A 115,343-nucleotide genomic window follows, 5' to 3' on the forward strand; every position below is an offset into this window, starting at 1 on the left:
TTAATTCGGCCTGAGTTTATAGCCTCGCAAAAAGCGAATTTCATTTTAGTCTCTTTGCTTGAAACTCTTGTAGCAAGAAACTTTTAAAGGTTTTTTGTCTATAAAAAATCAATATTAAGTATCTTTATGCCCTTTCTGATGGATTTGACGTTTTAATTGGCTTATTCTTTTAAATACGGTGGGGTAATCAGAAGACTCTTTAACTTTTTGATAAAATTAAAAATGATAAAGCGAAAGTTAAGCAGCAACGAAAAGTTTCTAATTAGTTTTATTATTGTTTTGATTGTTGCCATTGCTTTTAATTGGGAAGAGTTTTCGAAACAGATAAAAGAGGTTTTCGATCAGTCGACACCAACAGAGCAAACTGTTGAATAAGAAAACCGTTGAAAGTCGATTTGACGTTGATGGATAAAATGAAGCTTAAATGATCTCACACTGTTGAGGTACTATATAAAATAAGTATGAAGAAAATAGCAATTCAAGGTATTGCTGGTTCATTTCACGAAGATGCAGCGCGGAATTATTTTGGGGAGGAAGAGATTGAAGTTCATGAGTGCAGATCGTTTCAGAGTGTGTGTGAACTGATTGATACCGACCAGGTTGATATTGCCGTTATGGCTATTGAAAACTCTATTGCAGGAAGCATTATTCAAAATTACTCATTGATTCGCGACTATCATTTGCGAATTATCGGTGAAATATATCTGCATATCCAAATGAACCTGATGATGTTGCCGGGTGCAAAACCGGAAGACATTAAAACAATTTATTCCCACCCAATTGCAATCAGACAATGTGCCGAATACATTGAAAAATATTATCCAAATGCGAAGATTCGTGAGAATCAGGATACGGCTGCCTCAGGAAAGCTGCTGGTTGAAGAAAATTTGACTGATGCAGCTGCAATTGGCAATTTGCGCACCGCGGAACTCTATGGGTTAAATGTTGTCGATCGAGGTATTGAGTCAAATAAAAAGAATTACACCCGATTTTGGATTTTGTCGAAACGTGCTAATCATACCGTCGAAAACAATAAAGCTTCTATTTGCTTTGAGGTTGGACATTATTATGGTGCATTGGCTTCGGTGCTTAATATATTTGCAGAAAACAAAATCAATCTAAATAAAATTCAATCGATTCCTATCGTGGGTAAGCCCAACGAATATACCATTCACGTAGATGTTGAGTGGAGCACTGTTGAGAATTATGAACATGCTATTCATTTAATCTTGAAAAATGTCTCCAGTTTATCTATTTTAGGGGAGTATGTTCGGGGCGAACTTGAAATACAAAATCAGTAAAAAATAAGAGATATGAGTAAAATAGGATTGTTCTTTGGACCAGAAAAAGGATCAGTACATCGCGTTGCAGAGAAACTTGCAGCAGCAATTGGCGAGGATAAAGTTGAAATGGTTTCTGTAAATAACGCATCGTACAGTGATATTGACAAATTCGATAAAATTATCTTTGGTATTTCTACCGTTGGTAAAGAAACCTGGGATTCGGAGTATTCAAATACCGATTGGAGTAAGTTTTTCCCGGAAGTAAGCAAAGCCGATTACGACGGAAAAGTAGTTGCACTTTTTGGATTGGGCGACCATGTCACTTATCCGGATCATTTTGTAAATGCCATGGGGCGTTTAGCGAAAGAGCTTGCGAAAAAGGATGCCAAAATTGTCGGTTCTGTTGATCCTGATGACTATGAATTTGAAGAGTCGGAAGCTTTAATTGATGGTAAATTTGTTGGCCTGCCACTTGATGAGGATTTTGATCCGGAACTTACAGACGAACGAATTTCTAATTGGTTAAAATCAATTCAAGCTGAATTTGGTTTTTAACAGAGAAACATGATATAATTCAGGCCATCTAAAAGGCCTGAATTTCTTTTGATTTGAATTGTTTATCTTCGAAATTATTTCGATTTCATTCTTTAATTCAGCAAGTTCTGTCGATTTGTAAAACCTGTTGAGAAATACAATTTTCACGTTTGGCAAATCAGAGATTCTTTGCTTCTTTTATTTATTATTTCTGGCTATTTAGTTGAAATTCACCAGTTGAAATTTCTTTTTTAAAGCTATTTATTAGCAAGAAAGTCAAATAACTAAGGCCGGGATGGAGAACTTAAATCATGAAAAAGACACCCATTGATCAACATCTCGTAGACCAAAATATTGCTAAACTAAGAATTGACAATGTTGGTCAGGCTTCCATTAGAGAGGTTGTAGCGCTCGTTAATTTAATAGAAGAAGCTGGTAGCGAGCGTTTTATTCGGATGGAGATGGGGGTTCCGGGTTTACCTCCTGCCGAGGTGGGGACTCAGGCTGAAATTGAAGCACTTAAAAATGGAGTAGCTTCTAAATATCCGATGATGGATGGGATAAAGCCACTCAAGCAGGAAGCCTCTCGTTTCATTAAATCATTTATGAATGTTGATGTTAGCCTGGCCGGTTGCATTCCCACAGTTGGATCCATGCAGGGAACCTACTCCGCACTTCTTGTGGCCGGCAATGTAGATCCCATAAAAGATACGGCACTTTTTATTGACCCGGGATTTCCCGTTCAAAAGCAGCAAATGCTGGTTATGGGTCACAAATACGAAACCTTTGATGTTTTTAATTATCGCGGCGAAAAGCTTCGTGGAAAACTGGAAGAGTTCTTATCCAAAGGAAATATAAATTCCATTATTTATTCAAACCCCAACAATCCCAGCTGGATTTGTTTTACGGAGGAAGAACTGCAAATTATTGGCGAGTTATCTCAGAAATATGATGTCATCATCATGGAAGATCTGGCCTATTTTGCCATGGATTTCCGCAAAGATTTATTTACGCCCGGGAAACCACCCTATCAACCAACGGTTGCCCGATACACCGACAATTATATTCTGTTTGTTTCAAGCTCAAAAATTTTCTCTTATGCCGGACAACGTTGCGGTGTAATGATCATTTCGGATGCGCTGTTTAACCGTGATTACGATAATTTGAAAGTTCGCTTTCAAAGCAACACATTCGGGAATACCATTACCCTTAGAGTGCTTTATGCGATGTCGTCAGGCACGGCACACTCGGCACAATATGCATTGGCAGCTATGTTTAAAGCTGCTTCTGATGGGCAGTTTAATTTCGTGGACGAGGTTTCAGAGTACGGAGCGAAAGCCAAAATAATGAAACAGTTGTTTTTAAAACACGGCTTTTATATTGTTTACGAGAAAGATGGTGATGAATTGGTTGGAGACGGCTTTTACTTTACCATTGGGTATCCTGATATGACAGGAGAAGAGCTATTGGCCAAACTTTTATATTATGGTGTTAGTGCCATTACCCTGAAAAATACCGGTAGCGAAAAGGAAGGACTTCGAGCCTGTGTGTCTCATGTGCATCGTGATCAATTTGAGGATTTGGACAAACGATTGGAACGATTTGCTAAAGATTTTCCTGTTAATTAACTGATAGAAATTGTGACATGAGTGCCTATTCAATAACATCGCCTGGTAATATGACCTTAACTCAGTTGAAGTCATATTTTTCTGACGAGGTGCCGGTTTTATTGAAAAAGGGAGAAACCTTTCTGGCCTACGATGAGCCCAACCAAAAGCTTGGCCTATTACTTAATGGCCTCATGTATGCAACTTATGTGGCCGAGAATGGGCAGGAATGGATTAGTCGTTTCTTCTACGCGCCTGACAATGCTATTGTCAGTAGCCACGATTCTTTTTTGTCGGGCGAGAAGTCCAGCGAAGCGATCTGTGCATACGAAGATTCAGAGATCATCTATATAACTAAGAACGAATTTGATAAGATGCTTGAAAGTAATAATGATTTGCAAGCATTGGTTTTAAGAATGGCTGAAGAAAGTTATATTAACGCCTTAAAGCGGGTGCACATGCTGCAATCGCTTACAGCATCGCAGCGAGTAAAAAGATTTGTGAAGGAACATGGCGATTTGGTGTCGCGGGTGCAGCGTCAACATATTGCATCTTATCTCGGAATTCATCGAAATATATTTACCCGAATATTGAACAAGATTTGAACGATATTGCGGCTACCTGAAAAACATATAATAATCTCTGAATATGCAACTTTTGTTGCGGATTGAAATGTGCTGATGTTTTAGATTTGTACGTCCGGCTGTAGTTTGCGTATGCCTTAAAGCTGGATCGTTTTATACGAAGAAATTATATTTAAAAGAATAGAACCATGGCAAAAGTAGTGGGTGCAGTTGTTGTTGATACGGAAGAATGCAAAGGATGTGGCCTTTGTGTTGTTGCTTGTCCTCAGCAGGTTTTAGGTCAAAATAAGCAAGTAAATAGCCGGGGCTACCATTTTTCCTTTATGGAAAATCCCGAAGCATGCATCGGATGTTCGAATTGTGCAATAGTTTGCCCGGATACCTGTATTACCGTTTACCGGGTTAGAGTTTAATTTCAGTAAATACCAAAAAAGATTCAATAGATGGGAGAATTAAGATTAATGAAAGGGAACGAAGTAATCGCCGAAGCTGCCATTCGCTGTGGTTGCGATGGTTATTTTGGATACCCGATCACCCCACAATCTGAGGTGATGGAAACTTTAATGGCTCGCGAGCCTTGGGACGAAACCGGCATGGTTGTTCTGCAGGCTGAAAGTGAAGTTGCTTCAATAAATATGGTCTATGGCGCTGCAGGTACCGGTAAAAAGGTGATGACTTCTTCTTCGAGCCCGGGGATAAGCTTGATGGCCGAAGGTATATCATATATTGCGGGCGCTGAACTTCCTTGTTTGATTGTCAATGTGCAGCGTGGAGGACCAGGCTTGGGAACAATACAACCATCGCAGGCTGATTATTTTCAATCAACAAAAGGTGGAGGCCATGGAGACTATAAACTTATCGTTTTGGCTCCTGCTTCGGTACAGGAAATGAATGATTTTGTTGACCTGGGATTTGAGTTAGCTTTTAAGTATCGCAACCCGGCAATGATTTTGACTGATGGTGCCATTGGTCAAATGATGGAGAAGGTGGAGCTTGGGGATTATAAACCACGGATGACTGCTGGCGAAGTGGAATCTAAAACAGGAAGTTGGGCAACTACCGGAAAAACGTCAGATCGGGATTACAATGTAATTACTTCCTTGTATTTGGAATCCTCTAAAATGGAAGAAAGTAATAGGCGCCTTCAGGAAAAATATATTCAGATGGAGGCCGAGGAAGTTCGATACGAGACTTTCCAATGCGAGGATGCTGACTATGTCCTTGTTGCTTTTGGATCTTCTGCCCGGATCTGTCAGAAATCAGTTGAGCTGGCCAGAGCAAAAGGGTTAAAAGTTGGCTTGCTTCGACCGATTACGCTTTTCCCGTTCCCTAAAAAGCCGATTGCCGAGCTAGCTAAGAAAGTTAAAGGCTTTATGGCTGTTGAAATGAATGCCGGGCAAATGGTTGAAGATGTTCAACTTGCTGTTGGTTGTGCGAAAAGCCTGGCAACTGTGACCTATTTTGGACGGATGGGAGGAATTATTCCAACTCCGGGTGAAGTAGTGGAAGCTATCGAACAAAAACTAATAGAAGCATAACGATGGAAGTAAAAGATATTATCAAGCCGGAAAACCTGGTTTACGAAAAGCCAAAGTTGCTGACCGAGAATACCATGCATTATTGTCCGGGCTGTACGCACGGAGTCGTTCATCGGATAGTGGCTGAAGTCATCGAAGATCTAAATATTCAGGAAAGAACAATTGGTGTTTCACCCGTTGGTTGTTCCGTTTTTGCCTATAATTATATCGATATCGATTGGCAGGAAGCTGCGCATGGTCGTGCACCTGCAGTGGCCACTGGAATTTCGCGCGTGAACCCCGATAAAGTTGTTTTTACTTATCAAGGAGATGGCGATTTAGCTTCAATAGGGGCAGCTGAAATTATGCATGCCTGCAATCGAGGAGAAGATATTGTTGTTATTTTTATTAATAACGCCATTTATGGAATGACGGGAGGGCAAATGGCTCCGACAACTTTGCTGGGGCAGGTGACGGCGACTACTCCATGTGGGCGAGATGCCGAGCGTAATGGTTATCCATTGAAAATTACAGAGCTAATTGCGCAATTACCCGGAACTTCTTACGTCACTCGCCAGTCGGCTCATACGCCTGCTTCGGTTCGCAAGTGCAAAAAGGCAATTAAAAAGGCTTTCCAAAATGCGCTGGATAAGAAAGGTACTTCGTTTGTCGAAGTGGTTTCAACTTGTAATTCCGGTTGGCGCATAAATCCGGTAGATGCAAATGTTTGGATGGAAGAAAATATGTTTCCATACTATCCGGTAGGTGACATGAAAGATGCTGAACGGGATTCGAAGGAAGCTCATCTGAAAAAGAATTAAAAAAAACTGAAATCATGACTGAAGAAATTATAATTGCAGGTTTTGGTGGACAAGGAGTCTTGTCAATGGGAAAAATTCTCGCCTATTCAGGAGTAATGCAAGATCAGGAAGTAACTTGGTTTCCGTCATACGGACCGGAGATGCGCGGCGGAACAGCTAATGTGACTGTTATAATGAGCGACAACAGGATCAGTTCTCCTATTCTGCATGAGTTTGATACAGCCATTATCCTAAATCAACAATCCATGGATAAATTTGAAAAAACAGTAAAAGCCGGTGGCGTGTTGCTTTACGATCCGAATGGTATTGTTCATCCTCCAACACGCACAGATATTAATGTGTATAAGATTGAAGGTACGAAGATCGCTGCTGATCTGGGAAATGTTAAAACATTCAATATGGTCGTTCTGGGCGCTTATCTAAAAGCGAAGCCAGTTGTAAAAATGGAAAGCATCAAAAAAGGATTGGAAAAGTCGTTACCTGAACGTCATCATAAATTGATTCCTCTAAATCTTCAAGCGATTGATGCCGGACAGGAGAAGCTGGAAACTGTCAATCTAGTCAGTTAGATTGTGGCGAAATTGTCAATAAAAAAGCCGTTGTTGAATAATTTCAACAACGGCTTTTTTATGTGGTATCTTTTAATTGATCGTATTATTTATATGCGTTTTTTATGTCCATTAACCAAGCTGTAGACTGGCTTTTCTTTAGCTGGAAATAAATTGATGATCTTGATTTGGTTGGAGTTTATTTCTCCTTTTTCAAATGCGTGTATTTTTTTCATCTTCAAGTGCATTAATCCAACTGTACCATAGCTGGCAATAATTACCAGAATAAAACTGACTGTTATATTAAAATATAAGCTTAATGTTGATGCAAGCATGATAAAAAATACTGTATACGCAACAAGAAAACTACTTGCTTGTATATGAGTCAATCTTGATTTTATTAACAAGTGATGGAGGTGGTTCATGTCAGGCGAAAAGGGTGACTTTTTATTGTAAATCCTAATTGTGAAAACCCTCAGTGTGTCAGTGATTGGAATAATAAGTAATGATAATGCTAGTAGCGGGGCTTGCTCAATACGAAATTCAGAGGTTGATATCGAATTTAGATGAATAAATTTAATAATCATAGCCGATACGACAACTCCCAGAATGAGTGATCCGGTATCACCCATGAAAATTTTGTTTTTGCCACCCCAAAGATTAAATCTAAGAAAGGCTAAAAGGCTTCCTGCAAGTGCCGTGCATATTACTCCATATGCAATATTCCCAGTCATGTAAAACCAGGCTCCCAGGCAAGAGCTAACCAGTAGTGTTATTCCCGATGCTAAACCGTCAATTCCATCAATAAGGTTAATGGCATTGATTAGAAATAAGAAAATAAGGATTGAAAGAGGAATGCTTATCGCAGGAATAAGATGGTGAATGCCAAATAATCCATAGAGTTCTGTAATTTGATATTTACCCAGTACAACTAAAATGCCTGCTGCGATAATTTGAACAGCAAATTTTTTCTTAGCCGAAATAATTAAAATATCATCTTTCAACCCAATAAAAAACATCAATATAATTGCTGCGAATAAGAAACGTAGCTCAACCGCAGTTTCGGTAGGCATAAACAGCAGGGAGCTGAGGTTCAGACCTATGAAAATTGCAATTCCGCCTAATGTTGGAACAACTGCCTTGTTCAACTTTCGGTGGTCGGGTACATCCGTTAAGTTTTTTACGTTTGAAACCTTGACAATTGGAGGAATCACGACATAGGTTAATATAAAACTCGTAATAATATTTAAAAAAAGAGATATGGTCACGCTGTCTTGTTTTATAGTTCGGTGTAAAAATAGGTATTCCTATTTACTTTAATTTTAACTGAATGTTTTATTTCATGAATGGTGCATTTTGCTGTGTGAAACACCCTTTTTTTCGCACGAACGGCACATTTTGCTATTAACGAGGTGTTTTTGTGTCTTTGATTAAATATCCGACTGTTGATTAATTTCAATCTCATTTACAGTAAAATGATTAAAGAACAAACAGATTAGTGTCTAATTGTTGTTTAGAAGATTGAGAATAGTACAAAAAAATAGAAAGCTGAATAGATATGCCGGATTTGCCTAAGGAGTGGTTTTGTTTAAAATAATATTTCTAGCTATTTTTTAGCTGCTGTCAGTTGGTTTGTTATTTTATAATGAAATTTATTTGAGTATAGGATGTCATTAGTCATCGAGTTATAAATTATGCTTATTTATTTTTTATAACTAGATGGTGGGTTGGGATTGACGAGAGAAATTGCTACAAATATCGAGCTGTATTTTCTTTATAGGACGTGTAATCTTTTGGGAACGAATTTGCGAGGTATTTTTCTTCATTTAAAATAATGAAATGATGGGTAAGTAGATTGAGCGCAATCAAAAAAGCAATTAACAGACTTGGCATAATTAGAAAACAAGCGGCGTAATAAAAGAAAAAACTGGTATACATGGGATTGCGGCTTATTTTGTATACTCCTTTTGTTTGCAGAGCGTGTTCCTTTGTTGGTAGCCCCATTCGGGTAAAAATACTGAGTGAATAGTAGGCCGGAATCAACAATAAGTTTCCGGCGAAAACAAATACCAAGCCAAGTAGTCTCTGAACTTCGGGAATTTCATTTTGAATAAGCCATGGAAAGTAATGGAAAAAATTCTCTTTTAAACTAGCCAGGAATAAACTAAGTAACAGGAATGCGATCGTAAATTTCGTAAAGTAAAAAAGCCAGGCTGTAATAGACGGTTTCCCGATTGCTCCTTGTCCATTTCGCAACAGTTGGTAAGCCAGCAGAGCTGTTGCTACCATCGGGAGTGCGCTAAAAACAATTAGTCCTGTCTGTAAGAGTGACATATTTACACTTCACCTTTAAATTGATAGCCAATCTCATTAATCGTCTTCTCAATTTCTTTGAGATCAATATTGTTGCCTTTTACCTTTACTGTCGACGTGTTTTTATCGGCAAATACTTCGTCTATGCCGCTTAGTTTCGATAAGTTTTTAGTGACGCTGGCCTCACAATGAGAGCAGGTCATTCCTTCAACTTTCATAGTTTTTAAATTCATTTTGTCTGTTGTTTTCGATTTTTCAAAGCGTTCGTAAAAGTAACCAAATATGAGTGAGCTTATTAGCAATATCGATGAGGAAATTTGAAGCCATTTGGGTAGCATTTCATGCTCTCCATCGCCATGAATGTGTACAATCTGATTCATGAAAAGATCAGTTGGCAGTAACCAATTCGTTAGCTGCCCAAACAAAATTGCTCCGCCAATGATTGTTCCCAGATATATGATTAGAGATTTCCTTCCCATGGTATTTCCGATCACAGTCATTGTGGCCACGTTGGTTGCCGGACCCGCCATCAGGAAAACTAAAGCTGCTCCCGGCGAAACGCCTTTCATTAGAAGAACCGCAGCAATGGGGATTGAACCGGTTGCACAAATGTATATTGGAACCGATGCAGCCAGAATAATCAGTATTTCCAAAATTCCCCATCCTTGAAATGAGCTGAAGAAATCATCAGGCAAAATCACTGAAATTAACGCTGCTGCCAAAAATCCAATGATTAACCATTTGGCAATGTCTTGTAATAATTCAATAAAAGCGTAATGGCTTGCACGAATCACTGCATTGCCTTTGGGTTTTGGTTTGTCGTCGCATCCGCAAGAATCATCATCGCATGTTTTGGCGGATTCACTTTTCGAATTCGTTGAAGATAGAATACTTGCTTTCGGTTGACTTGTGGATGATGTGTCCATTGTGAACCCTCCGGCAAATGCAGCTTTCGGGGTCTCTTTGGGTGTTGGTTTTTCTTTAACCAACCAATTCGTTAAAATTCCTCCAACTATTCCGGTTACAAAAGCAACAATAGGTCGGAGAATGGCAAACGGCCAGCCGAGCATGGAGTAGGTGGCAAAGATTGAATCGACCCCTGTTTGCGGTGTTGATATTAAAAAGGAGTTAGTGGCTCCTTTTGATGCTCCATTTCTGAAAAATGAAATACCTGTTGGAATGACTCCGCATGAGCATAATGGCATTGGAATGCCTATCAACGAAGCATTTAATGCTGATTTAGTTGTTGGCTTCCCCATGTATTTTTGTACTTTCTCGTCAGGAAAAAAGACCTTTAACAATCCGGCAAAAACCAACCCCAGGATCAACCAAGGAGCCATTTCATTCAACAAATAAATTAATTCGGCAAAATAATTAACTAAAAATTCTTTCATCATTTTCCTTCCTCTTTCGAAAAACAAAATTAGAACTCTTTCAGCATTAAATGAAATAACAGTATAAAAAATTTAAATATCTACATATTTGTTAATCTATACTGTTGACACTGGGGTTTGTTTGCACGCTTACCTCGAGCGGATAATTTGTAAATCGAATTGATAAGCAGTTGCTAGTTGTCCTCAGTTTTTTCAACATATAACTGGGCCGCTTCGTCCCGTATAACTACGATTTTCTCTTCGCGGTCAATCACCCCCTGAATAGAAACAGCATCATAAATTTTATTGTCAATTTTCACTTTTCCTGAAGGGCGAAGTACGGTAAAAGCCACACCCTCTTTGCCTGTGAGTGTTTTCTGATTGTCCACACCCACATACCCTTCATTCTTATCCTGAATGGTATTTAGAGAAAGGTTTTTGAAAGCACCAGAGTTGGCAGTGAAAATCTTTTTGCTGATAACGAGACTGAGTAGAAATCCTCCGAAAAGTGCAACAATGACGGTTGTTAAAGCGGTTAGTATTTTATCAGGTTGTACGGCTTCAAAGTCGAAATTAATATTGTCGACCAAGCTTAAAACTAGTCCGGTAAAGCTGAGTGTGATGCCAAGCAGTCCGGCCACTCCAAAGCCGGGAATCACAAAAATCTCCAGAGCGATTAAAATGAGTCCGACGACAAAAATCAATATTTCCCAGTTGGCTGCAAGCCCTTCAAGATATAGTGGAGCAAAGTAGGCAAAAGCGGCTGCTACAGCAATTATTAGCGGAAATCCGATACCCGGAGTTTGCATTTCAAAATATATGCCGCCTAAAATAATCATAATGAGTAAACCCGAAACCATTGGGTTAACCAGAATACCGATGAATTTTTCCAATGCACTTGGTTTGTATTCAATTAGTTCGTATTCTGTTATTCCTATTTGTTCCAACACTTCGGGGACGTTCTCGGCAATGCCTTCACAAAAACCATGTTCCATTGCTTCGGAAGGTGTGAAGGTGAGCACTTTACCCGTGTCGATAATTCCGGAAATGTACACCCGTTCGTCAACCATGGCTTCGGCAATTTTAGGATCGCGAAACCAACGGAAGGTGGTGTCTTGCCCACTGATGATGGTATCTCCGCCATGTGATTCGGCTGTTGCGCGCATGGTGGAGCGCATGTAAGATTGATATTTGTCGGGCATTTGCTCCCCGGTTTGGTTCACCACCGTTGCAGCACCAATCGATCCGCCGGGGCGCATGTAAATGCTATCACAGGCAATTGAAATTAAAGCGCCGGCGCTCGCTGCATTGTTGTCGATAAATATATAAACCGGAAGTCTGCTATTCAAAATTTTTGTCCGAATCGAGTCAGCGTCCAGTACCGTTCCACCATAGGTATTCATATGAATCAGAATTAAATCGGCTTTCAAACTATCTGCTTCTTGAAAAGCTTGTTTGGTTTGACGCCAAATGGCGGGAGCTATATTTTCTTTGATGTTGAACTTGTAAACAAGTTGTTTGGGGCTGCCTGGTTCTGATTTTTGGGCAAAAGTTGTAAAAATGACGGCGAATAATAGGATGGCAGCCAGTTTAAATCCTGATTTCATTTTAATGGTTTTTGTGTTGTACTTTCCAAAGTTAAGCTTTTACTGGTTACTTCACTATCTAAATTTATAGTGCCTTATTCTTTTTTCTGCTTAACCTTGATTAACTCTGACGTGTCATATCCTCGGGCTTGTGCTTGTTGAACAAGCATGTCATATGTTTTTTCTTCTAGTTGAGGAGTTCTACTTAATATCCATAAATACTTGGGCGTTGAACTTCCCACCAGTGCGTATTGGTAGTCGTCATCTAATTCCAAAATATTGTATTCAGAATAGAAGAAGAGAAAGAAACTAACCTTTAGCTTCCCGGGCTCTTCCGGATTCGGAATTTTAGCTTTTCCTGTTGCTTCTTTAAACTTGCCGTCAAACGTGTTTTTATATCCAGCATTAATGACTTCTAATTTGCCATCATCCCGGAGTTTATAGGTTGCTGTTACGCCGATTAAATCTTTTTCAAATCGATTGGGCAGACGTGCTATTTCATACCAGGTGCCCATGTAACGTTCAATGTCGAGATGCTGCACGGTTGTTTTATCGATCATACTTTTAGGGGATTGACAATTTATAAATAGAAAAGCGAGAGCCGCAATGAATGGGAAGATTCGTACTGTCATAATTAATTTAAAGAATGTTTTAACGACTGATTTAAAAGTAATCAATTTTGAATCATTCTTAAAATGTTACGAAACTAAATCCATCGGTTTCCGGATAATTGTCAGTAAAAATATTTGCTACCTTTGTGGCTCGAAAAATTAAAATCATGGAACTGAATTTATTGACTGCTATTACGCCCATTGATGGTCGCTATCGATCAAAAGTTGAAAATCTGCAAAATTATTTTTCAGAATACGCCCTGATCAAATACCGGGTTCAGGTGGAGGTTGAATATTTTATTGCCTTGTGTGAGTTGCCATTGCCTCAGTTGACTGAATTTGATAACAGCTTATTTGAAAAGCTTCGTCAAGTGGTGGCTGACTTTTCAGTGGAAGATGCACAACGGGTGAAGGATATTGAAAAGGTGACCAACCATGATGTAAAGGCAGTTGAATATTTCTTAAAAGAAGAATTTGATAAGTTGGGAATTCAAGCGTACAAAGAATTTATTCATTTTGGACTGACCTCTCAAGACATTAATAATACAGCGGTTCCAAAATCGATCCAAGATGCATTGGATCAGGAATACTATCCGAGTATCAATGATTTGGTAACAACATTGGATGAACTGGCGACGGAATGGAAAGATGTTTCCATGCTGGCAAAAACGCATGGTCAACCTGCTTCTCCTACAAACCTGGGGAAAGAAATTCGTGTTTTTTCTGAGCGCTTAAAGGTTCAGTTGGAGCAGTTGAAATCGATTAGCTGCGATGCCAAATTTGGTGGTGCTACCGGAAACTTCAATGCGCATCATATTGCATATCCAGAAATCAGCTGGAAAGCTTTTGGAAACCACTTCCTGAAAAATTACCTGGGATTGGAACGTGCGCAATACACCACGCAAATAGCAAATTACGATAATCATGCTGCTATTTTTGATGCGTTGAAACGGATCAATACTATAATTCTGGATTTGGATCGTGATATGTGGACCTACATTTCGATGGATTATTTCAAGCAAAAAATTAAGAAAGGTGAAGTTGGTTCATCGGCAATGCCGCATAAAGTTAATCCGATTGATTTTGAAAACTCGGAAGGTAATCTGGGAATTGCCAACGCACTGCTCGAGCATTTGTCGGTTAAATTACCGGTTTCGCGTTTGCAGCGCGACTTAACAGATTCAACGGTTTTAAGGACAATTGGAATGCCTTTGGGGCACTCGTTAATTTCAATCAGTTCAACCATGAAAGGCTTGGGTAAATTGTTGCTGAATAAAGATGCGATTGATGCTGATTTGGAGAAAAACTGGGCCGTGGTTGCCGAGGCCATTCAAACCATTTTACGCCGTGAAGCTTATCCAAATCCATACGAAGCATTGAGAAATTTGACCCGTACCAACAAAAAAATGAGTCAGGAAGTAATACATGAGTTCATCGACACGTTGGAGATTAGTGATGAGTTAAAGACTCAATTAAAGACAATTACGCCACATAGTTACACCGGTATTTTTTAGGATAACCGGCAACCAAAAATAGTCATCAAAGTATGAAAGACCTTTACGGGTTACTCAAACGGTTTACTCCACCTTACAAAGGGAAGGTGATTCTGAATATTCTTTTTAATTTTCTTGGCGCCTTGTTCGGGGCTTTTTCCTTTGCACTGCTTATTCCTGCGCTCGGAATTCTGTTTAATACTCAGGAATTGGTAACTCAAAGGCCTGTTGTTGAGTCATTCAGTATCGAAAAGATGACCGAGTTGTTTAGTTACTTCATCAGCCAGGTTGTTATCTCATCAGGTAGCGAACGTGCATTAATTTATATCGGGCTGTTTATTGTTTTAATGGTTTTTCTGAAAGTAGGATTTACTTATGCTGCCAGCTTCGTTATGGTTTATCTGCGTAACGGAGTGGTGCGCGATATTCGGGCACAGATGTATCAGAAAATCCTGGAGTTGCCATTGGGCTTCTTCTCTGACGAGCGCAAGGGAGATATCATTGCACGAATGACGGGTGATGTGCAGGAAGTTGAGAATTCGGTGATGAATTCTCTGGAAATGCTTTTCAAAAACCCGTTTATCATTCTTATTTCTCTTTTGGCGATGATCTACATGAGTTGGTCGCTCACGCTTTTTGTATTTGTGCTGCTGCCGATTGCCGGTTTTGTTATTGGTCGCGTTGGTAAAAGCCTGAAGAAGAGAAGTATGAGGGGGCAAGATAAAATGGGTGATATTTTGTCGATCACAGAAGAAGACATCTCCGGCTTACGTGTGATTAAAGCTTTCAATGCCGAGAAGAAAGCTTACGATCGATTCAGCCGGGAGAATGAATCCTATTTGCAGATCATGAACAAGTTGATGTGGCGTAGGTTTCTGGCTCATCCAATGAGCGAGCTGCTCGGAACAACTGTTATTATTATTGTTCTGTGGTATGGAGGAGCTTTGGTGTTGAAAAATGAAAGTTCCTTGTCGGCAGAAGCGTTTATTGGCTACCTTGTTTTCTTCTATAATATAATTAATCCTGCAAAGGCATTCTCTACAGCGCTTTATAGTGTCGAAAAAGGCTTGGCATCGATGAATCGGATTGATCGGATTTTAGGTCAGGAGAATACCATCAAGGATAAGCCTGATTCTGTTGAAAAAAAGGACTTTAAAGATAAGATTGAGTTTCGCGAAGTGAGCTTCAAATACGTCAACGAGAAGGTGCTGAAACGGGTCACTCTCGGCGTGAATAAAGGCCAGACTATTGCGTTGGTTGGTCAGTCCGGATCCGGAAAAACGACATTGGTTGATTTGTTGCCTCGTTTTTGGGATGTTTCCGAAGGAGGGATTTTTATTGACGGAACTGATATTCGCGATATCAAATTACACGATTTGCGTAACTTGATGGGGAATGTCAATCAAGAGCCCATTTTGTTTAATGACTCGTTTTATAATAATATTGCCTTTGGAGTTGATCACGTCACCGACGCGGATGTTGTTAATGCTGCGAAAATCGCAAATGCACACGAGTTTATTTCGGCTACCGAAAATGGCTACCATACCAATATTGGTGATCGGGGTGATAAGTTGTCAGGAGGCCAGAAACAACGGATTTCTATCGCACGGGCCATTCTTAAAAATCCACCAATCTTAATACTCGACGAAGCAACTTCTGCCTTAGATACAGAGTCGGAAAAACTGGTACAGGAAGCTTTGGAGAACCTGATGAAAAACAGAACTTCGCTGGTAATTGCCCATCGCCTGTCAACCATTAAAAACGCCGATGTTATTTGCGTGCTTCATAAAGGACAGATCGTTGAAAAGGGAACTCATCAGGAGTTGATTGAGTTAAAAGGCCGATATCACAAACTACACCAAATGCAAGTGTTCTAATCCGAACAGATTTCAAATTCAGCTTAAAGTTGTATCTTCAAATTCGTAAATCACTAAATCTATTTTTTATGAATTTGAAGTTTAGTTTTCTAGTCATTAGTTTCTTTTTTGTCGCTTCGTTCTACACCGCGAGCGGACAAGAAAAAGTGTCCTATAAACTGATAGAGTCTATTCAGTACAGGGAGGATACTGTGCTTTCTGATTATATGAAAGAGCGTTGCCGCTTGGATTTATACTACCCGGAAGGCAAAACTGATTTTACAACGATCGTTTGGTTTCATGGTGGAGGAATAACCGGAGGTGAAAAGTTTATTCCCGAAGAATGGAAGAATAAGGGGTTAGCTGTTGTAGCCGTCAATTACCGTTTAAGTCCAAAAGTTAAGTGTCCGGCCTATATTGAAGATGCAGCTGCCGCAGTTGCCTGGGTGTTTAATCATATTGAAGAGTACGGTGGCGCTGTTGATGAAATTGTGGTCTCCGGTCATTCCGCCGGCGGATATTTGACAAGCATGGTGGGTTTGGATAAACGGTATTTGGATAGGTTTGAAATTGATGCAGATCAGATCGCAGCATTAGTTCCCTTTAGTGGACATACAATTACCCATTTTACAATTCGTTCAGAACGAGGTATTCCCGGAACGCGTCCTATTGTCGATGAGTATGCACCTTTATTTCATGTTCGAAATGATGCTCCGCCGCTTTTTTTAATTACCGGTGGCCGTGAGCTGGAAATGTTAGGTCGTTATGAAGAAAACGCTTACATGTATCGGATGATGAAGGTTGTTGGTCATCCGGAGACTTATTTGTACGAACTTGATGGTTTTAATCATGGAGGCATGGCAAAGCCAGCGTTTGAGCTGACCTTGAGTGTTTTAAATGAATTGAATTTGAACTGATATTTCCTTGTTGAAGGATAGATGAAGCTGACATTTTTATAGATGTCAGCTTTTTTGCTTTAGGATCTTTTAATAAAGGTCATGCAATCAAGATAAATTCAGGGTTTGGGAGTTTAGATTCATTACGAAGTAAAAAGGAGTTGTTCTTTTATATCGGATGCGGCATTCAAGTTTTTCAATTTGATGCAAGGGTGCTGTAGTGGTTTGGAAGGTGTGAAGGAAATGTGACTGTGTGGCGTCCCAAAATAATTTGCGCCTCTATTATAGGAGGCCCATTTGTTGCGCATTTTGAAGACACGAAAAGTCTGTAAATTGAAAAGGAGGGTGTCCAAAATTGGTACATCCTCTTTTTTTCTTTGCCCCAAAATTTAATATCAGTATTTTTGATTTTGCTCCAAAAAAACCAGATTTAGGTCGTTATTCCCGCAAACAAGGTTAAAATGGATTTTAAAATGCCTTATTGCAGCTAAAATTATTGTTTGGATGGCATTTTGAGCCTCTTTCCTTGCCCATTTATTTATATTCATTGCTATGGCTAACAAGCCAAATTCAAGGCTTACACCCTGCATGCCCCTTAATTTAAATCGATTGAAGCCTTTGTTATACTTAGCCTGGCCAAATACAGCTTCAGGTTCTATTGGCCGCTTGCTTCTGTGCTCAAGCCCCTTTTCACTTTTTAATTTGTCCCTGGCTATTTTTTTTAGTTCTCTTAGTCGGTGGTTTATCTCTATCGACCTGTTGCCTTTTCCTTTAAAACATTTGCTGCGCATTTGGCAGCCCTTGCAGCTTTTTGCCCTGTACTTTCGGACCGTACTGGTAAAACCATGTTTGTTGGTTTTTTGATATTCTGCAATAAAGCACATATGTTGCCCCATTGGACAAACAAAATAATCTTCTTCTTCATTGTGGTACAGGTTTTCTACTTTCGATGGATCTTTCTTGAACTTCTTCTTTTGCCCGGCATGGAACATATTGAACTTCACATAATGATCAATTTCATTTTTCTCAAGGTATTCATAGTTTTCTTCACTCCCATAACCTGCGTCTGCTACAATTTCGATTGACTGTTTGCCGTATTGGTCTTTGAACTTTTCAAGATAATCAATTAAGGTGCGTGTATCGGTTGGGTTTTGATAAATACCATAATATGTAATGAATTGGTTTTCTGTGCTTATTTGCACATTGTAAGCCGGTTTTAACTGACCGTTTCTCATGTGGTCATCTTTCATTCGCATGAAAGTTGCATCCTTATCGGTCTTTGACATGGAGTTCCTGTTTTTACCGATATCATCCAGCTTTTGTTCATATTCTTCCAGCTTAGTGATGTACTCTTTTTCAAGCTTGGTCAGAAGTTTTTTTTTATCCTTTTTCTTACAGGTATTGGATTGGTTTATTGCCCTGACTTTTTCTTTCAGTTTTTCTGCATTTAATTCCACAGGGGCCTCTTCTGTATTACGGGTATCATTTTGTATCCCTTCCTCAATTTGTCCCAGGATATCCCGGATTTTTACTTCAAGGTTTGATTTGTAACGTTCAATAGACTTCCTCCAAACAAACGAATATCGGTTTGAAGCGCTTTCAATTTTTGTCCCATCGATGTATTGTACATCCAAACTTACATATCCCAATTCAACCAACATGGTTACAACTTGAACAAACAACTGATTAATATGCCCCTTTAAGCGTTTGCCCCGAAAGTCGTTGATGCAACTATGTTTTGGGAATTGCTTGCCTGAAAGCCACATAAAATGAATGTTTTCGTTTAAGGCTGATTCCATTTTCCTGCAAGAAAAAATATTACTCAGATAACTAAAGAAAATGACCTTCAATAACATTCGGGGATGATATCCATTGCAACCTCCACTTTTATAGCTCTTCAGGATTGGGGTAATATCCAAATCATCAACTATATTGTTAACCAACCGAACCGGTGCAGATTCAGGGATAAATTCATCCAGACGGCTTGGAAATAAATCGACTTGATTTTGATTATAAGGTTTGAATCTCACTGTTTTCATACCTTTAAGATACTAAATATCAGCAAGTTGTCAAAACAACTACAGTGGCTAAACCCCTGTTGTTCAGCATATTGAATCATTAAAAAAAGGGCATCCGTTTTTGGACACCCTCTTGAGAAAGCTACAGACTTAAAGGCTGAAGAAATTATTAATTGTAGGCACTTTCTCCATGTTCATATACGTCAAGTCCTTCTTCTTCGATGCGTTTTGAAACGCGAAGTATGTTGGCCTTTTTCAAGATTGTGAACAAGATAAATCCACATCCTGCAGACCAAACAAAGAAGGCTAATACTCCTATTGCTTGAATACCTAATAAGCTAGCACCGTTTCCGTAGAACAATCCTTCTGAAGTAGAGAATAAACCTACTGCTAATGTACCTAATGCTCCACTCACTCCGTGAACAGAGATGGCACCAACAGGGTCGTCAATTTTCAATACTTGGTCGAAGAATTCAACAGCAAATGGTAATACAAATCCTGCCATAATTCCAATCAATACTGCACCCATTGGGTCAACAGCATCACAACCGGCTGTAATGGCAACTAAACCAGCCAAAGCACCGTTCAGTGAGATTGATAGGGCAGGACGCTTATAACGAGCCCATGCTACTAGCATTGCAGTAACTGCACCTGCAGCTGCCGCTAAGTTTGTGGTCACAGCAATATGACCGATCGCTACAGCATTTTCTGTTCCGGCAGCAGCTAATTGAGATCCAGGGTTAAATCCGAACCAACCGAACCAAAGGATAAATACACCAAGTGCACCTAAAGCCAGGTTGTGTCCCGGAATCGCTTTCGCTTTTCCGTCTTTTCCATATTTACCAATACGTGGTCCAATGATTGCAGCACCCGCTAAACCTACCCATGCACCAACTGAGTGTACAATAGATGATCCGGCAAAGTCATGGAAACCCATTTCGCTTAACCATCCACCACCCCAGGTCCAGTGACCAGAAATTGGGTATATTAATACTGTAATTACAATACTAAAGATGAGGTATGATTTGAATTCCGTACGTTCAGCCATCGCTCCTGATACAATTGTAGCAGCAGTTGCGGCAAAAACAGTTTGGAAGAATAAGTCAGCATAATCTGAATAATTATCACCAAAACCTTCGCTCATGAAGAATAGGTCGGGAGTTCCAATGAATCCGCCTATTGAGTCTCCATACATTAAGGTAAATCCGATAATCCAGTATAATAAAGAACCGATTGAAAAGTCCATCAAGTTTTTCATCAGGATGTTTGCCGTGTTTTTAGAGCGGGTAAAACCGGCCTCTACCATTGCAAATCCTGGCTGCATAAACATCACCATAAAAGCGGCGATCAATAACCACATGTTATCTATGCCTATCTGTAGGCCTTGTAAAGTTTCGTCCATGATATATCTAATTTTTTATGGTTATTATTCTTCTTTTCCTTTGATGAACAATGACTCATCGCCAAACTCTCCTGTGCGTATGCGGTAAGACTCTTCGATGTTTGAAATGAATATCTTTCCGTCCCCGATTTCACCTGATCTACCGGCTTTCATAATTGCCAATACCGTCTTTTCCACATTTTTATCCCGTACAATAATTGAGAGGATTGTTCTTTCAATCGTACCAGTGTCGTAAATCACACCACGATAAGCGCGCTCTTGTCTTGTCTGCCCAACTCCCCGAACGTCCCAAAAGGAGAAGAATTCGATACCAGCTTCATGAAGTGCGTCAGTTACTTCATCAAACTTGGTTTTTCTAATAATTGCTTCAATCTTTTTCATCTCGTTAGAAAATTTTAAATTATAATGAAAGGCCTACTGTAATGAAGAATCCTCCAGTTGAAGGGTTAAGAATTACTGATCCTGAAACCGGAAGAGAGAAACTCTCTGTCAATTTTACTTCTTTTGAAGTGCCAACACCAACATTGCATACTGTGAAGTCTCCATCTGCTGTGTACTGGCCATCTCCAGCTCCTAAGAATACGTCAAACGAAGAAAACGCATAAGCAGCTTCCAAATAGGTGTCATCAATTCCATCACCAGTCATGTAAGCGGCAGTAAATCCAAAATCTCCTAAAGCTAATCCAAGACTAGGTTCGAAAAAGTGCATGTCACCATCTGTCCAGTCACCACCGAAATAGTAGTCAGTTACAGTAATAGAAACCGGACCGAAATCATATCCCACATACAAGTCCATTTCATAACCTTCTGCCGATGGTATGTCAACGTAACCATTACCATCAGCATCGATCATTACAGCTGCGGAACCTGAAGCACCACCGGTAGAAACCGATCCCCATGCGCCTAAAGCAAAACCACCAGTGCTGAATTCCACCCAAGGTTGAAATGCTGGTCCGCTACCGAACTTTGCACCACGCCAAATGTAACTTGAGTAGATGTCTACTCCTGTGTCGAAAGATGAAGATGCTTCATCTTGTGCTTGTACGTTAAAAGCAAATGTACTCGCCAATACAAAAACTAAAAGTGTAAGTGTCTTTTTCATGATTCTAAAAATTAAAGGGTTTTAACTAAACTTTTTTAATAATCTTTTTTTCTTGTGTCTTGCTTTAACGTGTGATCTTTTAAAAATGCTCTTTTTTTAAATGGGCCCCCATTATTTTCTTATCTCCGGTTCAAAAGTAGAGATATTTTCGATCGAGGGGTGAAAAAAGCGGGGGTTCAAAATCAAATTAATAGTTAATTAACATTGAAACCCCTGTTTTACAAGGGGGTTTGCTATAAGGAAATGGAGTTTTTGTGGAAATATGTCAGAAATAGGAGGGGTGTTACATCAAAAAGTTCGTTTTTGAGTAAAAAGCAAGCTGTAAAACAAGAAAAATGTCAAAAAGAGATAAAATAGTTTTAAAGAAAACTAAAAAGATATATTTCGCACGTAAAAGTAGAATATAGTCAAGTTATATTAGACAAGTGTGCTATTTTGTTTTGACCAAGTATGTTGTTCCAAGAGAACGTTCCCTGCTTGAAGGTAAAATGAATTGGATACCCGTTCGGTAAACCCCCCGATGCTTAAATTGATAGATTGTATCAATCGTTGTATTCAGTTTTTTGATGTCGTTTAAACCTTCTCCGTAGCAAAATATCCAGGCGTCAGGTTTTGTAACTGCAATTTTGAGTTCTATAGTATCTTCTATAAGCTCTGCTCCATCTCTTCCGTAAAAGAATAATTCGAATTGTTCGTAATCGTAATTGAATAGCTGCGCTTGTTGAGGTGCCTCTTCGTTAAACTTACGGGTTGCAACAATCGATGATTGGTACTGAAAGATATAGGGGAGGATGTGGGTATTAATGAAGAAGCTAAGTAAGGTGATGATCAGCATTGATGGGGCAAATAATCGAATAAAGCCATCTTTTTTTGTGCTGTATATATAATACGTCATTGCAAGAGCAGGAATAACAATTAGCCAGTAGCCGACTTTTGCTAATGGAAAGAGGTAAGTGATAAACAACAATAAGCAAATCCACAGCACGACAACTACTGATGCCTGCAAACGAAAGACAATTTTATAGATCAAGGTATTCTGATCAGATAAAAGTCGGTTGAGCCACTTTGCGAGCAATACGGTTAATAGTGGCATGACAATTAAAATATAATTGGGCGACTTGCCTTTGGCTATCGATAGAATGATAAAAAAGAACCAGATACCTCCGTGTAAAAAATAGTCAGCAGGAAGTGCCTGTTTTTTCAGGAGGCTTTTCATTTCTAAAAAAACAGCAATAAATAATACAAAGCCCCAGGGCGCAAACAGGTATAAAAGTGTATGCAGGTAGAAAAAATAATCGGTGTTTGCTCTGGCGACGTAAGTTCCGGCAATTCGTCCAAAGTTATTTGTCCAGAAAAAGAATTCCAGACCTTCCAATCCTAGCTGGTTGTATAGCCCGTAAAAGGCGGGAATGGCAGTCGTGAAAGTAATAGCCAGACCCAGGAACCATTTGGGATGAATCAGTTGTTTGTATTTACGATTAAAAACCAGGTAGAATATTACCGCTGTAGCCGGAACAAAAACACCAATCGGTCCTTTCGTCATCATAGATAGTCCCACTCCTGCAAATCCGAGTATGAAATTGAGTGTCTTCTTATTTTTCAAATATTCATAGAGATGCCAGAGAGCAAAAGCCATGTTTGATAGCAAAACAATATCGGTGTGCACATCAACACTGTAGAGGTAATATATTTCGGAAAAAGCTAGTAGAAGAGCCGCTATTTGTCCGGTTCGTTTATCGTACATGCTGGTTCCAAGCTTGTAAACACAAAAAATACCGAAGAACCCATATAAAACCGGGAAAAATTTAAAGCTGAAGTTGCTGACTCCAAATAGGTAATACCCTAAGGTTGACAACCAAAACAAAAATGGAGGTTTTTCTTTATACGGATCATCATGGATTGAGAGATTGAAGTAATCGCCTGAATGGAAGATATTTTTAGCAATTGCTCCATATTTAGCGGCGTCGCCCGCAATGTCTACAAATAATCCTACAAAATAAACAACTGCAGCAAAAACTGCCAGAAGAAGATAAATTTGTCGATTTTTTGTATTTGTAAACATGGAGTACGTTTTGTCGGTTTATTGAATCTGAATTGGGAGAACTTGTCCGCGGTTGCGTTCAATCGTTTGTGTAAATATTGAAAAGTTTTGTTCTGTTTCCAGCGTTTCTTTTGCAATTTTATATTCCATGTTCATTTCTTCACCAGGCTGTAGTTCTGCTTTTTCGGTAAAGTTATATAATGGAATACGGTCAATCTCTTTTCCGTTTTGTGAGTATCCAATCGATGGTTCAGAAGGGTGGTTGAGAAAAATCGTTTTGTCTGAGTGGTTTTTAAGATTCAGTGACGCAATAAACAAGGTTGGCGTTTCTTTGATTTTATCAAGCCTTAATTCTAACTTTTTGATCGATTGAAAATCAGGACTAATTGCCGTGGTAACTTTTTTCCCATTTGGTAATTCAACGAGGTGGTCATTCAACATGCGGTCAGGGATAACAACAAATAGCGTATCGCCTTCGCCGTAGGCTTCATCATTCCATAAATCAAATTGAGAATAACGATAACCCGGTGTTGCTAATAGAATTGCTTTTTCTCCGGTGTAAAACTGATACATTCCCGGTGATGCCCAATTGCTGAAGAACGCAACTTTGTAGCCATTGGCCATTTCCTGTATTTTTTCTGATGTTGCTTCCCGGTTATAAAAGGCTAGTTTTAGCATTCCCACATTGGGAATAAAATTAGCTGCCAGGTAAAACCGGAATAGGAAAAAAACAACAACAATGGGGAGAGCCAGCCGCTTGAACCACATTTTCGTTTTTGGATGGTTTACAATGATCGGATAAGCAGCCAACATTAGTAAGGGAGTGATGGCACTTGTCCAATGTGCTTCAATTCGGTTGTAAAAACTTAACAACAACAGCACGCTGTAAAATCCGATAATGGTAAAAATAATTGCCCTTCGGAAAAAATTGCCATTTAGTTTAAACTTCCGGAGACTGTAAAAAATAATTACACCGGTTAATGGCCCTGCAACTAACAGTTGGTTGATGATGTTGTCGCCAAAATATTTTAATTGCACCGGCTTTGATCGGTCGGATAAATGGTATTTAAAGGTTGGGAAATGATTGTCAATTTGCCAGATAATATGGGGAAGTAGCAGCAGTGTCGCTCCAACAAGAGTTCCCCAAAAGTATTTACTCTTCAGTAGTTTTAGGTTCGATAAAACTACTAAGCCTAAAACCAGAAAGGCATGATATTTACTGTAAATCATGGCGGCTGCTAAAAGCGCGAGCAGTGTTGAGTGCTTCCAGGATGGTTCTTCTAAAAAACGCCTGTAGGTGAGAAAGAATAAGAGTGTAAAACAAACCAGTGGGGCATCGGGTAATGCCAGAAAACCGGCAATATGTGTATGGAATAGGGGAAACGACAGCATGAAGATGCTCAGAAAGACCAAGTCTTTTTTTTCGTTCAGCTCATTCATGATTAATGCAGCTGTAAACGTTGTTAGCAGAACGGAAAACAGTCGTGCTCCAAGCTCATTGTGAAAAAGCGAGTCGCCCAGAAAAATTAAAAAGGCTGACATCGGTGGATGATCAAAAAAGCCCCAGTCCAAATGTTGGGAATACAGCCAATAATACGACTCATCGGCATGCATCTCAGTAAAAAATGACTGGATGAGGTTGATTGCCAGCCAGCCAGCCAATAATAGGTAATGTTTTTTCTCCAGGTTGTTTAGTAATTTCATGCCTGCTTATTTCAGTTTGACCAGGTAGAGCGGTTTTAACACTTTTTCGCGCTTACTGGGTAGTATGAATTTTCCTCCTTCGTGAAGGTAAAGGTGCTTAAACTCCATTATAGTATCAACTTGGGCATCGAGCCTATTTAAATCGTTTATGCCCGCTTTGTCGGTAAAAATCCAGGCGTTTTTTTCGCGGGCTATTGGTTTTAGCTGTTCGTAGCTCTTTATTTGTTTGGCTTCGGGGTCGCTATAGAAAAACAGTTCGTATTGCCCATAGTGGTAGTTGTATAAATTTTCTCCTTCATTTGCGTGCTCATTGTAGTAACGGGCTGCTTTCGGAGGAGCCTGGTGTTTAAACATAAAAGGGAATGCGGATGCATTCAGGTATAACATTAAAGCGGAAACTGCGATAATTGAAGGTAATAACAAGCGTGCAGCTTTATCTTTTATTTTTTGGTAAACGAAAAGGGTTAGTGTTAAAAATGAAAGCCAAAGGATCCAGAAGACTGGGTTTCGGGAAGGGAAAAAGTAAATCGTCAATCCCAAAATTATTGTCCACAACAATCCGGTTACAATATTCTGAATAATGAAAAACCGCCTGAATAATTTTTCTTTACTAACGAGGGCCTCATTGATCCATTTTGCTGTTAAAACTGCTATTAGCGGAAATAGAATAAACATGTAATTTGGAAGTTTACTGCGTGACGCGGAAATAATCAGGAAGAAAATCCAAATTCCAGCTGTGGTGTAATACTCGTGAGCTTTAAATTTATTTCTGAATAACTGCTGAAATTCGAGAAAAGCCGCAGTAAAAAACAACAGGGACCAGGGCAAAAACAGATAGGCCAGGTTGTGAATGTAAAAAAGATAGTCGGTATTGTTGGCGCTAACATATTCGCCGGTCATTCGTCCGACGTTATTTCCCCAGAAGAAAAATTCAATGCCTCCCCAGCCAAATTGGTTGTACAAACCAACAAGAGCCGGACTTGCGACAATCAATGCAACGAGAATTCCCAGATACCAGCGGTAATCTAATAAGGATTTGAAGTTTCGACTGAGCAAAAGATGACCGCCAACGGCAAATCCGGGGATCGCCATTCCAATCGGACCTTTAGACAGCATCGCCAATCCAATTCCCACAAATCCCCAGAAACAATTGATTGTTCTTTTCGATTTAATAAATTCATAAAGCTGCCAAAGCGCAAAAGCTACAAAAGCTTGCAATGGCGTGTCTGTATGGATGTCCATACTGTAGAGACTGTAAATTACCGAGAAAAATAGCAGGCAGGCTGCAATGATGCCTGTGTTTTTGTTGTATAAGCTTCGGCCCAGTTTGTAGGTCGAGAAGATGCCAAAGAGTATCAGCAGGAAAACCGGAAGCTTAAACCAGAAGTTGGAAATCCCGCCAATGTGAAATCCCAGAGCTCCAAGCCAGAAAAGCATTGGTGGTTTTTGATCGTACGGATCTCCATGAACGGTCAGGTTGATGTAGTTGCCATGTTGAACAATTTCTTTGGCAACGGTGGCATATTTCCCGGCATCTCGGGTGAAATCAATAAAAAAGCCAAAAAAATAACTGACCAAAGCGGTCAGTGTCATCAATATGAAAATGCGTCTAAGTAGTTTGTTATCAAGCATAATGCCTTTGTTGTTTCTTTAATCAGGAGCTTTAATAATTGAAATGTAAAGTTGGCATTTTTTTTATTATAAGTAAAGGATTTCTTTTCGAAGGATGGTGTAAAACTATAATGTTTCCAAAATCAGTATATTTGGGCAAAATTTTAGTCGAAACGAGAATTTATTCTACCTCAAATGCGGTAGTTCAACGATAAAAGATATTTAAAATGAAACTTTGGGACAAGGGCGTATCTGTAAACAAATTGATTGAAGAATTTACCGTTGGTCAGGATCGGGAACTGGATCTTTATTTGGCTAAGTTCGATATTTTGGGGTCGATGGCACATACCACCATGCTTCAAAAAATTGGATTGCTGGAGAAAGACGAGCTTAATAAGCTGTTGGTCGAGATGAAAAACATATACAACTTGGTTGAATCCGGCAATTTTACAATTGAAGATGGTATAGAGGATGTGCATTCGCAAGTGGAGTCTATGCTCACGGAGAAGTTGGGAGACGTTGGTAAAAAAATTCACAGCGGGCGCTCTCGCAACGACCAGGTTTTGCTGGATTTGAAGTTGTTTGCCCGGGAAGAAATTCGCCGGTTGGTTGAAGCCGGAAATGAATTGTTTGCGACACTCATGACGCAGGCCGAAAAAAATAAAGAACAACTTATGCCCGGGTATACGCATTTACAAGTTGCCATGCCGTCGTCGTTTGGCCTGTGGTTTAGTGCATATGCCGAAAGCTTGGTCGATGATTTTACACTTTTGCAGGCTGCATTCAAAATTACCAATCAAAACCCTTTGGGTTCTGCTGCCGGCTACGGTTCTTCTTTTCCGTTGGATAGGCAGATGACAACTGATTTGTTGGGATTTGATACAATGAACTACAATGTCGTTTATGCGCAGATGGGACGAGGGAAAATGGAAAAAACAGTCGCTTTTGCAATTTCGTCGATTGCTGCTACCTTGTCCAAACTCGCTTTTGATGTGTGTTTGTTTATGAGCCAGAATTTTGGTTTTGTTACTCTTCCTGATGAGTTGACAACCGGCTCGAGCATTATGCCGCATAAAAAGAATCCAGATGTATTTGAGTTGATTCGTTCGCATTGTAATAAGTTGCAAGCGCTCCCAAATCAAATCACCTTGATGGTAAATAATCTGCCAAGTGGTTATTTCCGCGATTTGCAAATCGTGAAAGAGGTTTTTCTTCCGGCTTTCGAAGAGATGATGAGTTGTATTAAGATTGCCAATTTTGCATTGGGCGAAATGACAATCAAGGAAAATATATTGAATGACGAGAAGTATCGGTACGTGTTTAGCGTTGAGGATGTTAACCGTTTAGTGCAAGCGGGTGTTCCATTTCGGGATGCTTATGTGAAAGTTGGGAAGCAAATTCAGAAAAATGAATATCAACCTAGTAAGGAAGTTAATCACACCCATGCCGGAAGTGTCGGAAATTTGTGCTTGGATGAAATTCAATTAAAAATGGATCAAGTGATTCATTCATTTCAGTTTGAAAAAATGAATTCTGCTATTGAAAGACTGTTAAAATAGTATGCGACTGTTAATTAAACGTTATTTCTAAAAAGAGGACAGGTAGGGGTGAGTTTTGTCATGTTTTTGTCAAGTGTGGTGAGTTCCACTCATTTACGAAAAGCAAACCAGAAAGTAAAGGTTTTTTAACATGTTGTCGAGCATGCAATGTGGCTCGAAAAATTGGATGTTATTACATTTATCCTTATTTTCGCTTTCACTTCATAAGTATTTTGTGGGTTTTGCTTAATAATTTAAAGTAGTTCGAAATTACTTCAGACTACTAATGTTGTGTCTTGTTGCGAAGTCGGGAAGACAGTGGGTGATAAAAAATTAAAAATGAATAAATGATGCAGTTAGGATTTCCAAAAGAAAAGGGCTTATACCGCTCTGAATTTGAACACGGGAGCTGCGGCATTGGATTTGTAGCCAATTTGAAAGGCCGAAAAAAGCACAGTGTAATCTCTGATGCTTTATCCATGCTTGCAAGGATGGAACATAGAGGGGGAACCGGGTTTGATATAAAAAGTGGTGACGGAGCTGGAACGTTGATCCAGATTCCTCATGAACTATTTATGGAAGAATGTCCTAAAGATGGTATTAAACTACCTACTTTTGGCAAATATGGCGTGGCCATGATTTTCTTCCCTAAAGAAGACCGAAAACGATCTGAATGTAAAGATATAATCTCTCGTAACCTTCATAAATTTGGTTTGCCATATTTGGGTTACCGTAAGGTTCCGGTTGATAACGCTGATCTTGGAGTTGATTCGAAAGCAACCGAACCCAATATTCAGCAACTGTTTATTGGAAAACCTGAGGACATGTCGGGCGAAGAATTCGACCGTAAATTATTTGTCTTCAGGAAATATACTGAGCGATTGTCGCGAGAGTCAGTTGCGGGACTGGGACACGACGGGATGAATATCATCTCTTGCTCGTATAAAACAATTATCTATAAAGGACAATTAACTACCGAGCAGGTTTCGTTGTATTTTAAAGATTTAACCAATCCGTTGGCAGTAAGTGCTATTGCATTGGTTCACTCACGTTTTTCTACCAATACTTTTCCTTCCTGGAAATTAGCTCAACCGTTCCGCTACATCGCGCACAATGGTGAGATTAATACGAACAAAGGGAATGTGAACTGGATGCGTGCCCGTGAAGCGCTGCTGGAATGTACTGCATTTACACGCGAAGAATTGGAAATGATTTTCCCAATTTGTGATTTGCAGGCATCGGATAGTGCCAACCTTGATATGGCTATTGAAATGTTGGTGCTGAGTGGAAGATCTCTTCCTCATGTATTGATGATGTTAATTCCTGAGGCATGGCAAAACGATCCGCATATGGATCCTAAAAAGAAAGAATTTTACGAATATTATTCGGCCATGATGGAGCCCTGGGATGGACCGGCTTCGGTTTGTTTTACTGATGGGGTATTAGTTGGAGCTACACTCGACCGTAATGGATTGCGTCCATCTCGTTACTGTGTAACAGATGATGATACGCTGATCATGGCATCAGAAACTGGTGTAATTGACGTTGATCATTCAAAGGTTAAATCTCGTGGCCGTTTGCAGCCGGGAAAAATGTTTGTTGCTGATTTGGAGCAAGGCCGCATCGTGTCTGATGAAGAAGTTAAAGCTGAAATTATCAGTAGCAAACCTTATGGCGATTGGTTGAAGGAAAACATGACTTACATTGATGATCTTCCATCGATTCCTGATTTGGAATTGAAAGATCCTGATGAGAAAACTGTTTTCAAAAGACAAAAAGCCTATGGTTTTACTCACGAAGACATTGAAGTGATTTTGAAGCCGATGGCGGCAACCGGAAAAGAAGCGATGGGATCAATGGGAGCTGATAATCCATTAGCCGTTTTGTCTGATCGTCCGATGCATCTGTTCAACTACTTCAAACAATTATTTGCACAGGTAACTAATCCACCAATTGATCCAATTCGTGAGCGAATTGTAATGGATTTGAGAAGCTACGTTGGTGGGTTTAAAAATATATTGACAGAGTCTCCGGAACACTGTCGCAGGATTGCGATTCATCAGCCGGTATTGACTAACGAACAACTGGTTAAGCTTACCTATGTTGATCATACGCATTTCCAAACCAAAAAAATTAGTACTGTTTTCCATGCTGATGGAAAGCCGGGAACCTTGGAACGGAAGTTAGAGCGTTTGTGTGGCTATGTGGAGGATGCGATTGATGAAGGATATTCAATTATTTTGTTGACTGACTTCTCGATAAGTACCGATCATGCGCCAATTCCCTCAATTTTGGCAGCCTCGGCAGTTCATCATCACTTAATCCGCACCGGAAAACGTGGTAAGGCTGATATCATCATGGAAACTGGCGATGTAAAGGAAGTACATGACTTTGCAGTGCTGTTGGGCTATGGCGTTTCTGCCGTTAACCCTTACATGGCAATTGATTCCATTAAGCAAATGGTGAAAGATGGTGTTCTTGGTGATATTGAACAGGCGAAAGCCATCAGCAACTATGTAAAAGCAATTGGTGGTGGCTTGTTGAAAATTTTCTCAAAAATGGGAATTTCAACATTGGCATCGTACCAAGGAGCTCAGATTTTTGAAATCCTGGGTATCAATTCCGAAGTGGTCGATAAGTATTTCACAGGTACCGTTAGCCGTATTCAAGGATTGAGCTTGGATGACATCGCTAAGGAAGCCATGATGCGTCATCGAAAAGGGTTCCCTACCCGTGAGGGAGGAGCGAAAGTTTTGGAGCCCGGAGGTGAGTACCACTGGAGAGTCGATGGTGAGCGTCACTTGTTGAGTCCAAAAGCAATTCAACTGTTGCAAGAGGCTACTCGTAAAAATGATTTCGAGAAATATAAAAAATATTGTCAGCTTGTTGATGACCAAACAAAAGCTGCGTTTACCCTGCGTGGGTTGATGGAATTTAACAGCGACCGTGAACCGATTTCGATTGATGAGGTTGAACCGGCTAAAAATATTTTGAAACGTTTTGCCACCGGGGCAATGTCTTTCGGTTCTATTTCGTGGGAAGCACATACAACACTGGCAATCGCAATGAACCGAATCGGTTCTAAATCGAACTCGGGCGAGGGTGGCGAAGACCCAATTCGTTACACGAAACTTCCAAACGGCGATGATATGTGTTCTGCTACGAAGCAGGTTGCATCAGGTCGTTTTGGAGTGAACAGCTACTACTTGAGTACGGCTAAAGAAATCCAGATTAAAATGGCTCAGGGAGCTAAGCCAGGTGAAGGTGGTCATTTGCCAGGACATAAAGTAAATGGATGGATTGGGCGCGTAAGAAACTCGACTCCTGGAGTCGGATTAATTTCTCCTCCACCACATCACGATATCTACTCAATTGAAGATTTAGCACAGTTAATCTATGACTTAAAAAACAGTAATAGAGATGCACGTGTCAACGTGAAGTTGGTTTCTGAAACAGGAGTTGGAACAGTTGCTGCCGGGGTTTGTAAAGCCAAAGCTGATGCGGTATTGATCTCTGGATATGACGGAGGTACTGGTGCATCTCCATTAAGCTCTATTAAACATGCCGGATTACCATGGGAGCTTGGTTTGTCGGAAACACACCAAACGCTGGTTCGCAACCGCTTACGTAACCGTATCGTCGTTCAATCTGACGGACAGATGAAAACATCTCGAGATTTGGCTATAGCGACATTACTGGGAGCTGAAGAGTGGGGTGTTGCAACTGCAGCGCTTGTTGTTGAAGGATGTATCATGATGCGTAAGTGTCATAGCAATACCTGTCCGGTTGGCGTTGCAACACAAAACGAAGCTTTACGTAAGAAATTTACTGGAAATCCTGATCACGTAGTAAACTACTTCGAATTTTTGGTTAATGGTCTCCGTGAGATTATGGCTGAGTTAGGATTCAGGTCAATTGAGGAAATGGTTGGACAGTCTCAGGTATTGAAATTCAAAGATGATATTGATCACTGGAAATACAAGGGATTAGATTTAAGTCCGATTTTATATAAAGAGACATTTGGCGAAGAACAAGGTCTATTCTGCAGCAAAGAACAAAACCATTTGATGGATGAAATCCTTGACTGGAAATTTGTTGAAAAAGCTCAGGAATCCATCAAGAATGGCAAAAAGGTTAAAGCTGAGTTCCCGGTAATCAATACCGATAGGAGTGTGGGAACAGTACTTTCACATGAAGTAACCAAAGTTTATAAAGGTGAAGGATTACCGGATGGGACAATTCACTACAAAATGAACGGTTCAGCCGGACAGTCATTCGGTGCTTTTGTTTGCAAGGGTATTGAATTAGAAGTTGAAGGTGATGCCAATGACTATTTTGGAAAAGGACTTTCCGGTGGTCATTTGACTATTTATCCGGCAAAAGGGGTGCAGTTTATCCCTGAACAAAACATCATCGTCGGTAATGTGTGTTTCTATGGAGCCACCGGAGGTAAAGCCTATATTCGTGGAGTTGCTGGAGAGCGTTTCTGCGTGCGTAACTCAGGAGCCGAGGTTGTAGTTGAAGGAATTGGAGATCATGGTTGTGAATACATGACTGGAGGTAAAACTGTTGTTCTTGGAAAAACAGGACGGAACTTCGGAGCTGGTATGTCAGGAGGTATTGCTTATGTATTAGATGCTGACGGCACTTTCCCTGAGTTGTGTAACATGGAAATGATTGAACTTAATCGGGTGGAAGATGAGAACGAACAACAAGAACTGAAAGAGATGATCGAAAAGCATCTTGAGAAAACAGGTTCTTCTGTTGCCGAATTTATTCTTTCCGACTGGAAGTATTCTGTTTCGAAGTTTGTAAAAGTTATTCCAACTGACTACAAACGGATGCTCACCTACATCGATAAAGCGCGTAGTTTAGGTAAGTATGAAAAAGAATCTGATATAATTGATGCAGCATTTGATATGCATATTGCTGACATGTAATGATGATTATAAAGAGATAACATGGGAAAGCTAACAGGATTTTTAGAATATAGAAGAGTTGCTAATCCAACTCGACCAATTGACGAACGTTTAAAGGATTGGAATGAGGTTTATGTGCTTCGCGATAAAGATACTTGCGAAACACAGGGAGCTCGTTGTATGGATTGCGGTGTGCCATTTTGCCATCGTGGCGAGATGTTGCACAATGGAGCTTCGGGGTGTCCGGTTTATAACCTGATACCTGAGTGGAATGACTTAATTTATAAAGGTCGTTGGAAAGAGGCTTTGGATCGACTTCACCATACCAATAACTTCCCGGAGTTTACAGGACGAGTTTGTCCTGCGCCGTGCGAAGCAGGATGTGTGCTGGGAATTAATGAACCTGCTGTAACGATCCACGACAACGAACGAACCATTATCGACAATGGTTTTGAAAATGGCTGGGTAGTTCCGGAACCTCCTGAAACAAGAACCGGGAAAAAAGTTGCTGTTGTTGGATCAGGCCCCGCCGGATTGGCTGCTGCAGCTCAGTTGAATAAAGCAGGACATACGGTAACTGTATTTGAACGTGACGATCGAATTGGTGGTTTGCTGATGTACGGTATTCCGAATATGAAGCTGGACAAGAAAGAAGTTGTTCAACGTCGGGTAGATGTACTTGCAGCGGAAGGCATCATCTTTAAAACGAATGTTGAAATCGGTAAAGACGTCAGCTCTAAAAAGCTGATGAAAGATTTTGATGCTGTTGTATTGGCTTGCGGTGCTACTAAGCCAAGAGATCTTCCGGTGGAAGGTCGTAAATTGGATGGCGTTCATTTTGCGATGGAATTTTTGTCAAAAAACACAAAGAGTCTGCTTGACTCAGAGTTGGCGGACGGAGAGTACATTTCGGCAGAAGGTAAAAACGTTATCGTAATTGGTGGAGGTGATACCGGTACCGACTGTGTGGCCACCTCTTTGCGTCACGGATGTAAAAATGTGAAGCAGTTCGAGATTATGCCCAAACCTCCGGGCGAGCGCAATAAAGATGCTAACCCTTGGCCTGAATGGCCCGGTTCGCTGAAGATTGACTATGGACAGCATGAAGCCATCTATAAGCAGGGAGAAGATCCTCGTGAATATTCGGTGATGACCAAGAAATTTGAAGGCGAAAATGGTAAGCTAACCGCAATTCATACTGTGCAGATCGAGTGGGCTGTAAACGACGAGGGTGGCCGATACCCAAAAGAAATACCCGGAACAGAACGTAGACTGGAAGCTGACTTAGTGTTGCTTGCAATGGGGTTCTTGGGACCTGAAGATAAAATTGCCGAAGAGCTGGAGTTAGAGCGTGATTTTCGTTCAAACTACAAAGCGGATTATGGCAAATTTGCTACCAGTATCAAGAAAGTTTTTGCTGCAGGAGATTCACGTCGCGGACAATCGCTGGTTGTTTGGGCCATTAACGAAGGACGTGCTGCGGCACGCGAAGTTGACCTGTTCTTGATGGGAGACACTGTGCTTCCGTAAGCGGACAAAAGACGTAATTATTATAATCTTCTATTTACAAGCGAGGCTCTGTGAATCACAGAGCCTCGCTTCTTTCTTTCGAAATAACCGTAAAATCAAGCTTTTTTTCCTTAGTTTCCACAGTTGCCCATTTCCTTTAGCAAGGCTTCTGCAAATTTTTGTCTATCCGAAGCCGAATCGTATTTCTTTTCCATCTCTAGAGAAAGCTCAGCCGCTTTTTCCGCCAATTTGCTGCTTTCTTCCATAAGGGAAGCATCTCCAGCCATTACTTTTTGCATTAATTCTTGCGCTTCGCATTGAAGCTCTGCGACTTTCTTGGCATCGCTTTCAATTGAATTGCCACAGCTTGCAAATAAGAATGCAGCCAGTGCAATGGTTCCGATAATTCTGATTGTTTTTTTCATTTTTTGAATTTAAAATTTGGTTCTAATTCAATGGTTTTGGAGGCTATTACCTGTGCTTTTCGAATTATTGATTTCCTTTGCGATAACCATAATTATTGGTACTCGGTCTCCAGTTTTGGTCGGAGGCATTTCCCATCAGAAAGCTTAAAAAATTTGTGGCCAATATATGCACCCATAGACGCATTTATTTTAGTAATCTTAAACTCGGCATCTATCACAACTTTCTTGTCTGTATTTATGTTAATATCGTCAGGATTGGAGGTGATACGGGTTTCTCCACTATTGTTATAAATGGTTATATGGTCAATGTTGCCCGCAAAAAATCTTTTTAATCCGCGTTTAATAAATTGATGAAACAGCCTATCAGACAAGTCTCTATTGAAATTAGCCCAAATACTATCAACTTCAAAATGAAGATTCTGATAATCACCTTCCTCTAAATAGATTTTATTTACTGCAACATTCACATCCATATCTTCGTTGCTTTTTGTCACATCGGGCAATTCAGAGTAACAAGCGTAAAATAAAACGGTATCAGGCATAGCCTCAATTTCAATAGTTGTTTTTGTATTAATTACTTCTCCATTAGAGAATTTGGGCAATGGTGGCGAAGTTATTTCCATTTTTATATTAGCAATAGCGACTACTTCTTCATCTTCCTGTGCTTGGGCAAAGTTGACGACTCCTGTTGTGAATTGGGGAACCCCATAAATGTTGAAATTTGTTTCATCTGCATGTATATCACTAAATCCAAAAGTTTTACCATCCTCAAATACAGGAGTGATTGCAATCGTATCTTTAATCGCAGAGGTGATATCTTCGCTGGGTTTCTCGGTTTTCTCTTCTGTGTTCTCCGGGCTTTTATCTTTTGTGCAAGCAGGAAAGAGAAAACTAAAGTAACAACTTACAATTATCAAAAGTGCTAGATTTACTATTTTCATTTCAAATTGGTTTGATTTATTCTCGTTCATAATCCCAATGTCCACCGTTTACGTAACCGTCACATTCATCTACCAGAAAGTAAAAGTCTGTTTTCATAGACATTTCCTTTGTATCCAGCGCAATTTCTTTGATCCATTCAAAAACCGTTTCTCCCTTAAGGGTGTTTTTGTATAAATGGTCGTCGTTTTTTAATTTGTAATAAATTGTGTCGTTGTTATGGTTCAATTGAAGATATATAAAGACATCGGCTATGTCCATACATTTTTGATCGTAATAGGTTTTTTGCTGGCGCCAAAAGCTGTCTACCTGTACCCTTGCTGGTGACGATGTTGAATCAGTATAAAGCTCTAATTCAATAATTTCGCTTTGTGGCTTGTCGTCTACAATCAATTTGCCGAAATTAACTCCTTCGTTTGCAGAAAATAGAGCTCTTGCCCATCCTATTACTATCCAGTGATTTTTATATTCTTCATTAAAAGTCGTTTTCATATCATAATGAACTTCTAAAGTGCCTTTGGCATTTGACCGATATTCCGAAACAAAATGACCGTCCAATGTCGTGAAGTTAAAACCCTCGGGCGGGAGCACAAAAAAGCGGTTTGGATTATCCTCGCAATATTCCTGTCCCGATATTACTTCAGTTGTTTCGCACCAACCAAAAGAAAACCAATCAGTCCTTCGTGCAATATCCCCTGTTACACTAAGCTTGTCTAAATTTTTCTCTTTATTCTCTGAAGACAAATTAATTAAATCGCATGCACCTAATAAAAAACTCAACCCTGACAATATAAATACTAATCTATTATGAATTAAGTATTTCAATAGCATCTTCATAACGTCTTATTTTTTTGTTTATTTTAAAAATGAATCATAATCTCTACAAACTACCAATTCTATACGACAACGCTATAATTCAACAAAATACCTTATCTCACAGAAAATTATTTCAGGTTTATTTAAAACTCAAGCGATACTTTCTTCACCAAAGTTTCGAAAGCTGAAATGACAATGAAATCCACATCTTCAATTCCAGTTGTATAGTAAGATGTAAGAACTCCTTTACCATTATGGTCATCTCGGATAATTATGTTTTCATCCTTATCGTAGAGAAACATTGTTCCACAAACGCTGCAATTGGGCCACCATTCAATCAAAATCTTTTTAGGTGAACTACGTTTTGAGATATCAATAACTACTCTTCCATATCCAATATACAACTGTCCGGGACCATCGGAATTTGTAAGACCATCTTCATAAGCATCAGAAAAATAGTATTCTAGATTCTCAAGACCACAACTTTCACATTCCTTTTGTATCATCTCAGAAAATGTAACAGAAATATCATTATCCACGATATAGGCCTTGTTACTCTCAATATCGTTAAGAGGAATATCTTTGAATACATTGTCAATCACCTTTGAAGTATCTACTTCATCGTCTTTTTTATCACAGCTAACAACTAACGCAAGAAGAAAACCGCACAGCAACATTGACTTCACCGTAATTTTCATAACTAATTTCTTTTTAGGATTTTAAGTTTTAAAAGGAGAATCGTTTTTCGATTTAACCTATTCCACCCGAATATCTGATTCATGGAAATATCCGGTTTTGTTACCGAGTAATTGTGCCTGATACCACTCGCCAGCCTGATTTAGAATGGTAAGGGAAGTGCTGCCTGGGATTTGCCCCACTACTTTTGATTTGCTGTTTGGTTCGGCATAGGCAGTCACCCGTTTGCTTCTTGAGCCTTTGGTTGTAAGTTTCTTAGCCAGTACGGTTTCTCCACCTTCTTTGTATTCAAATGGTTCGATAACAATGTCCAGATGAGCAAGAGCTTCCATGAGTTGGCTTCCACTTTCAGCTCGCTTATACGCTTCGTAGTAACCATCGTTTTTGTCATTTAACTGATGAGCAACACTGAAGCACTCGTAGGCATGTTCAAAATCGCCGACAACCTCATATAGCACGCCAAGATTATAGGCAACCTTTGGGTTATAATTGTCCTCATCGTATATTGCTTTGTACAATTTATAAGCTGATGTAATTTCACCACGCTCAACGTAGTTGTTTGCATCTTTAGCGCGGTCGCGGTATTCTTTTACTTTAATTGTCTCCATTTGATAGTCAACCTCAACGAAATGGGGGCAGAAATAATTAACCAGTACACGGGCTAGGTCTTTGCATGCATCGCCGGCAATAGCTGCAGGAGACTGCAGGCTGCTGTATACCGGATAGGCGCTGTTTGTCTTGGCTTCGTCGACCCGAGTCGCTTGTTCACTAATGGTTCCAAGTATTTCTCCCGATTTTACAGAAAGAATTTTCATCCGCGCCTCGCAAGTAACTGTTCTCTTTGATTTGTATTCATTCGAAACAAGACTCGATTTTTCATGTGTGTCATTTGATGAATAAGATATGCTACCCGTAATAATAGCATCAATGCCTAGAACTTTACCGATGGCAACAGCCTGATCATCACGAACGATACCACTGTTTTGAAGGTCTTGTTCTGCAATTACCTGATTCAGTTTGTTTCGCTCAACTAGTTGGAAAATGTTAGTCCGGAATCCTTTTACAAATACACGTGAAACATCATCAGCGCCGCTACTCTCTCTGAAGAGGTCGGTCATCATGTAGTCGGCTAATTTTGTCCCTAAATCGGCTCCCGACTCTTTGGCAAACTCGCTGCTCAGGTTGCTGAAGTTGAGAACTGCAATTTTATCTACATCGGTTAGTATGACCTCAGGAGCATTAATGACATAGGCTTTAAACTTGGTGGCAAAAGGGTTAAATGTCTGTCCCTGTACACTTGAAATCAGTAATCCGGTAAATGCAATAAGTAGAATTTTTCTCATAATAATACTGGTTTTTGAATTGAACTTGAAGTGTAATTTGTCGAAAGCTGGTTAATTTTTTGTGAACTATAGATTGATATTTGTTTAAGATATTTATACTGATAATCCTCCTATATCTGTTGATATAAGTTATTAATATCTTAATAGTCCTGCTGAAGTATTTCTATATGATAGCAAATTAACAGATATTTACATATTTTTAAAATACTGACTGGTCAGTATTTTTAGTTAAAAAAGTATTAATATGAAATTAGCTCGAACAATGTTTGGGAGTGGTGATAAGCTGTTGGTTTTACTTCATGGAAACTCACTTAGTCAAGATATCTTCTCTTTTTTAGTAAAGTGTATAGAGCCTGAATTTAAAGTAGTATTATTTGACCTGCCGGGGCATGGAGACTCGCCAAAACCTGACAATTACAATATTCAGTCATTTAGTCGGATTTTAGCTGAGAATATCAATCAAATCGGTGAAAGAAAGTATATTATTGCTCATTCCCTCAGCGGGCATTTAATAATACAAGCACTAGATCAGCTCCCCGACGTTGAAGGAGTCGTTTGTATTGGAACTCCACCTCTAGGTGCCATTGAAGACAGCTTGATGGCTTTTCCCGATCTGGGAAAATACATGTATAAAGAGACATGGACACCGGAGGAACTTGATTTGATTGTCAGTTCATTGTCAATTGAAAATGCGCCGCTAGTTCGTCGAATGCTTTCCCGAACTGACCCCCTCTTTCGACGATCACTGGAATCCGCTGGTTTTTTAGTTGGGTTTGAAAGCGAATTAAAATCATTGAATCAAACTACGATACCTGTAACTTTACTTTTTTCAGAGGACGACCCCTACCTGAATCCTTCTTATTATCGGCATCTTCCCGAGAAGTTAACAAATCCTTTGGTGAATCTGCATTTTTTAAATTGGGGAGGCCATGCTCCATTTATTAAGGAGCCGGAACAGTTTTGGAAGTTACTTCTGGAAAATTGCAGATAACTAAATACTACCATTAAAAATTTCTGAAAGCAATAATTTGATATCCTTTCCCGAATTTTTCTGAATGATATTTTGTCGGTGTGTATTTACCGTAAACACACTAATGTGTAGATATTCACTAATGCGTTTGGTTGTGTAGCCCCTGGCAATGAGCTCTAGGATTTGAAATTCCCTGCGAGTTAGGTTATTCCAACTCTTTTCGCGTAATTGGCTCAGTGGTGTTTTATTGTTAAGTATTTTGTTCCCAAGATAACAGAAGTCTGCGCTTCTATTGTATTTAAGTCCAAGTTCGGTAACATCAGTACAGATGCTAAATGTTCTTTCAACTTTTGTTGAGAACTCAAGGATTGTACTTAGCCGAAGAATGTGTCGAAACTCATTGTTCAAATTTTTAATTCTGAAAAGGATAGTAAACTGGGTTTCAAAAGGATGTTTGAAACTTGATAAGTTTGCAGTGTTCAGGTTTTCTTTTGAAAACTCGAAGATCAATTTTCTGTCAATATCGTGTAGCTTTTCGTAGTACAGATCTAATGTAAATTTTTTGTTTTCATATCCAAGTACGTTTTTTACTCCACAAACATTCACTAATTGACCGATTCTTAAATCGTGGATATAACTATATTGAAGTGGCATCAATGGATAATTCAAGATATCCTGTCTGTTTTTATAGCTTGATTTTGACAGTTCATTTTTTAGCTTTTCAAAGTACTCTTTTTCTGCCTGATCCATAACCGTTGTTTGTTGTATTGGGGGGTGATAAAATAGTTTTCAGTATCCTTATATTGTAAAAATAAACTATTTTTCTTTTTTTTTAAAGAGAAGGGAGCTAATTTGAAGTATTTATAATGATTCTAATTATGAGTTGTTTATAGCGGATTTTGAAAAAAAGAAATAGCATAGAATGACGGTCGTGTTTTATATGTGAACATGATATTAATAAGTGATCGTAAAGTGGCTAATTGAGCTGTAATGTTGCCCGAATTTCAATTGAAGAAATAACTTTGCGATCAGAGAATGAGAAATATCTTATCCATAATGTTTGTTTTTCTGTTGCAGCTTGCCGGCTATATAAATGCCTTTTCGCAAGAAGAACGAAACTTCTATTTATGGAATACCACCGGCGTTCAGGTGGGCTTGAATGACTCTTATGATTTAGAAGTAAAGACTAAAACTCACTATCGGCTGAATGGCCATTTTCGGGAAATGACTTATATGGACTTTGCTGTTTCGAGAGATTTGACTGATTGGTTTAGTTTAGGGTTGGCTTTCCGTGCTGCACAGAATCGTAAGCCCTCGATGGATATCATGGAGTATCGGCCACAGTTAGTACCCAAGCTCAAATTCAATCTCAAAAAACTCATCGTAAGTAGTACAAATCGACTTGAATATCGAATGTTTAGTCAAGGTGATAATTACTTGAGACATTATCACAACATATTCATTAATTTCCCCTCCCTGACTTCATGGTTGGATCCTTATCTTGGTGAAGAGCTATTTACGAAACTTAACTCAGGAAGTCTTCACTTGATCCGATTTTACGGAGGATTACATTTGTTAAACACGAAAAGCTTTAAACTGGATGCTTATTACGTTTGGCAATCCTCAAAATCTGATGATCGCTGGAAGGAATCAGATATTCTAGGGTTGAATTTGAAATTTACGATCTGATATTTTAAAGTTGGTAAGTTAGCTTTACACCCATCCGAAAGTTAATCGGTGAGCCCGGATAGTAGTAGCGTGGGGCATTTCCGCCAAAAGAACTTGCATTGATCAAAACCATGGAGCTGTAATGTTCATTGGTGATGTTGTTAACGCCTGTAAATAATTTGAATTGAAGCTTACCAAACGATTTGAAATACTGAACATTCAAATTCAACAGACCATATTCATTCGAATAAACAGAGTTGTTGTCACGCAAAGGTATTCTGCCCACCATTTGGTAATGGAGTTGAAATTGCAATCTTCGCTTGTAATTGACATGGTACTCCAGGTTACTCTGACGCCGGGGACTTCCCGTGAGTTCATTTCCCGAAAAATCATGTTCTCCATCTACGAAATCAATAAAATAATAGGGCGTAAAGCTGCCATTAACATTGAACTTATGTTGCCAGTTCAAATTTGAGTCAGGAAGTTTGTATTCCAGGTAGTATTCCAGTCCTGGATGTGCCGTTTTTCCGGCGTTAATTCCCAGGTAGGCATCTTCGGCAACACGACGGGCAACTAATAAATTCTCCAGCATCATAAAATACGCGGAAAAGTCGTAGAACAATCCATCAAACAGGTATCCACGACTGCCAATTTCATAGTTCCAGCCCGTTTCCGGTTGAACGTCTGTATTTCGTCCACCCTCGGGAAGCAATGTTTCCTCCAGGCTGGGAGGTGAAAATCCATGGCTGATTTGCGCATAGATGTTATTCTTAGTTGTGAGTGCGTGATTGATGGACAGGCGAGGTGAAATCACTGGTTTAAACGAGTGTTCAGCCGACTGGTCTTCATCGGTCAGCATTCGATCTGTATAGTTATAGCGCGTGTGGTTGAAATTTGCTCCCAGGGAAATACGCCACTTTTCCGATGTTTTGTATTCCGCTTGACCAAATAAATTGGTGTAATTTCGTTTTTCATGATTGTCTGACAGTATTGACCCGATTGTTCCGTCATCTTCATTTTCAAAGGTTGTCCAATCGTAGTTTTCAAAGAAGTTTTCGTTGCCCATCAAAAGTTTCCAGATACCTGAAGTCGTTGTAATCTGCTTCTCAATTATGATTCGATTTCCAAAGTAACGACTATCTTCTTGTAAAAAATTGAATGGGCGGAGCTCATCAGACGATCGATTTTGCCCGAATAGTACAACAGTCGATTGCCAGTTATTTTGCCAACGCGAGAGCACGGATGTTCCAATCAGACTTTTTTGATAATCTTCATATCCGCTTACCGAAGCCCAGTTGGTTGCAGCTTGCTCGGGCGATTTCTGAAAAGTCTCAAAGTTTAACGAGCTGGGAATAAAACCTTTCAAGTCAGTCTGGTTGACAATAATATTGAGCTCATGTCGCCCGACGATGAATTGCCCCACGTAATTAAGATTGATCCGGTTAGTCTCATTATTCCGACGATATCCGGCCGAGCTCAAGCTTTCAATTGCCAGGTGGTTACTATTGTTTTTCCCATTTAAACTGAGCTTTGCGTTTGCTTGATGGGTTTGGTACGAGCTTAATCCGTAATTTACTGTCAATTGATCTTTGCCGGGATGAATGGCATCAAAGAGTAGTGTTCCTCCAAGTCCCGATCCATAAAAGCCTGACGACGGACCTTTAATGATCTCCACCTTTGATAAAACGGACTGATTCAAATCTTCAATAGTCGTTTCGCCAACGCCGTTTGTTAGCGGAATACCGGCATAATACGCCCTGATTTTGTTGGAAGCGTATGGAGTGCGACTGCCAACTCCGCGAATGGTTAAGCGGTTGGTGGTTGGCGTTGCCTGTTGCATGTAAACTCCGGGCACCTTGTTTAAAACCTCATCAATTGATTTGAAGGTGTTTTGTTCTAGCTGATCTGCAGAAATGATGGAGATAGAGGCAGGTACTTCCATTAATTTACGCTCGTAATGATAGGCATGAACAGTTACTTCGCTAATTGCAAAAACGGAGTCCTGAAGAGCCAGTTCTCCATCTGGATTTTTCGAATTTTGAGACCATAACTTATTCGTTTGGAGAAGGAATAAAACAACAGCAAGGATACTCGTCAAGCAAATTCTCATAAAAGGTTATTTTTTTAACTTTTTAGGTTTGCAAACTTGCTTTTCTTTATTGACTTTAGCATCGCATTTTTTGCAATAGTAACTTGGGTTTTCCGGTTCTTTAAAATCTTTTTTCTTGCAAGCTGATTTACTCATTACTTTTTATTCATTTGCTTTCAATTCCAAAAACAAGCTAGGATTGAAAATGTTTTTTAGCGCTGTTTTTATTTAGATTGGAAACAAATATTGAACAATCGCTAGTTTTGATAGGGTGGATAGGATTTATTTTGATAACTTGTGGCTCGAAGATCTGGTATAGTGCTTCAGTTGTAAGGGTGAGATGGAAGCCTTAAATAAAGTATAACACAAGGAACGATGAAAAAGATATTGATTCTGTTATTTGTTGGTGTAATTTTCGTGCTCGGGGGCTGTTCGAAGTATAAAGATTGTGGGGCGTGCTTTACTCCTCCGGAATCTTTTAGATTTGAGTTGGTTGATAAATATACCGGAGCAAATTTATTTACAAATGAAACGTTCAATAAGGATGAAATCGAAATACTGGATTCATCAAATAGTTCTGTGGAATTCAATTTTGTTTCAGAAAATAACATCAATATTATTGAGATCTATACGATTGGCTGGCAAACTGAAATCGTTAGCTACAGGGTAAATATATCGTCAGAAAATATATTTGATTTGTATGTTGATGCGGAAAGATTGAGCGAAGACTGCTGTTCGTTTACCCGTTTTAACGAAATTGAAATTAGCAATGCTGAATTTACCTGGAGCTCAAGAAATGATGTGTATCGAATTTTAGTTGATTAATTTCCTCGTGTTTGTTTGGTTCTACTCTGACGTTGTTTTATTTTTCAAACCGTTTTCCCCACCATGCTTTTAAACGTTCCATGATTTTTAATTCGGTAGCGTTGTTTTGAGGTTTGTACAATCGCTCGTTTTTTATCTTTTCTGGTAGAAAATCTTGTTCGGCAAAGTTGCCTTTGTAAGCATGCGAGTATTTGTAATCTTTTCCATAGCCAAGTTCTTTCATCAACTTGGTGGGCGCATTCCGGATGTGCAGTGGCACAGGCAAATTTCCGGTTCGTTTTACCAGCTCCTGGGCAGTATTAATAGCTTCGTAAGCTGAATTGCTTTTTGGGGAAGTTGCCAAATAAATCGTGCATTCCGACAGGATAATGCGTGATTCGGGATAGCCAATTTGGTGCGCAGCATCAAAAGTACTTTGTGCCAATAACAATGCATTCGGATTTGCAAGTCCAACATCTTCTGAAGCTAAAATAAGTAATCGTCGCGCAATGAATTTGACATCTTCGCCTCCCTCAATCATACGTGCCAGCCAGTACACAGCGGCATCCGGATCACTTCCGCGAATACTTTTAATAAATGCCGAAATGATATCGTAGTGCATTTCGCCATTTTTGTCGTAAGTGGCTTGGTTACTTTGCAGGCGCTCCGTGACCTTTTCGTTGGTGATCACAATTTTTGGTCCTTCTTCGGCTAAAACAACCAATTCTAGAATATTGAGCAATTTACGGGCATCGCCACCCGAAAAGCGAAGCAGCGACTCGTATTCGTCAATCACGATTTCTTGTTCCTTCAGGTCTGTGTCTTTTTTCATCGCCAGCTCAAGAATTTTCAGCAGGCCATCTTTTTCCAAATGCTTGAGCACATAAACCTGACAACGAGATAAGAGAGGTGAGATCACTTCGAACGATGGATTTTCAGTGGTCGCACCAATTAAAGTTACAATTCCCTGCTCAACAGCTCCCAGCAGCGAGTCTTGCTGCGACTTGCTAAAACGATGAATTTCATCGATAAATAAAATAGGATTGGGGTTGTTGAAAAATTGTAGCTTTCGGGCTTTTTCAATGACCTCGCGAACATCTTTTACGCCCGAATTGATGGCACTCAAGGTGTAGAATGGCCGATCCAGTGTGTTGGCAATAATTTTGGCAAGTGTTGTTTTTCCAACTCCGGGAGGACCCCATAGCAAAATGGATGAAATATTCCCCGATTCGATCATTTTCCGCAAAACAGCACCTTTCCCAACCAAGTGCTCCTGTCCGATATAATCGTCAAGAGTTTTCGGACGAAGGCGTTCTGCTAATGGAATTAAGTTTGCCATTACAGGTTCCTTTTTCTACTTTCTTTATATAGTTGGTTAAACCGAATGTAAACCGGTGCAAACGGAATCAGGATAAAAAGGGTAAACAAATGGTTTATTCTTAGTACCATCAAAGTAATTAAAGTTAAAAACATGGCAACGACCAAACCGATGATGATCGGTCGGTAGCTTTTCATCTTTTTCATCAATTCTTCATTGCTCAACTCTTGCAGTTTTTTCATATCAGTTACAGTATCTTTTTATTACGTTGTAAGCTTCCTGAATGCCAAACTCACCGGCTTTACTTAAATCCATTGCACCACCATCGACATCATCCAGGTATATTTTGGTCAGGCCTCTGTTGTAATAGGCTTCTGCAAAATCCGGTTGCAGTTCAATCGCCTTATCTAAATTGCGTATTGCTTCTTCGTACCGATCTAATTTACAAAGAATGTATGCTTTATTGTAATACGCAAATGGGAAATTTGGCCTCAAAAATACACAAACCTGATAATCATCCAGAATGCTTTCGTATTCGGTAACAAATTCAAGGCCTTTATCTTGCTCTCTATTGACATTTGACCCAACCGGAACCGTTAGATCCTCTGAAAAGTCAGGAAGAGACTCCAGCAATTCAACCATTTTTGTCCGGCAGTTTGCGCGGCTAAAGTGAGCCAGTGTATTTTTTTCATCCAGTGAAATAGCTTTGTCGAAATCTTCCATGGCTTCGTTGTATTCATTCACCATGAATTTAAATATACCGCGGCTTAGGTAGTTTTCGGGTGCTTCGTTTATTTTAATTTTTTCGTTGAAGTAGAGGATGTTATTTCTGAAATAATCAACGAATCTGGTCATCTCAATATTCGTAATGGTCAAAGTTGGTGTGTAATTATTGAAGCGATTCAATTCCTCCAAAGCCATGTTGTAATATTGCATACGCTCATAGTTGATCGAATGCTGACTGTAAGACGAAATCACAAAAAGATCCTGTAATTCAATAATAATATTCCGATTTTGAATACGTCCGTCCTCTACTTCCACATCTTCGTCGGTTGGCAGGTTTCTGGTGTCGGCCAACGAAAGCCGGAAACGACGACGATCTCGTTGCTCTTTGGTCTCTTCTTGCTTTTGTTGTGTATTTGGGCGATTGGGGGTTTGTGCCGGAGTTTTTTGCTGTGTGTTTTGTGCCTGCTGCTTATTGGTACTGCTGTTTTGTTGCTGAACCGATCCGGCTTGTTGCTGGCCAGTTTGCGTTCCTTGCTGCTGTTGCTGTGTCTGTTGTTGATTTTGAGCTAGCGCATCTTCTTCTATCATGCGTTGGCGAATATTCAGGCTGGGATCTAATTTAGCCGCTACTTCGTAGTCGTGTTCGTAGCCTGCAATCTCTAAAATTTCTTTTGCAATTCCCCTGTTGAAATAAGCATTAGGCAGAGTCGGGTTGATCTCCAGTGCCAAGTCGTAATCCATGATGGCTCCCTGATAATCCTCCAACTTTTGTTTTACAATTCCCCGGTTGTTGTAAGCATAGGCATTTTGTGGATCAAGCTTGATGGTTTGATCAAAATCGCGCAAAGCCGCTGCATAATCTTCCAACCCGAACCGTGCTAGTCCACGAAGCAGGTAGGCATTGGCATAGTGCGGTCGGATAATGATTGCCCGGTTTAAATCGCGGATACCTTCGCGAATGTCTCCTTTTAAAATATTCGCATTGCTTCGGTTTACAAATGCATTAATGAAATTTGGATTGATCTTCAATGCTTTGTCATAATCGGCAATTGCACCATCAACATCTTTTAACGAGAGCTTGGCAATTCCCCGGTTGTTATAAATGGCTTCGTTGTTTGGATCTAATTCCAACGCTTTGTCATAATCTTCCAATGCCTTGTCGTATTCCTTCAGTTCGAGGTAAGCTAAGCCCCGGTGCATAAACGCATCAGGATAATAAGGTTTAATGTCAATGGCTTTATCGTAGTCGCGAATAGCTCCACGAAAATCTTCCAGTTGATGTTTGGCAACCGCTCTGTAATAGTATGATTCCGGTAATTGAGGTTTGAATTTTATGACGATGTTGAAGTTTTCGATAGCACCAACATAATTACCAATCTGAATGCGTGTTTGTCCTACACGAATATAATGGTTGATATTTAGCTGGCCGTATGAGAAGCTGCTGACAAACAGCAAGACAAACAAAAGTGAGATGAGTCGAATAACCGATTTGCTTTTTCGCAGCCTATCCGGTTTTCCGAATCGAGTGGTTTTATTTATCAGGAATTCATCATCTGAATGATTTCTTTCAGAAATAAAAAGGTTACTAATCGCTTGTTTCATTATCATTTTAAATTATCAAAGGCGTTCGATGGAACTTGCGCATAATGATGCTCCTGTGTGTAAAAACTTTTGCGTGCTCGTTTCATGTGTCGCAATTTACGAAGAGCAAAAATAATAATATAACTCGTATGGGCTTGTTTTTCGTATTTTTAGCTAAATTTTGAATTTTTAACAAAAACCGAACCTATGGAAAAGAGATGTGACTGGTGTTTGAGTCATGATTTGTACATTGATTACCATGATAAAGAATGGGGTGTACCTTTACATGATGACCAAAAGCTATTTGAGTTTTTACTGCTGGAAGGTGTTCAGGCTGGTTTAAGTTGGTTAACCGTTTTACGCAAACGCGAAAACTACCGTTTGGCTTATGACAACTTTGATCCGGTAAAAATTGCACGCTATGATGACGTTAAAATGCAAGAGTTGCTTCAGAATGCAGGGATTATTCGCAATCGGCTGAAAGTGGCAGCAAGTGTAAATAATGCCAAGCGGTTTCTTGAAGTCCAAAAGGAATTTGGAACGTTCGACAACTACATCTGGTCGTTTGTTAATCACAAACCCATTGTCAATCATTTTGAAACCCTTGCAGAGCTTCCTGCAAAAACGGATCTTTCCGATAAAATCAGCAAAGACATGAAAAAGCGTGGTTTCAAATTTGTTGGTTCAACGATTATTTATGCCCACATGCAGGCAACAGGAATGGTTAACGACCACCTGACGAGTTGTTTTAGGCATGCTGAATTAACTGAAAAGTAGTAGCGTAGATAGCCTGGTTGCATCGATGTTCTTGAATGAAAGAGCCTGTAAAAAACAAGTTGTGTTGCCGGGTTAAATCAAACAAACATGTGAAGATTCTTGCGAGGGGCATTGTAGGCAATTTCCATTGGATACCTGCTAAAAGAGCTGACCGTCTCAAGAAAATTTGGAGACGGTCAGCTAATATTGTTATTTGTAATTCGATACTTGTATTAACAACAAGCAAGTTGTTAAAATGGTAAGTCATCTTTATCGCCTGCTTCCGGCGGAATATCATCGGGCGAAAATTCTGGGGGAACATCTTGAGAAGCTCCCGGAGTCAGCCGGTCAATGCGCCATGCATTGATATTGTGATACCATCGTCCGTTAAATTCACGCGATTCTACCGAAAACGATACGTTTACATCCTCGCCGGAATTCAGTCCTTCGAGAAGCGAAATTTTATCATTAAACAAGGTAAAGCACACTTGCTTTGGAAACTGATCATCGGTTTCCAAAACAAACTCCCGTTTTTTCCATTCTTTCCCGGCTTTGCTTACGCCGGAATTTACATCCAAAATTTGGTTTATTTTTCCTTTTACTTCTAAACTCATCACTTCAATTTTTTTTCGATTTTCAAAAATAGAGATAAAAAAAGACCCCTGAAAAGATTCTTTCAGGGGTTTTCTAAAAAGTTTTCAAGAATTGTTTATTCAACAATTTCTAAAAGTTCCACTTCGAAAATCAATGTTTCGTTTGGACCAATATCAGCACCGGCTCCACGAGGGCCATAGGCTATTTCTCCTGGAATATAAATTTTCCATTTTGATCCAACAGACATTAATTGAAGAGCTTCAGTCCATCCCGGAATAACCTGACTAACACCAAAGGTTGCAGGCTCACCGCGCTCTACTGAACTGTCAAATACAGTACCGTCCAGTAACGTTCCGGTGTAATGAACTTTTACTTTTTGATCGGCAGTCGGTTTCGGTCCGTCGCCTTCTTCGATCACTTCGTACTGAAGACCACTTTCGGTTACCTGAACGCCTTCTTTTTCTTTATTTGTAGCAAGGAACTCTTCGCCCGCTAATTTGTTTGCTTCACCTTCAGCATCCGCCAGGTTTTTGAAGTAAGCCTGGATGAATGTACGTGCATCTTCAATGGTCATTTTAGTTTCTTCACCCTTTAATTGTTGCTCAAAGGCGGTGATTAAAATATCCGTGTTGAAATCATCGGAACCTGTAGATTCCAATTGTTGCTTGTTTTGATCACCAACTAATACTCCAATGGCATAACTAGCCGAATCGGCAGCGGTTGCAAGGTCTGCATTACGAGAACCTTGTGGTTGACAAGCTGCCAATACTAAAATAGCAGCTAGTGCAAAAAGAATTGATTTAAATTTCATGTGATTTAAATTGTTTGTTTTTCGATGGCATAAGATGGAGTTGGCTTTTTTTATCGTTGCTGATAAGGTGAAATCCATGCTCATGCTCATTGCATGTTTGAATGTTTATATGAAATAATTAGACAATTTCCAGTAATTCAACTTCGAAAATAAGCGTTGAGTTTGGTCCAATAGCACCACCTGCTCCACGCTCACCGTATGCTAAATCAGAAGGTACAAACAGACGCCATTTTGATCCTGTCGTCATCATTTGAAGGGCTTCAACCCAACCTGGAATAACACCGTTTACAGGAAATGTTGCTGGTTCGCCGCGTTGTACGGAGCTGTCGAAAACAGATCCATCGATCAGCGTACCATGGTAATGGCACTTTACCTGATCGGCAGGACTTGGTTTTTCTCCATCTCCTTCTTCAAGCACAGTGTACTGCAACCCACTGGCTGTTTCTATTACACCTTCTTTTTCGCGATTCTCGGCCAAGAATTTCAATCCTTCTTCAAGGTTTTCTTTTCCCTGGCTACCTTGCTGCTTTTCCATGAACTCCTGCAAGATTTTGTTCGCCTGTTCGGGCGTTAATTTAGGCTCTTTGCCTGTGAAAATATCTTCGAGAGCCAGCATGAAGTTGCTTGGATCAATTGTTTTTACTCCTGATTGAATGAGGTTGCTGGAAACACTTAATCCCAATGCGTAACTAAATTCTTCCAACTCTCCATTAAATTTCTTTTCTGACATAAAATTCTGTTTTTTTTATAAAGGGTACGAAGATAAATGATTTTTTGCGATATCCCTGATGATCAATCGCCTTTCTCTCCGTACAGGATATGTTTCTTCCCCGGAGGCCCTGCCAGTCGCTGCATTGCGAAGCCATGTTTTTGGAGCGAACGTCTGACATCTCCTTTGGCACAGTAAGTTGTGAATATTGCACCGAGACAACAATGAGCACTTATTTTTTCAAAAATGGCATCAGTCCATAAGTCGGGTTGCTTGTTTGGAGCAAAGGCATCAAAGTAAACTAAGTCGAATGTTGGTAGGTTTGAAAAGTCGATTGTTTTTAAGTCGCCATTTATTTTTGTCAGGCTGAAGTTTTCCGCTAATTCATGTGACTTTTCCCATTCGCACTGGTGCATTTGAAGGAATATTTGTTGGATGTCAGGCAAATGATTATCAGCATAGTTTAGTTGGCTGTATTCCTCTTGGCTGAGTGGGAACTTTTCCAGCGAATAGTAGTTAATTACCTTTTTATCCCGATTGAGAAAGCTGAGTAGGGCGTTAAGTCCGGTGCCAAACCCAATTTCTAGTAGGTTTAAAGGCGATTTGGTGCAAGCTTTCAGGCCATTTTCAATAAATACATGCATGCTTTCTTGTATGGCTCCGTGTACGGAATGAAAGTGCTCATCCATTTCGGGAATATATATGGTATGCGATCCGTCGTCAGTGAGTTGGAGGGTTCGTTTCATAGGCGTGTTTCGAGTTCTGAGTTTTAAGTTCTTTTATAATTGAAACCGATTGAAATACACTAGGTTTTTATCCTTAGTGCTTTTCAATCTTGTAATTTATAGTTGGTTTACAGCACGGCGAATTTCGTAAAAATATTGTTTGCATTGCTATTTTTGTTTTACTTTTGACTGATTCAAAAAATTGTCATGCTAATAAAACTGTACGAAGAAAATCCCAACCAACGTGAAATTGAGAAAGTGTTGGAAGTACTCCGGGGCGGGGGGATCATTATTTATCCGACCGATACGGTTTATGGAATGGGTTGCGACATAACCAATGCGAAAGCGGTTGAAAAAGTTGCACAGTACAAAAATGTGAAGGTCGAAAAGTCAAACATGTCCTTTATTTGCAGTGATTTAAGTCATTTGTCTGACTATGCAAAACCAATTTCCAATTCTGTGTTTAAGCTATTGAAACGCAATTTGCCTGGGCCTTTTACCTTTATTTTGGAAGCGAATTCAAATGTTCCGAAGTACTTTAAAGGGAAGAAGAAAACGGTTGGTATTCGTGTCCCTGATAACAACATTATCCTTGAAATTGTGCGTCAACTGGGCAACCCGATCCTTTCAACTTCAGTACATGATGAGGATGAAGTGTTGGAATACACAACTGATCCGGAGCTGATTCATGAAAAGTTTGATGGATTTGCTGACTTGGTGATTGACGGTGGTTATGGAGATAATAATCCGTCAACAGTTATTGATTGTACTTCTGATATGCCTGTAGTTATTCGGCAAGGTAAAGGAATTGTTGAAGAATAGTTAGCTCGTTTCAGCTAAGCCTTTTCCGGCGATTTCTATTATTTTTTCCAGAATGCAGGAGAGAAAAGCACAAGCACGGTAAACAGTTCCAGGCGTCCCAACAACATCAAAAACGATAAAAACCATTTTCCCGCCGGATGCACATGATGGAAATTTTCAGCAGGTCCAACATTCCCGAGTCCCGGTCCTATATTTCCGAGCGATGTTGCAACTGCTCCCATGGCTGATTCCAGATCAGGTTCAATAAGAGTAAACAGAATTGTGCTGATAAAAAAGATGATGAAATAAATCATAAAAAAGGCAAGCACATTGGTGATGATTTGTTCGGAAACAGCTCTTTTGTTGAAGCGCACCGGAATTACAGCATTCGGGTGCAGAAGTCGACGAAGTTCGTAATAGCTGTTTTTCATCAACAAAACCACGCGCATAATTTTTATTCCTCCGCCAGTTGATCCGGCGCTCCCTCCGAAAAAGAAAAGTGAAAAAGTGATGATCGTCAAAAAAGGCGTCCAGCTAAGGTAGTCGGCTGTGGCATACCCGGTTGTTGTGATAATAGAAACTACCTGAAACAGCGAGTCCCGGAATGCCAGCTCAAAATCCATTTGAGTTGTAATAAGCAAACCGCTGAAAATGATGGCTGTAAAACCAACAACAAACAATAGGTAATATTTGAATTCTTCGTTTTTGAAAACTTTGTCAAACTTTCCATGAATAGCAAGGTACGAAAGCGTAAAGTTCATGCCGGCCAGGAACATGAATAGCGTGATAACATACTGAATAAACGGTGACGACCAGTAAGCAACAGAGGCTTGTTTGGTGGAATAACCTCCGGTAGCCATGGTGGTAAAAGAGTGGTTGACGGCATCAAACAAAGTCATGCCTCCAATCCAAAGTAAGATGGTTTCGGTCACCGTGAATCCAAGATAAATTATCCACAGGCTTTTCGCTGTTTGCTGGATTCGGGGACTAATTTTATCTGGTGTTGGGCCGGGAACTTCGGCGGCAAACAGCTGCATACCTCCAATTCCAAACACCGGCAGAATAGCTAACGACAGAACAATGATTCCCATACCTCCGAGCCATTGGGTCATGCTTCGCCAAAACAGAATACCATTGGGGAGTGATTCAATATCATTTAAAATAGACGAACCGGTTGTGGTGAAACCCGACATGGTTTCGAAAAAAGCATCGGTCAGCGAAGGAATGGAATGACTAATTAAATACGGAAGGCTTCCAAAAAATGAAAAAATAACCCAAACAAGACTGACAATAATAAAGCCTTCGTGTTTCCCAATTTTCTTGTCAGCTCCGTTGGTTGCTAAAAGAGTCAGCGCACCAACTCCCATGCTGATCAATGAAGAATAAAGTAAGGGTAATAGTCCTGCATCGTCATATATTGCAGAAACGCCCATCGCTATGAGCATCGAAACGCCTTCAACAACTAATAAAAAACCTAGTATTCTGAAAATTATCTTAGCGTTGAGCATACGGGCAAAGCATTATTTGAAATATTTGTCGAGCTTTTTTATTGCTGATGGAAGGGCAAACACAACGACTTTGTCATTTTCCTGAATATGCGTATCGCCTTTTGCAACAAAGCCTTTTGATCCGCGAACATAGCCTCCAATTTTAGCATCATCAGGGAAGTCCAGATCTTTTATTGGTAACTCTGTGATTTTAGATCCTTCTTTAGCGATAAACTCAAAAACTTCAGCATCAGACGCCGTCAAACATTTGGCCTGTGCCACTTCAGCTCCCAATGTATATTTGTAAATATAGCTTGCCGCAATGAGTTTTTTATTGATGATGCTACCAATATCCATGCTCTCGGCAATTCCCATGAAATCAATGTTTTCAACTTCTGCTACCGTTCTTTTGATTCCGAGCGTTTTTGCCAGATGGCAGGATAAAATATTGGTTTCAGAGTTTCCGGTTACCGCAATAAAGGCATCCATTCGTTCAATTCGTTCTTCCTTAAGTAGATCCATGTTTCGTCCATCTCCTTGAATAACCAAGACGTTTTCAAATCGGTCGGCCACTGTTTGGCTCCTGACTTTGTTGCTTTCTATGATCTTGATATTATAACTGTCGCCCAGGCGCTCTACTGTTTTTTGGGCAATTCTACTGCCTCCAAGTATCATAATATTTCGAACCGGAAAGATTTCTTTTCCGGCGAGCTCGAAAACACGGTTTTGATTTGCTCTGGTGGTTATAAAGAAAACAATGTCACCATCGTGAATCGTATTTTTTCCGTATGGAATAATGGTTTCACTATCGCGGTTAATGGCTACCGCACGAACATCAGAGTTGATGTAGGAAATTTCTTCAAGCGATTTATGCAGAATTGGTGCATTTTCCCGGATTTTGATCCCCATCAGGATCAACTTTCCCTGTGAGAATTCGATTAGCTGACGAGTTCCTACCTGTTTAACAGATGTCGCAATTTCTTTTGCTGCAAGGCTTTCCGGATAAATCAACTCATCAACTCCAAGCTTTTTGAGTTTTTCTTTATACTTTTCGGTTAAGTATTCACCTTGATTGATGCGAGCAACGGTTCGTAGAACCCCCATGTCTTTTGCCTGTACACAGGCGAAAATGTTGCGCTCTTCGTAGGGGGTTACAGCAATAAATAAGTCCGCCTTCGAAAGTCCTGTTTCTTTCAAATCACGAAATGAATTAGCGTAGCCTGTTAAGGTGAGCAGATCCACTTGACTGGAAATATGATGCAGCTTATCAGCATCTTCATCCATTAATACAATGTCGTGGTTCTCCTTGCTAAGCATCTTGGCAAGGTGAGTTCCTACTTCACCGGCACCTACAATAACAATCTTCATATTTTGTCACTCTTTTTCAGAATTCAGCCCGGTAAAGTAAAGTATAAAAACTACAATTTCCACGAATTTATGCTTGTTTTTCGTGTGCGTTACCAATAACTTAAAAGCACCGCGATTCGTAAATTGTTAAAAGTCAGCAATAAATGTTTCGGGAACTGATAAGTTATTAAAATCTAAAATCTTACCTTTCTCCAACGCCGAATCAATTGTTGTTTTAAAAGCCAGATCCGAAAAAAGGGACTGTTGATCGTTTTTTTCCGGATTCTCCAGACCTGTCTGTTGTCGGTTTACCTTACGTTTTTTGTATTGAAAGGTTTGATTAACAAACAGAACTGTCCGTTTGTCAATGATCAAATCGGGAGTCGAAAAATTCTGACAGGTATCGAGTTGAATTCTAGTTGGAGAATCCAATTGAAGTTCTCGGATAGCATGCGGAATCGATCGGTATTCTTCCTCTTCATTTTCAGCATAAATCAGGTAGTTTTTGCGGCCATTAATTAAATGCAGACACTGAGCCGAATTATAAATGATGCATTTTGTTTGATTAAACAACGCCACTTTCTGGCTGAAGGCAGCGATTTGAAAGAACAGGAAAAAGGATACTGCCACAAACAGAAATTCTTTCCGTTTAAGTTTAATGAAAAACATGCCTGCGATTAAACAGGCCAGCAAAGCGCTTAACTGCAATGCTGAAATACCAATATTTTCAATCAGTGAATTTGGAATCTGATCAATTTCCCTGAGCAGCAACAGCGTCACAAAAGTAGCTGATGACAATACCTTTGCAAGGGCTGCTGCCAGCCAGTTTACCGGTGAAGCAATGAAAAATAAGACTGTGCTGGCCAAGATGACGTAGGCTGCGGGTATCACGATAAAATTACTGAGCCAAAAGAAAAGAGGAAACTGGTGAAAATAATAAACACTTAACGCGAAGGTGCCAATTTGTGCTGCCATCGAAACACAAAAGAGTTGCCAAAACCAATTGATCACTTTGTTTTGGGGCGACCACAATAATTCTATTTTGGGGAAGAAGAAAACGATACTGGTAACGGCCGCATACGAAAGTTGAAAGCCCACCTCAAAAATTAAATTGGGGTTGATTAGTAAAAGTAAGAATGCCGAAGCAGCAATTGAATTATAGATTGATGCTGGTCGGCGAAGGCTGTTGGCGACAAGGATAAACGAGAACATGACGGTTGCTCGTTGCACCGACGGCGAAAAGCCTGTAATTAGTGCATAGCTCCACAAGAGTAGGACGATGATGATGACAAAGGTCATTCGTCCCAGCTGAATTCGTTTGAGAAAACCAAGTGCGTAGGTGAGAAATAAGTAGATCATTCCTACGTGTAAGCCGGAGACCGCCAAAACATGCATGGCCCCGGTTGAGGCAAAGTAGGAGCGGGTTTCGGGCGACAGCTCTTTTCGGTAACCCAGTGTTAATGCCGAAATGACCTGTCGTTGTTCATCGTTTATAATGTGTTTTTTGAGTTGATTGATTAATTGAAACCGAAATCTTTCAGCAGCAAATGGAATGCCGGAGGCTTTTTCGGTTATTCGTTGATAATCTTTCGTTGGCAAATAAGTGCTGTAATATACTTTTCGATTGGCCATAAATGCCTGATAGTCGAAAGCAAAAAGGTCGTTTGAGTTTTGTATGCGCTGGATTCTGGCTTGAGCAACTAACTGGTCGCCCGGCTTTAGTTGAAGAACAGACATGTCTTTTTTTAGATAGACAATTATTTTTTGCTTTTCGTAATACGATGAGTCGGCCTGGTTAATTTGAATTACACTTTGGTAGGAATTGGTCTTTTCGGTTGGATATTCCAATACCGTGGCTACAAAATGCTGTTTTTCGTTTCGGTTGGGAATTGACGGGCGACCGGCTGACAGAAAGGCCAGCAAGGCGAAGCAGCTGGCATAAAAGGCTGACAAGTAGCTGCCAAACGGGTACGTTTTGGTTTTTAATTTAGCCAAAACGAGTACCGCTAAAATGATGCAGATGATTACTAGTAAAAGCTTAGCCTGAGGAACATAAAAGCCCAGCATCAAACCAGTAATCCAAAAACTTAAAATTTTTGTAAAGGGGTTATTTCTGAAAAAGCTCACAGTCAGCTGTTTTTATACTGACTACGGGCAAATAATATGATTAGTTTAAGCGGAGCGTAATTTTTTGATGAACGCTACTGTTTGGATGATAAAACCACCCGTTTTTCTTACGAGCCTATTTTTTTGCCAGGTAAAACAATGCGGTATGAAGTCCGTACTTTTCCTTTCGAAATAGCTGTTAGTTTGCTTTTAAGCAAACGTTTTTTCAGTGGGTTGAGGTAGTCAATCAACAAAACTCCATCCAGGTGGTCGTACTCGTGTTGGATCACACGGGCTGCAAAACCTCCGTATTCTTCGATATGCTCAACCCGGTTCTCATCGAGGTACTTAATTTTAACCCGTTCCGGGCGGCTAATATCTTCGCGGATTTCCGGCAGGCTTAAACAGCCTTCGTTCATAACCCATTCGTCGCCGCTTGTTTCCAGAATTTCGGGGTTAATAAATGCTTTTTTAAACCCTTCCAGTTCGGGCTCTTCATCAGCAATATGGCTCGCATCAACAACAAATATGCGGAGTGATTTACCAACCTGAGGAGCGGCCAGCCCAACACCTTCCGAATGGTACATGGTTTCGAACATGTTTTCAACCAGTTCTTTCAGTCCTTCAAAGTCTTCACCAATTGGTTGAGCTACTTTCCGCAAAAGCGGATCTCCATATACAGTTACCGGATATATCATGATCTATATTTTTGTTGTTCCATGTACGATTGAAGAATAATTGTTGCACTTACCGCATCAATCGTTCCTTTGTTTTGTCTGTCTTTCTTTTTTAATCCCGCGTCAATCATGGTCTGAAATGCCATTTTTGATGTAAAGCGCTCATCAACCTGCTCGATGGGCATGTCGGGATAAAGCTTTTGAAACCGCTTTAAAAACGGATTGATATACAAAACGGCTTCAGAGGGCTCATTGTTCATCTGAAGTGGGTACCCGATAATGACTTTTTCGACTTGCTCTTTCTGGAAATAGTCTTTCAGGAAGTCGAAGATGTCATGGCTGCGAACCGTTGTTAACTTCGATGCAATCAGTTGCATCGGATCGGTAACAGCCAGACCAACGCGCTTTCGGCCATAATCGATTGCCAGTATTCTACCCATTTCATTTAAAATTTGTGCAAAAATAATATTATCAACCCAGAATGAAAGCTCTTATTCAAAAAAGATGGTTGTTGGGGCTGTATGTAAGATGTTGAAATTTAATTTGATGTGCTTTTGGCATGAGGTTTGCTTGTCATCAAACAACTGATTACCGGTAAATGCAGGCACCAGATGAGACATTTATAAAACATTAAAAACTGGAAGCCATGAAAACAAAAAAGATGAGACTGATTGCATTGATGATTACACTTGCGGCAGTCATGACAGGAGTTAACGCAGAGGCACAGCGTAGAGAAACAGGTTCTGATAGCAGACGAACCTACAAGCAAAGTAAGCAGTATAACGACCGCAATAGCAGGAAAAGCGACCATCGGGACTATTCGACAGCCGACCGGAGCCGGAAGCCTCGAAATGATCAGCGGGCCTATCACAAGTCCGATCGAAATAACAGGCACGATTGGGATCGAAATCGTTCACGAGACCAACGGAGTTATGCCGATCGGAACAGATATAACAATCGGGATGATCATTGGAACCGGAACAACAGAGACAGCCGAAACGATCATTGGAACCGGAACAATAAAAAGTCGTACCGCTACAGTGAAAAGTATGGCAACAAACATTACAAGTATGATCGCCGCTACGAATATCGTCACCCAAAATACGGACGGGTTTATTCTCGCTTTTGTGAGAACCCGATGAGAATCAGACATCAGCACGGCGATTATTATTTTTATGGTGGTCACTATTATCGCCATCATCATGGAGTTGGTTATGTACGGGTAGAATTCCCGACACATCTGGTGTTCGAACATTTACCATTTCATTGCGATCGGTTTTGGGTAGGAGATCATTTGTATTACCGACATGGCGATTTGGTATTTGAACCATATGGATATGGCTACCGGATTGCACCACGCATTAATCTCGGAATTCATTTCTCAGCCCATTTTTAGTCAATATTTAAATCATTAGCGTCCGGTTAAATCTGGCATTCATTAACCCCGGGATTAATCCCGGGGTTAGTCATCGCACCAAGCGTCCGAGCTTTAGCCCATAGCTTTATTTTTCCCGGATATCAGTGATTTTAAAATTAATCAGTCAATTTGGTAAGGCAGTCTCAAAAGTAAGTTTTGGGGCTGCTTTCTTTTTGTGCTAATAAATGGCGATGTTGAATTACGCTACGAGCGTTAATTAATTTTTTTTTGACGACAGCAAAAAGAAGGTGCCCGGAAACTGAGTCGACAGCGGGGAAAAAAATAATTCAGCCTGGAAACTGAGTTTCCGGCCTCAAAAAAACGTGTTCATCCCGGAAACCGGGTCGACAGGCTAACGAAAAACCGGGGAAGCCGGAAACCGGGTCGACAGCAAGAAATTAATTTCGTTTAAGCCGAAAACCGGGTCGATTGGACGAAATCAAATGCATTTGAGGCGGAAACCGGGTTGACCGGAGGACCCGGATCGCAAGCGTAATTTCCAGGTGTCGCCCGTAAGCCGGTACTGTTGGCATTGCCTGTGTCACGACTTGTTTCGGTGCAATCGGTAAGCAAGTTTACCTTCGCATGCTTTTATTTTTGTATTTTTGCCGAAACTCAAAAATACAACTCAATGGTTACAATAAAGACCACTTACCTTGGCGATTTGAGCACTGAAAATATTCATGTGCAATCGGGAGCAAAGATTATTACTGACGCACCTTGCGATAACCGCGGAAAGGGGCAGTCGTTTTCACCAACAGATTTATTGGCGACATCGCTCGGGAATTGCATCATGACGATTATGGGTATCCATGCAATGGATCATGGAATTGATATGGTGGGAACACAGCTTGAAATTACGAAGATCATGGCCAGTGATCCGCGTCGTGTAGCAGAGGTGGTTGTCGAGTTTTTCTTTCCGAAGAAGAATTATACGGACAAAGAAAAGCAGCTGATTGAAAGCGTGGCCGGTAAAAGCCCGGTTCCGTTGAGTTTGCACTCCGATTTAATACAAACAATCAAGTTTAATTGGTAACGATTTTAGATTTTTGAGGCATCAATCGGGTTGGCTTCAGGTAATTTATTAAGCTTTCATTCTCTTCCCACTAAATATGGAACCATAGTATGCATAAAGGACGCGAAATTATTCTACTCAATATATCGGGCGCTGATAAAGCCGGATTAACGGTGTCGCTAACAGAAATATTAGCGCAATACGAAGTAAATATTCTGGATATCGGGCAGGCGGTTATTCACGAACATCTCGGATTGGGTATTTTGTTTGAGTTATCAGCAAAGGCCGATTCTTCGCCAATATTGAAGGATTTGTTGTTCAAGGCGCACGAACTGGGACTGAAAGTGAAGTTTACACCCATCACCGAGGCGAGGTATGAAGAATGGGTAACTCACCAGGGGAAAGAACGTTTCATTGTAACGCTGCTGGCACGTAAATTAACTGCCTTGCAGCTGGCAAAAGTAACTTCAGCTATTTCAAAACAAGGATTAAACATTGATATTATCTCACGCCTGTCAGGGCGGATTCCGCTCAACGATGATAAGGGAAATGTTAAAAGTGTGGTTGAATTTTCGGTTCGTGGAACCCCTCACGATAAAGAATTACTAAAACGGACGTTTATCGAAATCAGCACCGAAACCGGTGTCGACATTGCTTTTCAGGTTGATAATATGTACCGGCGCAATCGTCGTTTGGTGTGTTTTGATATGGATTCCACAATTATTCAGGCTGAAGTGATTGATGAATTAGCCCGCAAGGCCGGTGTTTACGATGAGGTAAGCGCGATTACTGAAGCCGCTATGCGCGGGGAGCTCGACTTTAAAGAAAGTTTCGAGAAGCGCATTGGCTTGCTAAAAGGACTGGATGTGTCGGTCATGAGTGAGATTGCCGAGCAGCTGCCCCTCACCGAAGGGGCTGAGCGTTTGTTTCGGACACTTAAAAAGTTTGGCTATAAAACGGCGATCTTGTCGGGTGGGTTCAACTATTTTGGCAACTACCTGAAATCGAAGCTGGATGTCGATTATGTGTTTGCCAATGAACTGGAAGTGGCCGACGGCAAATTGACCGGGCGGCATGTGGGCGAAATAATGGATGGCGAGAAAAAAGCAGAAATGCTGAAATTATTGGCCTTCAAAGAAGATTTACATTTGGAGCAGGTTATTGCCGTAGGAGATGGATCGAACGATTTACCCATGATTCAATTAGCGGGCTTGGGTATCGCGTTTCATGCCAAGCCCAAAGTTCAGGAAACTGCTAAAAACGCCATTTCCGAAGTCGGTCTTGATGCGCTCCTTTATTTAATTGGTTTTCGTGATCGGGAAATATACGATTAAAGCAAAGTACAGTCGATCAGGAAAAACGTTCGCTTATTGCCTATGATTAAAATTGTTTCTTTAGAAGCATTCGTGTCCGGTTAAAATTTCGAATGATGGGCTAAATCCCGCGTCATATCTGGCATTCACTAATCCCGGGGGGACTAAACATGCTCGTTTTAACTGTATCGTTGTGCATGTTACGTACCACAATTTTCACCTTTCTGCATCGACGGGCATTTTACCGTTCCGAATGAACAATAGACACAACAATCTCCCTTATTGGGTTGTATTACCGTTTTGCAGTTTGTACACTCATAAAAAAAGCAGCACGCATTTTCGGGCATAATTTCTTCCTGCTGAAAGTGACAAACCGGACAGGTGATTACTGACTTTAATCGAATGTTTTTCATGGAGTTAAATTAAAAGAAAGAGCTGCCGGTAAATCTTTACGGCAACTCTTTTTCTTTACGATTAATGCTTGTGTCCATCGTGAGATTCTGCTTTTTCTTCAGCAGCACGATCGTATTGGCAGCAGCCGGGAAGTTCATTGTAAACTTCGTCTTTTGCTTTGTGCATCTTGGTGTCGTGCCCGGCTTTTGCAATGGCCATATGCACTTTATGTACATCGGTTTTGCTATCGTCCAGCGTTACTTCCACCATTTTGGTTTTTTTATCCCAATCGGCAGCTGATACACCATCAACCGACTTCGCTGCTTTTTCGATGCGTTTTTCGCACATACCGCAGTTACCGTACACTTTAAATTTCTCTGTTTTCTCTCCTGCAAAAACAACCGCAGTCGTCATCAGGAAAATTGTTATCAATCCAAAAAATTTTGCTTTCATAATTGTTTAATTTTTAAATGGTTACTATTTGTTTTTATCCTTGAATTATATCTATTAAAGAACACGCAATTATCATACCTTTATGTCTTAATCTGTGGTTTTATTCTGTTGTTTTATTTCAGAGTTTCCCTGTTCTCTCCACATCCCAACATCATATCTCCAAAATAGGGATTGCGGATTTCTTCAGTTTCGCTAAACCAGTAAGCCCCTTTGTCTTCGATAGCCATCGGGCAATACTGAAAGTAGGCGGTTGTGTTTGAGAGTCCGAACATTTTCAGGCTTTTGTAGAAGGATAAATTGAATTGTGCAAATTCGGTTCGTTGCTTTTCAATGTCCATTAATTTGCTGATTGTGCTCACGGTGCTCTCAAGTGTTTTCAACTGCTCCATCCAGGCCATGTGGGCATCGCCTTTGAGTAGTCCCATATCAACTTTTTTGAGGGATTTTTCGACATCCTGAGCCGCAATCATGACCTGATGTGCTTCAGATTCAACAAACGCGTTTTTCATTTTAAGGTAATTTTCATAAACATTGGTCAATTGTTCCTTAAAAGCAGGATCGGTTTTAACCGGCTCAACAGGCATGGGTTCATCAGCCGCTGTTTCTGTTTCCATGTCCATTTCGCCATGATTATGCCCTGTCGGGACAGAACCGCCTTCCGGACTCATCATACTTGGTTTGCCGGCCAGCTGCGCAGCGGCATCAATGCTAAATGTACCGTGAACAGCAATTTCCTCACCTTCCTGCAAACCATCTTCAACGATAAAGCTCTCGCCCAGGGCGGGACCTAATGTGACGTTGCGCATCATAAAATTCACTCCCTGGTCAGTGGTGTTTTTTACGTAAACGACCGAACGTTTACCGGTCCACATAACAGCGGTTTTAGGAACCACAACGGCATTCGCCTGATTGGGTAATTTTGCTTCTACCGTTCCGGATACAAACATCTCGGGTTTCAATTTTAATCCACGGTTAGTGACTTCAACCCGCGCTTTGGCAACCCGTGTTTTCGGATCGATTACGGGGTCGAGAAAGGAGATGGTTCCGGTAAACGACTCACCCGGAAGCGAGGCAATGGTAAATTCCACTTTGTCGCCTTTGTTCACCCAGGGTACATCCGATTCATACACATCAAAAAGTACCCATACCTTTGACAAGTCAGCAATTTCGTAAATGGCTTCCCCCCTGCGGATATAATCTCCGGGATTAACCATTTTTTTGGTCACGTAGCCTGAAACGTCAGCCAGTACATTAAAGGTTTCCATCGCGGCTCCCGACTGCAATATTTGTTCAATCTGTCCATTGGATAACTTCCAGTTTTTCAATTTTTCTTTGGCTGAACTAAAAAGCTGAGGTTGTGATTCCTTAATCTTTTGCGCTTCAAACAATTCTTCCTGAGCTGTTACCAAATCGGGTGAATAAACCGAGGCAATCACTTGTCCTTTTTCCACAAATTCTCCGGTAAAATTTACCTCTAACCTTTCGACCCTGCCCGGAATATGGGAAGATTGCGAATAAATCATGCGCTCATCAGATTGTACCTTGCCATTTAAGCGAACCGATTTTACCGGGTCTATGGCACCAACCGTGGCCGTGCTTACACTCGCCAGTTGCATGGCTGTTGCCGACATGCTGATTGCCGTGGGGTCAATATCACTATCTTGCTCATCTTCCAGAGGAATTAAATCCATGCCGCAAATGGGGCAATCACCCGATTCATTTTGCCTGATCTGTGGGTGCATTGAGCAGGTCCAGGTTGTTTCGCCTGCCACTTCTGTCTCATGCTGGTGTTCATCTGTCGCCTCGCTTTCTGAACCCCCGAAAATCAACCAACCCAACAAAAGTCCGACTGCCAGCGTCGAAATAATTATGATTATTATTTTTTTATCTGTTTTCATGTTCATATTTTTTTGCAGTGATGTAATTCAATTTAGCCAGGGCTACCTGAAACTGGACTTCTGCTGTAGCCTTCATTTTTTCATATTTCAGCAATTGCTGCTGCATGCGTAATACTTCCTCAAATTCCTTTCCCGAATTTCCGTAGGAAGTCAACAGTAAATTCAAGGATTGTTGTGATGTTTGAATTTGTTGTTCGTAGAGCGATAAAAGCTGCTTTTGCTGCTGAATCTGGAACCAGGCCATTTCATAGTTCGACAACAGCGAATTCTCTAGTTCACTTTTTTGAAGTACATAGCTGTCCCGCATCAATTGCGCTTCCTTCTCGGCCGCATCGTATTTTTTTCTGAATATTGGAATACTCAGCGAAACCATGGGCATAAGCACATTTTTACCATTATCGGTCAAATCCATATCTGTTCGTTCACCAACCAGTACATAATCCAAGCCAACACCTACCTTGGGAAGCCCCTGCTTTTGTGCGGCAACTTCACGGGCTTCGCTCGCCTTTATTTTCAGGTCAAGCGCATCCAACATCGGGTTGCCGGTCAGCAGGGAATCTTTTCGAAAATGATCAGGCAACGAATCGGGAGCTAAAGAATCACGGATTACCACGACTTCATTTTCATCCCTGTTCAGTAGTTTATTAAACGTGGTGCGGAGAGGCTTTTCTTTTTCCTCCAAAATACTTAAACTGGTTTTGGCATCTTCCAGCATAATATCCACCCGCAACACATCGACCATAGGGGCTGAACCGTTTTTAAATTTTGAATTGGCAATTGTTTTATACGATTGCAGGATGTCGATGTTTTCCTGTTCAATTTTCTTCCACTGGCTGAGTTCGTAAAGCGGATAATAAGCCGCTGCTACCCGGTAAAACAATTGGTTTCGTGCATCCAGAAACGATTGGTATTTGGCTTCGGCCATCAACGCAACAGCATCGCCTTGAGCTTTCAACGTTCCAAACCAAGGGAACATTTGGGTGAGCGAAAATTTTGCCCGTTGAGGTCCCACCCGGGTTTCAACCGGCGAAATGAAATAACCGAAAGAAAAAGTCGGGTCGGGCAACGTGCTTACTTGCGGCACTTTTTGAACCGCAGCTTCAAACTCTAAGTACTTGGCTTGCAAACCGGGATTATTTTCGGCAGCTGTTCTGAAATAATCATCCAGCGTTTGGGTTTGTCCGGCGGTAACGCCAAGAATCATTAATATGATGATATTGATTACGAACTTCATGATTGTATCTTTTTTAGTTGTCTCTCTTCCCTCATGCTGTACAATACCGGCACAATAAAATAGGTAACGGCGGCAAAAATCATCCCGCCAAAGGCCGGTATAGCCATGGGGATCATGATATCGGCCCCACGACCTGTTGAAGTTAATATAGGCAGCAGCGCAATAATTGTTGTAGCTGAAGTCATTGCCGCTGGTTTAATTCTTCGGTATCCTGCTTCAACCACGGCCGCCCGCACTCCTTTGAGGTTATCGGTTTTATTCCTTGCAAAACTTTGGTCGAGGTAAGTCGCCATAAGTACTCCATCGTCGGTGGCAATACCAAACAGGGCAATAAAACCCACCCAGACCGCCACACTCAGGTTCACCGTGTGCATTTGAAACAGGTCGCGCATATTGGTTCCGAACAGGGAAAAATCGACAAACCAACCCTGACCGTATAGCCATATCATCATAAACCCGCCGCTAAATGCCATGGCAATCCCCGAGAAGACCATTAGGGAGGTGGTGACTGACTTAAACTGGAAGTAAAGAATCAGGAAAACAATGACCAATACCAGCGGAACAATAATCGAGAGGCGTTTTTCGGCTCGCACCTGGTTTTCATAACTTCCGGAGAACTTGTAGCTTATTCCCGAAGGCACATCTAAATCTCCGGCATCAATCCGGGACTGAATCGCATTCTGCGCATCATTGACTACACCAACTTCTGAAAAGCCTTCTCGTTTGTCGAATAAGACGTACCCGACCAAAAAGGTCTCTTCACTTTTAATAGCCTGCGGCCCCCTTACATATTCAAAGTCAACAATCTGGGAGATTGGGATTTGTGCTCCTGTGGGGGTTGGGATTAAAATTTTCCCTAACGATTCCGGGTCATCCCGAAGTTCGCGCGGATAGCGAACCCTGACCGGAAAACGTTCGCGGCCTTCTACGGTAGAAGTGATTTTCATACCGCCAATAGCGGTTTCAATGGTTTGCTGGACATCCTCTACATTCAGGCCATAACGCGAAATCTGATCGCGGTTGATGTTGAGATGCAGGTAAGGTTTACCAACAATCCGGTCGGCAAACACCGCTTCGGCTTTTACCGAAGGGACTTCTTTCAATATCTCTTCCAGTTGCATCCCAAATGCTTCAATGGTTGGCAGGTCGGGGCCATACACCTTAATTCCCATGGGCGCGCGCATACCCGTTTGCAACATAACAAGCCTCGTTTCAATGGGCTGCAGCTTTGGCGCAGAGGTAACCCCCGGTAATTTCGCCACCTTCACAATTTCGTTCCAAATATCATCGGGCGATTGGATATGGGGGCGCCAGTTACGGAAATAATTACCCCACTCATCGGGCACTAAATCGTTGCTGGTCACTCCGCGTTTCAAGGCTTCCTCGTTGCTAAGGGTGTCTCCATTCACAAGAATGAAGCGATCCTCCTTATCAACCTTAAACCGCTTGCGGTGCCCTTTTTCGTTAAGCATGTACTCCGGGCGGTAGTTGATCACGTTTTCGTACATCGAAATAGGAGCCGGGTCAAGCGCAGATTCTACCCTGCCTAATTTTCCAACGGTAAGCTCAACTTCAGGAATGTTGGTCAACAACATATCCAGTTGGCCTAAAACCTTCCGGTTGTACTCAAAACCCGAATGGGGCATGGAGGTAGGCATCAGCAAAAAGCTACCTTCGTTAAGTGAAGGCATAAATTCTTTTCCTATTGCAGGAAAAGTATGTGTCAGACCTGACCACACTTTAGTGGTCCGGACATTCCATCCTACAGCATCAAAACCTTTGGCTACAAAGCCAAACAAAGAATTAAAACCGATAAAAGTTGTTGTTCCGAAGAGAATTAAAAAAGTAGGAATCAACAGAAAGGTAACCTTATGCTCCAGGCACCATTTCAATATTGGTTTGTAGAAATACTCCAAAACGGTGAAGAACCCTAAAATAAGTATCACAATCAAAGCGACGAAAACCACATTCATCACCAAACTTTTGGAGGGTCCCAGCGGGAGCCAGTATTTGGCCAGCAGCCAAATCACACCAATAACTACGAGGATGATTTCAGCATGCTTAAGCATCCAATAGGCGAATGATTTTGCTTTTTGTTGAACTGATTTATTGGAAGAAGTAGCACCTTTGCTTCCGTTTAGTACCTCTCCTCCAGTATTTAACCTCGATCCTCTAAGCTCTTTTAACACACCTACAAGCCCAAATGCCAGGAACATCATTCCGCCCCAGATTTGCCCGAAAAAAAGAGCAGCAATACCAATGGGAATCAATATGATATTCACCCATTTCCTGATTTTCTGATTTTTGATTTTAGCGCCAAAAAACCAGTGGGCCAGCATGGGTAAAATAAACAAGGAGACTATCAATGCGGCTATCAGTGCAAAGGTTTTGGTGAAAGCCAGCGGCCCAAAGAGTTTTCCTTCGGCAGCCTGCATCGTAAATACCGGAATGAAACTCACAATGGTGGTCGAAACTGCAGTAAGTATTGCAGAGCTTACTTCGGAAGCACCATTGTAAATGGTCGTTATCAGTTTTTGTCCGGGCGGGGCTTCATCCACATGCTTGATGATATTTTCCGAGAGAATCACCCCTAAATCGACCATTGTTCCAATCGCAATGGCAATACCGGATAAAGCGACGATGTTGGCATCGACACCAAAATAGCGCATAGCGATAAACACCATCAGTACGGAAATGGGCAACAAACTGGAGATTAAAAATGAGGCCCGGAGATTGTACACCATGACAATGACCACCAGAATCACAATCAGAATTTGAAGTGAAATGGCCTCTTCCAATGTTCCCAATGTTTCGTATATCAATCCGGAGCGATCGTAAAAAGGCACGATCGTTAATTTGCTAACCACGCCATTTTCCAATGTTTTTTGTGGCAGTCCGGGCGAAATCTCCTTGATTTTGTCTTTCACATTGTTGATAACCTGCAACGGGTTGGCACCGTAGCGGGCAACGACCACGCCACCGACCACCTCCGCGCCATCTTTGTCCAGCGCGCCACGGCGGGTGGCAGGTCCTAAACTAACCACCCCAATGTCCTGAACGCGGATCGGTACATTTTCCTGAACGGCTACCACCGCTTTTTCAATGTCCTCCACCTTTTTGATGTAGCCTAACCCACGAACCAGATACTCCGCCTGGTTGATTTCGATAGTCTTGGCGCCAACGTCCCTGTTTGATTTTTGAACCGCCTGCATCACTTTATGCAGTGGTATGTTGTAAGCTTTGAGTGCATCAGGGTTTACGTCAATTTGGTATTCTTGCACAAAACCGCCAATCGAAGCTACTTCCGAAACACCTTCGGTGGCATTCAATCCATATTTCACGTAGAAATCCTGTACCGACCGGATCTCATGCAAATCCCAGCCGCCAGTTGGATTCCCTTCCTTGTCGCGGCCCTCAATCGTATACCAATACACTTGTCCCAAGGCTGTGGCATCGGGTCCAAGTGCCGGCTGCACACCCTCCGGGAGCAAACCCGAAGGCAGCGAACTTAGTTTCTCAAGAATTCGAGAGCGCGACCAGTAAAACTCAATGTCTTCGTCAAAAATGATGAAGATGCTGGAAAATCCGAAAATCGATGAACTCCGGATGGATTTTACCCCCGGGATTCCAAGAAGATAAGTGGTTAATGGATAGGAAATTTGATCTTCAATATCCTGAGGCGAACGCCCCATCCATTCGGTGAAAACAATCTGTTGGTTTTCGCCAATGTCGGGAATGGCATCTACCGGAACCGGATCTTTTGGTAAAATACCGGTATCCCAGCCAAATGGAGAAGTTACGATTCCCCAACTCACAAAAAGGATGAGTATTAATGATGTAACGAGCTTATTTTCGAGAAAAAAACGAATTGTTTTATTCAACATGCTATTTCAGTTATGATTTTTTTGTTTATGATATACAACAAGTTAGTCACCGCAAAGTTGTTGTCTTGCGGCTCTTGGTAATCATAATAAAATCATAAAAGAAATACTTCTTTTAACGCGAGTGTTTTTTGAATGGGAAGTAAAGGAGGTGCTTCAATAAAACTAAGACTTGCAACTTCTGTTACAGGAGCATTTAATAATCCCACAGCGAGCAAATCATGCCCCAAAATATCGAGTTCGGCTAAAACCGGGATGCATGAAACAGCAGGGACTGAAAAATCCTCTTTAACCTGATAGACCTGCGTTTCGTTGCGGCAGCAGCTGTCCATGTCACAGCAGGATTTTGCTTCATTAAAAATAGCAACTGATTCGAGTGAACCTGCGCAATAATGTTTTGACACAGCCATCCCCATTGTTGAAATCAACAACAAGGCAGATAAAATGATATGGCTGATTCTTTTTAACATGACAGCAAATTAAACAAATTATTTCTAAAGGTGTTCTCTCAAAACTGATAATTTTTGTTAATTGGAAACAAACACAGACTATTTGCCCGGTACTTTTCAACTATTTTAACTGATGCAAACTATGCGATACCGGAAAATTGAAATGTTATTCGATTCTAGAAAAATGGTATCTGTTTTTCTAGAATTTCATGAATTCGTAAACCTTTAGTTTGATTCTTCTTGTCTTGAAAGAAACCATTTCTCACCAAAGTAAATAAGTAACATAGCTCCTATAGCAACAAGCACCACTGGCAAGTCGTTTTTTGCTTTCGTTAAAACAAAACCGGATAGAACAACCAGATCGAGTACAATCGCAGAAATTACGATTGCTGGTTTAAAGTCAATCTTTCCGCGTAAATTTTTTAGCAGTCCGTAGTGTATCCCAATGTCCATAACCAGGTAAAAAATTGCGCCGAGCGAAGCAATTCTGGAGAGGTCGAATAAAACAGTAAGCAGGATTGCAAGCCCGGCGATGTACACCAGCATGTGTTTTTGAATCCTGCCCGACATCCCAAGGTGGCTGTGGGGGATCAGTTTCATTTCGGTGAGCATGGCAGTCATTCGCGAAACGGCAAATATGCTTGCGATTATTCCAGAGATTGTGGCAATGATGGCCACAAAAACAGTGACCCAAACGCCATATTTCCCAAAAGCAGGACGAGCTGCTTCGGCAAGCGAATAATCCTTTGCAGAAATGATTTGCTCAATTGATAAAGACGAAGCCACCGAAATGGCTACTAAATAATAAAGCACCACACAAATAGCAATGGAAATGATAATAGCGCGGCCTACATTTTTGTGTGGTTTTTTAATCTCATCACCACTGTTGGTAATGGTTGTAAACCCTTTGTAAGCCAAAATGGTAAGTGCCAATGCACCTATAAAGCTTGTTATTGACTTGTCGGGAAGGGTTTTTGGAAGGGGGGCGCTGAAACTAAAACCAGCAGCCCACAAACCTCCGATGGCCAAAACCGCCAATCCGCCAACTTTTAAAACCGCCATCGTAAACGATGATTTTTCAATGAATTTATTGCCCGAAATATTTACCACAAATGCCAACACGATAAGGGCAACTCCAAGCACCGGCACCCAGAAGGTATTTTTTTCCACATCAAACAACTGCAACACATAGGTGCCAAATGTACGGGCAACCAAACTTTCATTGATGATCATTGAAAAAGCCATCAGCAGCGCCGCAAATGCGGTGAAGGTGGTTTTGCCATATTCCTTTTTCAGGTACATACCAATGCCGCCGGCCGAGGGAAACGCATTGGATAATTTAACGTATGAATAGGCGCTAAAAGCAGATATTATCGCGCCAATTACAAATGCGATAGGAAAAAGATTTCCGGATAATTCGGCAACCTGTCCCAACAATGCAAATATTCCGGCACCAATCATCACTCCCGTCCCCATAGAAACGGCGCCAGTTAACGAAAGACTATTTTTTTTGTAATCATTCATGATTTAGAATCTTCTGGGTAATCTGCCTCCCGCTACCAAATCGGCTAGAGTAGTTTGCCATTAATAAAACATTTTTTGAAAGCCTGTATTCAACACCGGTACTCCAACCTGTATCAAGGATGAAATAGTATCCGATTGCAGTCTGTTAACCCCATCCCTTCAGGCTATTTTCCTTTTTCTACCGGCAATCCTAAAGTTACCCAGTCGTGCATACCACCGCGGTAGTACAATATTTTATCGGGCGGGTAACCGGCCTCCAGTAAATTGCGGATGGCGGATGGCGATTGCGGGCATTGCGGCCCGTTACAAAAGAAAATGGCAGGTTCATCACGGTTCAATTCATCCATCCGATCGACCACTTCTTTGTGCGGTATGTTTTTCGCTCCGGGGATGGTCGACACTTTGTAGAAATCCGGAGTGCGGCCGTCGATAACCTGCTTCCCTTTTTCCAGCGAATCATTTAGTTCAATCTCATCTACCGTTCTAATTCCATCGGCTACTTTAATTGGCTGAATTTTGCCCCATGTGGTATCAACCTGTACCAATCCGGTTTTGTCTTTCACCGGTTGCGGCACCATTTGCGAATCGCCTTTTTTTTGATTACGTTTTTCATTAATATCCATTTTGTATTTCTTATTTTATAATAAATCTTTCTTCTGTTCTTCAAATTTCTGCTTGTCAATTTCACCGCGGGCATATCGTTCTTTTAAAATGTCCAAAGCCGTTTTACCGGTTCTTTGATTCGTTGATTGATTGTTTTGATTCAATCCTTTTACAAGCATCCAAACAACCACAACTATTATAATAAGACCGATGATCCACCACCAGCCCATTCCCATTCCCCAGCTGTGTCCTTCAAATCCGTTCATCATAAGATTCTCCTTCCTTTTTACTGGTTATTATGATTTTGCATCATTCCGCCTTGTTTGTGCATCATTCCCTCCTCATGCTGCATCATACTTTTCATTTGTTCTTTTTGGTCGCTATTCAATACAGCTTTCATTTTTCCGGCGGTTTCGTAAGCGGCCACTTTCATGCTGATTTTGGTGTCGGTACAATCCTGCATCTGTTTTTCAATCTGGTTTGCAGACGCCATATCACCCAACAGGTTTTTGAGCTTCATCTTTTTTTTGCGTAGTTCCGATTGATAGTCAATTTGTTGTTTTTTAAACTCAGCCTGCAAGTCATACAATTGTTCAACCTGGTCATCGTTTAGTGATAACTGTTGCTGCATATTGGGGAGGTGATTGACCATGATCCCGTACTTTTTCATGGGCATGTCCTGACTCATCATTTTACTGCACATGGGGCACATTCCGCTGTTCATCATGGCCTGCATCATGTCACTTTTTTGCATCATCATGCCTTGTTTTTTATTTTGACTGTTTTTCTGTCCCATCATTTGGGCGTTTGCTGTGTACCCTGCCATAAAGAATAGGGCCGTTACTATAATTATTAACTTTTTCATTTTTATTAGTTTTAAGTATTCATACAAAGTATTTGATAATTAACTTCTTAATCGTTGCGTGATTTTAAGAAGAATTTACAGTGTTTTATCCGTTGTCATACTACTTCATAATTGCGCATCATTCCCATATCCTCGTGTTCCAAGTTGTGGCAGTGATAGACATATGTTCCTTTAAAATCTTTGAACTTCATCACTATCTTAACTTTCATGCCCGGCATTAGCAAAAAGGTATCTTGCCAGCCTTCATCCATGAAACCGTCTTTTATCGTTTCCCAAACTGCGCTTTCCATTCCGGAAACATCGCGGTCGATAATTTGAAATTGCAAACCATGCAGATGAACAGGGTGAGGCATGCGCATCATATCCTGCATCATGCCCATGCCGCGGCCATCGTCGCCGTTGATAAATTCCCAAATCTCGGTAGTTCCCAGTTTTACTTTTTCCCAATCGGCCACTTCGGTCATCCCAAATGTTTCGCCATTGATGACCCACTGCATGCGCTGGTTATAAAAATAGAATTGTCTGGGCGAGTTAGAATTTACCGCTTTTACGGCGTCTGTTTTTTTTATGGGTGAAAAAGAAGCAGGCAATGTTTTGATTTCGCCCTCGTTTTTGGTGATTTTAAAACGGGCAACATTGAATGCATTGCCGTTTTGTGTGTCTTCGGATTGCATCATCCCACCCATCATTCCGCCGCCCATCCCCATGGATGTACCACTGTTAAAAGCAAGACTTTCTAATTGAATTTCGTCGGTGTTTTTCGCTTCTGAAAAGTCTTTCCAGATTTCGGCACGTTGACCAGGAGCAAGCATCAGGTAGTTTTTTTTGATTGGCTTTTCTAAAAGTCCGCCATCCGTGCCGATTACAGTCACATCGCTGCCATCGCTCCATGCTAATTTATATATTCGTGAGTTGGAACCGTTTAGCACCCGAAATCGATAGGTCGCCTTCGAAACTTCCATTATTTGTTCCGGGGAACCGTTCACGATGATTTGCTTGCCTAAAAAACCCTGCATTTGCCCCATCCGGCTATTCTGCAAATAAACCAGTTGGTTGTTGTTGTCGAACGTTCGATCCTGGATAATTAATGGGATATCATATTCACCGCTTGGCAAATCCTCATTCACACCTTCAACGATAAACATTCCTGCCAAGCCTTGATAAACCTGCGGCCCGGTAATTTTATCGGGATGAGGATGGAACCAATAGGTGCCGGGTCGATTGTTTACTTCAAATTCGTAAATGTATTGTTTGCCGTTTTCAATGGCATACATCGGATGCCCGTCCATTTCGGGCGGAATGTGCAACCCATGCCAGTGTATTACACTTTCGTGTGGAAGCTGGTTTTTAAAACGAACGCGAATTTTTTGCCCATTTCTTACCCGGACGACTGGACCGAGATATGAATCCGGCAATTTTTCGAGTGATGCATTTTCGCCTTTCAACAATTTTGACTGATAAGAATAAATATTTGTTGGGTTGCCGGGGAAAAGTTGTAATTCCGATGGAGTAGCTGTCAGTTCAAGATCAACATCAGGCTCAAAATCACTATTAACTCGATAATTTCCCGAGATTGTTTTTTGTTGACCATCAGTGGAGCAAAAGACCAACGAAGGAACTAATGTGGTCAAGGTAACTCCTTTGGCAGAATTTTTTAAAAATTGCTTTCGGTTCATTTTTTTTGTGGAAGTAACGAAAAGACCATGCCATGATACATCAATAGTTGCAAATGACTAAGTGGCTTATATTAAGAAAATTAAGCAGAGGGTGTGTCGGGTGGCTAAGTGTGGATAAATTTCCTCATTTGTTGAGGGATATTACCAACATTAAAAATAAAGTTAAGGGTACCGTTTTTGATTGAATATTCTATATTTCTGCAAGTTATCTTATGCACCCCAGAGAACCCTAATAAAAATCCCGGATAAACATCGGCTTTGGATACCTTAAAAACCATCGAATTCAACTATGCGACACATTGCAAAAAAGCTGTTGTATGTTTTGGGTCTGTTTATGATCCGGAAACTTGGACATAATAGATTAGAAACAAAAGATGATATGGAAGAAAAGCAGAACAATTCATACCAGAAAAGAATCGTGTTTCGTTCTGTTAAAACCGTTTGGTGAAATTACCAGAAGGAGAATCATAGGGAAGTAAAGATTTTTTTTTTGCTCATCTGTTATATTCGCCGTAAATTTTTACATAAATTTGTTTGATTTGATAAAAGTAAATTTGACTTTTTAAACTCAGTTGTATAACTATTAATTCAATAACGCTAACACTTATGGAAAAACTAGCTTTTCTGTTATTAATTTTCGCTTTTGCTTGCCAGCAGCCTGAAGAAAAGTTTCAGGTTCCTTACACAAAAGCTGATTTTGAAACCACTGTTGATGGTAAATCAGTCAGTTTATATACGTTGGAAAATGAGAATGGCCTGCGAGTTGACATTACGAATTATGGAGCCAAAATAGTTGCCATCCTGGTACCCGGCCGAAATGGAAAATTGGCAGATGTAAATTTAGGTTTTAAATCGATTCAGGAATATTTGGATCATCACAATGAGATTGGTGCCATTATTGGACCTTATGCCAATCGTATTGGAGATGCCAACTTCTCGATTGGAGATTCTACCTACCAGCTTCCTGCAAATGATAATGGCAACTGTTTGCACAATGGGTTAATTGGTTTTAAAAACCGGGTTTTTGATGCCGAGAAAATTGACTCAGCAGAAGGTGACGCTGTTGTAATGAGCATTGAGAGTCCGGATGGAGAATTTGGTTTCCCGGGCAATAAAGAAGTAAAAGTAACTTACACGCTAACTGCTGAAAATGAATTGAAAATTGATTACGAAGCAACTACAGACAAGGCAACTCCATTTAACCTGACAAATCATGCTTACTTCAATCTGAAAGGAGAGGGTAATGGAGATGTTTTGGGGCATGTGATGGTGATTGATGCAGATTCAACAACCGCAATTAACGAAGAATTGATTCCCACGGGAGAGATTGTTTCAATCAAGGGAACTGATCTGGATTTTACGTCTCCACATACCATCGGTGAGCGAATCAATTCAGATTACGAACCGATCCGGATCGGCAAAGGATATGACCACAATTATATTTTGAATAAGGATCAGAATGGCAATGAGTTGACATTTGCAAGTAGCGTTTACGATCCTGAGTCAGGCCGTTATATGGAAGTGCTGACCACAGAGCCAGCTATTCAATTTTATTCGGGGAACTTCCAGGATGGATCGTTGACCGGGAAATATGGTAAGCCATTTGAATTTCGTACCGGAATTTGTTTAGAAACTCAGCATTACCCTGACTCACCTAATCACCCGAACTTTCCAAGCACTATTTTGGAGCCGGGTGACACGTTGGAATCGACAACGATTTATAAGTTTTCTGTGAAAGAATAAGGACGCATTTCACAATAAATGAAAGCCGAATGACAACAGTTTTTTCGGCTTTCGTTATTTTATGAAACTGAATAGAATAATCAAAGAGAGGCAGCTGATAGCGAAGCGATGGACCACCTGTTTTCTCAAAACCAGTCTAGGTTAGTTAATAAAAAAATACTAGTTTGGCTAGTTCAAAAATCGATTTAGTTTATTGTTATGAAAAAATATCTCATTTTCCTTTTGTTTGTTGGAATTTGTCAATTCTCTCTCGCACAACAACCCTATAAATATGTCATTATTCCAACTCTGTTTCCTGATTTTACAGAAGGCTTTAATCCTTATGGGTTAAGCACATCGCTGCAAAAGGAACTAAATGCGAAGTCTATTGAAACTGTTTTCCAATCGGATGAGGTTCCTGCCAATTATTGCGACGCGGTGACCGCCGGTTTAGTGAAACTGAAAAGTACATTTCGTAATAAATTGACGGTGGAATTGAAGGACTGCCGGAATAGGGTGATCTGGTCGCAAGAAGGAACAGGGCGATCGAAAGATTTCAGAGAAGGTTATGGAGAGGCGATTGCAGATGCCTTGAAAAATTTAAATGAATTGCCGATTAATCAGAATCCAAGCGCGGCTGAAAAAGGAGTGACAACTAAACCTACCGAAAACGAAGACAATCCACTTCCTGCTATTACGGACAAGCCACAACAAAAAGCGGAAGTTGAGATTGCGGAAGTCGCAGGAGGGCAGAAGTCAATCTACAAGCCTGAAAATCTGTTTTATAACTACTCTTATTTTGTTGATTTTGTTGCAAAGGGAAATGGTAAAAAAGAACTCGTTATTGTAAATGGAGAACTGCTGGGTTATCAAAACCTGCAAGTTATCGCGACTTTAATTCCTTCGGGGCTCGATCAGGTGTTTACGGTCAATTGGATAAACACGGATGGAACAACGGTTCGGGGAGTAGCCAATCTGACTAGCGAAGAATTAAATGTATCACTGCCCAATGGAGATGAAATGGAAGTTATTCAGTTGCGAAAATATTAAAGGTGGAACACGATTTGTTAAAAGATATTGAAAAAAGGAAAGGGAGCACAAACGCAAATTTGTAGCTCCCTTTCTTTTTACTATTGCAGGTGTATTTTATTATATGACTGATATTTCCATGTCCAGATTAACCTGGCTGTTTGCTTCTACCTGAATGGAGTTGAGCAATAGACCACTAATTATACTTGTGACATTAACAGTTCCCTTGAAGGTAACTTCTCCGCTTGAGTCTTCTTCGTAGGATGCAACATGAATCTCATATTCACCTTCTTCAAGAAAAGACAATTGATAATTACCATTACCATCCACTTTTGCACTGGTTTTGGCATTTGCGAATAATACCATGCTTTCTCCTTGTCCATTTGTTTCGGTGTTCATATCGAATGTTCCTTTCTCGTAGGCATAGACAACCAATTTATCGTCGCTGGCAGAATTGTTGCTGATCGTTCCCTCGATTTCACCACAATTATCTTCTTCAACAATGCGCAGGGAATTGATCAATTCAGCAGTTGTAACAAACTTGTAGTTACTTTCTGAATCAGTGTCTTCATCGCGGACAATTGCTTTTCGCAAATCAAAGTCAATTACTAAGTTGGTCACACCATTAGCTTCAACGGCAAAAGGCTTGTTGAAGGTTACTTCGGTCGTCGAACTTGATGAAGCTTCCAATGAATGTTTACTGTTGTCGTCAGTTAAGACATAACAGCCGGGTGAGTCGCCATTTTCATCAGCTTGGTTGTCGAGAACAACGGTGACACTTGAGTAGTTCCCTGCTTCAACCATTTCACTGGCCAGCAATTTGGCATTCCCATTTTGATAGGCCGATACTTCGATTGTTTGTTTGGCAAACCCTTCAACTTTTTGGCCGTTAACATGGACTTCAGAAACCGTTACAAAGGTTCCTTGAATATTGGTATCATCAGAAGGGGCATCCGTTAATTTCACACTGAGTTCGCCCTGTTGTTTTTCAATTTCATTATCATCAGAACACTGGACCATTGCCAGTGCAAAAATTAGCATACTTAATAAAATTGAGATTTTAGATTTCATCATTTTTGAAATTTTCAACATTACATTTAAATTTTAGTTAATTACTTTCTTCTTCTCGTTTTTTCTAACAGTATCCATCCACACATGTTCAATTTTTTCATATGGACTTTACTTCGCCCGAAAATTGCAAACGAAGTGCCAAAACACTGGTGTTTTGGTTAGTTTTTTGAGTATTAGGAGCATAGGTTAATTGGAGCCTTCCCGTTATTCTCATGATGAATAAGGTTTTATCAGAATGAGACAAAAAGGTCTTAATTTGATGAGTGGGAGCGTATTTAGCAATCAACTATTTCCAACGGAATCCAGGGTTTCAGATAAAAAAAGGGAAACTAAAATAGTCTCCCTTCATCATTAATTTTGTAAGAGTTTACAATTTATTGTGCGATCCATCGCAAAATGGTGGGTTGTCCGTCTGTTTGCATCGGCACCAAAATACGGTCTGTTCTTTTTCAATCTTAACTTCTTTTGGGGTGAATTCACTTCCTTGATGTGAACCATCGCAAAATGGTTGATTGCTACTTTTGCCACAGGCACACCAGTAGTAGGTGCCGGGTTTCATCTCCATCATGATTGGACTTTTTTCTGCAATTTTTCCTTTTGCCATAATTTAAAGGTTTTTGTATTCAACTTGTCAATTCGGTTTTCAACTTTGAAAATTGAATTTCAAGTTATCATTTTTCAATACGATAGGCAACAACCTGATTGTTAAAAAATGTAGGCACTAACAATAAATTAAGGTCATTAGCAAAAAAGATATCGGCTGTGTTAATTTCCTCCTTTGTTGAATCCCACATTTTGGTCATCTGTCCGTCTTCGAGATAAAAAATACGCCCTGCCCAATTTGAGAAAACAAAGTTGTCATCATTATCCTTGTCAAGTCCATCAATCCCCTGACAATCGGCTTGAACTTCTTTTAATTCTTTTGTTTTGACGTCAGCAACATGTATTTTGTCCGATCCAATGTATAATTTCCCCATTTCGGTGTAGAGGCCATTTATTCCTTTTAAATCATCGCTTTCAAGCCAAACTGTAAACTCACCATCCGACAGTGCGTGAATTTTATTTGTTCTGCTGTCGGTAACAAAAATTGTCCCGTTACTACAGGCAGCAACATCATTCAAAAAAATTGAGCCGGGAGCCGGATAGCGGTTGATAATTTTTGCTTGGTCAATGTCAATTTCAACTAATTCATCAACGTCAGAAACGTAGAGCTTTCCATCAAAAATTGCCATCCCTTTTGGGGCACTCAGTCCGGAAACCCAATTCATGTTTTTCACTGATCCGTCGGCGTTTAGCTGCGTAATAAACCCATTTCCGTCTTTCTCCGATGGATTATCGTTGATGTTGGCTACAAAAATCACATCGTGATCGGGACTATAATAGACCGACTCGGGTGTTTTCATGGTAGGGCCTGTTCGCCAAACTTCAACCAGTTTTTGTCCGAAGCTGTGTGACGAAATAGCTAAAATAAAAATGGTGAAAAATGTTTTTGCTAGCTTCATTTCCTTTATTTTTAGGTTTTCAATATAAAATCTAAAACAACAGAATTACCAGATAGTTTGAATTTAAATTGATCATTATGAGAGCACTTCTTCTGATTACTGCACTGATTTCCGTTTTATTGATTTCTTGTGAAAAAGATACGAATGAAACCTTACTTTATGTTGGAACATACACCGACGCAGGGAGTGAGGGAATTTATTGTTATCAGTTTGATGAACGGACCGGGGACCTTAGCTTAAAATCGATTACTGAGAATAAAGAGAATCCTTCTTTTTTAGCGATAAGTCCGGATAAAAAATATTTATTTGCAGTATCGGAAGTGAAAGAGAGTCCGGGGATTGATAGTGGCTCTGTTACTTCATATCGGATTTCGGCTTCAGGAGAACTGAATAAAATAAACCAAAAGCCAACTAAAGGCTATCACCCGTGCCATGTAGCTGTGTCGCCAGACGGCCGTTTTGTGGTGGCATCAAATTATTCCAGTGGAAGTTTAAGTTTATTTGAGGTTAATGATGATGGTGGTTTAACCGATTGTTTTCAGCAGATCCAGCATACTGGTAGTGGCCCCGATTCCGCCAGGCAAAAAGCACCGCACGCTCATTCCGCTCAGTTTAGTTTTTCGGGCGAAGTGTTGGTGTCTGCAGATTTGGGAACCGATAAAGTTGAATTTTATCGGTTCAATCAGGCAGCGAATAAGTTTGAAGAAGCTGAACAAGCTTTTCTAAACATGACTCCCGGGGCCGGACCTCGGCATTTTGATTTCTCGCCCGATGGAAAGTTTATCTATGTCATGAATGAGATGCACTCCACTGTTTCTGTTTTAGAGAAAACAGGTGATACTTTCGATCTGATTCAGACTCTATCTAGTCTGCCCACGGATTTTGTCGGCTCTAACTCAGGAGCTGATATCCATGTGAGTTCCGATGGGCGATTTGTTTATAGCTCAAACCGGGGGCATAATTCAATTGCCGTGTTTGAGCGAGATGATAAGGGGAGGTTAACCTTAGTTGAAACAGAACCGGTAGTTGGAGATTGGCCTCGCAATTTTACAATTTCGCCTGACGGAAACTACCTGTTGGTGGCCAATAAAAAAAGTAATAATATTACGCTGTTTGACATTGATGCGGAATTAGGGATGTTAACTTATACCGGAAAAAGTTTAGAAGTCCCACGTCCGGTTTGTCTTGAATTTTTAGTTCGTTGAGGCTGATCGGACTTTTCTATATTTAGGACGAATAATTAATTTCAGGTATACATTAGTCATTTATTAACAAAAAAGCGTTAACTTTTTGATTCACTTTTTGTTTTGAAGTTAAATGTTAAAGCTTTCTTGTTATGATTCGTTTTCTTGTTAATTCATCATTCTTATTTGCCTTTTTTGTAATTTCATTGAGTAGTTGTTCAATGGGAAATGGTCAACATAGTGATAAACAGCGTGTAAAGGCGGCTGAAAATTATCAAAATTATTGTGCAGGTTGCCATGGTAATAATCTGGAAAAGTTTGACGAGAAAGAGTGGATGTTTGGAGATGATAATTCCAGTTTAGTGGCCAGTATAACCTACGGGCGAGACGAAATGGGAATGCCTGCTTTTGAGGCAACATTTTCTGACGAAGAAATTATTGCGCTTGCTGAGTATGTAAAAGAAGGTGTGCCGGAAGATAAGGAAACATTGAAGCCCGCTTTGTCGGCAAATGCTACGGTGCAATCAGAGGTTCAGAATTTTATTGTTGATACGGTTGTTTCGGGCTTGGGTATTCCTTGGGGACTGGAATTTTTACCCAATGGAGATCTGTTAATTGCTGAACGATCTGCAAAGTTGTATCGGTTTACCAATAATGAGTTACAGGAAATATCCGGCTTGCCTGAAATTATGGTAAAAGGACAGGGCGGTTTGCTCGATCTAGAATTACACCCTGATTATGAAAGTAATGGATGGTTGTATTTTTCCTACTCCGGATATGCTGATGACAATAAAAAGACTGGCTGCACCAATGTGATGCGAGCAAAACTAGACGGGAACCAACTGGTCGGTCAACAAGTTATATTTAATGGTTTTCCCGATACAAACAAAGGCCAGCACTGGGGGTGTAAGCTTGAGTTCGATCGGGAGGGGTATTTATTCTTTGGAGTTGGAGACCGTGGAAATCGCGACGAAAATCCTCAGAGTTTGACAAATACCTGTGGGAAAATTCACCGGGTGAATGATGATGGTTCAATTCCGGCAGACAATCCGTTTTTGGATACGCCTAATGCTGTTCCCAGCATATACTCGTATGGACATCGTAATCCGCAGGGAACTTGCATGAACCCCGAGACTGGCGAAATATGGGAAACCGAACATGGTCCGCGTGGTGGAGATGAACTAAACCTAATCAAGCCCGGGGTGAATTATGGTTGGCCGGTCATTTCATACGGAATAAATTACAATGGTACAACTTTCACCGAACTAACGGAGAAGGAGGGGATGGCTCAGCCTGTTACTTATTGGGTTCCATCGATAGCTCCATGCGGAACAACCTTTGTTAAAGGAGATCGGTATAAAAACTGGAAGAATAATATTTTAGTTGGGTCACTCCGGTTTATGTATTTAGAGCGGATTGTTTTGGAAGGCGAACAAGTGACTCATCAGGAAAAATTGTTAGAAAATATTGGTCGGGTTCGGAATGTTGAAATGAGTCCTGATGGATATATCTATGTAGCCATTGAAAATCCGGGCAAAATCCTGCGGTTGATTCCGGTAGAATAATTGTAGTCAACAAAATTTTAGGCAAAAAAAAACTCCCCGGAGATAAGGGGAGTTTTGAGCATATAAAAGAGCGACAAGTTAAAGCATTTTGTCGCTTTTATATTCAAAGTCGTATGATTCGTTGTGCTGACTAATATCCAATCCAACTTTTTCACCTTGAGGCGAAACACGTAATGGAACAATCATATCCGTAATTTTATACATTAATATAGAACCTCCAAATGTGAAAATACCTACAATTAACAAGGCTAACAAGTGATAAAGAAAAGTGGTGAATTCTCCGTAAATTAACCCAACTTCCTGGGCAAAAACGGCCGTGAGAAGCATTCCAACAATACCACCCATTCCGTGAGCCGGGAATACATCGAGGGTATCATCCAGTCTTGTTTTAGAGCGAAGTTCAATTGCGTAGTTACTAACAAGAGCAGCGACAACACCAATGAAGATACTAGAGCCGACATTTACAAAACCAGCAGCAGGGGTAATGGCAACCAGACCTACAACTAAGCCAATTGAAGCTCCCATACCAGTTGGTTTTTTACCTTTCACCATATCGTAAAACAAGTAGGCTAACATAGCAGCTGCCGAAGCAGTATTTGTATTCATTAGTGCAAGGGCTGCAGTTGAGTTGGCTCCAAGTGCAGATCCGGCATTAAAACCAAACCACCCAAACCAAAGCATACCTGCTCCCAGCAATACAAATGGAATGTTGGCCGGCCGCACTTCTTGGCCAAAGTCTTTTCGTTTTCCGAGAAACATGGCTCCTGCCAAAGCTGCAAAACCAGCAGACATGTGTACAACAGTACCTCCAGCAAAGTCAAGTACACCCCAGTTTCTCAGGAATCCGTTCGGATGCCACGTCCAGTGGGCTAATGGTGCGTAAATAAACAGCGAGAAAAGCACCATAAATAGCATGTAGGAACGAAACCGCACCCTACCCGCAAATGATCCGGTAATTAATGCCGGAGTGATAATGGCAAATTTAAGCTGAAACATCGCAAATAGCGCTAATGGGAATGTTGGCGCCAGATCTGGATCAGTGTGTCCTGTTACTCCTTTAAACATGAAGAAAGTCCAGGGATTACCAAACAAACCATATCCGTCGGGACCAATACTGTCACCAAATGCAATACTAAAACCACAAATTACCCAAATTACACTAATTACACCCATGGCAATAAAACTTTGCAACATGGTTGATAAAATGTTTTTGGAGTGAATCATTCCCCCGTAGAAGAATGCAAGACCAGGAGTCATTAATAAAACCAAAGCTGTTGCAGTAAGCATCCAGGCTGTATCTCCTGTGCTGATGTTCGGATCATTTAGTCCACCAAAACCACTTGGGAAAAATACTCCCACTACTGCTGCAACAACCAATAATAATAGAATAAAAAGCCAACTTAGATTAGCGTTCTTCATAATGTCAAATTATTTTAAGTTTACCTATAATTTCTACGTGTTGTCAATTAGAATTTCTTCAGCCGTATTAAATTGACATTAATCTGGGCGTAAAAGTAGAAAATCAAAGAATAATTCAAAAATATTTATTCAAATTGATAAAAAATGTCTCTGTGAACCTCTTCGGATTTAACATTTAGGAAATGTGTAACTGATCATTTATTTCGAATACAGCTAGTTAGGAGTGAACCGAAAATATGACTTTCGTTTGCATATTGAAAGATAAGTTTTTGTTTATTTATCTATCTGCTAAAATTTATTTAATTTTAGACGCATAAATTTAAGGCTGAAGTTAAATTATATGACACTAAGAAACAATTTGGACCAGATAGATTTACACATTCTGGACATTATTACTAAAAATGCACGTGTTCCTTTTAAGGACGTTGCTTCCGAAGTTGGCGTATCTCGAGCTGCTGTTCACCAACGCGTAAATCGGATGGTTGAGATGGACGTAATTACCGGATCAGGGTATCATATTGATCCCAAAAAGGTTGATTATAAGACATGTACTTATGTTGGCGTTTTTCTTGAAAAAGGTGGGTTTTACGAAGATGTTGCCAACCAATTAAAAGAAATTCCAGAAATTGTCGAATGTCATTACACTACAGGGCAATATGCTATTTTTGTGAAAGTGTATGCACGTGATAATGAACATTTGAAGGAAGTTTTAAGTGACAAAGTCCAACGAATTGGCGGCATTTCGAGTACCGAAACGTTCATTTCGTTGGAGGAAACCTTTAAACGTCAGGTGCCCATTCATGAATGATGAAGGCGTTGCCTGACGGCTTCGTAAATTAATAGTCCGGCGGCTACCGAAACATTAAGCGATTCAATTTTACCAAGAATAGGAATTTGAACTTGCTCATCGGCTAAGTTCAATAGTTGCATTTCAATCCCTTTTTCTTCCGAGCCCATGATGATGGCTGTGGGCCCCGAAAGGTTGGCCTGGGTATAGTTGAATGAAGATTTTTCGGTAGCTGCCGCTATTTTTAACCCTGATTCTTTCAGAAAAATAATGCTTTCCTTTAGGTTTTTAGTTCTACAGATTGGTAGCAGATGCAACGCTCCAGCCGAAGTTTTTACTGCATCGGCGTTAATCCTGGCAGCTCCTTTCTCGGGAATCACGATTGCGTCAACCCCCGCACATTCTGCCGTGCGTACGATCGCACCAAAATTTCGAACATCGGTTACCTGATCCAATACCAAAATCAATGGGTTTTTGCCAGCTTCGAATACCGATGGAAGAAAGTTTTCCAATTCATAAAAAGTAACTGGCGAAATAAAGGCCAATACTCCCTGGTGATTTTTTCGGGTAATGCGGTTGATTTTTTCCATCGGCACATACTGAAACGGAACCTGGAATTCCCTGATCTTTTCAAACAGCTCTTTAAACAATTCGCCACCCAAGCCTTTTTTGATCAGTATTTTATCAACTTCTTTTCCTGAGTCGATGGCTTCAATAACGGCACGGATGCCAAAAATAAAGTCGTCGGTATTTTTCTGCGGTTTTGCTTTATACATGTTACCAGGTTTTTTGTTCTTTCAATGTTTCGTATTCCAGTTGGTTGTTTTCCCATGCTGTCATAACTTCTTCAAGTTTGGCTTTTAGTTGATCATACTCTTCAAAGATGCTATGATCTTCCAGCGAATCAGGATTTGCCATTCTCTTGTCGTAATCTTCAATCGTATTTTCCAGGTTTGTAATTTCCTGCTCTGCTTGCGCTATTTGCTTTTCCAGCCGGCTAATGTTCTTATTTATTTCCTTGCGCTCGTTGTAGCTGAATTTGCTTTCAACCTGTTGGGGTTTTTCTTTTTTTTCAGAATTGGAATTAACTTGACTTTTGTGCTCCAATTCTTTCATCGATTCCATCTTCTTGCGACGGAGGAATTCGTAAATACCACCAAGGTGTTGTTTTACTTTTCGGTCTTTAAATTCATAAACACAATTGACCAGCCCATCCAAAAACTCACGATCGTGTGATACAACTAAAACAGTTCCTTCGTAACTAGCCAAAGCTTGTTTCAAAATCTCCTTCGAACGCATATCCAGGTGGTTGGTTGGTTCATCCATCACCAAAAAGTTCACAGGCTCCAGCATCAGCCGGATCATCGCTAGGCGTGAGCGCTCACCTCCCGACAGCACTTTTACTTTTTTCTCAACATCTTCGCCCGAGAACATAAAAGCCCCAAGAATATCCCTGATTTTAGTTCGAACATCGCCAACAGCTATTTCGTCGATTGTTTCCAATACCGACAAATTCTCATTTAATCGTTGAGCCTGATCCTGAGCAAAATAACCGATTTTCACATTATGACCGATTTTCAAGTTACCCTGGTAATCGAGTTCATTCATAATAACGCGAGCCAACGTTGTTTTTCCTTCGCCATTTTTACCTACAAAGGCAATTTTGTCACCGCGCTCAATCATTAAATGAATGTCGTCGAGAACTAATAAGTCGCCATATCTTTTTGTCAAGTGTTTGCAGTCGGCAACAATTGTTCCTGAGCGTTCCGGTGGTTGAAAACGGATGTTGAGTCGCGAGTTATCTTCCTCATCAATTTCAATTCGGTCCAGTTTTTCAAGCATTTTCGAGCGCGATTGCACCTGAACAGCCTTTGTTGCCTTATACCGAAATCGCTCAATAAATTTTTCGGTATCTTCAATTAGTTTTTGCTGGTTTTTATAAGCAGCCAATTGGGTTTCCTTGTGTTCTTGCCTAAGCTCCAGGTATTTGGTGTAGTTGGCCTTGTAATCGTATATTCTTCCCAGCGAAATCTCAATGGTTCGGTTAGTTACCGCATCCAAAAAAGCGCGGTCGTGCGAAACTAAAACAACTGCACCGGCATAGCTTTTCAGGAAATCTTCCAGCCACTGGATCGATTCAATATCCAGGTGGTTGGTCGGCTCATCGAGTAAAAAGACATCCGGTTTTTTTAGCAATATTTTTGCCAACTCAATACGCATGCGCCATCCACCACTAAATTCGCTTGTTTGCCGAGTGAAATCACTTCGTTTGAACCCAAGACCGGTTAATGTCTGTTCAATTTCGGCTTCGAAATTTGCCCCGCCAACCATATGGTGATGATCATTCAACTCAGTAACCTTGGTAATCAATCCCATGTATTCGTCCGACTCGTAATCTTTGCGAGTAGCAATTTGGTGATTAATGTGTTCAATTTCATTTTTGATTTGCAGGATCTCATCGAAAGCCTTTTTCGCTTCGTCAAAAACGGTATGTTTATTCGAAACATTCATATGCTGAGGTAAGTAGCCAACGCGAATATCTTTTGGAACAACGACTGATCCTTCAGATGGCGACTGCTGTCCGGCAATGATTTTAAGTAAGGTTGATTTTCCCGCTCCGTTTTTACCTGCCAACCCAATCCGGTCTTTAGGGGTTACCAAAAACGATATCTTCTTTAAAAGTTCAAATCCTCCAAAACTTACGACTAACTGATCAACTGAAATCATAACACATAAAAAATTGAAGTGCAAAGATAGAAGAATCCATTAGAAAATAGAGTGAAGATTAAGTTGTAAGAGTGTGGGATTAATTAATCATTTCATTTACAATTTAAGAGATTGACAGCTGCTCGTTCATCTATTTTCCTATTTTTGCACCAAAATAGAACTGTATGGGACGAAGCCGCCGAAAAAAGCCTTTTTATGAGCAAGTTACAATAACCGACATTGGTGCCGAAGGAAAAGCCATTGCACGTGTTAACGACATGGTTGTGTTTACGACACACGCTATTCCGGGAGATGTAGTGGATTTGCAGGTGACCAAAAAACGGAAAAAATACCAAGAAGCCCGTGTGGTTAAAGTACATGAAAAGTCGGCTGATCGGGTAGAAGCGTTTTGTGATTACTTTGGAGTTTGCGGCGGCTGTAAATGGCAATTTTTACCCTACGAAAAGCAATTGTATTATAAGCAACAGCAAGTTGTTGATCAGTTGAAAAGATTGGGGAAAATTGAGTTGCCTGAAGTGAGTCCAATTCTCGGCTCTGAAAAAAACACTTTTTATCGGAACAAGCTTGAATTTAGTTTTTCAAATAAACGCTGGTTGACTATTGAAGAGATTGACTCTGAAGAGGAGCCGGTAACGATGAATGCGCTGGGATTTCATATTCCACGCATGTTTGATAAGATCATCGATATAGAAAAGTGCTGGCTTCAGCCCGATCCCTCCAACCCAGTCCGTAATTTCATTCGATCGTACGCGCTTAAAAATAAGCTGGAGTTTTTTGATATTCGAAATCAGGAAGGTTTTTTACGGAACATGATTATCCGGACAGCTTCAACCGGAGAGACCATGTTGATATTGGCTTTTTACCAGGAAGATGTTGAAAAACGGGAAGGATTGCTGAATGCAATTGATGCTGAATTTCCGGAACTGACTTCACTGATGTACGTGATCAATAGCAAAGGAAACGATACGATAACCGACCAGGAGGTGATTGCTTACAAAGGACCGGATCATATCTATGAGGAAATGGAAGGATTACGGTTTAAAATTGGACCCAAAAGTTTTTACCAAACCAATTCGGCTCAAGCTTATGAGTTGTATAAAGTGGCTCGCGAATTTGCTGACTTGTCTGGCAGCGAAGTGGTTTACGATTTGTATACCGGAACCGGAACAATTGCCAATTTTGTAGCCCGAAAAGCTAAAAAGGTAGTTGGTGTTGAGTATGTCCCGGAGGCGATTGAAGATGCCAAAATCAATTCAGAAATAAATGGTATTGAAAACACGAGTTTTTTTGCCGGCGATATGAAAGATGTCTTGAACGATGAATTTATCTCAACCCACGGGACGCCGGACGTGATTATTACTGATCCCCCACGTGCTGGCATGCACGAAGATGTGGTGAAGACCATTTTGAATGTTGCTCCCGAAAAGGTGGTCTATGTTAGTTGTAATCCGGCATCGCAGGCACGCGATTTGGCGATGATGGATGAAAAGTACCGGGTAACTAAAGTTCTGGCAGTGGATATGTTTCCGCATACCCACCATGTTGAAAATGTGGTTTTGCTGGAGCGGAAATAAGCTAAACTTTTCAATTGTTCCGCTTGTTTTAAAAGTTACAAAAACAAATGTTATGCTGATAGTTATTTCGCCCGCAAAGTCGTTGGACTTTGAAACAAAGCCGGCTACTGAAAAATATTCTCAACCTTCTTTTCTAAAAGAATCGCGTCTGATTCATAAAGAGCTGAAGAAACTTTCACCCAAAGAGTTGTCTGAGTTGATGAGCATTTCGGATAAGTTGGGCGAGCTGAACTTTGAACGCAACCGGAAATGGAAGACTCCGTTTACTCCCGAAAATGCAAAGCAAGCGGTGTTGGCTTTTACCGGAGATGTCTATCAGGGGATGGATGCCGAAAGTTTTACTGACAAGGACTTTGAAGTCGCTCAGGAAAAAATCAGAATATTGTCGGGACTTTATGGTGTGTTGAAACCCTTGGATCTGATTCAGCCTTACCGGTTGGAAATGGGAACTAAATTTGGAGTTAATGGCAGAAATAACCTGTACGATTTTTGGCAGGAAAAGGTCACAAAAGCAATCAGCAAGGAACTGAAAGCAGGGGGGCCATTGATCAATTTGGCTTCAAATGAATACTTTAAAGCGATCGATACGGAAAAGATTGGTTATGAGGTTATTACCCCGGTCTTTAAAGATCTGAAAAGCGGAAAATATAAAATGATCTCTTTTTATGCGAAAAAAGCGCGCGGTTTAATGTGCCGGTTTATCGTTCAAAATCGGATTACCAATCCAGAGGATTTAAAAGCGTTTGATTTGGACGGGTATTATTTCAATAATGACCTTTCGAAAGGAAAAGAGTGGGTTTTTACACGCGACCACTGAGGGAGTTGCTCGTTTTAGGTTGCCAGTTGCGAGTTTGAGTTTTTTCGAATACCGTGAGCTTGTGCCGCTTCCCCGAATTAATAACAGTACTCTGCTGCTAAATAAGATTTGATGTAATCGTCAATAGCATCTTCTAACTTTGTAAACGGTTTGTTGTAACCGGCTATTCTCAGTTTCTCGATTTTTGCACAGGTGTAATATTGATAATTGTCGCGGATATCCTCAGGTGTATCAACAAAACTAATGTCTTCTTTCATGTCCATGGCTTTGAAAACAGCTTTGGCCAAATCGACGTAAGTTCTTGCAGTTCCTGTTCCCACGTTGTAGATTCCCGAATGTTTGCGGGTTTTCATAAAATGCAACATCACATCAGCGACATCGTCTACATAGATAAAATCGCGTGCTTGTTCTCCATCTTTATACGCCGGACGGTGGGAGCGAAATAAAGTCATTTTTTGTGTTTCAGAAACACGGTTAAATGCCTGGTAAACAACAGAAGCCATTCGCCCTTTGTGATATTCGTTCGGCCCAAAAACATTAAAGAATTTTAATCCTGCCCAGAAATAAGGCTTTTTTTCTTGTGCCAGAGCCCAAAGATCAAAATCATGTTTTGATTGCGCATAGCAATTCAGTGGTTTGAATTGATCAACAAGCTGATGATTATCGTCAAATCCAAATTCTCCGTCGCCATAAGTTGAAGCTGATGAGGCATAAATTAATGGCAATCCAAATTGCACACAGCTTTTCCAAATGCGCTTCGAGTAATCGAAATTGAGTTGCTTGTATATTTCAGGTTCTTGCCCGATGGTATCAGTTCTTGCGCCAAGGTGGATGATGCATTGAACAAATTGGTGATTGTCATTGAGCCATTCGAAAAAATTATCGCGGTCAAGTAGTTGGTTGTATGTTTTCGAAATGTAGTTCGATATTTTTAAGGGGTCGTTGAATTTGTCAACAAGAATTAAATCCTGAAATCCTTCCTGATTAAGCTTTCCCACCATGTAACTTCCAATGAATCCTGCAGCACCCGTAACAACGATCATATAAGTAAGATTTAACTACCTAAGTAGGTTTTAGTTTACACTCAAACTTAAAAAATGTTAAAATTATTGTGTCGCCTACCGATATATTTTAATTTTTCTGACACAAAAATATTATTTCTTCTCGTTTTGAGAAGATTAACGGCAAAAATAAAGTGATCAAAAGAGCTTATTATTGATAATTTCTTCTGATTTATGAATTAAAAGGATAAGTTTTTACTTTTGCTGTTTGCAATATTCGGATCGAAAAATCAATGGGAAGCATTTTGACATGGAAGAATCATTTAATGGCGAGCAAAGCGGTTATCGCCGCATCGAAAGATTTAATAGTAAAAATACGGAAAAAATAAGTGGACATTACCGGCAGATAATCGATTTGTTAGGAGAAGATATGTCGCGCGAAGGTCTGGAAAAAACTCCGCTGCGAGTTGCTAAGGCAATGCAATATTTATTGCAGGGATATGAGCAGGATCCTGAGGCCATGTTGCGTTCGGCCATGTTTAAAGAAGATTATCGCCAGATGGTTATTGTGAAAGATATTGAGATTTACTCGATGTGTGAACATCATATGTTGCCATTTATTGGAAAGGCACATGTTGGATACATACCCAATGGATATATTACCGGACTGAGCAAAATTGCCCGGGTTGTTGATGCTTTCTCCCGTCGATTGCAGGTGCAGGAGCGGCTCACCCTTCAGATAAAAGAATGTATACAGGAAACCTTAAATCCGCTTGGGGTGGCTGTCGTTATTGAGGCTCAGCATTTGTGCATGCAGATGCGGGGAGTCCAAAAACAACATTCGATCACAACAACTTCTGATTTTACCGGTGCTTTTGAACGGGTTGCTACTCGCGAAGAGTTTATCAAATTGATTAGTTCCAGACTTTCGTAATTTCTGAATACTCCTTTCATTGTCATGGACTAAATAGAATTGAAAACAAATCTCCTTGTCGGCTTTAATTGTTCTCTTCAATGCTGGATGAATGAACCGGAGAAGCAGAAATCAAAAAGTAGGACATAAAAAAAACGCCCCAAAATGAGGCGTTTCTATATGGTTTGGTAATTGTTTGTTTCTATTTGATTGGTACTTGTCGCTTAAATTCCATTTCTAACGAAATGAATGTCTCCGTGCGGGCGATACCTTCAATGTCCTGCATTTCTTCGTCAATAATTCGTTTCAAATCATTGTTGGTTTTTGTTTGAATTTTTACAAAAATAGCATATGACCCTGTTGTATAATGGCACTCTACAATTTCCGGGATTTTGCTTAATGCTTCAACCACAGGAGCATGAAATTTGGCTTTTTCAAGGAATAATCCCATGTATGCACAGGTGTTGTAACCCAATTTTGATGGGTTAACAATGAATTCACTACCGGAAACAACCCCTAAATTTAGAAGTCTTTGTACGCGCTGATGAATAGCAGCTCCGGAGACACCACACTCCCGGGCAACTTCCAAAAATGGAATACGGGCATTTTTAGTAATAAGCCGCAGAATTTTTTCATCTAATTCATCTATTTGTGGCAGCGGATTTGTATTTTCTTTATTCATTCTGGTTGTGTTTTTCAACTTTGAAATTAAAAGTTAAAGATATAAAAACCCAATAAATTATAAATAATCGGATAACTTTTTAAGTCTTTAGTAATAATTTATAAGCAGATACTTGTAATGTATGAGTAATAAGTTGGTTCAAATTCAGGTCGGCAAAAGTATATTATTTTTTTCATATTCTAATTGACACTATCTGATACAATATGATTTTCCGACTCATTTACTCGCTATTTTTTTGAAGTGCCGTTGGGTTGACTGATGTAGTCCGATATGTCGTAACCACTTGGATTTTGAAAAACACGGAGTCCGAATTCGGGTAATATCGCTAAAATGTGATCCATGATATCAGCCTGGATAGCTTCGTACTTAGCCCAATTCTGATCTTTGCTGAAAACATAAAACTCCAGGGGTAGTCCTTTTTCTGATGGTTGTAAATGACGAACAAGGAAGGTCAGCTCCTGATGAATCATCGGATGTTGGCGAAGATAGTTTTCAAGGTAACGTCGAAAAATTCCAAGGTTGGTTTGTCTGCGTCCATTGTATACGTCGCCATCTTCTATTTTAAGATTTTTATTGAACGCTTTGATCTCTTTTTCTCGCTCTTCCAGATAATCTTTCAGCAAATAAAAATGACTTAATTTTTCAAGTGTCGCTTTATCACAAAAACGGACACTGCGCATATCCAGGTTTACTGATCGTTTAATTCGGCGACCCCCGGATTCCTCCATGCCAATCCAGTTGTTGAACGATTCGGACACCAACGCATAGGTTGGAATGGTCGTAATTGTTTTGTCCCAGTTCTGGACTTTCACTGTATTTAAGCTGATGTCAATTACTGTTCCGTCAGCATTGTGGCTTGGCATTGCAATCCAGTCGCCGGGTTTCAGCATTTTGTTGGCCGACAGCTGAATACTAGCTACAAGGCTTAAAATTGTATCCTTAAAAACTAAAAGCAATACGGCGGCAATAGCTCCCAATCCACCAAGCAGGTAGAGGGGGGTTTTGTCAATAAGCACTGAAATGACAAAGATGATTGCTACACAAAAGATCAATATCTGAAACAGCTGGATATATCCCTTGATTGGACGGTTGATAGCGTATGGAGTAGTTTGGTAGATGTCGTTGGCAGCATTACCAATTCGTATTGTGAAGAAGGTAAAGATTCCGATAAAGTAAATTCTTGAAAAACCATAAAGTAGCTTGTTGACTAATTCACTATCAGAAAAACCAGAAGCGTAATAGATAATGAGTGCAGATGAAAGATGAGCCAAAGCACTAAATACTTTTCGCTGAACCAGAAAATCATCCCACTGGGTTTTTGTTTTTTGAACAAACTGGTGAACAATTTTAGCTAGTGCTATTCTGGTTATCCACTGAGCAAGGTACGAAACCAACGCCAAAACAAGCAGGCATGCAAAAATTGAAATGTGATTCGCACTGTTCTCAGGGACACTTAAGTCTGATAAAATTGTTCTAAAAAGCTCTAGTAAGTAGTTCATCTGACGAATATCAATTTATTCTAATTAATTTGTTCCTAATTTAGACGCTAAAATTAATGATTTTGTTATGATTAGAAAATGGATGCTTATCAGCTTGTTGAGTGTTTTTACATCCGGGGTTTTAATGGCAAAACCTCAGTTTTCGGACTATTTTATAAACAAGACCTTGCGTATTGATTACTTATTGACCGGAACGGCTGATACGGCTGAAGTTATTCTGGAACAGTTAAAGAAGGAGCCTAATTATGGCGGTTCGCATTTTAATTTAATTGACGAATTTGATTTTGGAACCTATCGGTATCAGCTTTTCGACAAAGAGTCGAACGAGTTGATTTTTTCCAAAGGATTCTGTCCCATTTTTCAAGAGTGGCAAACCACTGATGAAGCAAAAAAACAAAAGCGCAGTTTTTACCAAGTGGCTATTTTGCCGTTTCCTAAAAAAACGTGCTCTTTTGTTGTAGAAGAGCGAAACTGGGAAGGAGAATTTGTAAGCGTTTATTCGACTGATGTAGATCCAGAGAACTATTTTATTCTGAATGAAAATCCGATAAATCTGAAGTCAGAAAAAATTATCGACAGTGGAGAACCCGAAAAAAAGGTTGATCTGGTTATTTTGTCGGAAGGCTATACTTCAGAAGAGATGGATAAATTTGAAGCCGATGCCAGGCGGATGATAGACGCCTTGTTTTCCGCTGCTCCGTTCAATAAGCATAAAGACGATTTTAATGTTTATGCTGTTGAGGTTCCGTCTGATGAATCGGGAACAGACGTGCCAGGCGAACACATTTATAAGAATACAGCCTTCAACTCCAATTTTTACACCTTTGATACACCGCGCTACCTGACGTCACAAGATATGCTTGCAATTCACGATGCCGCAGCTGTAGTCCCATATGATCATATTTACGTGTTAGTAAATACCGATAGATATGGAGGTGGTGGATTTTACAACTATCTGTCACTGACTTCAGTTGACGATAGTTTATCCGAAATTGTGTTTATTCATGAATTTGGACATGGCTTTGCCGGATTAGCTGATGAGTATTATACTTCTGATGTAGCTTATGCTGATTATTATAATTTGGAGGTGGAGCCTTGGGAACCGAATATTACTACGTTGGTTGATTTTGAATCAAAATGGACGGATTTGATTCAAGAAGGCACACCACAACCAACGCCTAGAAATGTTGCCAATAGCAAACTGGTGGGTGTTTTTGAAGGTGGTGGTTATCTGACAAAAGGAATTTATAGCCCAATGATGGACTGTCGCATGAAAACCAATGAAGCCAAAGGGTTTTGCCCGGTTTGCCAAAAAGCGATCGAAAAAGTAATTGAATGGCACTGCCAATAATAAATATAGAGCGTAGCATTAGGAATTGAGTTTTTAGAGTGCTATTGTATCAATCGAAATCCAGCTGAATTATCGGACGAGAAGTAAAAAGACTTAAAAGCGCGTAAATTGATAATTTATGTGCTTTTTTATTTTGCCTAACTTTTTGTTGTTCCAAGTTCTTTCAACATGAAGAAAATGCTCACCTTTTCTGATTTTAACGATGTCGATCTGTACAACCGATCATATAAAGATGTAATTTTGCAATTGAATGAGCTTATTTCAATTTAATAAAGCTAAAATAGAACATTATGGCAAAATCACATGACGCTAAAAAAACTGCAAAAAAGGAGCCACTGAAAACTCCAAAAGAAAAGAAGGCAGAAAAGAGAGAGAAAAAGGCAAAACGATAGGTCGTTTTGAGTAAAAATAACTCGATGAATGAGGATTAACATGAAATGTTAGTCCTCATTTTTGTTAAAGTAAAAAGGAACCAGGTTTCTGGCTCCTTTTTACTTAGGTGACATTCTAAAAACCAAAAGTGTTAAATGTCTCTTTAATCCGATTGATGGCCTCCATCATTTGAGTTTCGTTAATGATTAATGGTGGGGTAAACCGGATAATATGTTCGTGAGTTGGTTTGGCCAATAATCCATTTTCTTTCATCGCTAAACACACATCCCAGGCTGTTTTGCCATCCATCGGCTTTATGGCGATGGCGTTGAGCAGTCCTTTCCCTCTTACTACTTCAATCATTTCCGAATCAATCGCTTGCATTTCACTTCGAAAAAGTCGTCCCATTTTTTCAGCGTTTTCGGCTAGCTTTTCATCCTGAATAACATCCAGTGCTGCCATGGCTACTTTTGCCGCAATCGGGTTACCTCCGTAGGTTGATCCATGTTCTCCGGGTTTGATGGTGAGCATAATCTCGTCATCAGCCAGCACGCAGGACACCGGAAGCATACCGCCGGAAATAGCTTTCCCGAGTATCAGGATATCGGGTCGAACATTTTCATGGTCGCAGGCCAGCATTCGGCCTGTTCTGGCCAAGCCGGTTTGTACTTCGTCGGCAACAAATAAAACATTGTGTTTTTTACACAAATCAGCTGCTTTTTTCAGAAAACCATCTTCAGGAACATAAACGCCCGCTTCAGCCTGAATAGGTTCAACTAAAAATCCGGCAACATTCCGATCTTGCAAAGCCTGTTCAAGTGCATTGGTGTCGTTGTAGGGGATGTTGATAAAGCCGGGAGTGTACGGTCCGTAATCACTATAAGCATCCGGATCCGAAGACATGGAGATAATGGTGATTGTTCGCCCGTGGAAATTCCCGTTGCAGACTACAATTTTAGCCTCATTTTTTTGCACCCCTTTCACTTTATAGGCCCACTTTCGAATAAGTTTCAGTGCGGTTTCATCGGCTTCGGCTCCGGAATTCATCGGCAGCATCTTGTCGTAATCAAAAAGCTTGCACATGTATTCTTCCCATTCGCCTAATACATCGTTGTAAAAAGCCCGTGAGGTTAAAGCTAGTTTTTGTGCCTGTTGGGTGAGTGCTTCAACAATTTTTGGGTGGCAATGTCCTTGGTTAACTGCTGAGTAAGCGGCCAGGAAATCCAGATATCGGTTGCCGTCAACATCCCAAACATAGATTCCTTCGCCACGTTCCAGCACTGCAGGTAGTGGATGATAATTGTGGGCTCCATAACGTGCTTCACGATCAATGAAGGATTGAGTAGAACGAGTTTCCATAATCGTAATAATTAATGGGTTATTTTGATAACAGAATTACGCATAATCTCCTGTATTTCAAAGAAATTTAGACTGTTAAATAAAATCTTATGGGGTGATAAAACTGTTTTTTAGTTACATATTTTTTTCTCTACCACGTTTCAACTTTCAATTTCTAAGATTCTATATTCTTTTATCTTATATTTGCAGCCGAGTTGGGCTAATCTGAAGTTCGTTATGAAATTTAAACTGATTCTATTATTTCTGTTTTTTGTTGGGGGAGGGATTGTCAGTGGGTATTCTGTTAACACCGATTCTCTGAAAACAATTATAGCAGCGGATGAAAAAGATAGGGTAGATGCATTGCTTGATTTTAGTGACCAATACCTTGATTCCATTATCTATTATGACTTTGTGGTTACTTGTCTGAATGAAGCTTTGGACAGTGCTGAATCAGCTGAAAATGATTCCCTACAAGTGAAAATCTACAATTACCTTGGGTTGGCTGATTTTAATATTGGAAACTACGAAAGTAGTACCAATTATTTTTATAAGGCACTAAATATTTTGGATCGCAAACCGAACGTAAGACAAAAATCGATCGTTTATAATAACCTGGGGATGATTTTTGATGAGCTGGAAGACTTTGACCGCGCTCTCGAATTTTACCATGAATCATATCTTATAGACAGTTTGGCTAATAACAAAGAGGGATTGGTTTTTTCATATATCAATTTGGGAATCAGTTATCAGAATCTCAAACAATACGAGCGGTCAAGAAAATATAATAATCTGGCTTTTGAGCTAGCCAAAGAGTTGAATGACAGCCTTTCGATGGTGAATGTTGTTAATAATCTGGGAACACTTGAATACGATCTTAAAAATTACGATGAAAGCTTAAGTTATTATCTACAAGCGTTGGAATTGTATGAGGAATCCAGAGATCGAGCAGGGGTTGCGATTGCAAAAAACAATATTGGTTTAGTTTATCTGGACCTTAAAGATTACCCGAAATCGTTGGAGAATTTTAAAACTGCATTAAAAATAGCATCCGAATTGAACATGTATGATTTTACAGGTGATATTTACGGCAACCTTTCTATTTATTACGAAGATATTGGGGATTACAAAAATGCTTTTGAGTACTACGATCAATACAATACGGTGTATGATAGTTTGATAGGAGAGAAACAAGAACTTAAAATCCGAAAGCTGGAAACCCAATACCAATTTGAAAAAAAGCAGCGTGAAATATTGGAGCTTCAAAAGAAAAATGAACAGCAGGAAAAGCTATTGGTAGACTCCAGAAGTATTCAGCACTATTTGTATTTAATTATTTTGCTGGTTGTTATTTTTCTGTCCGTCTTGTTTTTCCTCTTGCGAAAAGAACGAACACTGGCCCGCGAGCTGCACGATAAAACTCAGGAGCTGAAAAAACTAAACTTGTCAAAAGACCGTTTTTTCTCCATTATAGCTCACGACCTGCGAAATCCGTTTAATGCCTTAATTAGTTTTACCAGCCTGTTGCGCGAACAATTTGACTCCTTTAGCCGAGATGATCTCAAACGGATTATTATCGACTTAAATAATGCAACCGAGCAAGGATTCTCATTATTGGAGAACCTGCTACACTGGACTCGGTCACAGACCAATATGATCAAAGTATACAATACCAATTTTAAACTGAAGGAAGTTGTTGATAGTATTTTAAGTTTGGCAGCCCCAAATTTGTTAGAAAAATCTCAGGTTGTTGAAGTCGATATGGATGAAGAATTGAAGATTTATGGCGATAAAGATATGATTGCAACAGTCATTCGTAACTTAGTTTTCAATGCGATCAAGTTTTCTTATCCTGAAACAGTTATTCGTATAGAAGGTAAGCAGATTGGTGCAAATATTCAATTTTCAGTGTCCGATCAAGGGGTTGGAATGACAGAGGAAGTTCAGCGCAATATTTTTGATAGTCAGAACTATTCAACGTCGGCAGGAACTTCGGGCGAAACTGGTAGTGGTTTAGGATTGGTGATCTGTCGCGAATTTATCGAAAAGAACAAGGGGGTTATTTGGGTTGAAAGCGAGGAAGGAAAAGGAGCAATATTTCGGTTTTCAATTCCAGTTGTTAAAGGCAAGCCTTAAGTTACTTACTATCTTCTGTAGGCAGTTTGTAGCTTTAAAGTGGAAACTTCGTTAAGATGACCTCTTCAAAGTTTTCATATCTTTTTGCTCGTTTTTATTTTATATGATGCGAAGTACAACCAATGAAAAGGTTATATTTGAGCAAAGCCATAACAAAAACTTACTCCTTGAAAAAACTCGAACTTCATAGTGAGATTGAACTGGTAACGAGATTGATAAATCAAGACCATTTCGCCTTTGAAGTCCTTTTTTATAAATACAAAAACAAAGTAAAAGGGTTTGTACTCAAATTTGCCCCATCTCAAATTGATGCAGACGACATCGTTCAAAAAGTGTTTATTAAGGTTTGGCTTCAAAAAGAAAAGTTGTCTATCGACAAGTCTTTTTCTGCATTCTTGTATACGATCGCCAAAAATGAAATCATTGATCAACTGAAGTCTTCAGTAAATCGCCGTATTTATTTTATGGGCAACAACCTGATCGCCGACCTGAATATTAGGGAGCAGTCTGACAATACAGATGAACAATTGGGATTAGAGAAAAAAATAACTGAGTTGATTCATCAATTGCCGGAACGCCGGAAGGAGATTTTCGAACTGAGTAGATTCGGAGGCTTGACCTACAGACAGATCGCAGAAAAGTTGGAAATTTCAGAAAATACAGTAGACACCCAAATTCGGAAGGCGTTGAAATTTTTGAGAGAAAAGTTAAAGATAGTTCGCAATAACATTCTGCTGATAATTTTCTAATCAAATAATTCTTTGAAACTCAGTCTCGAGGGTTCATATTTTCTTTCCTGAAAATCGGGGAAGTTGTCAGTCTTCCGACTGACGGAGGCGTGAAATAGGGAACATTCGATTTTAGGCTTTTGGGGCGAAATAAAGTTGCCGCGCTACTTCGTAGTAGAACCACGTGGATAGTCAGCTTTAAGAATTTTCTTTATTTTTTTTGATTTGGCTTCACGGAAACTGAGTTTGCTTTCGTATTGAATACAAACTATCGAATCTATGAGCGATCAAAGCTTGTCTCTGTTAAAAAGATTTATACAAGACGATTTCCTGTCAAAACAGGAATTAAAGGCCCTTAAGAGGGGGTTGGAAGATCCAAAAAATAGCCAGGTGATTGATGTTTGGATGCATGACTACTGGAATATTGCACATGAAGTTGAGTCCAATACTTCATTCTCTGATATAATTGCCCAGGTTAACCAAGCGTATCAAACACGGAGTCAGGAAATTTTCTGGGATCGGAAATGGGTTAAACAACTACAAAAGATAGCAGCAATCCTTATTCTACCTCTTGTTTTAGTGTCAGGCTACCTCGTTCTTTCGCGAGTAGATTCTAATCTTCAATATGCAGAGGCCATCGTGCCAAATGGTCAAAAATCAGAAATTGTATTGCCCGATAACACGCATATCTGGTTGAATTCTGGAACGCGATTAAAGTATCCTGTGAAGTTTGGAAGTGGCAAAAGAGAAGTTTTTCTGGACGGGGAGGCTTATTTCGAGGTTGCCCATAATGCCAATGCTCCCTTTATCGTAAATGCTAAGAACGTGGCTGTTAAGGTGCTGGGTACAACATTTAATGTAAAGGCCTATTACGATGAAAGTCAGGTTGAAACGGCGCTTTTATCCGGGAAAATCAAATTGTTGATAGAGAATCGTGATGAGATTGATGTCCATCCGGGAGAACTTGTCAATATTTCCGGTAGCCAAAAGTCGGTGTCAAAATCAGGGTTTAATTCTGAAGAAATTGTTGGGTGGAGGAATAACCGATTGGTTTTCAGAGATGATACATTTAGTAACCTTGTTAAGAAAATTGAACGCTGGTATGATGTCGAAATCGTTTATGATGAAAAACTGTATGACCATAAAAGACTGACGGTTGAATTACAGGAAGGAGAAAGCATTGATCGGTTAATGCAGATTATCGAAAAGACAATGAATATAAACTATCACATAAACAAACAAAAAATATATATCAAACCGAAAATGAAAAGCTAAGCTATTTGAAAAAGTAAGCGGGTAGTTCTGCGCCAACATACACTACCCGCCATCTTTACGTGTAAACCTTAAGTTTAACGAAAAACTAAACAAATTTATGAAAAAATGTAAAACCAATGGGTTTGGGGATCGATTTCTCCATTACTCAAAGTTCTTAAGAGTTATGAAACTATTATTGATCCTGATTTTTTCCGGACTTATGACTTTTGCTTCCCAGTCATATTCACAAGTGAGCACCGTCACGATGAATATGTCTCAGGCTACAATTCTGGATGTTTTTAATGCAATTGAAAACCAAACGGATTATCAAATTGCATACAACAGTAACAATCTGGATATCCTCGAAAAGATTAATCTTAATGTTGAAAATAAGACCGTAGAAGAAATTCTAGATCTTATTTTGAAGCCTTCAAGTTTGAAGTATGAATTCATTAGTCATTACATTGTTATAACAGATCAAAATAAGACTAATCCAAATGCAACAGGGCAAGAGCTGCTAACAGTTTCTGGTAGAGTTACAAGTCTTTCGGGTGAGCCTATCCCGGGGGTAACCGTTACAATTGCAGGAACTATGAATGGAACGATTTCGGATATCGATGGTCATTATTCTATTTCAGAGGTGCCGTCAGCTGGAACATTAACCTATTCATTTGTCGGAATGCGAACCACTCAAATTCCTGTTGACGGACGGAAATCAATTGATGTTAGCCTTGAGGAGGAAACCATCGGGTTGGAAGAGGTTGTTGCTATTGGTTATGGCACCGTAAAAAAGAGAGAATTAACCGGCTCCGTTGCTTCAGTAAAAGCAGATGATTTTAATCAAATTGCTTCTTCCGATGCGATGCAGTTAATTCAGGGTAAAGTAGCCGGATTGAGTATCACCCGAACAAATGGTGGCGACCCAACTAGCGGTTTTGAAATTCGCTTGCGTGGTTCTTCTAGTATCAGTGCCGATCAAGAACCTTTGGTTGTTGTTGATGGTATTCCGGGGGGCGATTTGAATTCTATTGCTCCGGAGGATATTGCATCAATGGATATTTTGAAAGATGGTTCGGCTGCGGCAATTTACGGTACGCGCGGAACGAATGGAGTTATTCTGATAACGACTAAAAGAGGGAAGCAAGGGAATGTTCAAGTAGAGTATTCATCCAGATTGACGACTCAGTCCATATTAAAACAAGTTGAAGTTTTGAATGGAGATGAATATCGTGAAATGAAAACCAGGCTGCAAGCGTCTCACCCCGAAGTTGCGAGTGGTATGATTGATCATGGTTATGATACGGATTGGTTTGATGAAATCACTCGTTCTCCTTTCAGTCATGTACAACACTTGTCGATGAGTGGTGGAGCGGATAAAACGACTTACCGTTTGTCATTATATTACACTGATCAGGAAGGTGTGATGTTGAACTCAAAAATGGAAGAGTATCGTGCCAATATGAATTTACGGCAAATGGCGTTAAATGATAAGTTGCAATTGACCGTTCAACTTGGTTTGTCAGATCGTGCTTCAAATCCTGTAAACTACGATGCATTCCGCCAGGCAATCAAACGGAATCCAACAGAGCCTGTTTACAATGATGATGGTAGTTTATTCGAGATAGCCGGATGGCAATATGAAAATCCGGTTGGTCAATTAACTGAAAGAACTCGTGATGATGGCTCTTCAACTTTATTTGCGAATCTGGGAGCTGAGCTTTATCTAACAGATTGGTTGAAAGCTGGTGTTGTTGGAGGAATTCAAAAATATCGTTCGTTAAATGGTTATTATGAACCCAGTTATGCATTTACACAGGAAACTGCAGGAACTTCGGGTACGGCAAGTCGAGAGGCAATTGCCAGGGATACGAAAACCTTAGAAACCACAGTCGACTTCAACAAGTCCTTTGATGAGCATACAATTAGTGCGACTGCTGGTTACTCGTTTCAGTCATTTGTTGATGAAGGGTTTGATGCAGAAAACACAAATTTTATCTCGGATGATCTATTGTATAACAACTTGGGATCTGGAACCAAACTAAAGGATGGAAGTGCTGATATGGGCTCCTACAAATCAGAAAACAAGTTGGTTGGTTTCTTCGCTCGCGCAGCTTATAATTACAAAGGAAAATATTTCTTGTCGGGCAGTGTTCGTCGAGAGGGCTCTTCTAAGTTTGGGGCCAACAATAAGTGGGGTACGTTTCCCGCGATATCCGGAGCTTGGGATTTAACTCAAGAAGGGTTTTTGGATGATTCAAACTTTGATTTATTGAAGATTCGTGCCGGATACGGTGTCACAGGTAATCAGGGAATTGATCCTTACTTATCGTTGTCCAGAATGGCCGAAGCAGGTTACTTCTTTTATAATGGAGAGTTTATTCCGGGCTATGGCCCTGACAGTAACCCAAATCCGAACCTGAAATGGGAAACCAAACATGAATATAACTTTGGTATTGACTGGTCTGTAAGTCAAGGACGAGTGGGTGGTACGGTTGATTATTATGTGCGTGATACCAAGGATCTTTTACACTTGTACGATGTGCCGGTTCCTCCAAACTTGTATGAAGAGACCATGGCCAATGTTGGTTCAATGCGTAATTCCGGATTAGAATTCACAATTAGCGCGATTCCTGTTCAAAGTAGGGATTTCCAATGGAATATTGATTTAAATTTTGACTACCGGAAAAATAAATTGTTGTCATTATCCAACGAGTATTATTCTCTGGAATACCGAAATGTGGGTGAAATTGGTTCACCGGGTGTTTCTGCATGGACACACCGTTATTACGAAGGTGGTTCAATCGGTAATATTCATGGATTCGTTTATGAGGGGTTAACCGAAGATGGTAAATGGATTTTTAAAGATACGGATGGTGTTGATGGTATTACCGTTGAAGACCGGACAAACATTGGAAATGGAATTCCGGATTTCTACGCCGGGCTAACCAATACGTTCCGTTATAGAAATTGGGATATGTCATTAATGTTCCGTGGTATGTTTGGTCATCAGATTATCAACCAAAAACGAATTTTCTACGAAAATCCAATTATGCTTCCTTTGAATATTATGAAATCAGCAATGGATTCTGAAATTTGGGACACGCAAAACTTCTCTGATTTCTACCTTGAGAATGGTGATTTTGTGAAATTGGATAACCTCACTATCGGATATAATATTCCATTGCAAAGTTCAAAATGGTTAAAATCAGGACGAATATTCTTTACAGGAACAAACTTGTTAGTGATAACCGGGTACAAAGGAATTGACCCTGAAGGTTCAATCGGAGGATTGGAACCGGGAGTAGATTCCAGAGGTGACTATCCAAGTACAAGAACTTATACTATTGGTTTTAACCTTAAATTTTAAAACACACGAATCATGAAAAAATTAATCATATTATTTGCACTATTTGGACTGTGGTCGTGTACAAATCTTGACGAAGAGGTGTACGATACCATTGTTACCGAGGAATTTTATCAGACCGATAAGCAGGTTCTGGCAGCAGCTGGTCCCGCGTATAACGAACTCCGCAGATTTGTACAAGTTTACGGAACATGGGGGGTTAATAGTCTCTGTACCGATGAAGCGGTGCTGCCTACAAGAGGTATCCATTGGGACAATGGCGGTATGTACCGAAGAATGGCATTGCATACCTGGACTTCGGAAATGGATCTTTTCAATTCGGCCTGGAGGTCTGTATATAATACTGCTTCAAACTGTAACCGGATTCTATATCAATTTGATTTAATTGAAAACAAAAGTGATGCTTTGATTAGTATTATGGATGAGCTGCGTGCCATTCGGGCGTTCGCTTATTTCATGGGTTTGGATCAATTTGGGAATATTCCTATTGTTGATCAATTTGATGTACCGGAGGGATATGCGCCTGCGAACAATACACGGCAAGAGGTTTTTGATTTTGCTAAAACCGATTTGGAGAACAGTCTGGATGTGTTAAGTAAAAAAACAGACATGACTTCATATGGGCGTATGCATTATTATGCAGCTCAGGCTATTTTGGCAAAACTGTATTTGAATGCCGAAGTTTATACAGGTACTTCTATGCTTGATGAATGTATTTCGGCCTGTGATGCCATCATCAGTTCAGATAATTATTCGTTGGCTTCCGAGTATTTTTCAAATTTTGCTATTGAGAATCAAGGCTCTCCTGAAAACATTTTTGTGATTCCGTTTGATGATGTTTATACAACAAGTTGGGATTATATGAATCAATTTCAATATTGGACTCTTCATTTTAACTCCAATAAGACATTTAATATGGAAGCTGGAGGTTGGAACGGTTTCTGTGCCATGCCCTCTTTTTACAGGTCTTATGATGAGACCGATGTTAGAAGAAATGCTTGGTTAGTTGGTCCACAGTATGCGTTAACAGGAGAACAATTAGTTTGCAATCAAGAGTTGGCTGGTAAGCCATTATCTTTTAGTATCGATTTAACCTCGTTAGAAGGTTCATTTGAGGACGAAGGTGCGCGTTTAGCCAAGTATGATTATACCGGAGCTAAGAACTATACCGTATCCTGCGACTATGCCGTAATACGTTATGCTGATGTTCTTTTGATGAAAGCAGAAGCGTTGATGCGTAAAAATGGCGGTAATGCTACTGCTGAAGCTGTTGAGCTGGTCAATGAGGTAAGAAGCCGTGCTTTTGACGATCCTTCTGGCAAGCTTTATACAACGGCCACATTAACCATGGACGCTTTATTAGCTGAACGCGGATGGGAATTTGCGGGAGAAGGATGGAGACGAAATGATCAGGTTCGGTTTGATAAATTCACCAAAGGGAGATGGACCTTCAAGGATAGCGATGACCCTGACACCAGAAATATATTTCCAATTCCACAATCACAAATGAATGCCAATCCGAACCTAACCCAAAATGCGGGTTACTAATTGGTAATATTTATGCAAAAATAGAGGCTCAAGTATTATTGGACCTCTATTTTTTAATCTTATAATTAACCTAACTCAGATCCATATGCCTGATCAATTTAATCGTCGTGATTTTATCAAGAAATCTGCTATGGCTTCTGCAATGGCAGGAATTGGAATGAAAGGTTTCGCTTCTACTTCTGTTCCTTCTGTTTCTGAAAATATTCAAAAAACTGGTGTGCAAAGGTTATCAGTTAGCCAGTTAGAGCAATGGACCGAACAGGAATATGGGATGTTTATCCATTTCGGAATGAGTACTTTTTCCGGTGAAGAGTTGGGCTCAGGGAAAGATCCTTGCTCACTCTATAATCCTAAGGAACTGGATGTCGATCAATGGGTGAAGGTTGCCCGTGATGCTGGCATGAAATACATTGTTTTGACTGCCAAACACGTATCGGGTCATTGTCTTTGGCCTAGCAAATATACTGACTATCATGTTGGAAATTCGGGAAATAAAACGGATGTGATGGAAGCCTTTATTTCCGCTTGCCAGAAATATAATATCAAACCTGGTTTTTATTATTGCTCGTGGGATAATCATCATTTATTTGGGTCGGCAACACCATCCAATGTTCCATGGGAAAGTAAGTTTACAACTTCAGAATATTGTGATTTTCAGTTTAGTCAGGTTGAGGAATTGATGACTAACTATGGCCCGTTTGCCGAAGTTTGGATTGATATCCCTGGAATGCTCAGTTATGAAAACCGGGTTAGACAATATGAGCTAATTACACAACTGCAACCTGATACGTTCGTGATGATGAATGGTGGAGTAGGGAAAGGGCATCAAATCAAAACCGACTATTCCTGGCCAACTGATTTGGTGTCTATGGAACGGGGGTTGCCTCCTTCGCGCGACGGCTATAATCCTTGGTACGTGGTGAAAGATTATTTGGGAAAAGATCAGGATTATTATATCCCCGGAGAAGTTTGCGATACAATTTGCTATACCTGGTTTTGGAAGGAAAATAATAAGATTCGCTCGGCAGATGAAGTTTTGGGAATGCGATTGATTGCAAAAGAAAGAGGATCAAATTTTTTATTGAATGTTCCTCCTGATCAAACAGGTCAGATTCCTCAAAAGATGGTTGATGTGTTAGTTCGTGCTAAAATGAAATATGATAAAATCGTAGAAACTTTTTAATTTTAATCTACTTTTTTAAATCTCCAAAATGAATCTGACTTCAACAATAAATTTATGAAACCTAAAAACGTTACTCGACGAAGATTTCTGCAAACAGCGGGTATTGCCACTGCATTGGCTGGCTTTACTGCTTCAGATACGTTTGCCAACAGGACAAATGAAATCCCAGAAATAGAAAAAGACCTGACCTTTTTATTTCAGGGAGATTCTATTACCGATGGCAATCGGGGACGCAATAACGATCCCAACCATATCATGGGGCATGGTTATGCTTTTTCTATTGCAAGTCGGATTGGTGCGGATTTTCCTCAGGCGGGCTTTTCATTTTATAACCGGGGAATTAGCGGCAATAAAGTCCCTGATTTGGAGAAGCGTTGGCAGGAAGATACGCTGAATCTCAAACCCGATGTGCTCAGTCTTTTAGTCGGAATTAACGACGTTGCTGCAGTTGTTGAAAAAAATCCGAGTGCCAAGGATTTAGGCGAATTTGAGGAGGGCTATCGAAAATTATTGACTATGTCAAAACAAGCCAATCCCGATATTCTTTTTGTACTGGGTATTCCGTTTGTTTTTCCTGTTGGCGCACGAAAGGAGAATTGGGAGTGGTGGAAGAATGAAACATTGGCACGCGCTGAAATTGTTAGAAAAATTGCCAAAGAGTTTGCTGCTGTAGTTGTTGATTTCGCTCAGGTATTTGAGCAGGCAGCAGATTTAGCCCCGATTGATTACTGGATTTGGGATGGTGTTCATCCAACTGTTTTTGGACACGAGCTAATGGCCCGGGAGTGGATAAGGCAAGTGAGTTCGAGCTTAACTTTTTTGAAAAACTACTCCTATTCTTAGCCTGTTATTTGGGCCTGAAACAGGAATAAGGCAACCCACAATTGTTTCTTGAGATACTTTCAGAATCTATCTGTTTGAAAGATAGTATTTTAGTGTTTTGGGGTGGAGTTGGAGATTGGATTTCATGACTTGAAGGTGTTATAACGTTTTCAAATATCTGGTAATTTTTGTAATATTAAAGTCCATTAAAACAGTAATATATAAAATGTAAACGTTATCATTAATCGACTAAAAGTTAGGAAATTATCTGAAAAGAGTCTCACAACTGTGTGGCATGCTTTTCAACCGGAAATTCTCTTTTTGTGATTTTAGGTATTTAGATAATGTTTTCAAGGAGTAATTTATTTCACTTCAAATCGTAAAAAAATAGAACTGTTTTAATGATAGTTTCACTTAAAAACCGAGATTGATAATAAAAACAAACCAATGAAACGCCTATTGCTTATTTTGCTCATATTTAGCATTTTTTATAGTTGCAGTAAAGAGCATGCCAAACTTAAAGTGACAGCTATTCTTTGCAATAATGCGGAGCATCCAATTGGGATTGAGTCAAGATATCCAATACTTAGTTGGGTGGTTGAATCTCAGCTTAGCGGAGCAAGTCAGTCTGCTTATCAGGTTTTGGTTGCAGATAGTCGCGAGAAACTTGTTGACAATGCTGGAAATTTATGGGATTCGGGTAAGATGCAATCCAATCAATCTATAAATGTTTCTTACGCTGGAGAACAGCTCGAGTCAGCAAAAAAATACTATTGGAAGGTCAAGGTTTGGGATAATTGGGGCAACGAATCCAATTGGAGTGAAATCGCTAGTTGGCAAATGGGTTTGCTATCCGATTCTGATTGGGAAAATGCTCAATGGATTGGTTACGAAAAGATGGACTCATCGAAACGTGTGGTTGAAGGAGTAACAGGTTATGGAAATCTTTCGAAAGATAAAGTGGAAGAAAGGGCTGTAGTCCCTTTATTTCGCAAGGAGTTTGACCTGACGAATGAGATAGAATCAGCTACTTTATTTATTTCAGGATTGGGGCAATACGAAGCTTCAATTAATGGAGATAAAGTAGGCAACGATTTTCTGACACCCGGCTGGACTCATTATGATGAGACGGTACTTTACAATACTTACGATGTTAGTTCGCAGCTCAATCAGGGAGAAAATGCTATCGGTGTGATTGTTGGCAATGGCTTTTTATACAACAACCGCGAGCGTTACCGAAAATTGGTTATCGCTTATGGCTTTCCAAAGATGATCTGTAAGTTGTTGATCAACTATACAAATGGAGAAACACAAACGATTGTTTCGGATAAAAGCTGGCTGACCAAGCCGTCGCCTATTACTTTTTCAAGTATTTATGGTGGCGAAGATTACGATGCGCGCTTGGCAGAAAGTGGCTGGAATCTGGTAGGTTTTGATGCCGTAAACTGGAAGCCGGTGCAGCTAGTAAAAGCACCATCAGGAAAACTGATTGCTGATAATAACCATCCGATTCGGGTAATGGATACGTTTGATCCGGTTGCTGTAAATCAACTAAACGATAGTGTTTGGATTTACGATTTTGGGCAAAATGCATCCGGTATTGTTTCGTTAAAAATAAGAGGAGAGAAAGGCCAACAAGTGCAGCTTCGCCCGGGTGAAGTTTTAAAGGAAGATGGCTCTATTGATCAGCGAGGTTCCGGTTCGCCGTATTTTTATACATATACACTGGATGGTGGCGAAGCAGAAAGCTGGCAGCCGCGTTTCACCTATTATGGTTTCCGCTATGTGCAGGTTACCGGGGCATCACCTGAAAACGATGAAAAAGAAACCGGTAATTTGCCTGAGATTATAAAATTGAAATCTTTGCATACCCGCAACTCAATGCCCCAAGCCGGACAATTTGAATGTTCCAAGGAGTTGATGAATCAAACGTTCGACTTGATAAATTGGGCTATTAAAAGCAATTCACAAAGCGTATCGACCGACTGCCCCACGCGCGAAAAGCTTGGCTGGATCGAGCAGACTTACCTGATGGGAGAGAGCGTACATTTCAATTTCAATATTTATCAGTTGTATAAGAGCTTAATTCGAAATATGAAGGATGCACAGACCGAAGCTGGTCTGGTTCCCAACATTGTTCCCGAATACGTTAATTTCGATTATTACGATACCGATTTTAGCGATTCTCCCAGCTGGGGTGTTGCTTCTGTTGTTGTTCCCTGGATGATTTATAAATGGTATGCCGATCCATCGGTTATGCAAGAAGCCTGGCCAATGATGAATGACTACATGAGCTATCTGGAGAGCAAATCATCTGCCTATACCTTGTCGCACGGATTAGGCGATTGGTATGACATTGGACAAAATCCTCCGGGGTTTGCGCAGCTAACGCCAGTTCCGTTGGTGGCTACGGCCACTTATTTTTATGCGGCAAGGCAAATGGCTCAAATGGCCGAAGTTCTCAATAAAAACGAAGAAGCGAAAAAGTATCATTCGCTAGCCGAAAAAATTAAAGAAGCTTTCAATCAGGAGTTTTACACAACTGAAACGAAGCTTTATTCGACAGGAAGTCAAACAGCCATGGCCATGCCTTTAAGCCTGGGAATGGTACCTTCAGGAGATGAGCAACAAGTGCTGCAAAACCTGATCGATTCAATTCATTCGAATAATAACGAGATTACTGCGGGAGATATTGGTTTTCATTATTTAGTAGATGCTTTAACCAAATATGGAGCTTCTGAATTGCTTTTTGAAATGAATAACCGTGATGATGTTCCCGGATATGGCTACCAGTTGAAAAAGGGAGCAACTTCTCTGACTGAATCATGGATGGCTCTGCCTTCAAAATCGATGAACCACCTGATGCTGGGTCATCTTATGGAATGGTTTTACAAAGGATTGGGCGGAATTCGACAAAGTAATCAATCGGTGGGCTACAAGCACGTTGTGATTCATCCTGAGATCGTTGAAGATATTGATTTTGTCAAGGCTTCGTATGAGTCTCCCTACGGAACAATTCAAAGCAATTGGGAGAAAAAAGCCGATCAATTTATCTTGAATATTGAAATTCCTTTCAATACAACCGTAAAAATTTACCTGCCATATAGTGGAGAAGTAAAAGTAGACAATGGAAGCGATGTTGCTGGAAACGACCCGACCTATAAATATTTGGGAGAAGAAGGGGATCGTATGGTTTACGAAACCGGTTCCGGCGTTTATAAGTTTACGGTTCAGCATGGCAAATAGGACTTTTAAAGTAAAACGGATATACAAGAATAAAACCGATGAGAAGGAAATTAGTCTTTTTGATTTTGGCAGGTCTTTTTGCAGGAGCCTGCTCTTCGCCAATAAAGGAGCTGCCTAAAACAGTTTCAGAAGAGAAAATGCAACAAGTTTACGAAGAAGTAAAAACGCCATACAAATACGGATTGATTTTGGTTCCGGATAGCAATTCGTACAAAATGGATTGCCCGACTATTTTTCGTCACGATGATAAATGGGTAATGACTTATATTATTTTTGACGGCCGCGGTTACGAAACTCACTTGGCTTGGAGTAATGACTTGATTCATTGGGATGAGCAAGGAACAATTATGCAATTTTCTGATACGACCGATTGGGATGTTAACCAAAAAGCCGGTTATCCTTCATTAATCGACTATGAGTGGGGTGGTGATTATTCCATCAATTCATATGACGGTAAATATTGGATAAGTTATTTTGGTGGAAATTCTACCGGCTACGAAAAAGGCATACTCTCAATCGGGATGGCCTATACGAATCAGGATCCTGCCACTTTGCACGATTGGAAACGTTTAGACAAGCCGGTAATGATGCCAACTGATGCGGATGCCCGCTGGTACGACAACAGCACTATTTATAAAAGTTTTGTGATTGAGGATAAAGGAAAGCTTACGGGGCATTCTTTTGTGATGTATTACAACGCTCGTGGTGACAGCATTAATCCGGATCGTGGCGCTGAGCGAATTTCCATGGCGGTATCGGATGACATGGTCAACTGGCGGCGATTTGGTGATGAACCTATTTTGAATCACCATAAGGGAATTACAGGTGATGCCGTAATTCAAAAGATTGGCGACGTTTATGTGCTTTTCTATTTCCGTGCTTATTGGCCCGACGGGAAAACAGTCGTTTATAATAGCTTCGCCTGTTCCTATGATCTGATGAACTGGACCCAGTGGGAAGGTCCTCACCTGATTGAACCATCTGAAGAATACGACAATTTATTTGCGCACAAAGCTTACGTCATCAAACATGATGACATCGTATATCATTTTTACAATGCCGTGGATCAATTGGGGAATCGTGGTATTGCATTAGCTACATCAAAAGACATCGGAACAAGTGAAATGACTTTTAATTCAAACGAAGAATCGGAGATCAAATAAATAGCAATTAACCATGACAAACCAATTTAAAACTTCCATAAAACTTATCGCTTTATTCGTCTTTGCTGTCGGGTTTTTTTCTTGCTCTGAGAACCTTGTTGAAACACGCCAAAATTTTGATAAAGATTGGAAGTTTCAATTAGGCGATGATTCGCTGGCTTTTCAACCTGATTATAATGACCAGAATTGGCGGGCATTGAATTTACCACACGATTGGAGCATTGAAGGCGAGTTCAGCAAAGATAATCCTGCAAACCCGGAAGGTGGAGCTTTACCAACAGGCATTGCTTGGTATCGCAAAACATTCAAGCTTGATTCGGAGTCAAAAGCTGAAAATTACTACATCGATTTCGATGGGGTGATGCGCAATAGCGAAGTGTGGATCAATGGGCATTATCTTGGCAAGCGACCTTTCGGATACATTTCTTTTCGATATGATTTAACTCCTTATTTAAATGCGAAAGGGGAAGAAAACGTACTTGCTGTAAAAGTTGATAATTCGGCTCAGCCAGCATCGCGTTGGTACACCGGGTCGGGTATTTATCGGCATGTGTGGCTTGTTCCCGAGCAAGCAGTGCATGTTGCTCATTGGGGAACGTTTGTTACAACTCCGGAAATCAATACGGAATCGGCACAAGTTAAACTCGATCTTAAAGTTCGAAATACAACCAGTTCAGCTCAGCCCATTCAGGTGAAAACCACGATTTTCGATGCTGAAGGAGTTGAGCTTGTAAAATCTACCAGCCAGATAGAAGCCATTGATTCCATTTCCGCACTATCTCAACTAGTTGAAGTTCCCAATCCAAAACTTTGGTCGGTTGATTCGCCAACTCGTTACCATGCAATTACTGAAATTTACTGGCAGGACGAGCTGGTTGATCGATATGAAACACCATTTGGAATTCGCTCGTTTGAATTTACACCCGACAGAGGGTTCTTTTTGAATGGTGAGCATCTTAAAATTTATGGTGTGAATCAACACCACGATTTGGGAGCTTTGGGAGCGGCTGTAAATACTCGTGCGATGGAGCGTCAGCTTGAGATTCTGAAGGAAATGGGTTGCAATGCCATTCGAATGGCACACAATCCTCCGGCACCTGAATTATTGGATCTGTGTGATGAAATGGGATTTCTGGTAATTAATGAGTCATTTGATGAATGGAAGAAAACCAAGGCAAAGAAAGGATACCATCTTTACTGGGATGAATGGCATGGTCGTGACTTGCAAGACATGGTGCTTCGTGATCGAAACCACCCTTCAATCATCGCCTGGAGCATTGGAAACGAAATTCCTGAGCAGTTTGATACAACCGGAATCGCCATTACTCGAGAGCTGGCTGCTATCGTGAAAGAACTGGATGCAACACGGCCGGTGACCAGTGCTTTGACCGAGAATGATCCGGAGAAAAACAACATCTACAAATCGGGTGCATTGGATCTTCTGAGCTTTAATTACAAACATAAAGATTACCTGGATTTTCCAGAAAAATATCCGGGCGAATGCATGCTGGCATCAGAAAATATGTCGGCACTTTCCACTCGTGGACATTACGATATGCCATCGGACAGCGTGCGAGTGTGGCCACCAGCCTATAACCAGCCATTTGATGGGAACGACGACTATACCGCCTCTTCGTACGATAATGCCATTGCTTATTGGGGAGCAACTCATGAAGATACCTGGGCTGTGATTAAAAACAACGAGTTCATTCCGGGCATGTTTATCTGGTCTGGATTCGACTATATTGGAGAGCCATTACCGTACCCGTATCCGGCACGAAGCAGCTATTTGGGGATTATTGATTTATGTGGTTTTCCAAAGGATGTTTATTACATGTACCAAAGCGAATGGACTGATAAAACCATGCTTCACCTTTTTCCACACTGGAATTGGGAAGAAGGTCAGTTGGTCGACCTGTGGGCGTATTCCAATAATGCCGATGAACTGGAGCTGTTTGTCAATGGCGTATCCCAAGGACGGAAATCCATACCGAAAGATCAGTTTCATGTGATGTGGCGGGTTCCTTTTTCTCCCGGGAGAATTAAAGCCGTGAGCTATAAAGATGGTGAAGAGGTGATGGAAAAGGAAATTCACACTGCGGGAAAACCTAGTCAAATTGAACTGACTGCTGATCGGAATACAATTTCGGCAGATGGTAGCGACTTATCATTTATCACGGTAAAAGTGCTGGATGAAAATGGCAATTTGGTTCCCGATGCTGATAACCTGATCAATTTTGAAGTAACAGGAAATGGATTTAACGCTGGTGTAGATAATGGTTACCAGGCAAGCTTGGAACCGTTCAAGGCAAACTATCGGAAAGCTTTTAATGGTAAGTGCTTGCTGATTGTGCAAGCAACGGAAGAAGTC

Annotated in this window: 95 protein-coding genes (2 of these 95 running past the window's edge); 43 read left to right on the forward strand and 52 right to left on the reverse strand. The window is 40.4% G+C overall.

The window, feature by feature from the left end; translation table 11 throughout:
- The 10 genes from GR929_RS11880 to GR929_RS11925 form a co-directional block, all read left to right on the forward strand.
- On the forward strand, positions 1-4 hold the 3' end of the coding sequence (locus GR929_RS11880; RefSeq protein WP_159520073.1) for a hypothetical protein. Its footprint begins 1,271 nt before the window's first position; the window shows 4 of its 1,275 coding nt (coding positions 1,272-1,275); its start codon lies off the left edge, out of view; its stop codon occupies positions 2-4.
- A 218-nt stretch (positions 5-222) separates the two neighbouring features.
- The gene (locus tag GR929_RS11885) at positions 223-375 is read left to right on the forward strand and encodes a hypothetical protein (RefSeq protein ID WP_159520075.1); all 153 of its coding nucleotides are present in this window, start codon (positions 223-225) and stop codon (positions 373-375) included.
- A gap of 86 nt (positions 376-461) precedes the next feature.
- A complete protein-coding gene (locus GR929_RS11890; protein ID WP_159520077.1) occupies positions 462-1,301 on the forward strand; it encodes a prephenate dehydratase in 840 nt (279 codons plus the stop codon).
- 12 nt (positions 1,302-1,313) lie between these two features.
- Entirely contained in the window at positions 1,314-1,838 is a 525-nt protein-coding gene (locus GR929_RS11895; RefSeq protein ID WP_159520079.1) for a flavodoxin, read from the forward strand.
- A gap of 290 nt (positions 1,839-2,128) precedes the next feature.
- The gene (locus tag GR929_RS11900) at positions 2,129-3,445 is read left to right on the forward strand and encodes an aminotransferase class I/II-fold pyridoxal phosphate-dependent enzyme (RefSeq protein WP_159520081.1); all 1,317 of its coding nucleotides are present in this window, start codon (positions 2,129-2,131) and stop codon (positions 3,443-3,445) included.
- 17 nt (positions 3,446-3,462) lie between these two features.
- The gene (locus GR929_RS11905; protein ID WP_159520083.1) at positions 3,463-4,029 is read left to right on the forward strand and encodes a Crp/Fnr family transcriptional regulator; all 567 of its coding nucleotides are present in this window, start codon (positions 3,463-3,465) and stop codon (positions 4,027-4,029) included.
- 167 nt (positions 4,030-4,196) lie between these two features.
- Complete coding sequence (locus GR929_RS11910) at positions 4,197-4,421, forward strand: 4Fe-4S binding protein (protein WP_159520085.1); 225 nt, start codon at positions 4,197-4,199, stop codon at positions 4,419-4,421.
- Between the two features lie 30 nt (positions 4,422-4,451).
- Entirely contained in the window at positions 4,452-5,546 is a 1,095-nt protein-coding gene (locus GR929_RS11915; RefSeq protein WP_159520087.1) for a 3-methyl-2-oxobutanoate dehydrogenase subunit VorB, read from the forward strand.
- Between the two features lie 2 nt (positions 5,547-5,548).
- Positions 5,549-6,346: a thiamine pyrophosphate-dependent enzyme gene (locus GR929_RS11920; protein WP_159520088.1), complete on the forward strand. Its 798-nt coding sequence runs from the start codon at positions 5,549-5,551 to the stop codon at positions 6,344-6,346.
- Positions 6,347-6,360: 14 nt separating this feature from the next.
- A complete protein-coding gene (locus GR929_RS11925) occupies positions 6,361-6,915 on the forward strand; it encodes a 2-oxoacid:acceptor oxidoreductase family protein (RefSeq protein WP_159520090.1) in 555 nt (184 codons plus the stop codon).
- Positions 6,916-7,004: 89 nt separating this feature from the next.
- Here GR929_RS11925 and GR929_RS11930 read toward each other — a convergent pair whose 3' ends face one another.
- The 5 genes from GR929_RS11930 to GR929_RS11950 form a co-directional block, all read right to left on the reverse strand.
- A complete protein-coding gene (locus GR929_RS11930) occupies positions 7,005-8,162 on the reverse strand; it encodes a glycosyltransferase family 4 protein (RefSeq protein WP_159520092.1) in 1,158 nt (385 codons plus the stop codon).
- A gap of 481 nt (positions 8,163-8,643) precedes the next feature.
- The gene (locus GR929_RS11935) at positions 8,644-9,228 is read right to left on the reverse strand and encodes a methyltransferase family protein (RefSeq protein ID WP_159520094.1); all 585 of its coding nucleotides are present in this window, start codon (positions 9,226-9,228) and stop codon (positions 8,644-8,646) included.
- 2 nt (positions 9,229-9,230) lie between these two features.
- Positions 9,231-10,604 carry an SO_0444 family Cu/Zn efflux transporter gene (locus GR929_RS11940; protein WP_159520095.1) on the reverse strand — a complete coding sequence of 458 codons (1,374 nt, stop codon included), beginning with the start codon at positions 10,602-10,604 and terminating at the stop codon, positions 9,231-9,233.
- Between the two features lie 170 nt (positions 10,605-10,774).
- A complete protein-coding gene (locus GR929_RS11945; protein WP_159520097.1) occupies positions 10,775-12,187 on the reverse strand; it encodes an NfeD family protein in 1,413 nt (470 codons plus the stop codon).
- Positions 12,188-12,261: 74 nt separating this feature from the next.
- Positions 12,262-12,726 carry a lipocalin family protein gene (locus tag GR929_RS11950; protein WP_201300988.1) on the reverse strand — a complete coding sequence of 155 codons (465 nt, stop codon included), beginning with the start codon at positions 12,724-12,726 and terminating at the stop codon, positions 12,262-12,264.
- A gap of 218 nt (positions 12,727-12,944) precedes the next feature.
- Here GR929_RS11950 and purB point away from each other — a divergent pair, with 218 nt between their 5' ends.
- The 3 genes from purB to GR929_RS11965 all read left to right on the forward strand — a co-directional run bounded on the left by purB (position 12,945) and on the right by GR929_RS11965 (position 17,043).
- The gene (gene purB / locus GR929_RS11955; protein ID WP_159520100.1) at positions 12,945-14,291 is read left to right on the forward strand and encodes an adenylosuccinate lyase; all 1,347 of its coding nucleotides are present in this window, start codon (positions 12,945-12,947) and stop codon (positions 14,289-14,291) included.
- Positions 14,292-14,323: 32 nt separating this feature from the next.
- A complete protein-coding gene (locus GR929_RS11960; RefSeq protein ID WP_159520102.1) occupies positions 14,324-16,147 on the forward strand; it encodes an ABC transporter ATP-binding protein in 1,824 nt (607 codons plus the stop codon).
- Positions 16,148-16,215: 68 nt separating this feature from the next.
- Positions 16,216-17,043: an alpha/beta hydrolase gene (locus GR929_RS11965; protein ID WP_159520104.1), complete on the forward strand. Its 828-nt coding sequence runs from the start codon at positions 16,216-16,218 to the stop codon at positions 17,041-17,043.
- A 374-nt stretch (positions 17,044-17,417) separates the two neighbouring features.
- Here GR929_RS11965 and GR929_RS11970 read toward each other — a convergent pair whose 3' ends face one another.
- From GR929_RS11970 to GR929_RS12000, 7 genes are all read right to left on the reverse strand, one after another.
- Positions 17,418-19,061 (reverse strand): IS1182 family transposase, encoded by a 1,644-nt coding sequence (locus tag GR929_RS11970; RefSeq protein WP_201300989.1) that lies wholly within the window; start codon positions 19,059-19,061, stop codon positions 17,418-17,420.
- Positions 19,062-19,209: 148 nt separating this feature from the next.
- Positions 19,210-20,400, reverse strand: a complete 1,191-nt coding sequence (locus GR929_RS11975; RefSeq protein WP_235934318.1) for an ammonium transporter — start codon at positions 20,398-20,400, stop codon at positions 19,210-19,212.
- 66 nt (positions 20,401-20,466) lie between these two features.
- The gene (locus GR929_RS11980) at positions 20,467-20,823 is read right to left on the reverse strand and encodes a P-II family nitrogen regulator (RefSeq protein ID WP_159520108.1); all 357 of its coding nucleotides are present in this window, start codon (positions 20,821-20,823) and stop codon (positions 20,467-20,469) included.
- A 19-nt stretch (positions 20,824-20,842) separates the two neighbouring features.
- Positions 20,843-21,544, reverse strand: coding sequence for a hypothetical protein (locus GR929_RS11985; protein ID WP_159520110.1), 702 nt, complete (start codon positions 21,542-21,544; stop codon positions 20,843-20,845).
- Positions 21,545-21,974: 430 nt separating this feature from the next.
- A complete protein-coding gene (locus tag GR929_RS11990; RefSeq protein ID WP_159520112.1) occupies positions 21,975-23,606 on the reverse strand; it encodes an ArnT family glycosyltransferase in 1,632 nt (543 codons plus the stop codon).
- 18 nt (positions 23,607-23,624) lie between these two features.
- Entirely contained in the window at positions 23,625-25,289 is a 1,665-nt protein-coding gene (locus tag GR929_RS11995) for an ArnT family glycosyltransferase (RefSeq protein WP_159520114.1), read from the reverse strand.
- Positions 25,290-25,295: 6 nt separating this feature from the next.
- The gene (locus tag GR929_RS12000) at positions 25,296-26,921 is read right to left on the reverse strand and encodes an ArnT family glycosyltransferase (RefSeq protein WP_159520116.1); all 1,626 of its coding nucleotides are present in this window, start codon (positions 26,919-26,921) and stop codon (positions 25,296-25,298) included.
- 206 nt (positions 26,922-27,127) lie between these two features.
- Between GR929_RS12000 and argH the strand changes: the two genes are divergently transcribed.
- The 3 genes from argH (at position 27,128) to GR929_RS12015 (ending at position 34,887) form a co-directional block, all read left to right on the forward strand.
- Positions 27,128-28,459: an argininosuccinate lyase gene (argH, locus tag GR929_RS12005; protein WP_159520117.1), complete on the forward strand. Its 1,332-nt coding sequence runs from the start codon at positions 27,128-27,130 to the stop codon at positions 28,457-28,459.
- Between the two features lie 326 nt (positions 28,460-28,785).
- Positions 28,786-33,378: a glutamate synthase large subunit gene (gene gltB / locus GR929_RS12010; protein WP_235934319.1), complete on the forward strand. Its 4,593-nt coding sequence runs from the start codon at positions 28,786-28,788 to the stop codon at positions 33,376-33,378.
- Between the two features lie 21 nt (positions 33,379-33,399).
- Positions 33,400-34,887 carry a glutamate synthase subunit beta gene (locus tag GR929_RS12015; RefSeq protein WP_159520119.1) on the forward strand — a complete coding sequence of 496 codons (1,488 nt, stop codon included), beginning with the start codon at positions 33,400-33,402 and terminating at the stop codon, positions 34,885-34,887.
- A 110-nt stretch (positions 34,888-34,997) separates the two neighbouring features.
- On the opposite strand, the gene GR929_RS12020 is transcribed toward GR929_RS12015, so the two are convergent.
- The 5 genes from GR929_RS12020 to GR929_RS12040 form a co-directional block, all read right to left on the reverse strand.
- The gene (locus GR929_RS12020) at positions 34,998-35,291 is read right to left on the reverse strand and encodes a hypothetical protein (RefSeq protein ID WP_159520121.1); all 294 of its coding nucleotides are present in this window, start codon (positions 35,289-35,291) and stop codon (positions 34,998-35,000) included.
- Positions 35,292-35,383: 92 nt separating this feature from the next.
- Positions 35,384-36,232: a hypothetical protein gene (locus GR929_RS12025; RefSeq protein WP_159520123.1), complete on the reverse strand. Its 849-nt coding sequence runs from the start codon at positions 36,230-36,232 to the stop codon at positions 35,384-35,386.
- A 16-nt stretch (positions 36,233-36,248) separates the two neighbouring features.
- Complete coding sequence (locus GR929_RS12030) at positions 36,249-37,067, reverse strand: hypothetical protein (protein WP_159520125.1); 819 nt, start codon at positions 37,065-37,067, stop codon at positions 36,249-36,251.
- A gap of 122 nt (positions 37,068-37,189) precedes the next feature.
- Positions 37,190-37,744, reverse strand: a complete 555-nt coding sequence (locus GR929_RS12035; RefSeq protein ID WP_159520127.1) for a hypothetical protein — start codon at positions 37,742-37,744, stop codon at positions 37,190-37,192.
- A 57-nt stretch (positions 37,745-37,801) separates the two neighbouring features.
- Entirely contained in the window at positions 37,802-39,085 is a 1,284-nt protein-coding gene (locus GR929_RS12040; protein WP_159520129.1) for a CsgG/HfaB family protein, read from the reverse strand.
- Positions 39,086-39,329: 244 nt separating this feature from the next.
- Here GR929_RS12040 and GR929_RS12045 point away from each other — a divergent pair, with 244 nt between their 5' ends.
- Complete coding sequence (locus tag GR929_RS12045) at positions 39,330-40,076, forward strand: alpha/beta fold hydrolase (RefSeq protein ID WP_159520131.1); 747 nt, start codon at positions 39,330-39,332, stop codon at positions 40,074-40,076.
- Here GR929_RS12045 and GR929_RS12050 read toward each other — a convergent pair whose 3' ends face one another.
- Positions 40,077-40,805, reverse strand: a complete 729-nt coding sequence (locus GR929_RS12050; protein ID WP_159520133.1) for a response regulator transcription factor — start codon at positions 40,803-40,805, stop codon at positions 40,077-40,079.
- Positions 40,806-41,090: 285 nt separating this feature from the next.
- Here GR929_RS12050 and GR929_RS12055 point away from each other — a divergent pair, with 285 nt between their 5' ends.
- A complete protein-coding gene (locus GR929_RS12055; RefSeq protein WP_159520135.1) occupies positions 41,091-41,744 on the forward strand; it encodes a DUF2490 domain-containing protein in 654 nt (217 codons plus the stop codon).
- Positions 41,745-41,748: 4 nt separating this feature from the next.
- Here the strand turns inward: GR929_RS12055 and GR929_RS12060 are convergent, their stop codons facing one another.
- The gene (locus tag GR929_RS12060; RefSeq protein WP_159520137.1) at positions 41,749-43,833 is read right to left on the reverse strand and encodes a TonB-dependent receptor; all 2,085 of its coding nucleotides are present in this window, start codon (positions 43,831-43,833) and stop codon (positions 41,749-41,751) included.
- A 354-nt stretch (positions 43,834-44,187) separates the two neighbouring features.
- Between GR929_RS12060 and GR929_RS12065 the strand changes: the two genes are divergently transcribed.
- A complete protein-coding gene (locus GR929_RS12065) occupies positions 44,188-44,637 on the forward strand; it encodes a hypothetical protein (RefSeq protein WP_159520139.1) in 450 nt (149 codons plus the stop codon).
- Between the two features lie 37 nt (positions 44,638-44,674).
- Here GR929_RS12065 and GR929_RS12070 read toward each other — a convergent pair whose 3' ends face one another.
- From GR929_RS12070 to GR929_RS12080, 3 genes are read right to left on the reverse strand one after another with little or no spacing between them, the layout of a single operon-like run.
- Positions 44,675-45,955: a replication-associated recombination protein A gene (locus GR929_RS12070; protein ID WP_159520141.1), complete on the reverse strand. Its 1,281-nt coding sequence runs from the start codon at positions 45,953-45,955 to the stop codon at positions 44,675-44,677.
- Positions 45,955-46,176 carry a hypothetical protein gene (locus tag GR929_RS12075; protein WP_159520143.1) on the reverse strand — a complete coding sequence of 74 codons (222 nt, stop codon included), beginning with the start codon at positions 46,174-46,176 and terminating at the stop codon, positions 45,955-45,957. The genes GR929_RS12070 and GR929_RS12075 overlap by 1 nt, the downstream gene beginning before the upstream one ends.
- Position 46,177: 1 nt before the next feature.
- Positions 46,178-48,262 (reverse strand): tetratricopeptide repeat protein, encoded by a 2,085-nt coding sequence (locus GR929_RS12080; RefSeq protein ID WP_159520145.1) that lies wholly within the window; start codon positions 48,260-48,262, stop codon positions 46,178-46,180.
- A 186-nt stretch (positions 48,263-48,448) separates the two neighbouring features.
- Between GR929_RS12080 and GR929_RS12085 the strand changes: the two genes are divergently transcribed.
- Positions 48,449-49,018: a DNA-3-methyladenine glycosylase I gene (locus GR929_RS12085; protein ID WP_159520147.1), complete on the forward strand. Its 570-nt coding sequence runs from the start codon at positions 48,449-48,451 to the stop codon at positions 49,016-49,018.
- Between the two features lie 230 nt (positions 49,019-49,248).
- Here GR929_RS12085 and GR929_RS12090 read toward each other — a convergent pair whose 3' ends face one another.
- The 4 genes from GR929_RS12090 to mnmD form a co-directional block, all read right to left on the reverse strand.
- The gene (locus GR929_RS12090) at positions 49,249-49,611 is read right to left on the reverse strand and encodes a DUF3127 domain-containing protein (RefSeq protein ID WP_159520149.1); all 363 of its coding nucleotides are present in this window, start codon (positions 49,609-49,611) and stop codon (positions 49,249-49,251) included.
- Positions 49,612-49,706: 95 nt separating this feature from the next.
- Positions 49,707-50,402 carry an FKBP-type peptidyl-prolyl cis-trans isomerase gene (locus GR929_RS12095; RefSeq protein ID WP_159520151.1) on the reverse strand — a complete coding sequence of 232 codons (696 nt, stop codon included), beginning with the start codon at positions 50,400-50,402 and terminating at the stop codon, positions 49,707-49,709.
- A gap of 118 nt (positions 50,403-50,520) precedes the next feature.
- On the reverse strand, positions 50,521-51,132 hold the full coding sequence (locus GR929_RS12100; protein WP_201300990.1) for an FKBP-type peptidyl-prolyl cis-trans isomerase: 612 nt from the start codon (positions 51,130-51,132) through the stop codon (positions 50,521-50,523).
- A gap of 62 nt (positions 51,133-51,194) precedes the next feature.
- Positions 51,195-51,857, reverse strand: coding sequence for a tRNA (5-methylaminomethyl-2-thiouridine)(34)-methyltransferase MnmD (gene mnmD, locus GR929_RS12105; protein ID WP_159520153.1), 663 nt, complete (start codon positions 51,855-51,857; stop codon positions 51,195-51,197).
- Between the two features lie 186 nt (positions 51,858-52,043).
- Between mnmD and GR929_RS12110 the strand changes: the two genes are divergently transcribed.
- Positions 52,044-52,658, forward strand: a complete 615-nt coding sequence (locus GR929_RS12110) for an L-threonylcarbamoyladenylate synthase (RefSeq protein ID WP_159520155.1) — start codon at positions 52,044-52,046, stop codon at positions 52,656-52,658.
- Positions 52,659-52,696: 38 nt separating this feature from the next.
- Here the strand turns inward: GR929_RS12110 and GR929_RS12115 are convergent, their stop codons facing one another.
- The 5 genes from GR929_RS12115 to ruvX all read right to left on the reverse strand — a co-directional run bounded on the left by GR929_RS12115 (position 52,697) and on the right by ruvX (position 58,694).
- Positions 52,697-54,145 carry a TrkH family potassium uptake protein gene (locus GR929_RS12115; protein WP_159520157.1) on the reverse strand — a complete coding sequence of 483 codons (1,449 nt, stop codon included), beginning with the start codon at positions 54,143-54,145 and terminating at the stop codon, positions 52,697-52,699.
- A 12-nt stretch (positions 54,146-54,157) separates the two neighbouring features.
- Positions 54,158-55,492 carry a Trk system potassium transporter TrkA gene (gene trkA, locus GR929_RS12120; protein WP_159520159.1) on the reverse strand — a complete coding sequence of 445 codons (1,335 nt, stop codon included), beginning with the start codon at positions 55,490-55,492 and terminating at the stop codon, positions 54,158-54,160.
- 126 nt (positions 55,493-55,618) lie between these two features.
- Positions 55,619-57,598, reverse strand: coding sequence for a ComEC/Rec2 family competence protein (locus GR929_RS12125; protein WP_159520161.1), 1,980 nt, complete (start codon positions 57,596-57,598; stop codon positions 55,619-55,621).
- Between the two features lie 107 nt (positions 57,599-57,705).
- On the reverse strand, positions 57,706-58,275 hold the full coding sequence (gene def / locus GR929_RS12130) for a peptide deformylase (protein ID WP_159520163.1): 570 nt from the start codon (positions 58,273-58,275) through the stop codon (positions 57,706-57,708).
- The gene (ruvX, locus tag GR929_RS12135) at positions 58,272-58,694 is read right to left on the reverse strand and encodes a Holliday junction resolvase RuvX (RefSeq protein WP_159520165.1); all 423 of its coding nucleotides are present in this window, start codon (positions 58,692-58,694) and stop codon (positions 58,272-58,274) included. Before ruvX ends, def begins: the two co-directional genes overlap by 4 nt.
- A 206-nt stretch (positions 58,695-58,900) precedes the next feature.
- On the opposite strand from ruvX, the gene GR929_RS12140 reads away from it, so the two are divergent.
- The 3 genes from GR929_RS12140 to serB all read left to right on the forward strand — a co-directional run bounded on the left by GR929_RS12140 (position 58,901) and on the right by serB (position 62,020).
- Positions 58,901-59,650 (forward strand): hypothetical protein, encoded by a 750-nt coding sequence (locus tag GR929_RS12140; RefSeq protein ID WP_159520167.1) that lies wholly within the window; start codon positions 58,901-58,903, stop codon positions 59,648-59,650.
- 652 nt (positions 59,651-60,302) lie between these two features.
- Positions 60,303-60,707 (forward strand): OsmC family protein, encoded by a 405-nt coding sequence (locus tag GR929_RS12145; protein WP_159520169.1) that lies wholly within the window; start codon positions 60,303-60,305, stop codon positions 60,705-60,707.
- A gap of 89 nt (positions 60,708-60,796) precedes the next feature.
- The gene (gene serB, locus GR929_RS12150) at positions 60,797-62,020 is read left to right on the forward strand and encodes a phosphoserine phosphatase SerB (RefSeq protein ID WP_159520171.1); all 1,224 of its coding nucleotides are present in this window, start codon (positions 60,797-60,799) and stop codon (positions 62,018-62,020) included.
- Positions 62,021-62,199: 179 nt separating this feature from the next.
- Here serB and GR929_RS22090 read toward each other — a convergent pair whose 3' ends face one another.
- The 11 genes from GR929_RS22090 to GR929_RS12200 all read right to left on the reverse strand — a co-directional run bounded on the left by GR929_RS22090 (position 62,200) and on the right by GR929_RS12200 (position 74,975).
- Positions 62,200-62,412 (reverse strand): GDCCVxC domain-containing (seleno)protein, encoded by a 213-nt coding sequence (locus GR929_RS22090; protein ID WP_317162833.1) that lies wholly within the window; start codon positions 62,410-62,412, stop codon positions 62,200-62,202.
- Between the two features lie 61 nt (positions 62,413-62,473).
- Positions 62,474-62,845: a heavy-metal-associated domain-containing protein gene (locus tag GR929_RS12155; RefSeq protein ID WP_159520173.1), complete on the reverse strand. Its 372-nt coding sequence runs from the start codon at positions 62,843-62,845 to the stop codon at positions 62,474-62,476.
- Between the two features lie 113 nt (positions 62,846-62,958).
- A complete protein-coding gene (locus GR929_RS12160; protein WP_159520175.1) occupies positions 62,959-64,743 on the reverse strand; it encodes an efflux RND transporter periplasmic adaptor subunit in 1,785 nt (594 codons plus the stop codon).
- Complete coding sequence (locus tag GR929_RS12165; protein WP_159520177.1) at positions 64,730-65,977, reverse strand: TolC family protein; 1,248 nt, start codon at positions 65,975-65,977, stop codon at positions 64,730-64,732. The genes GR929_RS12160 and GR929_RS12165 overlap by 14 nt, the downstream gene beginning before the upstream one ends.
- Positions 65,974-69,861 carry an efflux RND transporter permease subunit gene (locus GR929_RS12170; protein ID WP_159520179.1) on the reverse strand — a complete coding sequence of 1,296 codons (3,888 nt, stop codon included), beginning with the start codon at positions 69,859-69,861 and terminating at the stop codon, positions 65,974-65,976. Before GR929_RS12170 ends, GR929_RS12165 begins: the two co-directional genes overlap by 4 nt.
- 92 nt (positions 69,862-69,953) lie before the next feature.
- Entirely contained in the window at positions 69,954-70,328 is a 375-nt protein-coding gene (locus GR929_RS12175) for an HYC_CC_PP family protein (RefSeq protein ID WP_159520181.1), read from the reverse strand.
- Between the two features lie 204 nt (positions 70,329-70,532).
- Complete coding sequence (locus GR929_RS12180) at positions 70,533-71,831, reverse strand: APC family permease (RefSeq protein ID WP_201300991.1); 1,299 nt, start codon at positions 71,829-71,831, stop codon at positions 70,533-70,535.
- 164 nt (positions 71,832-71,995) lie between these two features.
- Positions 71,996-72,454: a rhodanese-like domain-containing protein gene (locus tag GR929_RS12185; protein WP_159520183.1), complete on the reverse strand. Its 459-nt coding sequence runs from the start codon at positions 72,452-72,454 to the stop codon at positions 71,996-71,998.
- 15 nt (positions 72,455-72,469) lie between these two features.
- Entirely contained in the window at positions 72,470-72,703 is a 234-nt protein-coding gene (locus GR929_RS12190) for an SHOCT domain-containing protein (RefSeq protein ID WP_159520184.1), read from the reverse strand.
- A 17-nt stretch (positions 72,704-72,720) separates the two neighbouring features.
- Positions 72,721-73,299, reverse strand: coding sequence for a hypothetical protein (locus GR929_RS12195; protein WP_159520186.1), 579 nt, complete (start codon positions 73,297-73,299; stop codon positions 72,721-72,723).
- A gap of 95 nt (positions 73,300-73,394) precedes the next feature.
- Positions 73,395-74,975, reverse strand: a complete 1,581-nt coding sequence (locus tag GR929_RS12200) for a multicopper oxidase family protein (RefSeq protein ID WP_159520188.1) — start codon at positions 74,973-74,975, stop codon at positions 73,395-73,397.
- Between the two features lie 606 nt (positions 74,976-75,581).
- Here GR929_RS12200 and GR929_RS12205 point away from each other — a divergent pair.
- Both GR929_RS12205 and GR929_RS12210 read left to right on the forward strand, forming a co-directional pair.
- Positions 75,582-76,718 (forward strand): aldose epimerase family protein, encoded by a 1,137-nt coding sequence (locus GR929_RS12205; RefSeq protein ID WP_159520190.1) that lies wholly within the window; start codon positions 75,582-75,584, stop codon positions 76,716-76,718.
- A gap of 198 nt (positions 76,719-76,916) precedes the next feature.
- Complete coding sequence (locus GR929_RS12210; RefSeq protein ID WP_159520192.1) at positions 76,917-77,747, forward strand: hypothetical protein; 831 nt, start codon at positions 76,917-76,919, stop codon at positions 77,745-77,747.
- 99 nt (positions 77,748-77,846) lie between these two features.
- Here the strand turns inward: GR929_RS12210 and GR929_RS12215 are convergent, their stop codons facing one another.
- The 3 genes from GR929_RS12215 to GR929_RS12225 all read right to left on the reverse strand — a co-directional run bounded on the left by GR929_RS12215 (position 77,847) and on the right by GR929_RS12225 (position 80,299).
- Entirely contained in the window at positions 77,847-78,800 is a 954-nt protein-coding gene (locus GR929_RS12215; protein WP_159520194.1) for a DUF4382 domain-containing protein, read from the reverse strand.
- A gap of 364 nt (positions 78,801-79,164) precedes the next feature.
- Positions 79,165-79,401: a CDGSH iron-sulfur domain-containing protein gene (locus GR929_RS12220; protein WP_159520196.1), complete on the reverse strand. Its 237-nt coding sequence runs from the start codon at positions 79,399-79,401 to the stop codon at positions 79,165-79,167.
- A gap of 67 nt (positions 79,402-79,468) precedes the next feature.
- Positions 79,469-80,299 carry an SMP-30/gluconolactonase/LRE family protein gene (locus GR929_RS12225; protein WP_159520198.1) on the reverse strand — a complete coding sequence of 277 codons (831 nt, stop codon included), beginning with the start codon at positions 80,297-80,299 and terminating at the stop codon, positions 79,469-79,471.
- A 77-nt stretch (positions 80,300-80,376) separates the two neighbouring features.
- Between GR929_RS12225 and GR929_RS12230 the strand changes: the two genes are divergently transcribed.
- Together GR929_RS12230 and GR929_RS12235 are read left to right on the forward strand one after the other, a co-directional pair.
- A complete protein-coding gene (locus GR929_RS12230; protein ID WP_159520200.1) occupies positions 80,377-81,504 on the forward strand; it encodes a lactonase family protein in 1,128 nt (375 codons plus the stop codon).
- 131 nt (positions 81,505-81,635) lie between these two features.
- Positions 81,636-83,048: a PQQ-dependent sugar dehydrogenase gene (locus GR929_RS12235; RefSeq protein WP_159520202.1), complete on the forward strand. Its 1,413-nt coding sequence runs from the start codon at positions 81,636-81,638 to the stop codon at positions 83,046-83,048.
- A gap of 78 nt (positions 83,049-83,126) precedes the next feature.
- Here GR929_RS12235 and GR929_RS12240 read toward each other — a convergent pair whose 3' ends face one another.
- Complete coding sequence (locus GR929_RS12240; RefSeq protein WP_159520204.1) at positions 83,127-84,467, reverse strand: ammonium transporter; 1,341 nt, start codon at positions 84,465-84,467, stop codon at positions 83,127-83,129.
- 340 nt (positions 84,468-84,807) lie between these two features.
- Between GR929_RS12240 and GR929_RS12245 the strand changes: the two genes are divergently transcribed.
- Positions 84,808-85,275, forward strand: coding sequence for an Lrp/AsnC family transcriptional regulator (locus GR929_RS12245; RefSeq protein ID WP_159520206.1), 468 nt, complete (start codon positions 84,808-84,810; stop codon positions 85,273-85,275).
- Here GR929_RS12245 and rlmB read toward each other — a convergent pair.
- Both rlmB and GR929_RS12255 read right to left on the reverse strand, forming a co-directional pair.
- A complete protein-coding gene (gene rlmB, locus GR929_RS12250; protein ID WP_159520208.1) occupies positions 85,266-86,030 on the reverse strand; it encodes a 23S rRNA (guanosine(2251)-2'-O)-methyltransferase RlmB in 765 nt (254 codons plus the stop codon). The two genes, GR929_RS12245 and rlmB, sit on opposite strands and share 10 nt — an antisense overlap.
- A gap of 1 nt (position 86,031) precedes the next feature.
- The gene (locus tag GR929_RS12255) at positions 86,032-87,981 is read right to left on the reverse strand and encodes an ABC-F family ATP-binding cassette domain-containing protein (RefSeq protein WP_159520209.1); all 1,950 of its coding nucleotides are present in this window, start codon (positions 87,979-87,981) and stop codon (positions 86,032-86,034) included.
- Positions 87,982-88,145: 164 nt separating this feature from the next.
- Between GR929_RS12255 and rlmD the strand changes: the two genes are divergently transcribed.
- Complete coding sequence (gene rlmD, locus GR929_RS12260) at positions 88,146-89,555, forward strand: 23S rRNA (uracil(1939)-C(5))-methyltransferase RlmD (RefSeq protein WP_159520211.1); 1,410 nt, start codon at positions 88,146-88,148, stop codon at positions 89,553-89,555.
- A 52-nt stretch (positions 89,556-89,607) separates the two neighbouring features.
- Positions 89,608-90,372 (forward strand): peroxide stress protein YaaA, encoded by a 765-nt coding sequence (gene yaaA / locus GR929_RS12265; RefSeq protein ID WP_159520213.1) that lies wholly within the window; start codon positions 89,608-89,610, stop codon positions 90,370-90,372.
- 77 nt (positions 90,373-90,449) lie between these two features.
- On the opposite strand, the gene rfaD is transcribed toward yaaA, so the two are convergent.
- Positions 90,450-91,415, reverse strand: coding sequence for an ADP-glyceromanno-heptose 6-epimerase (gene rfaD, locus GR929_RS12270; RefSeq protein WP_159520215.1), 966 nt, complete (start codon positions 91,413-91,415; stop codon positions 90,450-90,452).
- Positions 91,416-91,683: 268 nt separating this feature from the next.
- On the opposite strand from rfaD, the gene folE reads away from it, so the two are divergent.
- On the forward strand, positions 91,684-92,307 hold the full coding sequence (gene folE, locus GR929_RS12275) for a GTP cyclohydrolase I FolE (RefSeq protein WP_159520217.1): 624 nt from the start codon (positions 91,684-91,686) through the stop codon (positions 92,305-92,307).
- Between the two features lie 181 nt (positions 92,308-92,488).
- Here the strand turns inward: folE and GR929_RS12280 are convergent, their stop codons facing one another.
- Positions 92,489-92,968 carry an Lrp/AsnC family transcriptional regulator gene (locus GR929_RS12280; RefSeq protein WP_159520219.1) on the reverse strand — a complete coding sequence of 160 codons (480 nt, stop codon included), beginning with the start codon at positions 92,966-92,968 and terminating at the stop codon, positions 92,489-92,491.
- A gap of 227 nt (positions 92,969-93,195) precedes the next feature.
- The gene (locus GR929_RS12285; RefSeq protein WP_159520221.1) at positions 93,196-94,467 is read right to left on the reverse strand and encodes a mechanosensitive ion channel family protein; all 1,272 of its coding nucleotides are present in this window, start codon (positions 94,465-94,467) and stop codon (positions 93,196-93,198) included.
- A gap of 67 nt (positions 94,468-94,534) precedes the next feature.
- Here GR929_RS12285 and GR929_RS12290 point away from each other — a divergent pair, with 67 nt between their 5' ends.
- A complete protein-coding gene (locus GR929_RS12290) occupies positions 94,535-95,818 on the forward strand; it encodes a M64 family metallopeptidase (RefSeq protein WP_201300992.1) in 1,284 nt (427 codons plus the stop codon).
- Positions 95,819-96,325: 507 nt separating this feature from the next.
- On the opposite strand, the gene rocD is transcribed toward GR929_RS12290, so the two are convergent.
- Positions 96,326-97,549, reverse strand: coding sequence for an ornithine--oxo-acid transaminase (gene rocD / locus GR929_RS12300; protein ID WP_159520225.1), 1,224 nt, complete (start codon positions 97,547-97,549; stop codon positions 96,326-96,328).
- A gap of 216 nt (positions 97,550-97,765) precedes the next feature.
- On the opposite strand from rocD, the gene GR929_RS12305 reads away from it, so the two are divergent.
- The 10 genes from GR929_RS12305 to galB all read left to right on the forward strand — a co-directional run.
- Entirely contained in the window at positions 97,766-99,664 is a 1,899-nt protein-coding gene (locus GR929_RS12305) for an ATP-binding protein (protein ID WP_159520226.1), read from the forward strand.
- Between the two features lie 167 nt (positions 99,665-99,831).
- Complete coding sequence (locus GR929_RS12310; RefSeq protein WP_159520228.1) at positions 99,832-100,413, forward strand: RNA polymerase sigma factor; 582 nt, start codon at positions 99,832-99,834, stop codon at positions 100,411-100,413.
- Between the two features lie 258 nt (positions 100,414-100,671).
- Positions 100,672-101,667, forward strand: coding sequence for a FecR family protein (locus GR929_RS12315; protein WP_159520230.1), 996 nt, complete (start codon positions 100,672-100,674; stop codon positions 101,665-101,667).
- A 163-nt stretch (positions 101,668-101,830) separates the two neighbouring features.
- On the forward strand, positions 101,831-105,013 hold the full coding sequence (locus GR929_RS12320) for a TonB-dependent receptor (RefSeq protein WP_159520232.1): 3,183 nt from the start codon (positions 101,831-101,833) through the stop codon (positions 105,011-105,013).
- A 12-nt stretch (positions 105,014-105,025) separates the two neighbouring features.
- Positions 105,026-106,558 (forward strand): RagB/SusD family nutrient uptake outer membrane protein, encoded by a 1,533-nt coding sequence (locus GR929_RS12325; RefSeq protein ID WP_159520234.1) that lies wholly within the window; start codon positions 105,026-105,028, stop codon positions 106,556-106,558.
- Between the two features lie 85 nt (positions 106,559-106,643).
- Entirely contained in the window at positions 106,644-107,741 is a 1,098-nt protein-coding gene (locus GR929_RS12330) for an alpha-L-fucosidase (RefSeq protein ID WP_159520367.1), read from the forward strand.
- Between the two features lie 54 nt (positions 107,742-107,795).
- On the forward strand, positions 107,796-108,584 hold the full coding sequence (locus GR929_RS12335; RefSeq protein ID WP_159520236.1) for an SGNH/GDSL hydrolase family protein: 789 nt from the start codon (positions 107,796-107,798) through the stop codon (positions 108,582-108,584).
- A 426-nt stretch (positions 108,585-109,010) separates the two neighbouring features.
- Entirely contained in the window at positions 109,011-111,809 is a 2,799-nt protein-coding gene (locus tag GR929_RS12340; RefSeq protein ID WP_159520238.1) for a family 78 glycoside hydrolase catalytic domain, read from the forward strand.
- A gap of 38 nt (positions 111,810-111,847) precedes the next feature.
- Positions 111,848-112,972 (forward strand): glycoside hydrolase family protein, encoded by a 1,125-nt coding sequence (locus tag GR929_RS12345; protein WP_159520240.1) that lies wholly within the window; start codon positions 111,848-111,850, stop codon positions 112,970-112,972.
- Between the two features lie 13 nt (positions 112,973-112,985).
- On the forward strand, positions 112,986-115,343 hold the 5' portion of the coding sequence (galB, locus tag GR929_RS12350) for a beta-galactosidase GalB (protein WP_159520242.1). 72 nt of this gene lie beyond the right edge of the window; 2,358 of the gene's 2,430 nt are visible here — the first part of the coding sequence; its start codon is at positions 112,986-112,988; the stop codon falls past the right edge of the window.

This window comes from Sunxiuqinia indica, assembly GCF_009847015.1.
In the GTDB taxonomy this organism is placed as follows: domain Bacteria; phylum Bacteroidota; class Bacteroidia; order Bacteroidales; family Prolixibacteraceae; genus Sunxiuqinia; species Sunxiuqinia indica.

What these genes read in the sequence shown, in the direction of transcription:
- GR929_RS11885 (WP_159520075.1), top strand. Translation starts at nt 223, where the DNA reads ATGATAAAGCGAAAGTTAAGCAGCAACGAAAAGTTTCTAATTAGTTTT.
- GR929_RS11890 (WP_159520077.1), top strand. Translation starts at nt 462, where the DNA reads ATGAAGAAAATAGCAATTCAAGGTATTGCTGGTTCATTTCACGAAGAT.
- GR929_RS11895 (WP_159520079.1), top strand. Translation starts at nt 1,314, where the DNA reads ATGAGTAAAATAGGATTGTTCTTTGGACCAGAAAAAGGATCAGTACAT.
- GR929_RS11900 (WP_159520081.1), top strand. Translation starts at nt 2,129, where the DNA reads ATGAAAAAGACACCCATTGATCAACATCTCGTAGACCAAAATATTGCT.
- GR929_RS11905 (WP_159520083.1), top strand. Translation starts at nt 3,463, where the DNA reads ATGAGTGCCTATTCAATAACATCGCCTGGTAATATGACCTTAACTCAG.
- GR929_RS11910 (WP_159520085.1), top strand. Translation starts at nt 4,197, where the DNA reads ATGGCAAAAGTAGTGGGTGCAGTTGTTGTTGATACGGAAGAATGCAAA.
- GR929_RS11915 (WP_159520087.1), top strand. Translation starts at nt 4,452, where the DNA reads ATGGGAGAATTAAGATTAATGAAAGGGAACGAAGTAATCGCCGAAGCT.
- GR929_RS11920 (WP_159520088.1), top strand. Translation starts at nt 5,549, where the DNA reads ATGGAAGTAAAAGATATTATCAAGCCGGAAAACCTGGTTTACGAAAAG.
- GR929_RS11925 (WP_159520090.1), top strand. Translation starts at nt 6,361, where the DNA reads ATGACTGAAGAAATTATAATTGCAGGTTTTGGTGGACAAGGAGTCTTG.
- GR929_RS11935 (WP_159520094.1), bottom strand. Translation starts at nt 9,228, where the DNA reads ATGTCACTCTTACAGACAGGACTAATTGTTTTTAGCGCACTCCCGATG.
- GR929_RS11940 (WP_159520095.1), bottom strand. Translation starts at nt 10,604, where the DNA reads ATGATGAAAGAATTTTTAGTTAATTATTTTGCCGAATTAATTTATTTG.
- GR929_RS11945 (WP_159520097.1), bottom strand. Translation starts at nt 12,187, where the DNA reads ATGAAATCAGGATTTAAACTGGCTGCCATCCTATTATTCGCCGTCATT.
- GR929_RS11950 (WP_201300988.1), bottom strand. Translation starts at nt 12,726, where the DNA reads ATGATCGATAAAACAACCGTGCAGCATCTCGACATTGAACGTTACATG.
- purB (WP_159520100.1), top strand. Translation starts at nt 12,945, where the DNA reads ATGGAACTGAATTTATTGACTGCTATTACGCCCATTGATGGTCGCTAT.
- GR929_RS11960 (WP_159520102.1), top strand. Translation starts at nt 14,324, where the DNA reads ATGAAAGACCTTTACGGGTTACTCAAACGGTTTACTCCACCTTACAAA.
- GR929_RS11965 (WP_159520104.1), top strand. Translation starts at nt 16,216, where the DNA reads ATGAATTTGAAGTTTAGTTTTCTAGTCATTAGTTTCTTTTTTGTCGCT.
- GR929_RS11970 (WP_201300989.1), bottom strand. Translation starts at nt 19,061, where the DNA reads ATGAAAACAGTGAGATTCAAACCTTATAATCAAAATCAAGTCGATTTA.
- GR929_RS11975 (WP_235934318.1), bottom strand. Translation starts at nt 20,400, where the DNA reads ATGTGGTTATTGATCGCCGCTTTTATGGTGATGTTTATGCAGCCAGGA.
- GR929_RS11980 (WP_159520108.1), bottom strand. Translation starts at nt 20,823, where the DNA reads ATGAAAAAGATTGAAGCAATTATTAGAAAAACCAAGTTTGATGAAGTA.
- GR929_RS11985 (WP_159520110.1), bottom strand. Translation starts at nt 21,544, where the DNA reads ATGAAAAAGACACTTACACTTTTAGTTTTTGTATTGGCGAGTACATTT.
- GR929_RS11990 (WP_159520112.1), bottom strand. Translation starts at nt 23,606, where the DNA reads ATGTTTACAAATACAAAAAATCGACAAATTTATCTTCTTCTGGCAGTT.
- GR929_RS11995 (WP_159520114.1), bottom strand. Translation starts at nt 25,289, where the DNA reads ATGAAATTACTAAACAACCTGGAGAAAAAACATTACCTATTATTGGCT.
- GR929_RS12000 (WP_159520116.1), bottom strand. Translation starts at nt 26,921, where the DNA reads ATGCTTGATAACAAACTACTTAGACGCATTTTCATATTGATGACACTG.
- argH (WP_159520117.1), top strand. Translation starts at nt 27,128, where the DNA reads ATGAAACTTTGGGACAAGGGCGTATCTGTAAACAAATTGATTGAAGAA.
- gltB (WP_235934319.1), top strand. Translation starts at nt 28,786, where the DNA reads ATGATGCAGTTAGGATTTCCAAAAGAAAAGGGCTTATACCGCTCTGAA.
- GR929_RS12015 (WP_159520119.1), top strand. Translation starts at nt 33,400, where the DNA reads ATGGGAAAGCTAACAGGATTTTTAGAATATAGAAGAGTTGCTAATCCA.
- GR929_RS12020 (WP_159520121.1), bottom strand. Translation starts at nt 35,291, where the DNA reads ATGAAAAAAACAATCAGAATTATCGGAACCATTGCACTGGCTGCATTC.
- GR929_RS12025 (WP_159520123.1), bottom strand. Translation starts at nt 36,232, where the DNA reads ATGAAAATAGTAAATCTAGCACTTTTGATAATTGTAAGTTGTTACTTT.
- GR929_RS12030 (WP_159520125.1), bottom strand. Translation starts at nt 37,067, where the DNA reads ATGAAGATGCTATTGAAATACTTAATTCATAATAGATTAGTATTTATA.
- GR929_RS12035 (WP_159520127.1), bottom strand. Translation starts at nt 37,744, where the DNA reads ATGAAAATTACGGTGAAGTCAATGTTGCTGTGCGGTTTTCTTCTTGCG.
- GR929_RS12040 (WP_159520129.1), bottom strand. Translation starts at nt 39,085, where the DNA reads ATGAGAAAAATTCTACTTATTGCATTTACCGGATTACTGATTTCAAGT.
- GR929_RS12045 (WP_159520131.1), top strand. Translation starts at nt 39,330, where the DNA reads ATGAAATTAGCTCGAACAATGTTTGGGAGTGGTGATAAGCTGTTGGTT.
- GR929_RS12050 (WP_159520133.1), bottom strand. Translation starts at nt 40,805, where the DNA reads ATGGATCAGGCAGAAAAAGAGTACTTTGAAAAGCTAAAAAATGAACTG.
- GR929_RS12055 (WP_159520135.1), top strand. Translation starts at nt 41,091, where the DNA reads ATGAGAAATATCTTATCCATAATGTTTGTTTTTCTGTTGCAGCTTGCC.
- GR929_RS12060 (WP_159520137.1), bottom strand. Translation starts at nt 43,833, where the DNA reads ATGAGAATTTGCTTGACGAGTATCCTTGCTGTTGTTTTATTCCTTCTC.
- GR929_RS12065 (WP_159520139.1), top strand. Translation starts at nt 44,188, where the DNA reads ATGAAAAAGATATTGATTCTGTTATTTGTTGGTGTAATTTTCGTGCTC.
- GR929_RS12070 (WP_159520141.1), bottom strand. Translation starts at nt 45,955, where the DNA reads ATGGCAAACTTAATTCCATTAGCAGAACGCCTTCGTCCGAAAACTCTT.
- GR929_RS12075 (WP_159520143.1), bottom strand. Translation starts at nt 46,176, where the DNA reads ATGAAAAAACTGCAAGAGTTGAGCAATGAAGAATTGATGAAAAAGATG.
- GR929_RS12080 (WP_159520145.1), bottom strand. Translation starts at nt 48,262, where the DNA reads ATGAAACAAGCGATTAGTAACCTTTTTATTTCTGAAAGAAATCATTCA.
- GR929_RS12085 (WP_159520147.1), top strand. Translation starts at nt 48,449, where the DNA reads ATGGAAAAGAGATGTGACTGGTGTTTGAGTCATGATTTGTACATTGAT.
- GR929_RS12090 (WP_159520149.1), bottom strand. Translation starts at nt 49,611, where the DNA reads ATGAGTTTAGAAGTAAAAGGAAAAATAAACCAAATTTTGGATGTAAAT.
- GR929_RS12095 (WP_159520151.1), bottom strand. Translation starts at nt 50,402, where the DNA reads ATGAAATTTAAATCAATTCTTTTTGCACTAGCTGCTATTTTAGTATTG.
- GR929_RS12100 (WP_201300990.1), bottom strand. Translation starts at nt 51,132, where the DNA reads ATGTCAGAAAAGAAATTTAATGGAGAGTTGGAAGAATTTAGTTACGCA.
- mnmD (WP_159520153.1), bottom strand. Translation starts at nt 51,857, where the DNA reads ATGAAACGAACCCTCCAACTCACTGACGACGGATCGCATACCATATAT.
- GR929_RS12110 (WP_159520155.1), top strand. Translation starts at nt 52,044, where the DNA reads ATGCTAATAAAACTGTACGAAGAAAATCCCAACCAACGTGAAATTGAG.
- GR929_RS12115 (WP_159520157.1), bottom strand. Translation starts at nt 54,145, where the DNA reads ATGCTCAACGCTAAGATAATTTTCAGAATACTAGGTTTTTTATTAGTT.
- trkA (WP_159520159.1), bottom strand. Translation starts at nt 55,492, where the DNA reads ATGAAGATTGTTATTGTAGGTGCCGGTGAAGTAGGAACTCACCTTGCC.
- def (WP_159520163.1), bottom strand. Translation starts at nt 58,275, where the DNA reads ATGATATATCCGGTAACTGTATATGGAGATCCGCTTTTGCGGAAAGTA.
- ruvX (WP_159520165.1), bottom strand. Translation starts at nt 58,694, where the DNA reads ATGGGTAGAATACTGGCAATCGATTATGGCCGAAAGCGCGTTGGTCTG.
- GR929_RS12140 (WP_159520167.1), top strand. Translation starts at nt 58,901, where the DNA reads ATGAAAACAAAAAAGATGAGACTGATTGCATTGATGATTACACTTGCG.
- GR929_RS12145 (WP_159520169.1), top strand. Translation starts at nt 60,303, where the DNA reads ATGGTTACAATAAAGACCACTTACCTTGGCGATTTGAGCACTGAAAAT.
- serB (WP_159520171.1), top strand. Translation starts at nt 60,797, where the DNA reads ATGCATAAAGGACGCGAAATTATTCTACTCAATATATCGGGCGCTGAT.
- GR929_RS22090 (WP_317162833.1), bottom strand. Translation starts at nt 62,412, where the DNA reads ATGAAAAACATTCGATTAAAGTCAGTAATCACCTGTCCGGTTTGTCAC.
- GR929_RS12155 (WP_159520173.1), bottom strand. Translation starts at nt 62,845, where the DNA reads ATGAAAGCAAAATTTTTTGGATTGATAACAATTTTCCTGATGACGACT.
- GR929_RS12160 (WP_159520175.1), bottom strand. Translation starts at nt 64,743, where the DNA reads ATGAAAACAGATAAAAAAATAATAATCATAATTATTTCGACGCTGGCA.
- GR929_RS12165 (WP_159520177.1), bottom strand. Translation starts at nt 65,977, where the DNA reads ATGAAGTTCGTAATCAATATCATCATATTAATGATTCTTGGCGTTACC.
- GR929_RS12170 (WP_159520179.1), bottom strand. Translation starts at nt 69,861, where the DNA reads ATGTTGAATAAAACAATTCGTTTTTTTCTCGAAAATAAGCTCGTTACA.
- GR929_RS12175 (WP_159520181.1), bottom strand. Translation starts at nt 70,328, where the DNA reads ATGTTAAAAAGAATCAGCCATATCATTTTATCTGCCTTGTTGTTGATT.
- GR929_RS12180 (WP_201300991.1), bottom strand. Translation starts at nt 71,831, where the DNA reads ATGAATGATTACAAAAAAAATAGTCTTTCGTTAACTGGCGCCGTTTCT.
- GR929_RS12185 (WP_159520183.1), bottom strand. Translation starts at nt 72,454, where the DNA reads ATGGATATTAATGAAAAACGTAATCAAAAAAAAGGCGATTCGCAAATG.
- GR929_RS12190 (WP_159520184.1), bottom strand. Translation starts at nt 72,703, where the DNA reads ATGATGAACGGATTTGAAGGACACAGCTGGGGAATGGGAATGGGCTGG.
- GR929_RS12195 (WP_159520186.1), bottom strand. Translation starts at nt 73,299, where the DNA reads ATGAAAAAGTTAATAATTATAGTAACGGCCCTATTCTTTATGGCAGGG.
- GR929_RS12200 (WP_159520188.1), bottom strand. Translation starts at nt 74,975, where the DNA reads ATGAACCGAAAGCAATTTTTAAAAAATTCTGCCAAAGGAGTTACCTTG.
- GR929_RS12205 (WP_159520190.1), top strand. Translation starts at nt 75,582, where the DNA reads ATGGAAAAACTAGCTTTTCTGTTATTAATTTTCGCTTTTGCTTGCCAG.
- GR929_RS12210 (WP_159520192.1), top strand. Translation starts at nt 76,917, where the DNA reads ATGAAAAAATATCTCATTTTCCTTTTGTTTGTTGGAATTTGTCAATTC.
- GR929_RS12215 (WP_159520194.1), bottom strand. Translation starts at nt 78,800, where the DNA reads ATGATGAAATCTAAAATCTCAATTTTATTAAGTATGCTAATTTTTGCA.
- GR929_RS12220 (WP_159520196.1), bottom strand. Translation starts at nt 79,401, where the DNA reads ATGGCAAAAGGAAAAATTGCAGAAAAAAGTCCAATCATGATGGAGATG.
- GR929_RS12225 (WP_159520198.1), bottom strand. Translation starts at nt 80,299, where the DNA reads ATGAAGCTAGCAAAAACATTTTTCACCATTTTTATTTTAGCTATTTCG.
- GR929_RS12230 (WP_159520200.1), top strand. Translation starts at nt 80,377, where the DNA reads ATGAGAGCACTTCTTCTGATTACTGCACTGATTTCCGTTTTATTGATT.
- GR929_RS12235 (WP_159520202.1), top strand. Translation starts at nt 81,636, where the DNA reads ATGATTCGTTTTCTTGTTAATTCATCATTCTTATTTGCCTTTTTTGTA.
- GR929_RS12240 (WP_159520204.1), bottom strand. Translation starts at nt 84,467, where the DNA reads ATGAAGAACGCTAATCTAAGTTGGCTTTTTATTCTATTATTATTGGTT.
- GR929_RS12245 (WP_159520206.1), top strand. Translation starts at nt 84,808, where the DNA reads ATGACACTAAGAAACAATTTGGACCAGATAGATTTACACATTCTGGAC.
- rlmB (WP_159520208.1), bottom strand. Translation starts at nt 86,030, where the DNA reads ATGTATAAAGCAAAACCGCAGAAAAATACCGACGACTTTATTTTTGGC.
- GR929_RS12255 (WP_159520209.1), bottom strand. Translation starts at nt 87,981, where the DNA reads ATGATTTCAGTTGATCAGTTAGTCGTAAGTTTTGGAGGATTTGAACTT.
- rlmD (WP_159520211.1), top strand. Translation starts at nt 88,146, where the DNA reads ATGGGACGAAGCCGCCGAAAAAAGCCTTTTTATGAGCAAGTTACAATA.
- yaaA (WP_159520213.1), top strand. Translation starts at nt 89,608, where the DNA reads ATGCTGATAGTTATTTCGCCCGCAAAGTCGTTGGACTTTGAAACAAAG.
- rfaD (WP_159520215.1), bottom strand. Translation starts at nt 91,415, where the DNA reads ATGATCGTTGTTACGGGTGCTGCAGGATTCATTGGAAGTTACATGGTG.
- folE (WP_159520217.1), top strand. Translation starts at nt 91,684, where the DNA reads ATGGAAGAATCATTTAATGGCGAGCAAAGCGGTTATCGCCGCATCGAA.
- GR929_RS12280 (WP_159520219.1), bottom strand. Translation starts at nt 92,968, where the DNA reads ATGAATAAAGAAAATACAAATCCGCTGCCACAAATAGATGAATTAGAT.
- GR929_RS12285 (WP_159520221.1), bottom strand. Translation starts at nt 94,467, where the DNA reads ATGAACTACTTACTAGAGCTTTTTAGAACAATTTTATCAGACTTAAGT.
- GR929_RS12290 (WP_201300992.1), top strand. Translation starts at nt 94,535, where the DNA reads ATGATTAGAAAATGGATGCTTATCAGCTTGTTGAGTGTTTTTACATCC.
- rocD (WP_159520225.1), bottom strand. Translation starts at nt 97,549, where the DNA reads ATGGAAACTCGTTCTACTCAATCCTTCATTGATCGTGAAGCACGTTAT.
- GR929_RS12305 (WP_159520226.1), top strand. Translation starts at nt 97,766, where the DNA reads ATGAAATTTAAACTGATTCTATTATTTCTGTTTTTTGTTGGGGGAGGG.
- GR929_RS12315 (WP_159520230.1), top strand. Translation starts at nt 100,672, where the DNA reads ATGAGCGATCAAAGCTTGTCTCTGTTAAAAAGATTTATACAAGACGAT.
- GR929_RS12320 (WP_159520232.1), top strand. Translation starts at nt 101,831, where the DNA reads ATGAAACTATTATTGATCCTGATTTTTTCCGGACTTATGACTTTTGCT.
- GR929_RS12325 (WP_159520234.1), top strand. Translation starts at nt 105,026, where the DNA reads ATGAAAAAATTAATCATATTATTTGCACTATTTGGACTGTGGTCGTGT.
- GR929_RS12330 (WP_159520367.1), top strand. Translation starts at nt 106,644, where the DNA reads ATGCCTGATCAATTTAATCGTCGTGATTTTATCAAGAAATCTGCTATG.
- GR929_RS12335 (WP_159520236.1), top strand. Translation starts at nt 107,796, where the DNA reads ATGAAACCTAAAAACGTTACTCGACGAAGATTTCTGCAAACAGCGGGT.
- GR929_RS12340 (WP_159520238.1), top strand. Translation starts at nt 109,011, where the DNA reads ATGAAACGCCTATTGCTTATTTTGCTCATATTTAGCATTTTTTATAGT.
- GR929_RS12345 (WP_159520240.1), top strand. Translation starts at nt 111,848, where the DNA reads ATGAGAAGGAAATTAGTCTTTTTGATTTTGGCAGGTCTTTTTGCAGGA.